At 72.5% G+C, this 111,800-nt stretch carries 105 protein-coding genes, 7 tRNA genes and 3 pseudogenes (2 of these 115 only partly in view); 34 read left to right on the forward strand and 81 right to left on the reverse strand.

The features are described 5' to 3' along the window. On the forward strand, nt 1–790 hold the 3' portion of the coding sequence (locus ACFYTE_RS09055) for a DUF349 domain-containing protein (protein ID WP_388706951.1). Its footprint begins 440 nt before the window's first position; the window shows 790 of its 1,230 coding nt (coding positions 441–1,230); its start codon lies beyond the left edge, outside the window; its stop codon occupies nt 788–790. 85 nt (nt 791–875) lie between these two features. On the opposite strand, the gene ACFYTE_RS09060 is transcribed toward ACFYTE_RS09055, so the two are convergent. From ACFYTE_RS09060 to pgsA, 15 genes are all read right to left on the reverse strand, one after another. Then, nucleotides 876–3,389: a RelA/SpoT family protein gene (locus ACFYTE_RS09060; protein ID WP_388706954.1), complete on the reverse strand. Its 2,514-nt coding sequence runs from the start codon at nt 3,387–3,389 to the stop codon at nt 876–878. A 237-nt stretch (nt 3,390–3,626) separates the two neighbouring features. Then, nucleotides 3,627–4,166: an adenine phosphoribosyltransferase gene (locus tag ACFYTE_RS09065; protein WP_388706957.1), complete on the reverse strand. Its 540-nt coding sequence runs from the start codon at nt 4,164–4,166 to the stop codon at nt 3,627–3,629. After that, entirely contained in the window at nt 4,163–5,269 is a 1,107-nt protein-coding gene (gene secF / locus ACFYTE_RS09070) for a protein translocase subunit SecF (RefSeq protein ID WP_388706960.1), read from the reverse strand. Before secF ends, ACFYTE_RS09065 begins: the two co-directional genes overlap by 4 nt. A gap of 3 nt (nt 5,270–5,272) precedes the next feature. Then, nucleotides 5,273–7,042, reverse strand: coding sequence for a protein translocase subunit SecD (secD, locus tag ACFYTE_RS09075; protein ID WP_388706962.1), 1,770 nt, complete (start codon nt 7,040–7,042; stop codon nt 5,273–5,275). Between the two features lie 131 nt (nt 7,043–7,173). After that, nucleotides 7,174–7,719, reverse strand: coding sequence for a preprotein translocase subunit YajC (gene yajC / locus ACFYTE_RS09080; RefSeq protein WP_388706965.1), 546 nt, complete (start codon nt 7,717–7,719; stop codon nt 7,174–7,176). Nucleotides 7,720–7,886: 167 nt separating this feature from the next. Then, nucleotides 7,887–8,981 carry a Holliday junction branch migration DNA helicase RuvB gene (gene ruvB / locus ACFYTE_RS09085; protein WP_388706967.1) on the reverse strand — a complete coding sequence of 365 codons (1,095 nt, stop codon included), beginning with the start codon at nt 8,979–8,981 and terminating at the stop codon, nt 7,887–7,889. A 35-nt stretch (nt 8,982–9,016) separates the two neighbouring features. Next, the gene (gene ruvA, locus ACFYTE_RS09090) at nt 9,017–9,622 is read right to left on the reverse strand and encodes a Holliday junction branch migration protein RuvA (RefSeq protein ID WP_388706970.1); all 606 of its coding nucleotides are present in this window, start codon (nt 9,620–9,622) and stop codon (nt 9,017–9,019) included. Then, entirely contained in the window at nt 9,619–10,158 is a 540-nt protein-coding gene (gene ruvC, locus ACFYTE_RS09095) for a crossover junction endodeoxyribonuclease RuvC (protein ID WP_388706973.1), read from the reverse strand. The genes ruvA and ruvC overlap by 4 nt, the downstream gene beginning before the upstream one ends. Before the next feature lie 122 nt (nt 10,159–10,280). Then, nucleotides 10,281–11,033, reverse strand: coding sequence for a YebC/PmpR family DNA-binding transcriptional regulator (locus tag ACFYTE_RS09100; protein ID WP_388706976.1), 753 nt, complete (start codon nt 11,031–11,033; stop codon nt 10,281–10,283). A gap of 49 nt (nt 11,034–11,082) precedes the next feature. After that, complete coding sequence (gene pdxT / locus ACFYTE_RS09105) at nt 11,083–11,688, reverse strand: pyridoxal 5'-phosphate synthase glutaminase subunit PdxT (RefSeq protein WP_388706979.1); 606 nt, start codon at nt 11,686–11,688, stop codon at nt 11,083–11,085. 3 nt (nt 11,689–11,691) lie between these two features. Further along, on the reverse strand, nt 11,692–12,603 hold the full coding sequence (pdxS, locus tag ACFYTE_RS09110; RefSeq protein WP_388706982.1) for a pyridoxal 5'-phosphate synthase lyase subunit PdxS: 912 nt from the start codon (nt 12,601–12,603) through the stop codon (nt 11,692–11,694). Between the two features lie 270 nt (nt 12,604–12,873). After that, a complete protein-coding gene (locus tag ACFYTE_RS09115) occupies nt 12,874–13,416 on the reverse strand; it encodes a hypothetical protein (RefSeq protein WP_388706985.1) in 543 nt (180 codons plus the stop codon). 297 nt (nt 13,417–13,713) lie between these two features. Next, a complete protein-coding gene (locus ACFYTE_RS09120) occupies nt 13,714–14,883 on the reverse strand; it encodes a glycosyltransferase family 4 protein (RefSeq protein ID WP_388706988.1) in 1,170 nt (389 codons plus the stop codon). After that, nucleotides 14,880–15,788 carry a phosphatidylinositol mannoside acyltransferase gene (locus ACFYTE_RS09125; protein ID WP_388706990.1) on the reverse strand — a complete coding sequence of 303 codons (909 nt, stop codon included), beginning with the start codon at nt 15,786–15,788 and terminating at the stop codon, nt 14,880–14,882. Before ACFYTE_RS09125 ends, ACFYTE_RS09120 begins: the two co-directional genes overlap by 4 nt. Further along, a complete protein-coding gene (gene pgsA / locus ACFYTE_RS09130) occupies nt 15,785–16,462 on the reverse strand; it encodes a phosphatidylinositol phosphate synthase (RefSeq protein ID WP_388706993.1) in 678 nt (225 codons plus the stop codon). Before pgsA ends, ACFYTE_RS09125 begins: the two co-directional genes overlap by 4 nt. A 283-nt stretch (nt 16,463–16,745) precedes the next feature. Here pgsA and ACFYTE_RS09135 point away from each other — a divergent pair, with 283 nt between their 5' ends. Both ACFYTE_RS09135 and ACFYTE_RS09140 read left to right on the forward strand, forming a co-directional pair. Then, nucleotides 16,746–18,944 (forward strand): elongation factor G-like protein EF-G2, encoded by a 2,199-nt coding sequence (locus tag ACFYTE_RS09135; RefSeq protein WP_388706996.1) that lies wholly within the window; start codon nt 16,746–16,748, stop codon nt 18,942–18,944. A gap of 364 nt (nt 18,945–19,308) precedes the next feature. Continuing rightward, complete coding sequence (locus ACFYTE_RS09140; RefSeq protein ID WP_388706999.1) at nt 19,309–20,955, forward strand: hypothetical protein; 1,647 nt, start codon at nt 19,309–19,311, stop codon at nt 20,953–20,955. 18 nt (nt 20,956–20,973) lie between these two features. On the opposite strand, the gene ACFYTE_RS09145 is transcribed toward ACFYTE_RS09140, so the two are convergent. Next, the gene (locus ACFYTE_RS09145; RefSeq protein ID WP_388707001.1) at nt 20,974–21,534 is read right to left on the reverse strand and encodes an HIT family protein; all 561 of its coding nucleotides are present in this window, start codon (nt 21,532–21,534) and stop codon (nt 20,974–20,976) included. A gap of 67 nt (nt 21,535–21,601) precedes the next feature. Between ACFYTE_RS09145 and ACFYTE_RS09150 the strand changes: the two genes are divergently transcribed. Continuing rightward, on the forward strand, nt 21,602–22,258 hold the full coding sequence (locus tag ACFYTE_RS09150) for a potassium channel family protein (protein ID WP_388707004.1): 657 nt from the start codon (nt 21,602–21,604) through the stop codon (nt 22,256–22,258). A 30-nt stretch (nt 22,259–22,288) separates the two neighbouring features. Here the strand turns inward: ACFYTE_RS09150 and thrS are convergent, their stop codons facing one another. The 3 genes from thrS to ACFYTE_RS09165 all read right to left on the reverse strand — a co-directional run bounded on the left by thrS (nt 22,289) and on the right by ACFYTE_RS09165 (nt 26,194). Continuing rightward, entirely contained in the window at nt 22,289–24,265 is a 1,977-nt protein-coding gene (gene thrS, locus ACFYTE_RS09155; protein ID WP_388707007.1) for a threonine--tRNA ligase, read from the reverse strand. Between the two features lie 121 nt (nt 24,266–24,386). Further along, nucleotides 24,387–25,625, reverse strand: coding sequence for a hypothetical protein (locus ACFYTE_RS09160; protein WP_388707010.1), 1,239 nt, complete (start codon nt 25,623–25,625; stop codon nt 24,387–24,389). Further along, nucleotides 25,622–26,194: a DUF4365 domain-containing protein gene (locus ACFYTE_RS09165; protein ID WP_388707012.1), complete on the reverse strand. Its 573-nt coding sequence runs from the start codon at nt 26,192–26,194 to the stop codon at nt 25,622–25,624. The genes ACFYTE_RS09160 and ACFYTE_RS09165 overlap by 4 nt, the downstream gene beginning before the upstream one ends. Nucleotides 26,195–26,362: 168 nt before the next feature. Here ACFYTE_RS09165 and ACFYTE_RS09170 point away from each other — a divergent pair, with 168 nt between their 5' ends. Further along, nucleotides 26,363–27,088, forward strand: a complete 726-nt coding sequence (locus tag ACFYTE_RS09170; RefSeq protein WP_388707015.1) for a 3'-5' exonuclease — start codon at nt 26,363–26,365, stop codon at nt 27,086–27,088. Nucleotides 27,089–27,145: 57 nt separating this feature from the next. Here ACFYTE_RS09170 and ACFYTE_RS09175 read toward each other — a convergent pair. From ACFYTE_RS09175 to ACFYTE_RS09210, 8 genes and pseudogenes are all read right to left on the reverse strand, one after another. After that, nucleotides 27,146–27,217: transfer RNA gene (locus ACFYTE_RS09175), tRNA-Val, on the reverse strand. 39 nt (nt 27,218–27,256) lie between these two features. After that, nucleotides 27,257–27,703 (reverse strand): SRPBCC family protein, encoded by a 447-nt coding sequence (locus ACFYTE_RS09180; protein ID WP_388707017.1) that lies wholly within the window; start codon nt 27,701–27,703, stop codon nt 27,257–27,259. 271 nt (nt 27,704–27,974) lie between these two features. After that, nucleotides 27,975–28,088, reverse strand: a pseudogene (locus ACFYTE_RS09185) (hypothetical protein); the annotation flags it as partial. 55 nt (nt 28,089–28,143) lie between these two features. Then, entirely contained in the window at nt 28,144–29,019 is an 876-nt protein-coding gene (locus ACFYTE_RS09190) for a carbohydrate ABC transporter permease (RefSeq protein ID WP_388707582.1), read from the reverse strand. Between the two features lie 400 nt (nt 29,020–29,419). After that, a pseudogene (locus tag ACFYTE_RS09195) lies at nt 29,420–29,527 on the reverse strand (ABC transporter permease); the annotation flags it as partial. 1 nt (nt 29,528) lies between these two features. Then, nucleotides 29,529–30,128 (reverse strand): annotated as a pseudogene (locus tag ACFYTE_RS09200) (ABC transporter substrate-binding protein); the annotation flags it as partial. A gap of 261 nt (nt 30,129–30,389) precedes the next feature. Continuing rightward, nucleotides 30,390–30,461: transfer RNA gene (locus ACFYTE_RS09205), tRNA-Val, on the reverse strand. Nucleotides 30,462–30,552: 91 nt separating this feature from the next. Beyond that, the gene (locus tag ACFYTE_RS09210; protein ID WP_388707020.1) at nt 30,553–31,017 is read right to left on the reverse strand and encodes a TIGR02611 family protein; all 465 of its coding nucleotides are present in this window, start codon (nt 31,015–31,017) and stop codon (nt 30,553–30,555) included. 191 nt (nt 31,018–31,208) lie between these two features. Here ACFYTE_RS09210 and ACFYTE_RS09215 point away from each other — a divergent pair, with 191 nt between their 5' ends. Then, nucleotides 31,209–31,622, forward strand: a complete 414-nt coding sequence (locus ACFYTE_RS09215; protein ID WP_004002642.1) for an SsgA family sporulation/cell division regulator — start codon at nt 31,209–31,211, stop codon at nt 31,620–31,622. A gap of 258 nt (nt 31,623–31,880) precedes the next feature. Next, the gene (locus ACFYTE_RS09220; RefSeq protein WP_388707023.1) at nt 31,881–32,441 is read left to right on the forward strand and encodes a CGNR zinc finger domain-containing protein; all 561 of its coding nucleotides are present in this window, start codon (nt 31,881–31,883) and stop codon (nt 32,439–32,441) included. Nucleotides 32,442–32,752: 311 nt separating this feature from the next. On the opposite strand, the gene ACFYTE_RS09225 is transcribed toward ACFYTE_RS09220, so the two are convergent. Further along, on the reverse strand, nt 32,753–32,905 hold the full coding sequence (locus ACFYTE_RS09225; RefSeq protein ID WP_167345734.1) for a hypothetical protein: 153 nt from the start codon (nt 32,903–32,905) through the stop codon (nt 32,753–32,755). 178 nt (nt 32,906–33,083) lie between these two features. Then, nucleotides 33,084–33,524 carry a hypothetical protein gene (locus tag ACFYTE_RS09230; protein ID WP_388707025.1) on the reverse strand — a complete coding sequence of 147 codons (441 nt, stop codon included), beginning with the start codon at nt 33,522–33,524 and terminating at the stop codon, nt 33,084–33,086. 201 nt (nt 33,525–33,725) lie between these two features. On the opposite strand from ACFYTE_RS09230, the gene ACFYTE_RS09235 reads away from it, so the two are divergent. Then, entirely contained in the window at nt 33,726–34,253 is a 528-nt protein-coding gene (locus tag ACFYTE_RS09235; protein ID WP_388707028.1) for a DsbA family protein, read from the forward strand. A 70-nt stretch (nt 34,254–34,323) separates the two neighbouring features. Here the strand turns inward: ACFYTE_RS09235 and ACFYTE_RS09240 are convergent, their stop codons facing one another. From ACFYTE_RS09240 to ACFYTE_RS09250, 3 genes are read right to left on the reverse strand one after another with little or no spacing between them, the layout of a single operon-like run. Further along, on the reverse strand, nt 34,324–35,148 hold the full coding sequence (locus ACFYTE_RS09240; protein ID WP_388707030.1) for a GNAT family N-acetyltransferase: 825 nt from the start codon (nt 35,146–35,148) through the stop codon (nt 34,324–34,326). 51 nt (nt 35,149–35,199) lie between these two features. Continuing rightward, on the reverse strand, nt 35,200–36,021 hold the full coding sequence (locus tag ACFYTE_RS09245) for an aminotransferase class IV (protein WP_388707032.1): 822 nt from the start codon (nt 36,019–36,021) through the stop codon (nt 35,200–35,202). Nucleotide 36,022: 1 nt separating this feature from the next. Next, nucleotides 36,023–37,072 (reverse strand): chorismate-binding protein, encoded by a 1,050-nt coding sequence (locus ACFYTE_RS09250; protein WP_388707035.1) that lies wholly within the window; start codon nt 37,070–37,072, stop codon nt 36,023–36,025. 177 nt (nt 37,073–37,249) lie between these two features. Between ACFYTE_RS09250 and ACFYTE_RS09255 the strand changes: the two genes are divergently transcribed. The 5 genes from ACFYTE_RS09255 (at nt 37,250) to ACFYTE_RS09275 (ending at nt 37,705) form a co-directional block, all read left to right on the forward strand. Continuing rightward, a tRNA-Gly gene (locus tag ACFYTE_RS09255) sits at nt 37,250–37,322 on the forward strand. A 38-nt stretch (nt 37,323–37,360) separates the two neighbouring features. Then, nucleotides 37,361–37,434, forward strand: a tRNA-Cys gene (locus tag ACFYTE_RS09260). A gap of 1 nt (nt 37,435) precedes the next feature. Continuing rightward, nucleotides 37,436–37,507, forward strand: a tRNA-Val gene (locus ACFYTE_RS09265). A 20-nt stretch (nt 37,508–37,527) separates the two neighbouring features. After that, nucleotides 37,528–37,599: transfer RNA gene (locus ACFYTE_RS09270), tRNA-Val, on the forward strand. A gap of 34 nt (nt 37,600–37,633) precedes the next feature. Further along, nucleotides 37,634–37,705: transfer RNA gene (locus ACFYTE_RS09275), tRNA-Val, on the forward strand. Between the two features lie 50 nt (nt 37,706–37,755). Here the strand turns inward: ACFYTE_RS09275 and ACFYTE_RS09280 are convergent. From ACFYTE_RS09280 to ACFYTE_RS09295, 4 genes are all read right to left on the reverse strand, one after another. Continuing rightward, a complete protein-coding gene (locus ACFYTE_RS09280; RefSeq protein WP_351732164.1) occupies nt 37,756–38,037 on the reverse strand; it encodes a zf-TFIIB domain-containing protein in 282 nt (93 codons plus the stop codon). A gap of 80 nt (nt 38,038–38,117) precedes the next feature. Beyond that, entirely contained in the window at nt 38,118–39,092 is a 975-nt protein-coding gene (locus ACFYTE_RS09285) for a phosphotransferase family protein (protein ID WP_388707039.1), read from the reverse strand. A gap of 454 nt (nt 39,093–39,546) precedes the next feature. Continuing rightward, complete coding sequence (locus ACFYTE_RS09290) at nt 39,547–39,744, reverse strand: hypothetical protein (protein ID WP_388707042.1); 198 nt, start codon at nt 39,742–39,744, stop codon at nt 39,547–39,549. Nucleotides 39,745–39,941: 197 nt separating this feature from the next. Next, nucleotides 39,942–40,217: a hypothetical protein gene (locus ACFYTE_RS09295; protein ID WP_388707045.1), complete on the reverse strand. Its 276-nt coding sequence runs from the start codon at nt 40,215–40,217 to the stop codon at nt 39,942–39,944. Between the two features lie 196 nt (nt 40,218–40,413). Here ACFYTE_RS09295 and ACFYTE_RS09300 point away from each other — a divergent pair, with 196 nt between their 5' ends. After that, nucleotides 40,414–41,784, forward strand: a complete 1,371-nt coding sequence (locus tag ACFYTE_RS09300) for a protein kinase (RefSeq protein ID WP_388707585.1) — start codon at nt 40,414–40,416, stop codon at nt 41,782–41,784. Nucleotides 41,785–41,948: 164 nt separating this feature from the next. Here ACFYTE_RS09300 and ACFYTE_RS09305 read toward each other — a convergent pair whose 3' ends face one another. The 9 genes from ACFYTE_RS09305 to ACFYTE_RS09345 form a co-directional block, all read right to left on the reverse strand. Then, nucleotides 41,949–42,767, reverse strand: a complete 819-nt coding sequence (locus tag ACFYTE_RS09305) for a TrmH family RNA methyltransferase (RefSeq protein ID WP_388707048.1) — start codon at nt 42,765–42,767, stop codon at nt 41,949–41,951. 98 nt (nt 42,768–42,865) lie between these two features. Then, nucleotides 42,866–44,110: a uroporphyrinogen-III C-methyltransferase gene (gene cobA / locus ACFYTE_RS09310; RefSeq protein ID WP_388707051.1), complete on the reverse strand. Its 1,245-nt coding sequence runs from the start codon at nt 44,108–44,110 to the stop codon at nt 42,866–42,868. A 168-nt stretch (nt 44,111–44,278) separates the two neighbouring features. Continuing rightward, the gene (gene cobT / locus ACFYTE_RS09315; RefSeq protein WP_388707054.1) at nt 44,279–48,148 is read right to left on the reverse strand and encodes a nicotinate-nucleotide--dimethylbenzimidazole phosphoribosyltransferase; all 3,870 of its coding nucleotides are present in this window, start codon (nt 48,146–48,148) and stop codon (nt 44,279–44,281) included. Nucleotides 48,149–48,530: 382 nt separating this feature from the next. Continuing rightward, nucleotides 48,531–49,757, reverse strand: a complete 1,227-nt coding sequence (cbiE, locus tag ACFYTE_RS09320) for a precorrin-6y C5,15-methyltransferase (decarboxylating) subunit CbiE (RefSeq protein WP_388707057.1) — start codon at nt 49,755–49,757, stop codon at nt 48,531–48,533. A 121-nt stretch (nt 49,758–49,878) separates the two neighbouring features. Further along, on the reverse strand, nt 49,879–50,517 hold the full coding sequence (locus ACFYTE_RS09325; protein ID WP_388707059.1) for a GNAT family N-acetyltransferase: 639 nt from the start codon (nt 50,515–50,517) through the stop codon (nt 49,879–49,881). Nucleotides 50,518–50,770: 253 nt separating this feature from the next. Then, the gene (locus tag ACFYTE_RS09330; protein WP_388707062.1) at nt 50,771–51,607 is read right to left on the reverse strand and encodes a MetQ/NlpA family ABC transporter substrate-binding protein; all 837 of its coding nucleotides are present in this window, start codon (nt 51,605–51,607) and stop codon (nt 50,771–50,773) included. Nucleotides 51,608–51,681: 74 nt separating this feature from the next. Then, entirely contained in the window at nt 51,682–52,392 is a 711-nt protein-coding gene (locus tag ACFYTE_RS09335; RefSeq protein WP_388707588.1) for a methionine ABC transporter permease, read from the reverse strand. A gap of 20 nt (nt 52,393–52,412) precedes the next feature. Continuing rightward, nucleotides 52,413–53,465: a methionine ABC transporter ATP-binding protein gene (locus ACFYTE_RS09340; protein ID WP_388707065.1), complete on the reverse strand. Its 1,053-nt coding sequence runs from the start codon at nt 53,463–53,465 to the stop codon at nt 52,413–52,415. 356 nt (nt 53,466–53,821) lie between these two features. Then, nucleotides 53,822–54,472: an HAD family hydrolase gene (locus ACFYTE_RS09345; protein ID WP_388707068.1), complete on the reverse strand. Its 651-nt coding sequence runs from the start codon at nt 54,470–54,472 to the stop codon at nt 53,822–53,824. A 65-nt stretch (nt 54,473–54,537) separates the two neighbouring features. Here ACFYTE_RS09345 and ACFYTE_RS09350 point away from each other — a divergent pair, with 65 nt between their 5' ends. Beyond that, nucleotides 54,538–54,897 (forward strand): hypothetical protein, encoded by a 360-nt coding sequence (locus ACFYTE_RS09350; RefSeq protein ID WP_388707070.1) that lies wholly within the window; start codon nt 54,538–54,540, stop codon nt 54,895–54,897. Then, the gene (locus ACFYTE_RS09355; protein WP_388707072.1) at nt 54,878–55,324 is read left to right on the forward strand and encodes a hypothetical protein; all 447 of its coding nucleotides are present in this window, start codon (nt 54,878–54,880) and stop codon (nt 55,322–55,324) included. The genes ACFYTE_RS09350 and ACFYTE_RS09355 overlap by 20 nt, the downstream gene beginning before the upstream one ends. On the opposite strand, the gene ACFYTE_RS09360 is transcribed toward ACFYTE_RS09355, so the two are convergent. From ACFYTE_RS09360 to ACFYTE_RS09370, 3 genes are all read right to left on the reverse strand, one after another. Then, on the reverse strand, nt 55,314–55,811 hold the full coding sequence (locus tag ACFYTE_RS09360) for a GNAT family N-acetyltransferase (protein WP_388707075.1): 498 nt from the start codon (nt 55,809–55,811) through the stop codon (nt 55,314–55,316). The genes ACFYTE_RS09355 and ACFYTE_RS09360 overlap by 11 nt on opposite strands. Before the next feature lie 57 nt (nt 55,812–55,868). Next, nucleotides 55,869–56,363: a sigma-70 family RNA polymerase sigma factor gene (locus ACFYTE_RS09365; RefSeq protein ID WP_388707077.1), complete on the reverse strand. Its 495-nt coding sequence runs from the start codon at nt 56,361–56,363 to the stop codon at nt 55,869–55,871. 74 nt (nt 56,364–56,437) lie between these two features. Next, the gene (locus ACFYTE_RS09370; RefSeq protein WP_388707079.1) at nt 56,438–57,613 is read right to left on the reverse strand and encodes a glycerophosphodiester phosphodiesterase; all 1,176 of its coding nucleotides are present in this window, start codon (nt 57,611–57,613) and stop codon (nt 56,438–56,440) included. A 349-nt stretch (nt 57,614–57,962) separates the two neighbouring features. On the opposite strand from ACFYTE_RS09370, the gene ACFYTE_RS09375 reads away from it, so the two are divergent. Then, complete coding sequence (locus tag ACFYTE_RS09375; RefSeq protein ID WP_388707590.1) at nt 57,963–58,712, forward strand: lysophospholipid acyltransferase family protein; 750 nt, start codon at nt 57,963–57,965, stop codon at nt 58,710–58,712. 79 nt (nt 58,713–58,791) lie between these two features. On the opposite strand, the gene ACFYTE_RS09380 is transcribed toward ACFYTE_RS09375, so the two are convergent. The 5 genes from ACFYTE_RS09380 to ACFYTE_RS09400 form a co-directional block, all read right to left on the reverse strand. After that, entirely contained in the window at nt 58,792–60,327 is a 1,536-nt protein-coding gene (locus tag ACFYTE_RS09380) for an MFS transporter (RefSeq protein ID WP_388707081.1), read from the reverse strand. Next, nucleotides 60,324–60,875 carry a TetR/AcrR family transcriptional regulator gene (locus ACFYTE_RS09385; protein WP_388707082.1) on the reverse strand — a complete coding sequence of 184 codons (552 nt, stop codon included), beginning with the start codon at nt 60,873–60,875 and terminating at the stop codon, nt 60,324–60,326. Before ACFYTE_RS09385 ends, ACFYTE_RS09380 begins: the two co-directional genes overlap by 4 nt. A gap of 81 nt (nt 60,876–60,956) precedes the next feature. Beyond that, entirely contained in the window at nt 60,957–61,928 is a 972-nt protein-coding gene (locus tag ACFYTE_RS09390; protein WP_388707085.1) for an aldo/keto reductase, read from the reverse strand. Between the two features lie 636 nt (nt 61,929–62,564). After that, nucleotides 62,565–63,998 (reverse strand): argininosuccinate lyase, encoded by a 1,434-nt coding sequence (gene argH / locus ACFYTE_RS09395; RefSeq protein ID WP_388707087.1) that lies wholly within the window; start codon nt 63,996–63,998, stop codon nt 62,565–62,567. Between the two features lie 102 nt (nt 63,999–64,100). After that, entirely contained in the window at nt 64,101–65,294 is a 1,194-nt protein-coding gene (locus ACFYTE_RS09400; protein ID WP_388707089.1) for an argininosuccinate synthase, read from the reverse strand. Nucleotides 65,295–65,470: 176 nt separating this feature from the next. Between ACFYTE_RS09400 and ACFYTE_RS09405 the strand changes: the two genes are divergently transcribed. The 3 genes from ACFYTE_RS09405 to ACFYTE_RS09415 all read left to right on the forward strand — a co-directional run bounded on the left by ACFYTE_RS09405 (nt 65,471) and on the right by ACFYTE_RS09415 (nt 67,387). Next, on the forward strand, nt 65,471–65,917 hold the full coding sequence (locus ACFYTE_RS09405; protein WP_388707092.1) for a hypothetical protein: 447 nt from the start codon (nt 65,471–65,473) through the stop codon (nt 65,915–65,917). Nucleotides 65,918–66,092: 175 nt separating this feature from the next. Further along, on the forward strand, nt 66,093–66,680 hold the full coding sequence (locus ACFYTE_RS09410; RefSeq protein ID WP_388707094.1) for a pyridoxamine 5'-phosphate oxidase family protein: 588 nt from the start codon (nt 66,093–66,095) through the stop codon (nt 66,678–66,680). A gap of 2 nt (nt 66,681–66,682) precedes the next feature. Then, on the forward strand, nt 66,683–67,387 hold the full coding sequence (locus tag ACFYTE_RS09415; RefSeq protein ID WP_388707096.1) for a L,D-transpeptidase: 705 nt from the start codon (nt 66,683–66,685) through the stop codon (nt 67,385–67,387). A gap of 179 nt (nt 67,388–67,566) precedes the next feature. Here the strand turns inward: ACFYTE_RS09415 and ACFYTE_RS09420 are convergent, their stop codons facing one another. Then, nucleotides 67,567–69,276: a sensor histidine kinase gene (locus tag ACFYTE_RS09420; protein ID WP_388707098.1), complete on the reverse strand. Its 1,710-nt coding sequence runs from the start codon at nt 69,274–69,276 to the stop codon at nt 67,567–67,569. Between the two features lie 17 nt (nt 69,277–69,293). Then, entirely contained in the window at nt 69,294–70,034 is a 741-nt protein-coding gene (locus ACFYTE_RS09425; RefSeq protein ID WP_388707592.1) for a response regulator transcription factor, read from the reverse strand. A gap of 172 nt (nt 70,035–70,206) precedes the next feature. Between ACFYTE_RS09425 and ACFYTE_RS09430 the strand changes: the two genes are divergently transcribed. Genes ACFYTE_RS09430 through ACFYTE_RS09450 form a run of 5 tightly spaced genes read left to right on the forward strand, consistent with a single transcriptional unit; the run spans nt 70,207 to nt 75,115 of the window. Continuing rightward, nucleotides 70,207–71,559 (forward strand): ferric reductase-like transmembrane domain-containing protein, encoded by a 1,353-nt coding sequence (locus ACFYTE_RS09430; protein WP_388707100.1) that lies wholly within the window; start codon nt 70,207–70,209, stop codon nt 71,557–71,559. A gap of 27 nt (nt 71,560–71,586) precedes the next feature. Next, nucleotides 71,587–72,045 carry an FMN-binding protein gene (locus ACFYTE_RS09435; RefSeq protein ID WP_388707103.1) on the forward strand — a complete coding sequence of 153 codons (459 nt, stop codon included), beginning with the start codon at nt 71,587–71,589 and terminating at the stop codon, nt 72,043–72,045. Nucleotides 72,046–72,104: 59 nt separating this feature from the next. Further along, complete coding sequence (locus tag ACFYTE_RS09440; protein ID WP_388707106.1) at nt 72,105–73,487, forward strand: ferric reductase-like transmembrane domain-containing protein; 1,383 nt, start codon at nt 72,105–72,107, stop codon at nt 73,485–73,487. Between the two features lie 49 nt (nt 73,488–73,536). Beyond that, a complete protein-coding gene (locus ACFYTE_RS09445; protein ID WP_388707109.1) occupies nt 73,537–74,322 on the forward strand; it encodes an FMN-binding protein in 786 nt (261 codons plus the stop codon). Nucleotides 74,323–74,326: 4 nt separating this feature from the next. Next, entirely contained in the window at nt 74,327–75,115 is a 789-nt protein-coding gene (locus tag ACFYTE_RS09450) for an FAD:protein FMN transferase (RefSeq protein WP_388707594.1), read from the forward strand. 117 nt (nt 75,116–75,232) lie between these two features. Here ACFYTE_RS09450 and ACFYTE_RS09455 read toward each other — a convergent pair whose 3' ends face one another. The 8 genes from ACFYTE_RS09455 to ACFYTE_RS09490 form a co-directional block, all read right to left on the reverse strand. Next, a complete protein-coding gene (locus tag ACFYTE_RS09455) occupies nt 75,233–75,784 on the reverse strand; it encodes an arginine repressor (protein WP_388707112.1) in 552 nt (183 codons plus the stop codon). A 7-nt stretch (nt 75,785–75,791) separates the two neighbouring features. Further along, complete coding sequence (locus ACFYTE_RS09460; protein ID WP_388707114.1) at nt 75,792–76,991, reverse strand: acetylornithine transaminase; 1,200 nt, start codon at nt 76,989–76,991, stop codon at nt 75,792–75,794. Then, nucleotides 76,988–77,902, reverse strand: a complete 915-nt coding sequence (gene argB, locus ACFYTE_RS09465; RefSeq protein WP_388707116.1) for an acetylglutamate kinase — start codon at nt 77,900–77,902, stop codon at nt 76,988–76,990. Before argB ends, ACFYTE_RS09460 begins: the two co-directional genes overlap by 4 nt. After that, entirely contained in the window at nt 77,899–79,050 is a 1,152-nt protein-coding gene (gene argJ / locus ACFYTE_RS09470) for a bifunctional glutamate N-acetyltransferase/amino-acid acetyltransferase ArgJ (protein WP_388707119.1), read from the reverse strand. The genes argB and argJ overlap by 4 nt, the downstream gene beginning before the upstream one ends. Nucleotides 79,051–79,135: 85 nt before the next feature. After that, nucleotides 79,136–80,164, reverse strand: a complete 1,029-nt coding sequence (gene argC, locus ACFYTE_RS09475; RefSeq protein ID WP_388707122.1) for an N-acetyl-gamma-glutamyl-phosphate reductase — start codon at nt 80,162–80,164, stop codon at nt 79,136–79,138. A 55-nt stretch (nt 80,165–80,219) separates the two neighbouring features. Next, nucleotides 80,220–80,651 (reverse strand): GtrA family protein, encoded by a 432-nt coding sequence (locus ACFYTE_RS09480; RefSeq protein ID WP_388707123.1) that lies wholly within the window; start codon nt 80,649–80,651, stop codon nt 80,220–80,222. Then, the gene (locus ACFYTE_RS09485; RefSeq protein WP_388707126.1) at nt 80,651–81,601 is read right to left on the reverse strand and encodes a glycosyltransferase family 2 protein; all 951 of its coding nucleotides are present in this window, start codon (nt 81,599–81,601) and stop codon (nt 80,651–80,653) included. The genes ACFYTE_RS09480 and ACFYTE_RS09485 overlap by 1 nt, the downstream gene beginning before the upstream one ends. 20 nt (nt 81,602–81,621) lie before the next feature. Next, nucleotides 81,622–84,282 (reverse strand): YfhO family protein, encoded by a 2,661-nt coding sequence (locus ACFYTE_RS09490; RefSeq protein ID WP_388707128.1) that lies wholly within the window; start codon nt 84,280–84,282, stop codon nt 81,622–81,624. A 616-nt stretch (nt 84,283–84,898) separates the two neighbouring features. Between ACFYTE_RS09490 and ACFYTE_RS09495 the strand changes: the two genes are divergently transcribed. Both ACFYTE_RS09495 and ACFYTE_RS09500 read left to right on the forward strand, forming a co-directional pair. After that, the gene (locus tag ACFYTE_RS09495) at nt 84,899–85,150 is read left to right on the forward strand and encodes a hypothetical protein (protein WP_388707131.1); all 252 of its coding nucleotides are present in this window, start codon (nt 84,899–84,901) and stop codon (nt 85,148–85,150) included. Further along, nucleotides 85,147–85,626, forward strand: coding sequence for a DUF6314 family protein (locus tag ACFYTE_RS09500; protein ID WP_388707134.1), 480 nt, complete (start codon nt 85,147–85,149; stop codon nt 85,624–85,626). The genes ACFYTE_RS09495 and ACFYTE_RS09500 overlap by 4 nt, the downstream gene beginning before the upstream one ends. On the opposite strand, the gene ACFYTE_RS09505 is transcribed toward ACFYTE_RS09500, so the two are convergent. After that, entirely contained in the window at nt 85,608–86,201 is a 594-nt protein-coding gene (locus ACFYTE_RS09505) for a histidine phosphatase family protein (protein WP_388707136.1), read from the reverse strand. The two genes, ACFYTE_RS09500 and ACFYTE_RS09505, sit on opposite strands and share 19 nt — an antisense overlap. Before the next feature lie 159 nt (nt 86,202–86,360). Beyond that, nucleotides 86,361–87,794: a PLP-dependent aminotransferase family protein gene (locus ACFYTE_RS09510; RefSeq protein WP_388707139.1), complete on the reverse strand. Its 1,434-nt coding sequence runs from the start codon at nt 87,792–87,794 to the stop codon at nt 86,361–86,363. Between ACFYTE_RS09510 and ACFYTE_RS09515 the strand changes: the two genes are divergently transcribed. Both ACFYTE_RS09515 and ACFYTE_RS09520 read left to right on the forward strand, forming a co-directional pair. Further along, complete coding sequence (locus ACFYTE_RS09515) at nt 87,793–88,743, forward strand: DMT family transporter (RefSeq protein ID WP_388707142.1); 951 nt, start codon at nt 87,793–87,795, stop codon at nt 88,741–88,743. The two genes, ACFYTE_RS09510 and ACFYTE_RS09515, sit on opposite strands and share 2 nt — an antisense overlap. A gap of 12 nt (nt 88,744–88,755) precedes the next feature. Beyond that, on the forward strand, nt 88,756–88,959 hold the full coding sequence (locus ACFYTE_RS09520; protein WP_388707145.1) for a DUF1918 domain-containing protein: 204 nt from the start codon (nt 88,756–88,758) through the stop codon (nt 88,957–88,959). Here the strand turns inward: ACFYTE_RS09520 and ACFYTE_RS09525 are convergent, their stop codons facing one another. Beyond that, entirely contained in the window at nt 88,960–90,264 is a 1,305-nt protein-coding gene (locus ACFYTE_RS09525; protein ID WP_388707148.1) for a glycoside hydrolase family 10 protein, read from the reverse strand. 174 nt (nt 90,265–90,438) lie between these two features. Here ACFYTE_RS09525 and ACFYTE_RS09530 point away from each other — a divergent pair, with 174 nt between their 5' ends. Together ACFYTE_RS09530 and ACFYTE_RS09535 are read left to right on the forward strand one after the other, a co-directional pair. Then, nucleotides 90,439–91,308, forward strand: coding sequence for a 3-hydroxybutyryl-CoA dehydrogenase (locus ACFYTE_RS09530; RefSeq protein WP_388707150.1), 870 nt, complete (start codon nt 90,439–90,441; stop codon nt 91,306–91,308). A 193-nt stretch (nt 91,309–91,501) separates the two neighbouring features. Further along, a complete protein-coding gene (locus tag ACFYTE_RS09535) occupies nt 91,502–91,759 on the forward strand; it encodes a hypothetical protein (RefSeq protein WP_388707153.1) in 258 nt (85 codons plus the stop codon). Here the strand turns inward: ACFYTE_RS09535 and ACFYTE_RS09540 are convergent, their stop codons facing one another. From ACFYTE_RS09540 to infC, 10 genes are all read right to left on the reverse strand, one after another. Further along, entirely contained in the window at nt 91,760–92,290 is a 531-nt protein-coding gene (locus ACFYTE_RS09540; RefSeq protein ID WP_388707155.1) for an NUDIX hydrolase, read from the reverse strand. It abuts the gene before it with no gap. Between the two features lie 57 nt (nt 92,291–92,347). After that, nucleotides 92,348–93,688 carry a transcriptional regulator gene (locus ACFYTE_RS09545; protein ID WP_388707158.1) on the reverse strand — a complete coding sequence of 447 codons (1,341 nt, stop codon included), beginning with the start codon at nt 93,686–93,688 and terminating at the stop codon, nt 92,348–92,350. A gap of 205 nt (nt 93,689–93,893) precedes the next feature. After that, nucleotides 93,894–95,000 carry a PP2C family protein-serine/threonine phosphatase gene (locus tag ACFYTE_RS09550; protein WP_388707160.1) on the reverse strand — a complete coding sequence of 369 codons (1,107 nt, stop codon included), beginning with the start codon at nt 94,998–95,000 and terminating at the stop codon, nt 93,894–93,896. A gap of 231 nt (nt 95,001–95,231) precedes the next feature. Beyond that, nucleotides 95,232–97,778, reverse strand: coding sequence for a phenylalanine--tRNA ligase subunit beta (gene pheT, locus ACFYTE_RS09555; protein ID WP_388707163.1), 2,547 nt, complete (start codon nt 97,776–97,778; stop codon nt 95,232–95,234). Beyond that, on the reverse strand, nt 97,778–98,902 hold the full coding sequence (gene pheS / locus ACFYTE_RS09560) for a phenylalanine--tRNA ligase subunit alpha (RefSeq protein WP_351730110.1): 1,125 nt from the start codon (nt 98,900–98,902) through the stop codon (nt 97,778–97,780). The genes pheT and pheS overlap by 1 nt, the downstream gene beginning before the upstream one ends. Before the next feature lie 170 nt (nt 98,903–99,072). Continuing rightward, a complete protein-coding gene (locus tag ACFYTE_RS09565; RefSeq protein ID WP_388707165.1) occupies nt 99,073–100,209 on the reverse strand; it encodes an ATP-binding protein in 1,137 nt (378 codons plus the stop codon). Nucleotides 100,210–100,299: 90 nt separating this feature from the next. Next, nucleotides 100,300–101,160, reverse strand: coding sequence for a TrmH family RNA methyltransferase (locus ACFYTE_RS09570; RefSeq protein WP_388707167.1), 861 nt, complete (start codon nt 101,158–101,160; stop codon nt 100,300–100,302). A gap of 183 nt (nt 101,161–101,343) precedes the next feature. Continuing rightward, on the reverse strand, nt 101,344–101,727 hold the full coding sequence (gene rplT / locus ACFYTE_RS09575) for a 50S ribosomal protein L20 (RefSeq protein WP_006141703.1): 384 nt from the start codon (nt 101,725–101,727) through the stop codon (nt 101,344–101,346). A 101-nt stretch (nt 101,728–101,828) separates the two neighbouring features. Beyond that, the gene (gene rpmI / locus ACFYTE_RS09580) at nt 101,829–102,023 is read right to left on the reverse strand and encodes a 50S ribosomal protein L35 (RefSeq protein ID WP_121888283.1); all 195 of its coding nucleotides are present in this window, start codon (nt 102,021–102,023) and stop codon (nt 101,829–101,831) included. 110 nt (nt 102,024–102,133) lie between these two features. Then, nucleotides 102,134–102,790: a translation initiation factor IF-3 gene (infC, locus tag ACFYTE_RS09585; protein WP_351730220.1), complete on the reverse strand. Its 657-nt coding sequence runs from the start codon at nt 102,788–102,790 to the stop codon at nt 102,134–102,136. A 378-nt stretch (nt 102,791–103,168) separates the two neighbouring features. Between infC and ACFYTE_RS09590 the strand changes: the two genes are divergently transcribed. After that, complete coding sequence (locus tag ACFYTE_RS09590; protein ID WP_388707171.1) at nt 103,169–103,546, forward strand: DUF1844 domain-containing protein; 378 nt, start codon at nt 103,169–103,171, stop codon at nt 103,544–103,546. 11 nt (nt 103,547–103,557) lie between these two features. On the opposite strand, the gene ACFYTE_RS09595 is transcribed toward ACFYTE_RS09590, so the two are convergent. Beyond that, nucleotides 103,558–104,289, reverse strand: a complete 732-nt coding sequence (locus tag ACFYTE_RS09595; protein ID WP_388707173.1) for an SseB family protein — start codon at nt 104,287–104,289, stop codon at nt 103,558–103,560. 149 nt (nt 104,290–104,438) lie between these two features. Here ACFYTE_RS09595 and ACFYTE_RS09600 point away from each other — a divergent pair, with 149 nt between their 5' ends. After that, a complete protein-coding gene (locus tag ACFYTE_RS09600; RefSeq protein WP_388707176.1) occupies nt 104,439–105,461 on the forward strand; it encodes a serine hydrolase in 1,023 nt (340 codons plus the stop codon). A gap of 55 nt (nt 105,462–105,516) precedes the next feature. Here ACFYTE_RS09600 and mycP read toward each other — a convergent pair whose 3' ends face one another. Beyond that, nucleotides 105,517–106,704: a type VII secretion-associated serine protease mycosin gene (gene mycP / locus ACFYTE_RS09605; RefSeq protein ID WP_388707179.1), complete on the reverse strand. Its 1,188-nt coding sequence runs from the start codon at nt 106,702–106,704 to the stop codon at nt 105,517–105,519. Then, nucleotides 106,701–107,513, reverse strand: coding sequence for a hypothetical protein (locus ACFYTE_RS09610; RefSeq protein ID WP_388707597.1), 813 nt, complete (start codon nt 107,511–107,513; stop codon nt 106,701–106,703). Before ACFYTE_RS09610 ends, mycP begins: the two co-directional genes overlap by 4 nt. A gap of 1,777 nt (nt 107,514–109,290) precedes the next feature. Between ACFYTE_RS09610 and ACFYTE_RS09615 the strand changes: the two genes are divergently transcribed. After that, nucleotides 109,291–110,493: an amino acid deaminase/aldolase gene (locus ACFYTE_RS09615; protein ID WP_388707181.1), complete on the forward strand. Its 1,203-nt coding sequence runs from the start codon at nt 109,291–109,293 to the stop codon at nt 110,491–110,493. Nucleotides 110,494–110,497: 4 nt separating this feature from the next. Here the strand turns inward: ACFYTE_RS09615 and ACFYTE_RS09620 are convergent, their stop codons facing one another. Together ACFYTE_RS09620 and ACFYTE_RS09625 are read right to left on the reverse strand one after the other, a co-directional pair. Continuing rightward, a complete protein-coding gene (locus ACFYTE_RS09620) occupies nt 110,498–111,409 on the reverse strand; it encodes a DUF2510 domain-containing protein (protein WP_388707600.1) in 912 nt (303 codons plus the stop codon). Nucleotides 111,410–111,483: 74 nt separating this feature from the next. Then, a protein-coding gene (locus tag ACFYTE_RS09625) for a 3-oxoacyl-ACP reductase (protein WP_388707183.1) crosses the window boundary here: on the reverse strand, nt 111,484–111,800 show its 3' end. It continues 475 nt past the right edge of the window; 317 of the gene's 792 nt are visible here — the last part of the coding sequence; its start codon lies beyond the right edge, outside the window; it ends in the stop codon at nt 111,484–111,486.

Raw genomic sequence — 111,800 nt, forward strand, 5'->3', positions numbered from 1 at the left:
GCTGCGCGCCCTGGTGGACACCTGGAAGGGCCTGCCGCGGCTCGACCGCAAGTCGGACGACGAGCTGTGGCATCGCTTCTCCCACGCCCGGTCGGCGTTCTCCAAGCGTCGCAAGGCGCACTTCGCGCAGTTGGACGCGCAGCGCGAGGATGCCCGCAAGACCAAGGAGCGGCTGGTCGCCGAGGCCGAGTCGCTGTCCGACTCGACGGACTGGGGTCCGACGGCGGCCCGCTACCGCGAGCTGATGGCGGAGTGGAAGGCCGCGGGCCGCGCCCAGCGCGAGCACGAGGACGACCTGTGGAACCGCTTCCGCGGCGCGCAGGACGTGTTCTTCGCCGCCCGCAGTTCGGTGTTCGCGGAGCGTGACGCCGAGCAGGCGGAGAACCTGAAGCTGAAGGAGGAGCTGGCCGAGGAGGCCGAGAAGCTGCTGCCGATCAGCGACCTCAAGGCCGCCCGGGCCGCCTTCCGTTCGATCAACGAGCGCTGGGAGGCCATCGGCCATGTGCCGCGCGATGCGCGTCCCAGGGTCGAGGGCCGGATGCACACGGTCGACCGGGCGATCCAGGAGGCCGAGGAGGCCGAGTGGCGCCGGACCAACCCGGAGGCACGCGCGCGTGCCGCGGGCCTGACCGGTCAGCTCCAGGCCGCTGTGGACAAGCTGAAGGGCCAGATCGAGCAGGCTCGGGCCCAGGGCAACGCGTCCAAGGCCGAGAAGCTCGAACGGGAGCTGGAGGGCCGTCAGGCGCTCCTCGACCAGGCGCTGAAGGGCCTGCAGGAGTTCGGCGGCTGACACCCCTCCGCGTCAGCTTCTCCCGTCGCGCGCAAGGGCCCCGTACACGGCGTACGGGGCCCTTGCTCCGTCTGGGGGGGGCGCGTCACCTGCTGCGGGCCGACGTCACCCGGTACACGTCGTAGACGCCTTCCACGCCCCGCACCGCCTTCAGGACGTGCCCGAGGTGTTTCGGGTCGCCCATCTCGAAGGTGAAGCGGGAGGTGGCGACGCGGTCGCGGGAGGTCTGGACGGCCGCGGAGAGGATGTTGACGTGCTGGTCGGACAGGACGCGGGTGACGTCCGACAGCAACCGGGAGCGGTCCAGTGCCTCGACCTGGATGGCGACGAGGAAGACCGAGGACTGGGTGGGTGCCCACTCGACCTCCAGGATCCGCTCGGGCTCGCGCGACAGCGACTCCACGTTGACGCAGTCGCTGCGGTGCACCGAGACGCCGCTGCCGCGCGTGACGAAGCCGATGATCGGGTCGCCGGGCACCGGTGTACAGCAGCGGGCCAGCTTGACCCACACGTCCTCGACGCCCTTGACGACCACGCCCGGATCGGCGCTGGAGCGGCGCTTGCGGCCCCGGCCGCGCGAGGGCGGCACGCTCTCGTCGATCTCCTCGGTGGCCGCCTCCTCGCCGCCGAGCGCCTGTACCAGTTTCTGCACGACGTTCTGTGCGGAGACGTGTCCCTCGCCGATCGCCGCGTACAGCGCGGAGATGTCCGGGTAGCGCATCTCGTGCGCCAGCGTGACGAGCGAGTCGCCGGTCAGGATCCGCTGGATCGGCAGGTTCTGCTTGCGCATCGCGCGGACGATGGCGTCCTTGCCCTGCTCGATCGCCTCGTCACGGCGCTCCTTGGAGAACCAGGCGCGGATCTTGTTGCGGGCACGCGGCGACTTGACGAAGCCCAGCCAGTCGCGGGAAGGTCCGGCGCCCGGCGCCTTGGAGGTGAAGACCTCCACCAGATCGCCGTTGTCCAGGGTGGATTCGAGCGGTACGAGGCGGCCGTTGACCCGCGCTCCTATGGTGCGGTGGCCGACCTCGGTGTGCACCGCGTACGCGAAGTCGACCGGGGTGGCACCGGCGGGCAGCGCGATGACATCGCCCTTCGGGGTGAAGACGAAGACCTCGTTGCGGGACAGGTCGAAGCGCAGCGACTCCAGGAACTCGCCCGGGTCCTCGGTCTCCTTCTGCCAGTCCAGCAACTGCCGCAGCCACGCCATGTCGTTGATGGCGGCGGATTCCTTGCCGGCCTTGCCGGCGGGCTTGGGCACGTCGGTGCGGACCTTGGAGGCGCCGGCGACGGCCTCCTGCTTGTACTTCCAGTGCGCGGCGATGCCGTACTCGGCGCGGCGGTGCATGTCGAAGGTGCGGATCTGCAGTTCGACGGGCTTGCCGTTGGGGCCGATCACCGTCGTGTGCAGCGACTGGTACATGTTGAACTTGGGCATCGCGATGTAGTCCTTGAAGCGCCCCGGAACCGGGTTCCAGCGCGCGTGGACGGTGCCCAGCGCCGCGTAGCAGTCGCGGACGGTGTCCACCAGGACACGGATGCCGACCAGGTCGTAGATCTCCGCGAAGTCACGGCCGCGGACGATCATCTTCTGGTAGACGCTGTAGTAGTGCTTGGGTCGGCCGGTGACGGTCGCCTTGATGCGGGCGGCGCGCAGGTCGGCCTGGACCTCGTCGGTCACTATGGCGAGGTACTCGTCCCGCTTGGGCGCGCGTTCGGCGACCAGCCGGACGATCTCGTCGTACATCTTGGGGTAGAGGATCGCGAAGGCCAGGTCCTCCAGCTCCCACTTGATGGTGTTCATGCCCAGCCGGTGGGCGAGCGGCGCGTAGATCTCCAGCGTCTCGCGCGCTTTCTTCTCCTGCTTCTCCCGCTTGAGGTAGCGCATCGTGCGCATGTTGTGCAGGCGGTCGGCGAGCTTGATGACCAGGACGCGCGGGTCCTTGGCCATGGCGACGACCATCTTGCGCACCGTCTCGGCCTGCGCGGCCTCGCCGAACTTGACCTTGTCCAGCTTGGTGACGCCGTCGACGAGGAGGGCGACCACATCGCCGAAGTCGCGGCGCAGGTCGTCGAGGCCGTACTCGGTGTCCTCGACGGTGTCGTGCAGCAGGCCCGCCATCAAGGTGGCCGGGTCCATGCCCAGTTCGGCGAGGATGGTGGTCACGGCGAGCGGATGCGTGATGTACGGGTCGCCGCTCTTGCGTTTCTGACCGCGGTGCCAGCGCTCGGCGACCTGGTAGGCGCGTTCGATCTGGCGCAGGGTGGCGTTCTCGATCTTGGGGTCGTTGCTGCGCACTATCCGCAGCAGCGGCTCCAGGACCGGGTTGTACGGGTTGGCACGCTGCACGCCGAGCCGGGCGAGGCGGGCGCGGACGCGGTTGGAGGAGCCGGAGCGGGCCGGCTGACCGGTGCCGGGACGGACCGCGGGAGGGACGGGCTTGGGGCGCACGGGCTCGATCGACTGCTCGGCCGGCGCGGACTGGGCGTGCTCGACCGGCCCGCGGGTGTCCTTCTTGGCGGGCAGCGCGGGCTTAGCCGCGGGCGCCGAGGCGGACTCGGGCTTGGCGGCGGTCAGTGGCTGGGCCTCATCTGGCAAGAGGACTCCTCGTGCGCGATCCGGGTCCCCCGGTCAGGCTCCGGAGACCCCATGGTATCGATTGCGGGCTTCGGCATCGCCTTGAGACCGAAGTGCGGACCGTCTGCTCAAGGAACACAAGAGGCGGGCGCCGGATTCCTCCGAGCCCGCCTCAGCGGTGTCCCACGGGTGTCGCGGGGGTGTCCCCCGGTGTTCGCAACGGTTGCGCGCTGCCGCGTCCGCCGGCGGCAGCCGTGCTCAGAGCTGGAGCAGCGCCTCCAGCGGAGCCCCGTCCAGCGCCTGTTCCAGCCGGGCCCGGCCGCCCAGGAAGCCCAGTTCCATCAGCACCGCGACGCCCGCGATCTCGGCGCCGGCCCGCTGGATGAGCTGGATCGCGGCCTGCGCGGTGCCGCCCGTGGCGAGGACGTCGTCGACGATCAGGATGCGGTCGGCCGTGGTCAGGTCCTCGGCATGCACCTCGATCTCGGCCGAGCCGTACTCCAGGTCGTACGCCTGGCGCAGGGTGGCACCGGGGAGCTTGCCGGCCTTGCGGACGGGGACGAAACCGAGGCCCGCGCGGACGGCGACCGGGGCGCCCAGGATGAAGCCCCGGGCCTCCAGGCCGACGATCTTGGTGGCGCCGGTGGCACCGGCGACATCGGCCAGCGCGTCGGTGAGGGCCGTGAACGCCGCCGGGTCCGCCAGGAGCGGGGTGATGTCCTTGAACATCACACCCTGCTCCGGGTAGTCGGCCACATCGCGGATGCGGCTGAGCAACAGCTCCTGGATGTCGGTCATCGACGCTTCCCGGAGGGTCGGCCGCGGCCCCGGTTGCGGGAGGCGGGCTGGTTGCGCGGTCCCACCACGGCGGGTGCGGCGTCCTCGGGGTCAGCGTCGGGCGCGGGCCGGTTCGGCGCCAGGTCCCCCTCGGCCGCGGCCTGGGCACGCTTGGCCTTGACCCGCTTCCTGAGGGCCTTCATCTGCGGCTCGCGCTCCTTGAGGTCGGCGACGAGCGGCGTGGCGATGAAGATCGACGAGTACGCACCGGCCGCGAGGCCGACGAACAGCGACAGCGAGATGTCGTTGAGCGTGCCGGCGCCGAGGAAGCCGCCGCCGATGAACAGCAGGCCCGCGACCGGCAGCAGCGCGACCACCGTGGTGTTGACGGACCGGACCAGGGTGCCGTTGATCGACTGGTTGGCGATCTCGCTGTAGGTGAAGCGGGTCTGCTTCGTGATGTCCTTCGTCTGCTCCTTGAGGCTGTCGAAGACGACGACCGTGTCGTACAGCGAGTAACCGAGGATGGTCAGCAGACCGATGATCGTGCCGGGCGTGACCTCGAAGCCGACCAGGGCGTAGATGCCGGTCGTGATGGTGATGTCGTGGATCAGCGCGACGAGCGCCGCGACGGCCATCCGCCACTCGAAGGCGATGGCCAGGTAGATCACGACGAGCACCATGAAGATCGCCAGGCCCTCCCAGGCCTTGTTGGCGATCTGCTCTCCCCAACTGGGGCCGACCAGGTCGGCGTTGATGGTCTCCGGGTTGACCTTGAAGTCCTGGGCGAGGGCGGACTTGACCTCGTCGGACTTCTGGGTGTCCATGCCCGCGATCTGGATGCGCAGACCGCCGGTGCCGAGCTTCTGCACGACCGCCTCGTGGTCGGCCGCGTCCTTCGCGAACTCCTCGGCCTGCGCCACGGAGACACTGGTCTTCGGAGTGGTGAAGACGGCACCGCCCTGGAAGTCGATGCCCATGTTCAGGCCGCGCACCGCCAGGCCGACGATGGCCGTGATGGTGATCAGGATCGAGATGCCGTACCACAGCTTGCGGTGGCCGACGAAGTCGTAGCTGATCTCGCCGCGGTGCAGTCGGGCGCCGAGGTTGCCGAGTTTCGACATCGCTCACGCTTCCTTCGGGTCGACAGAGCCGGCGGCAGGACCGGCGGGACGGCGGGTGCGGCGCAGCGGTGGCTTGGCACCCAGGCTCTTCGGGTCGAGTCCGGACCACTTGTGGCCCTGTGCGAAGAACTTCCGGCGGGCGAGGATGGTCATCAGCGGCTTGGTGAAGAAGAAGACGACGACGACGTCGAGCACGGTGGTCAGACCGAGCGTGAACGCGAAGCCCTGGACCTTGCCGACGGTCACGACGAACAGCACCGCGGCGGCGAGGAACGACACGAAGTCGGAGACCAGGATGGTGCGCCGGGCCCGCGGCCAGCCGCGTTCGACGGCCGGACGCAGCGTGCGTCCCTCGCGGATCTCGTCCCGGATGCGTTCGAAGAACACGATGAACGAGTCCGCCGTGATACCGATCGCGACGATCGCACCGCAGACCGCCGGCAGGTTCAGCGCGAAGCCGATCGTCGGGCCGAGCAGCGACATGATCACGTAGGTGAGGGCCGCGGAGACCAGCAGCGAGGCGATGGCCACGAGCGACAGGCCGCGGTAGTAGACCACCAGGTAGATGACGACCAGGGCGAGGCCGATCGCGCCGGCGAGCAGACCGGCGTGCAGCTGCTCACCGCCGAGCGCGGCGGTCACCGTGGTCACGCTCTGCTCCTTGAAGGACAGCGGGAGCGCGCCGTACGACAGCATGTTGGCGAGGCTCTGGGCCTCTTCCTGGGTGAAGCTGCCGGAGATCTCCGCCTGGCCGCCGGTGATGGACTGGCTGACGTACGGGCTGGAGACGACCTCGCCGTCGAGGACGATGCCGAACTGGTTCTGCGGGGAGGAGTTCTTGGCGAGCTGGCCGGTGATGTCGGCGAACTTCTTCGCTCCGGTGGAGTTGAAGTTCATCTGGACCTGCCAGCCGGCCGCGGTCTGCGTGTCGAAGACCGCCTGCGCCTTCTTGACCTCGGTGCCGTCGACGGCGGCCGGGCCGAGCATGTACTTGTACCAGGCACCGCTGATCTCGCCGCAGGCCACGGTCGACTCGGACGGCTTGGCCGTCTTCCCGGCGGTGGCCCGGTCGGCCGACTTGGAGCAGTCCAGCTTGGCGTACTGGTCCTCCAGCTTGCCGCCGGAGGAGCCGGTGCCGCTCGCCGAGGGGCTGGCGGAGTCCGGGGCGCTCGGGGTCGCGGACGGCGTGGCGTCGGCCTTCAGCGCGTCCGTGACGGCCCGTCCCTGGGAGGTCGCGGAGGTCGAGGGCGACGCCGAGGAGGAGGACGAGGAGGACGCCTTCTCGTCCGCCGACGCGCTGCCCGACGGCGACGGGGAGGCGCTGCCGCCCGCGGAGCCGCTGGGCGAAGGGCTCGGCGAGGCGGCGGCGCCGCTGGGCTCACTGGCCAGGACCGGGCGGAAGTACAGCTTTGCGGTGGTGCCGACCTGCTGGCGGGCCTCTTCGGAGTTGGTGCCCTTGGGGATGTTGACGATGATGTTGCTCGTCCCCTGGGTCTGCACCTCCGCCTCGGAGACACCGAGGCCGTTGACACGGCGGTTCATGATCTCGACCGCGGTGTCCATGTTGGCCTTGTTGATCGCGGACCCCTGGTCGGCCTTCGCCTGGAGCGTGATGCTCGTGCCGCCGGCAAGGTCGATGCCGAGACGTGGGGTGGTGTGCCCGGAGGCGAACATGCCTCCGGTGAGCGCCACGATGGCGATCAGGATGAGGGCCAGCGAGCGCCCCGGCTTGCCCGGGGCGCTCGCGCTCCGGCCCTTCTTAGGTGCTGCCACCTTCTCGTACTCCCTCTCGGGCCGCCCCGCGCCGGATGGGCGCGGCGGCGGCCATGACGTGGTTCGGTACCCCCTGCGAGGAGCACACGCCGTGGGACGCGCGAGCCGGAACCGCGCGCCCCTCGACGCGTCTACTTCGCTTCGGAGCCGCCGTCGGTCTTCTTCGCCTCGTCGTCCGCCGTCGGCTCCGCGTCCGCCTTCGCGTCCGTCTTCGCATCCGTCTTCTCGGCCTTCTCGGCGTCCGTCTTCGCGTCTGCGGCCGGCTCCTCGGCCGCGTCCTTCTTGCCGAGGTCGACGGCCTGGTCAGAGGCGGCAGCGTCGGCGGGCCCGTCGTGCTCGGTGAGGGAGGAGGCGTCGTCCGGGACGATGTCGGCGTCGGACTTCAGTTCATGCTCGATGCCGTGCACGATGCGGTTGTACTCGTCGTCGGTGAGGACGGCACCGATGGCGTTCTTCGCGAAGAGGAGTTCGACGCCCGGACCGGCGTCGAGGAGGACCGTGTCCTCGTTGACCTCCTTGACCGTCGCGTACATGCCCCCGATCGTGCGGACGCCGGAACCGGGTTGCATCTGGTTCCGCATGTCACTGGCCTGCTGCTGCTTCTTCTTGGCCGAACGCGTCATCAGGAACATGGCCGCGATGAGCACGATGAACGGGAGGAGGGTCAAGGTATTCACGGGACGGGGTTTCCTTCGCACGACCGCGGCGGACAGCGGCCTGGTGGCTGGGGGTGTGGACGGCGCCGCCCGCAAGGGCGGCATCGGCGGAGTCTAGGCGAGTCCGCGCGCATGGAACAACGCTCAGCATGGCACCTGGGTTCCTGCCCCGGCCAATGCGCTCGCCGTCACGCCCCGAACAGGTCCTGTTGTCCGTTTCCCGCCGCCGCCGAGCCGGGCGGGGTGAGGCCGAGATGCGCCCATGCGGCGGGCGTGGCGATCCGGCCGCGCGGGGTACGGGCCAGCAGGCCCTCACGGACCAGGAACGGCTCGGCGACCTCCTCGACCGTCTCGCGCTCCTCCCCCACCGCCACGGCCAGGGTGGACAGACCGACCGGGCCGCCGCCGAACAGCTTCAGCAAGGCCCGCAGGACGGCGCGGTCGAGGCGGTCGAGGCCGCGGGCGTCGACCTCGTAGACGGCGAGGGCCGCTCCGGCGATCTCGCGCGTGATGAGGCCGTCGGCCTTGACCTGCGCGTAGTCCCGGACGCGACGCAGCAGCCGGTTGGCGATGCGGGGCGTGCCGCGCGAGCGGCCGGCGATCTCGGCGGCGCCCTCGGACTCGATCTCGACGTCGAGCAGCCGGGCCGAGCGGTGCACGACGCGCTCCAGTTCGACGGGCTCGTAGAACTCCATGTGGGCGGTGAAGCCGAAGCGGTCACGCAGCGGGGGCGGCAGCAGGCCCGCGCGCGTGGTGGCGCCCACCAGGGTGAACGGGGGCAGTTCGAGCGGGATGGCGGTGGCGCCGGGGCCCTTGCCGACGATGACGTCGACGCGGAAGTCCTCCATCGCCATGTAGAGCATCTCCTCGGCGGGCCGGGACATGCGGTGGATCTCGTCGAGGAACAGGACCTCGCCCTCCTGGAGGGAGGAGAGGATCGCGGCGAGGTCGCCGGCGTGCTGGATGGCGGGGCCGCTGGTGATGCGGATCGGGGCGCCCATCTCCGCCGCGATGATCATCGAAAGGGTGGTCTTGCCCAGGCCGGGGGCGCCGGAGAGCAGCACATGGTCGGCGGTGGCGCCACGCGCGCGTGCGGCGCGCAGGACGAGGTCGAGCTGCTCGCGGACCTTCTCCTGGCCGATGAACTCGCCCAGGTCCTTGGGGCGCAGGGCGGCCTCGACGGCCTGGTCCTCGCGGTCGGCGACCGAGCCCACCAGCCGCTCCGCGGCGGGGCCGCCCAGCCCCTCGGAGGCGGGGGTGCCGGTCGTGTCGTCCCAGTTCACTGAGGTCTCCTAGCTGCGGCTCGGGGCGCAGGCGGTCAGCGGGCGCGGTTGAGGGTCTGGAGGGCGGCCTTCAGCAGCTGTCCGACCTGAGGGACGCCGTCGGCCGCCTCGGCCTGCGGGGTCACTGCGGCGACCGCCTCGTCGGCCTCGCGGGTCGCGTACCCGAGGCCGATCAGGGCGGCGTGCAACTGGTCGCGCCAGCCCTGGCTGACCGGGGCGCCGACGGCCGGGGCGCCGACCGGCTCGCCGAGCCGGTCCTTCAGCTCCAGCAGCAGCTTCTGCGCGCCTTTCTTGCCGATGCCGGGGACGGCGACGAGCGCTCTCTCGTCGCCCGTGGCGACCGCCCGGCGCAGCGCGTCGGGGGTGTGCACCGCCAGCATGGCCTGGGCGAGCCGGGGGCCGACACCGCTGGCGGTCTGGAGCAGTTCGAAGACCTGGCGCTCGTCGTCGTCCACGAAGCCGTACAGGGTCAGCGAGTCCTCACGGACCACGAGGGAGGTGGCGAGCTTGGCGGGCTGTCCCACGCGCAGCGTGGAGAGCGTGTTCGGCGTGCACTGGACGGCCATGCCGACGCCGCCCACCTCGACGACGGCGGTGTCGGGAGCGAGTGCGGCGACCGTGCCGCTCACGAAGGCGATCATGCCGTACGGCCTTTCGGTGCTTTGGCTGCGTGCAGGGCCACGGCCTGCTGGAGTCGGTTCTGCGCGGGGGCGCGCCAGATGTGGCAGATGGCCAGGGCGAGGGCGTCGGCCGCGTCGGCGGGCTTCGGCGGCGCGTCGAGCCGCAGCAGCCGGGTGACCATGGCGCCGACCTGCGCCTTGTCGGCCCGGCCGGTGCCGGTGACGGCAGCCTTGACCTCGCTGGGGGTGTGCAGGGCGACCGGGATGCCCCGGCGGGCCGCGCAGAGCATGGCGACGGCGCTGGCCTGGGCCGTGCCCATCACGGTGCGCACGTTGTGCTGGCTGAAGACGCGCTCCACCGCGACGTACTCGGGGCGGTGTTCGTCGAGCCAGGCCTCGATGCCCCGCTCCACGGCGACCAGCCGGTGGGCCGGCTCCGCGTCCGCGGGCGTGCGGACGACGCCGACGCCGAGCATCGTGAGCGGGCGCCCCGCGACGCCCTCGACCACCCCGATGCCGCAGCGGGTCAGCCCCGGGTCCACCCCCAGCACGCGCACGCGCCCCTCCCTTCGATCTGCTGTTTGTGCAGGCTATCGGCTGCCACCGACAACGCCCCGCAAAGGGACGGGCCGACGGGTGTGTCCCGTCGGCCCGTGCGCCCGTGCAGTCCGTCGCGGCGTTACGCGTCGACCTTCTCCATGACCTCGTCGCTGACGTCGAAGTTCGCGAAGACGTTCTGCACGTCGTCGCTGTCCTCCAGCGCGTCGATCAGCTTGAAGATCTTCTTGGCGCCCTCCTCGTCCAGCTCGACCTGCATGGTCGGGACGAAGTTGGCCTCGGCTGAGTCGTAGTCGATCCCGGCGTCCTGGAGGGCGGTACGGACCGCGACCAGGTCGGTGGCCTCGCTGAGCACCTCGAAGGACTCGCCGAGGTCGTTGACCTCCTCGGCGCCCGCGTCCAGGACGGCACCGAGCACGTCGTCCTCGCTCAGCTCGCCCTTGGGGACGATGACGACGCCCTTGCGGTGGAACAGGTACGACACCGAGCCCGGGTCGGCCATGGAGCCGCCGTTGCGGGTCATGGCGACGCGGACGTCGGAGGCGGCGCGGTTGCGGTTGTCGGTGAGGCACTCGATGAGCACCGCGACGCCGTTGGGACCGTAGCCCTCGTACATGATCGTCTCGTAGTCGGCGCCGCCGGCCTCAAGGCCCGCGCCGCGCTTGACGGCGGAGTCGATGTTCTTGTTCGGGACCGACTGCTTCTTCGCCTTCTGGATGGCGTCGTAGAGAGTCGGGTTGCCCTCCGGGTCGGCGCCGCCCATCCGCGCCGCGACCTCGATGTTCTTGATCAGCTTCGCGAAGAGTTTGCCGCGCTTGGCGTCGATCACGGCCTTCTTGTGCTTCGTCGTGGCCCATTTAGAGTGGCCGGACATCTGCCTGTCTCCTTCGCGTAACCCATCTCTGCAACGAACGCCAGAGATCCTACAAGGACTCCGCCGCCCGGTTCGCGTGCACCATGTCGACGAACAGGGCGTGCACGCGGTGGTCGCCGGTCAGTTCCGGGTGGAACGACGTGGCGAGCGCGTTGCCCTGCCGGACCGCGACGATGTGACCCTCGTGTTCGGCCAGCACCTCGGCCGCCGCGCCGACGGACTCGACCCAGGGGGCGCGGATGAAAACGCCCTCTACAGGATCGCCCGTGATCCCCGCGACGTCGACCGCCGCCTCGAAGGACTCGTTCTGGCGTCCGAAGGCATTGCGGCGCACGATCATGTCGATCCCGCCGATCGTCTCCTGGCCCGAGCGGGGGTCGAGGATCTTGTCGGCGAGCATGATCATGCCCGCGCAGGTGCCGTAGACCGGCATGCCGTCCCGCACGCGCGCGCGGAGCGGGTCCATCAGGCCGAAGAGGACGGCGAGCTTGGAGATGGTCGTGGACTCACCGCCGGGCAGGACGAGCCCGTCCACCCCGGCGAGTTCCTCGGGGCGCCGCACCGGCCTGGCCACGGCGTCGGCCGCGGCCAGGGCGACGAGGTGCTCCCGTACGTCGCCCTGGAGGGCCAGGACGCCGACGACAGGAGTGTTCATGGGTTACCAGCCGCGGTTGGCGTAGCGCTCGGTCTCGGGGAGGGTGTCGCAGTTGATGCCGACCATGGCCTCGCCGAGGTTGCGGGAGGCCTCCGCGATGATCTTCGGGTCGTCGTAGAAGGTGGTGGCCTTCACGATGGCGGCGGCACGCTTGGCCGGGTCACCGGACTTGAAGATGCCGGAGCCGACGAAGACGCCCTCGGCGCCGAGCTGGCGCATCAAGGCGGCGTCGGCCGGGGTCGCCACGCCGCCCGCGGAGAACAGCACGACGGGGAGCTTGCCGAGTTCGGCGACCTCCTTGACCAGCTCGTACGGGGCGCGCAGCTCCTTGGCGGCGGCGTACAGCTCGTGGTGGTCGTAGCCGCGCAGCCGGGCGATCTCGTTCTTGATCTGGCGCAGGTGGCGGACGGCCTCGACGACGTTGCCGGTGCCGGCCTCGCCCTTGGAGCGGATCATCGCGGCGCCCTCGGCGATGCGGCGCAGTGCCTCGCCGAGGTTGGTGGCGCCGCACACGAACGGCGTGGTGAAGGCCCACTTGTCGGAGTGGTTGACCTCGTCGGCCGGGGTGAGGACCTCGGACTCGTCGATGTAGTCCACGCCGAGGGACTGCAGCACCTGGGCCTCGACGAAGTGACCGATGCGCGACTTGGCCATCACGGGGATCGACACGGCGTCGATGATGCCCTCGATCATGTCCGGGTCGGACATGCGGGCCACGCCGCCGTCCTTGCGGATGTCGGCCGGGACCCGCTCCAGGGCCATGACGGCGACGGCGCCCGCGTCCTCGGCGATCTTCGCCTGCTCCGGCGTGACGACGTCCATGATCACGCCGCCCTTGAGCTGCTCGGCCATGCCGCGCTTCACGCGGGCGGTGCCGGTCTCGGGGGCCTGGTTTTCGGGAAGCGTGGTGGACACGGGGGACCTCACTCGATGCAAGAGGGTTTCTGCCGCACCGAGGAAACGTGAACGGACCAGTCCACAGCAAGGGCCAATGGCAAGCCGGTGGATCGTTTTGCCGCCTGGGACCGCGCGCCGGTGCGGGAGCGCTCCGCTGTTTGTGCCGCGCCGTGCCGTGCCGGTGCTTGTGCCGCGCCGTGCCGGTGTTTGCGCCGCGCCGTGCCGTCGGTCGGCTGCGGCGCCGTCGTGGCTGGTCGCGCAGTTCCTCGCGCCCCTTTGGGGCGCCGCTCAGCCGGCTCGGTCCACCAGGGCGGCGGGCGGCTCGTCGTCCATCTCGAAGGCCAGCGGGAAGGGCGCGTGGCCGGCCAGCCGGAACCAGCGGACCTTGCGGTGCTCACGCAGCCGGCGGGCCCCGCCCACGGCGTCGTTGTGGAAACGGCGGGCCATCGGCACCCTGCGCACCGCCTCGGTCAGCTCATGGGCCGCCGCCTCGCCACCGGGTGCCCGGCGGACCTCCTCGACCTGCTGGGGCTCGGCGAAGACGGCGCGCAGCGCCTGGCTCAGCTCGCTCTCGGCGACCTCCCGCTGTTCCTCCTCGGCCTGTCTGGCGGCATGCGCGGCCTCGTACAGCACCATCGAGGCGGCCGGGTCCAGCACTCCGGAGGTCGCCAGCTCCTGGGCCACCGAGGCCCGGCGCAGCAGTTGGGCGTCGAGTGCGGCGCGGGCCGCGTCGATCCTGGAGTGCAGTCGGTCGAGGCGGCCGGCCGTCCAGCTCAGGTAGAGGCCGACGGCGACCAGGACGACGAGGATCCAGATGAGTGTTGCGGTCACGGCGGGCAAGGCTACCGGTGCGCTCCGCTGGGTCGGCCGGGGCCGGGGGTGCTGTCTCTCGCTGGGGTTGCCCGGGTTGGGGTTGCCGTCCCTGGGGGCTGCTGCCCCCAGACCCCCGCTGCGACCTGAACGGCCCCGTTCTCAAACGCCGGACGGGCTGATCACCGCCACCGCCCGCTACCCGTGCGCCCCACCGAGCCGACCAGGACCAAGGCACCGCTCCTCGCTGAGACCGCCCCGGACGGCAACACCACCACCGCGGAAGCTACCGCCCGCCACAGCCGCGAGGCGGGATGGTCAGTCGCGGTCGCGGGCCAGGCCGAAGCGGGCTCGTAGGCCTGTGGTGCGTTCGTCGGTTGCCACCGCTGCCGCGCCCGTCGTCACCGTCTCGTAGACGGACAGGATGTCCGCTCCGACCGTGGACCAGTCGAAGCGGCGCACATGGGCGCTGCCACGCTCGCGCAGTTCGGTGCGGCGTGCCGGGTCGGCAAGCAGCCGGACCGCCGCGTCGGCGAGCGCGTCGGCGTCCTCGTTGGCGAACAGTTCCCCGGCCGCGCCCTGGTCCAGGACCTGGGCGAAGGCGTCCAGGTCGGAGGCGAGGACGGGGGCGCCCGCGGACATCGCCTCGACCAGGATGATGCCGAAGCTCTCGCCGCCGGTGTTGGGCGCCACGTACAGGTCGATGCTGCGCAGGAAACGCGCCTTGTCCGTGTCGCTGATCATGCCGAGGAACTCGACCCGGGAGCGCAACTCGGCGGGGAGCGTTTCGACGGCCTCCTCCTCGTCGCCGCGTCCGGCCACCAGCAGCCGGGTCCCCGGACGCGCGCCGAGGATCTTCGGCAGGGCCTTCATCAGCACCGGCAGGCCCTTGCGCGGCTCGTCGATCCGGCCGATGAAGCCGATCGTGTCGCCCTGCCACTGCGGTTTCGGCTCGGCGCGGGCGAAGAAGTCGACATCGACGCCGTTGGGGATCACCACCGCGTCCCCGCCCAGGTGCTCGACCAGCGTGCGCCGGGCGTACTCGCTCACCGCGATGCGCGCGCTGATCTTCTCAAGCGCCGCCTGGAGGATCGAGTACGCGGCGATCATCGCGCGCGAGCGGGGGTTGGAGGTGTGGAAGGTGGCCACGATGGGGCCCTGTGCCGCCCAGCAGGTCAAAAGGCCCAGCGACGGCGACGTCGGCTCGTGGATGTGCACCACGTCGAAGGCCCCGTCGTGCAGCCACCGGCGCACCCGGGCGGCCGAGAGGAAACCGAAGTTCAGGCGGGCCACCGAGCCGTTGTAGGGCACGGGCACCGCGCGGCCGGCCGAGACGACGTACGGCGGCAGCGGGGTGTCGTCGTCGGCGGGCGCGAGGACGGAGACCTGGTGACCGAGGCCGATGAAGTACTGGGCCAGGTCCCGGATGTGGAACTGGACGCCGCCCGGTACGTCCCAGGAGTACGGGCAGACGATGCCGATCCTCACTTGGCTCCCTCCGGCGGGTCCAGATCAGCGAGCCACAGGCGTTGCAGCATGTGCCAGTCCTCCGGATGCTCGGCGATTCCCGAGGCGTAGGCATCGGCCAGCGCCTGTGTCATGACAGACGTCTTCTCGGCCCGTGTACCTGTCTCGGGTACCTCGATCGGGGGATGGACCCGGCCCTGCATCACCGGAGAGTCGTCGTACCAGAGCGTGACGGGCAGCAGCAGCGCGCCCGTCTGCTGGGCGAGCAGCGCCGGGCCCGCGGGCATCCGGGCCGGCTCGCCGAAGAAGCCGACCCGCACGCCGGAGGCGGACAGGTCGCGGTCGGCGACCAGGCAGACCAGGCCGCCGTCGCGCAGCCGCCGGGCCAGCGTGCCGAACGCGGAGCCGCCGCTGTGCGGCAGGACCTCCATGCCGAGGCCCTCGCGGTAGGCGACGAAACGGTCGTAGAGCGTCTCCGGCTTCAGGCGTTCGGCGACCGTGGTGAAGGGGGTGCGCAGTGCGGTGGTGACCCAGGCGCCCGCGAGGTCCCAGTTGGCCATGTGCGGCAGCGCGAGGACGACGCCCCGGCCGGCGGCCAGGCCGTCCGTCAGGTGGTGGAGGTCCTTGGGGTCGAAGCCGTTGCTGATCCGCTCGCGGCTCCAGGCGGGCAGCCGGAAGGACTCCATCCAGTAACGCAGGTAGGAGCGCATGCCCGCGCGCGACAACTCGCCAAGGCGCTCTGGGGTCGCGTCGGGCAGCACGCGCGCGTAGTTGCTCTCCAGCCGTCGTACGCCCTTGCCGCGCCGCTTCCAGGCGACGTCGGCCACGGTGCGGCCGAGCCGCACGGCGACCGGCTCGGGAAGCGTCTTGACGGCGCTCCAGCCGAACCCGTACAGGGCGTCGGTCAGCCGCTCCTGAGCGCTCACTTGGCCGCCTCGCTCCCCTGGGACTCGTTGGGGTGGCCGGCCGCCGCGTCCGCCTCGGCGGCCTCCCGGCGGACCGTGACGACGCGCTGGACGAGGGTGACCAGGCTGCCGACGGCGACGATCCACAGGGCGATCGGCAGCAGCCACTGGATGCCCGGCACGCCGAACTTGTGGAAGCCGGCGAAGCCCGCGGCGACCAGCGAGATCACCAGCCGTTCGGCACGCTCGACGAGGCCGTTGACGGCCACCGGGAGCCCGATCGACTCGCCGCGCGCCTTGGTGTACGACACCACCTGGCCGCTGGCCAGGCAGAAGATGGACACCGCACACAGCACATTGTTGTCGCCGTCGCCCGCGTACCACAGGGCGAAGCCGCCGAAGATGGCGCCGTCCGCGACCCGGTCCAGGGTGGAGTCGAGGAAGGCGCCCCAGCGGCTGGAGCGGCCCAGCTGGCGGGCCATGTTGCCGTCGACCAGGTCGGAGAAGACGAAGAGCGTGATCACAACGGTGCCCCAGAAGAACTCGCCCCGGGGGTAGAAGACCAGTGCGCCCGCGACCACACCGGCCGTGCCGATGAGCGTCACCGTGTCGGGGCTGACGCCCCTGCGGATGAGAAACGCGGCGAACGGTGTGAGGACACGCGTGAAGAATGCACGCGCGTACTTGTTCAGCATGGCCTTCCCGACGGTCGGTGTCGCCGCGCGGCCCTGCTGGCCGCCGGCTGGCCCATCGTAGCCACGCGCGCGGGTGCCCGACGGCCGGGCACCCGGACCCGCGCGGAGATCGGCCACCGGGCCGCAACTCCCGGCGGGCGTCGCGATCACGTCGCTTGTATGGACGCACCGTGACGGGAGTGGAAAGCTCGAATAACCGCGGGCGTCGCCGGAGCCGCCACCGCACGCGGCTCACGCGTGTCCCGCGCCCACTGTGACCTCACCGTGCACGGGAGGCTAGGCCATGGGCGACAAGGCGAACACACACCCTGGGGCCGCCGGCAGGGCTACGGCGGCCGACCACCCCGCGTCCGTACGGAATGTGGTGCTGGTCGGCCACTCCGGATCGGGCAAGACCACCTTGGTGGAGGCTCTCGCGCTGGCCGCGGGAGCGGTGAACCGGGCGGGCCGCGTGGAGGACGGCGGCACCGTCTCCGACTACGACGAGATCGAGCACCGGCAGCAGCGTTCCGTACAGCTGTCGCTGGTGCCCGTCGAATGGGACGGTTTCAAGATCAATCTTCTGGACACCCCGGGGTACGCCGACTTCGTCGGAGAGCTGCGGGCCGGTCTGCGCGCCGCGGACGCGGCCCTCTTCGTGGTGTCGGCCTCGGACGGCGTGGACGGCTCGACCCGGATGGTGTGGGAGGAGTGCGCGGCCGTCGGCATGCCGCGGGCCATCGTCATCACCCATTTGGAGGCGGCACGCGCGGATTTCGAGGAGATGACGCGGGTGTGCGCTGAGGTGTTCGGCGCGGCCGACCCGGACGCCGTGCTCCCGCTCTACCTGCCGCTGCGCGGGGCGCGGGCCGCCGACGGGCACGCGCCCGTGACCGGGCTGATCGGACTGCTGTCGCAGCGGCTGTTCGACTACTCCTCCGGGGAGCGCAAGGAGTCCGAGCCGGGCCCCGACCTGCTGCCGCAGATCGAGGACGCCAGAAACCGGCTGATCGAGGGGATCATCTCCGAGAGCGAGGACGAGACCCTGATGGACCGCTATCTAGGCGGTGAACAGGTCGACGTCAAGACGCTGATCGACGATCTGGAGCGGGCCGTCGCGCGCGGGGCGTTCTTCCCGGTGCTGGCCGCCGCGCCCGCCGCCGAGGGCGCCCGCCAGGGGCTCGGCACGGTCGAACTGCTGGATCTGGTCACCCGCGGCTTCCCGACCCCGCCGGAGCACGCGGTGCCGGAGGTCACCACGATCGACGGCAGGCCGCGCGAGCTGAAGCCGTGCGATCCCGACGGGCCGCTGGTCGCCGAGGTCGTGAAGACCTCCTCCGACCCCTATGTCGGCCGGGTCTCCCTGGTCCGCGTCTTCTCCGGGACGCTGCGCCCCGACGAGACGGTGCACGTCTCCGGGCACGGGCTGGCCGACCGCGGCCACGAGGACCACGACGTCGACGAGCGGATCGGCGCCCTGTCCACGCCGTTCGGCAAGCAGCAGCGGCCGGTGACGCACGCCGTCGCGGGCGACCTGGCATGCGTGGCGAAGCTGGGCCGCGCGGAGACCGGGGACACGCTCTCGGCCAAGGACGATCCGCTGCTCGTCGAGCCGTGGCAGATGCCCGACCCGCTGCTGCCGCTCGCCATCCAGGCGCACAGCAAGGCGGACGAGGACAAGCTCTCGCAGGGCCTGGGCAGGCTGGTCGCCGAGGACCCGACGATGCGTCTGGAGCAGAACCAGGACACGCACCAGGTGGTGCTGTGGTGTCTGGGCGAGGCGCACGCGGACGTCGCCCTGGAACGGCTGCGCAGCCGGTACGGCGTCCAGGTCGACGTGGTGCCGCACCAGGTGTCCCTGCGGGAGACGTTCGCGACCCGGTCCGCCGGGCGCGGACGGCATGTGAAGCAGTCCGGCGGGCACGGGCAGTACGCCATCTGCGAGATCGAGGTCGAGCCGCTGCCGGGGGGCTCGGGCATCGAGTTCGTGGACAAGGTGGTCGGCGGCGCCGTGCCGCGGCAGTTCATCCCGTCGGTGGAGAAGGGCGTAAGGGCCCAGGCCGCCAAGGGAGTTGCGGCCGGCTATCCGCTTGTCGACGTGCGGATCACGCTGCTGGACGGCAAGGCGCACTCGGTGGACTCCTCCGACGCCGCGTTCCAGACGGCGGGCGCGCTGGCGCTGCGGGAGGCCGCGGCGGACGCCACGATCCATCTGCTGGAGCCGGTGGCCGAGGTGTCCGTCCTGGTCGGCGACGACTACGTGGGCGCCGTGATGAGCGACCTGTCGGGGCGGCGCGGGCGGGTGCTGGGCACCGAACAGGTGGGCACGGGCCGGACGCTCGTCCGGGCCGAGGTGCCCGAGTTCGAGATCGGCCGGTACGCGGTCGACCTGCGGTCCCTCTCGCACGGCACGGCACGCTTCGGCCGCTCGTACGCCCGGCACGAGCCGATGCCGGTGCAGATCGCGGAGAAGATCCGCGCGCAGGCGAAGGAGGCCTCGTAGAGGGCCGGTTGACAGTCCGCCGCCGGCTTCGATGAGGTCACGTGGCCGGCGGTGGACGCGGTGGTCTCCTTCGCGCGCCTGCGCCGCGCGCGGGCCGGAGGGGTGCCGGTGCCGGGCGGCCGAGCGCGCGAAGGCCCGGCAGAGCTGGGCGCGTTGGGCCGCTCGTCCTGGGCCGAGGCGTTCGGGGAGGTTGGCGGCCAGGAGGTGTCTTTGGCCGGTCCGCCGACGGATGTCGGTGGCTGCGGATACGCTGATCACCTGATCAGGTCGTGCCGAATCCGCACGACGGCCTGTTCAACAGGTGTGCGGAGCAAGGAAGTCGGGAAGGCCGCAGAAGCGACACCGGCGGCGATCGGGGGCGGGCATGTCGATTGGAACCGAGTGGGACGGACCACAGGTACCCATCGCGGGCGACGGAAGCCAGGCGGCGACCTACGCGCTGGCCTCGGCCGCCTACCGGGACAGCGCGATGGAGGAGATCAAGAAGGCCGACAACGAGTGGCACCAGTCCACCGTCAAGGCCGGCCGGATCGCCCTGTTCAAGCCGAATCTGGGCGAGGCCTTCTCACGGGCCGTGGCCGACCGCATGCTCGGCTCCGGGCGCAAACCGCTGATCCAGTCCTTCGGTTCCGAACCGCAGGTCGTCGTGGAGCACTGCCTGGCGGCCAACAACATCCGCCGCACCCGTGACAACCAGCTCAGCACCGTGATGGTGCTGTGCGGCCTGCTCGTCCTGCCCGGCCTCCTGATCTGGCTACTGGTCTTCCAGCTGCGTACGTTCATGGCCAAGCGGGACGCCAAGCGCGCCGGGGCGCTCGCCACCGCCCTGCTCGTCGCGGTCGGCGCGGTCGTCCTGATCTTCCTGATCCGCATGCCGTTCACCGGGTTCTGGGGCTGGTACGCGCGCGCGGCGGCCGTCCTGCCGGTGCTCGGCTGGTTCTGGGCCCGGCGGATCTGCGAGGGCGCGGCGAAGGACCTGCGGGCCCGCTGGGACGGCCTGCTCTCCGGCACCAGCGTCGGCGCCAAGGTCCCGGAGGCCGTGCCGAGCAGCCCGGGCGAGACGGCCGCGGAGCAGTTGCGCCAGTCCCTGGCCCGGCTCAGCGCCGAGCAGCAGTCCAACTCGGTCTTCTACGCCGGGCCCAAGGGCATACTCGGCATGGGCACACGCTGGGGCAGCTGGCAGCTCGCCGAGGACCTGCTGCCCGCCGACCCCACCCGGGAGATCCACCCGTTCCGCAGCTGGGACGTCATCCGCGCGATCCACGACCAGTTGGGGATGCTGGAGCGCGGCCCGCTGAACACCGGTGGCTTCCCGAAGCCGTCCATACGCCACTGGATCGTCACGCCGATCGGCGAGAACGCGAAGGCGGTCTCCCGTCCGGAGGGCGCGGACGTCGAGGCGTTCCAGGTCAAGCCGCACGCGATACAGGAGATCTGCAACAAGCAGCAGTTCGGCAGCGGCGACCGGCACTACCTGGGCGTGCAGTGGACGCTGTGGGACGGGCAGTTGATCATCACCATGCTGATCACGGTCACCGTGCTGCACCAGACGCTGCGCATCGAGGTGACGGGGCATGCGCTGGGGCCGGTGCACTCGCTGTTCACCTCCAAGCCGGAGGCCCCGAAGAAGGAGGTCACCAAGTCCTTCAAGCCGTGGGAGACCCGGTCGATCAATCTGCCGCTGGTCGGCACCGACGAGGTGGTGCGGCTCGCGGCGAGGGCACCGCTCACCTGGTACCCGCCGCTGCTGAACTGGCTGGGCGGCTCGCTGGGCCTGCCCGAGCCGTTCGGTCTGCGGCACGCGTGGGCGGACAAGCCGTGGCGGCACCGGTTCATGGCCGACGACGCGCTGCGCGCGGCGGCGCCGGTGCTGCGGGTGGTGCACACCGCGGCGATCCGGGTGCTGACGGAGCACGGCGTGGACACGGACAAGTTCGGCGCCCGTTCGGCGTTCCTCAGCACGAACGTGCAGGACCCGTCGCCGCGCAAGGCCGATCTGTACGACGCGTAGCGCCCACCGGCCGGCGCCTCAGGGCGTCGGCCAGGACTGCGCCAGCATGGTGCGCGTGTCGGCCAGCAGTTGCGGCAGCACTCTTGTGTGGCCGACCACCGGCATGAAGTTGGTGTCACCGCCCCAGCGGGGCACGATGTGCTGGTGGAGGTGGGCGGCGATGCCGGCGCCCGCGACGGCGCCCTGGTTCATGCCGATATTGAAGCCCTGGGCGCCCGACGCGGTGCGCAGCGCCGTCATCGCCTGCTTGGTCAGCTCGGCCAGCTCCGTGGTCTCCGGGCCGGTCAGATCGGTGTAGTCGGCGACGTGCCGGTAGGGCACGGTCATCAGGTGGCCGCCGTTGTACGGGTACAGGTTGAGCACCGCGTACACGTGCTCGCCGCGGCGGACGATCAGCCCGTCCTCGTCGGACTTGGCCGGGATCGCGCAGAAGGGGCAGCCGTCGTCGGCCCCCGGACCGGTCGGCTTGTTCTCGCCCTGGATGTAGGCCATCCGGTGGGGCGTCCACAGGCGCTGGAACGCGTCCTGCGTCCCCACTCCGATCTGCTGCTCCGGCTCACTCGTCATGCTACGCAGCATATGGCTTCGCCCGTTCGCGGCGTGTCGTCGGGGTTGCGGCGCCCGGCTCCCGGGCGAAGCTGGGCCGGTGCACGACGACAGCCCCGCAGATCACTGGGAGCGCCGCGCGGAGGTCCCGCTCGCCGTGGCGTCGCTGATCTTCCTCGGCGCGTACGCGGTCCTGGTGCTGGGGCCCGGCGTCGGCACCGGGTGGCGCCGTCTGTGCCAGGCAGCGCTCTTCGCGGCCTGGGCGCTGTTCGCCGTGGACTACGCGGTGCGCTGGCGGCTGAGCGGACAGCGGCTGCGCTTCGTGCGGGCGCACTGGCTGGACACGCTGGTGCTGCTCCTGCCGCTGCTGCGCCCGCTGCGCGTGGTCCGGCTCTACGAGGCGGTGCAGCACCGGCACGGCCGGCCCCGGCTGGCGCTGCACGCACGCGTGATCGTGTACGCGGGCCTGTCCGCCGCGCTCCTCGGCTTCTCCGGCGCGCTCGCCGTCTACCAGCAGGAGCGCGGGGCGCCCGATACGACGATGCAGACGTTCGGGGACGCCCTGTGGTGGACCTGCGCGACACTGAGCACCGTGGGTTACGGGGACGTCGTCCCCGTGACCCGGCTGGGGCGGACGATCGCGGTGGGCCTGATGGCCGGCGGTCTCGCCCTGCTCGGCGCGGTCACCGGGTCGTTCTCGTCCTGGATGCTCCAGGTCTTCTCACGCGAGGCCGACGAGCGGCCCCCGAGGAACTGAACCCGTTCGGGGGCCGTCGCGCGGGTCCGCTCAGACCTGTGCCCGCTCCTCCACGACCTTCACGATCTTGGCGATGGCCTCGTCGATCGGGATGCCGTTCTCCTGCGAGCCGTCGCGGTAGCGGAAGGACACCGAGCCGTTCGACATGTCCTCGTCGCCCGCGATGATCATGAACGGTACCTTCTGCTTCTGCGCCGTCCGGATCTTCTTCTGCATCCGGTCCGAGGACGAGTCCACGTCGACGCGCAGCCCCTTCTTGCGGGCCGCTGCGGCGAACTTCTCCAGGTACTCGACGTGCGCGTCGCCGATCGGGATGCCCACCGCCTGCACCGGCGCCAGCCAGGCCGGGAAGGCGCCCGCGTAGTGTTCGAGGAGCACCGCGAAGAAGCGCTCGATGGAACCGAACAGGGCGCGGTGGATCATGACCGGGCGCTGCTTGGAGCCGTCGGGGCCGGTGTACTCCAGATCGAAGCGCTCCGGCAGGTTGAAGTCGAGCTGGATCGTCGACATCTGCCAGGTGCGGCCGATGGCGTCGCGTGTCTGCACGGAGATCTTCGGGCCGTAGAAGGCGGCGCCGCCCGGGTCCGGCACGAGCGGCAGGCCCTGCTTCTCGGCGACCTGGCGCAGCGTCTCGGTGGCCTCCTCCCAGACGTCGTCGGAGCCGACGAACTTCTCCGGGTCCTTGGTGGACAGCTCCAGGTAGAAGTCGCTCAGGCCGTAGTCGCGCAGCAGGCCGAGGACGAAGGTGAGCGTCTTGTCCAGTTCCTCGGACATCTGCTCGCGGGTGCAGTAGATGTGCGCGTCGTCCTGGGTGAAGCCGCGGGCCCGGGTCAGGCCGTGCACGACGCCCGACTTCTCGTAGCGGTACACGGTCCCGAACTCGAAGAGCCGCAGCGGCAGTTCGCGGTAGGAACGGCCGCGCGCGTCGAAGATCAGGTTGTGCATCGGGCAGTTCATGGGCTTGAGGTAGTAGTCCACGCCCTCGTCGAGCTGCATGGGCGGGTACATGCCCTCGGCGTACCAGTCCAGATGGCCCGAGGTCTCGAAGAGCTTCCCCTTGGTCGCGTGCGGGGTGTAGACGAACTCGTAGCCCTCTTCCTCGTGGCGGCGCCGCGAGTAGTCCTCCATCACGCGGCGGACGATGCCGCCCTTCGGGTGGAAGACGGCGAGGCCGGAGCCGATCTGCTCCGGGATGGAGAACAGGTCGAGTTCGCTGCCCAGCTTGCGGTGGTCGCGCTTCTCGGCCTCGGCGAGGAAGTCGAGGTACGCCTTCAGTTCGTCCTTGGACGGCCAGGCGGTGCCGTAGATGCGCTGGAGCATGGGGTTCTTCTCGCTGCCGCGCCAGTAGGCGGCCGCGTTGCGCATCAGCTTGAACGCCGGGATGGCGCGGGTGGAGGGCAGGTGGGGGCCGCGGCAGAGGTCCTTCCAGCACAGCTCGCCGGTCTTGGCGTCCAGGTTGTCGTAGATCGTCAGCTCGCCGGCGCCGACCTCGACGTCCGCGCCGTCGTCGGCGGACGCCGCCCCCTTGATGCCGATCAGCTCCAGCTTGTACGGCTCGTCGGCCAGTTCCTCACGGGCGGCCTCGTCGGTCACGACACGGCGGGAGAACCGCTGCCCCCGCTTCTGGATCTCCTGCATCTTCTTCTCGACGGCCTTGAGATCCTCCGGAGTGAACGGCTTCTCGACGTCGAAGTCATAGTAGAAGCCGTCCTTGACGGGCGGGCCGATGCCCAGCTTGGCCTCCGGGAACAGCTCCTGCACGGCCTGCGCCATGACGTGCGCGGTGGAGTGGCGCAGGATGTTCAGACCGTCCTCGGAGGAGATCTCGACGCCCTCGACGGTCTCGCCGTCCTTGACCTCGTAGGCGAGGTCCTTCAGCTCTCCGGCCACCCGGGCGGCGATGATCGAGCGCTCGCCGGCGAAGATCTCGGCGGCCGTAGTGCCCGTCGTCACCGTGCGCTCTTCCCGCTCGGAATCGCGTTGGATGATCACACGGACGTCTGACACCGGTCTCTCCTGACTGCTGGTGGATGCGGGCGCCGTACCAGGAGCGCGCGCAATAGGGGATCGTACCGACCCGGGCCCGCCCACGGCGAAACGGTGGCCCTGTGTGAGGGGCCGCCCCCGGTCAGTCGCAGTCGTCGCCGCTGCACGCCTCCTCGAAGAAGTCGAGATCCTCCTGAAGGGACTTCATCAGACGGTCCCGCTCGGCCTCGTCCACCTGCACCGGTACCACCCCGAGCGCGCCGGACAGCCGGCGGAACCCGCCCCGGCTCTCCAGCCGGCCGTGCACCCGCACCGGCAGCCCGACGAGGTGCGCGTGCCCGGCGATGCGGTAGTCCTCCTCGTCCAGGGTGACCCGGACGTGCGGCACCTCGGCACCCGATATCACCCGCAGTCGTACGGTGCCGGCGCCGCGCGGGCCGGAGCGCCGCAGGCGGACCACGGTGCCGGTGACCCGGACCGGAACGGAGGGCTCGTCGCGCAGATAGCGCTTGCCGGCCTCGCGCAGCACGGGCAGGTCGCCGGGCGAGAACTCGACGGGCTCGGCGGCGCTCGCGCAGTCCTCGGGTGCCTGGGCGGCGGGCGCCCATTCGACGGCGATCCGGGCGCCCTCGGTGCCGCGGACGAGGGCCACCAGCGCCTCGGTCAGCTCGCGGCTGACGCCGGCCTCGACGGCCGCGTCGAAGGCGTCCATGCCGCCGGTGGCCCGCTGGTAGTCGATTGCCTCACGGGCGGCGTACAGGGCCTGGTGCAGGCGTACGCACAGGGGGCGTCCGGTGCCCACCGGGACGAAGGCGGTGAGGTGGCCGCCGGCCGCCGGTCCGACCAGGACGTCCGCCAGTGCCGCGGCGGCCGACCGGCGGTGCCGGGCGCCGTAGTAGCCCGCGCGCCCGCGGCCGGCGAGCGCGCCCGCGAGCAGCATCTGCCGGGCGGCGGTGCGCAGTTGTTCCTCGGCCGTCCAGGGCGTGGCACCCGCCGGGCCGCCCGGCACGTCCCGCCACCAGTGGATCTCGTCGCTGGGCATGGCGAGCCCGACGAGCACCTCGCGCGCGGAGGGCGTACCGCTGCGGGAGAGCGCGACAAGCGCCTCGCCGAGCAGGTCCTCGCTGTCGGGGAAGGCCCGGCTCTCGGGCACCAGCAGGCTGGTCCCGCCGCCGCCCGGTCCCGGTGGGGTCCAGCGGCCGTACCGTCCGGCGGCCCCGCCGCGGCGCTGCCAGCCGTGCCGGTGCAGCAGGGCGCTGAGCACCGCGGGGTCGACGGTGGCGGGGTCGGGCCCGGCGGGCTCGGGCCGGTGGATCCCGCGGGCGTCGACCGGGTGCGGCCTGACCTCCCGCAGCGGCTCGTCGGCCGGACGGTGCCTCATGGTCTGCCTCCCGTCCCGACCCGCGTCATGATCTCGCACAGCGCCCGGTCGTCGAAGATGCGCGTGGTGGGGATGCGCACGGTGGTCCGGTGCCGGCCGGTGACCGGGTGGCCCGCCAGGTTCACCCAGTAGCAGCAGTGCCGCAGGTCGAGCCGGTCGTGGCTGGCGCGCAGCCAGTCCTCCTGGGAGCGCGGGACGAGCATCACGACCAGGATCTTGTGCACCGAGACGGGGGTTCGGGCGAGCTTGCGCAGGTGGTCGTTGTCGAGGGTGAAGGAGAAGAACCGGCCCGGCGGGTTGGGCGCGATCTGGTAGGTGCACTTGAGCTGCACCTTGATGGTCACCTCGTCGTCGACGGTGTGTCCGGGCGCGCTGTGACTGACGTGCCAGTCGATGCCGTTGTCCGGGAACGGCTGGGACAGCGAGCAGCCCGCCGCGGCGGCGACCGCGTGCAGATAGCCGACCTGCAGTGTCTCCATGCAGGCGGTGGTGGCGAGTGTGCCGCGATGGGGGCCCGTACGTTCGCGTTCGGGCAGCAGCCCGCCCCGCTCGGGCTGCGCTATCGCCATGACCAACAGCCTTCCAAGCCAAGTGTTTTCCCGCAACGAGCCGCTGAACTGCAAAGACCCGTACTCCTGTTGTGTCCTTGCGGCGTAGTGCGCAAACGGCCCGGGTATCACCAAACAGGCAGAAGACGGGTCGTCATCTGCCGTGGGTGAACGAGGAGTTGTGTGGGCATGACGTGCTGGTACGAGGGACCCCTGGCCGCCTTCGACACGGAGACCACGGGCGTGGATGTCGAGACCGACCGGATCGTGTCGGCCTCCGTCCTCGTCCAGGACGCGCCGGGCACCCGGCCCCGGGTGACCCGCTGGCTGGTGAACCCGGGCGTGCCGGTGCCGCGGGCAGCGACGGCGGTGCACGGGCTGACGGAGGAACACCTGCAGCGCAACGGCCGCTGGCCGGCGCCGGTGATGTTCGAGATAGCCGAGGAGTTGGCGGGGCACGCGGCGCTGGGCCGGCCCCTGGTGGTGATGAACGCGCCGTTCGATCTGACGTTGCTGGACCGGGAGTTGCGCCGCCATCGGGCGTCGTCGCTGGACCGCTGGTTCGAGTCGGCGCCGCTGCTGGTCCTGGATCCGCGGGTGCTGGACAAGCATCTGGACCGCTATCGCAAGGGCCGCCGGACGCTGACCGATCTGTGTGCGCACTACGGTGTGGCGCTGAAGGGCGCGCACGACGCCGCCGCGGACGCGCTGGCCGCGCTGGGCGTCGTACGGGCGCTCGGACGGCGCTTCGCGACCCGGCTGGAACGCCTGTCCCCGGCCGAGTTGCACACGCTGCAGACGAGCTGGCACGCGGCGCAGGCCCGAGGTCTTCAGGCATGGTTCGCGCGCAGCGGCTCGGGCGAGGCGGTGAGCACGGACTGGCCGCTGCGTCCGGAACTGCCGAGGGCCGCCTGAAGCACGACGACGGCGACGGGGCCCGCATCGGATGCGGGCCCCGTCGCCGTCGGGCTGTGGGCGATACTGGGTTCGAACCAGTGACCTCTTCGGTGTGAACGAAGCGCTCTCCCACTGAGCTAATCGCCCGGGAACGCACTGAACAATACAGGCCCCGGCGGGATTCGTTCAAACCGCTCGGAGGTGCCCGAGCAGGCCGCGCCGGCCGGCCCGCATCATCAGCCGGTGGTTGACACGGAAGAAGGGCCGTCCGGGGACGGCCAGTCGCCGCAGCAGCGGCTTGGTGACGACGACGGCCTGGTCGTAGCGGACGAGGGTGCCGGCGCCGCGGGCGGTGACGGTCCAGCGGGCCCAGCCCTCGATGTCCCCGGTCAGGGCGACCTCCAGCACGCCGGCGGCGGGGTCCCGCCGTGCCGCGCGCGCGGTGAACGTCATCTCGTAGGGCAGGACGGAGCGGATGGTGATGACGCCGGTGGTGTCGTCGAGCCGGCTCACCGTGCGCACCTGGGGCCACCAGCGCGGATACTCCTCGGCCCGCTCCAGCGCCTCGAAGACGGCGGCGGGCGGCGCGGGCAGGGGCCACCGGCTGCGGAAGCGGTAGTGGGTCCAGTCCATGGGCGGAGTCTGCCCGTGGGAGTCATCTGAGTACGCGTACTCATGCCGGACGGGGTGAGGTGGGCCACACTCCTCGGTACGAGCGCCGCCGCCCGTGCGACGGCGCTCCCCCTCGTCCGCTGCGCGGGCATCCCGTCGCCCAGCAGCGCCGGGTTCCCGATCAAGGGTGGCCGGTCCGGTCAGCCGCTCCGTCTTCCACGGCGCGGACTCGGTGTAGCCCTCGGAGGCGTAGCAGGACTGCACGGCGCGGGCACGGCGGTGCCGTCCGGGGCGCGAACGTCTGGTCCTCCCGGTACGCGCCCATCGGCCAGGGCACGCCGACGGTGGAGCCGGGAGCGGCGCCGAGGCCGCCGTCCTCCAGCCAGTCCAGGGGCACCGGGTCCGATCAGAGGCATGACAGACAGGGGCGCACTGCCGGCGGCGCCGGGTGGTACCGCCGGTCAGCGGCGGCGGTAGCGCTCCTCCACGGCGACGGCCGCCGCGGCGACCGCCCCGAGCACGGGGACCGCGAGCGGCGCGATGAGCAGGGCGCAGCAGCCGACGAGCACCGCTCCGCCGACCAGCAGGAAGGAGCCGGCCGGGTCGAGGACGGTGCGCCGGGCGGCGCCGGCGAGCAGCGTGCGCCAGCTCTCGCCGGGCGCCCAGAGCGCCGCCGCGCGCAGCCCGGCCACGGCGAGGCCGATCAGCGCGAAGAGACCGACGGCGCCGACGAGCAGCCCGCCGGGCAGCCCGGCCCGCACGGTCTGGACGTCCACCCAGGCCAGCGCCGCCGCGACCCACCCGGCGACCCCGACGGCCCAGCCGCCGCCGAGGGCCGCCCGGAAGTCGGCCACGAACTCCCGCAGGCCGCCGCGCCGGTGCGCGGTACGGCGGCGCAGATGGGAAGTCGCCATCCCATCGATCAAGTACCGCTGGAAGGCGAGGAAGAACAGCAGCACGGGCAGCAGCGCGACCAGCGACATGGCGATCATGCCGCCGTAGTCGGCGGCGACGCCGTCGGAGTCGCGGAACATCATCAGGCCGAGCGAGACGGTGTACTTGCCGGGCTCGTTGAGGTAGATCAGCGGTCCCATGAAGTCGTTCCAGGCGTTGATGAAGGTGAAGATCGCGCTGGTGATGAGTGCCGGGCGGCACAGCGGCAGCACGATCGACCAGTAGATCCGCAGGTGCCCGCAGCCGTCCAGGCGGGCCGCCTCGTCCAGTTCGCGGGGCAGGTTGCGCATGAACTGCACCATCAGGAAGACGAAGAACGCCTCGGTGGCGAGGTACTTGCCGATCAGCAGCGCGTGGTACGGCAGCAGGAGGGTGCCGATCATCAGGGAGAACAACAGGTTGCGCCCGGCGAACCGGATGCGCGCGAGCGCGTACGCGGTCAGCGAGCAGGAGATCAGCACGCCGGCGAAGGAACCGAGCGCGTAGTAGAGGGAGTCTGGAAGAACGTCCAGATCGGGATGTCCGCCGCGATGCCGTCCGCGAGGCCCTTGAAGTTGGACAGGATCGGGTCGGCCGGGAGCAGCGTGAGGCTGTTGATGATGTCCTTGCTCGGCTTGAACGAGGCGCCGATGACCCAGACGACCGGATAGAGGATGACCGCGAGGATCACCAGGGCGCCGAGATGCCAGGCGAGGGAACCGGCGCGCCCCGGGTGCGCCGCCCACGGCCTGCCGGCGGCCTGAGGCGTCCCCTGATCGAGCGGAGCCGGGAGACGGGGAGAGGTCATCGGGCCGCCTCCTCGTAGTGCACCCACTTCTTCTGCGACCAGAACATCGCGGAGGCGAAGCCCATCTGGGCGTTCTTGGACCCCTGTTGGTACAGATAGCAGGTGCCGGAGGTAGAGGTCGTACAAGTACATGATGGTGAAGTAGCCGGTGTCACCGGGGGTCTTCGTCCTGTCGTGAATGGTCTTCAGGGCCTTGAAGTACTCGACCCAGGTCCAGCCCGGCCGCGCTTCCACCCCGGCCTTCTCGAAGACCTTCTTGTCGACGACGAGGGACATGGTGTTGGAGCCGACGGGCACACCGAGCTGTTTCCCGTCCACCTCGCCCACTTTCGTGACGCCGGCGCGGAAGTGATCCAGGCTCAGATTCCCTGACTGCGCCTGTGACTTGAGGTCGAGGAGAACGCCTCTCTTGTCGTACTTCCGAAGGAATCCGACGGCATTCTGGAAAACGTCCGGTGGATTTCCGCCGGCGGCCTGCGTCTGGAACTTCTCCCAGAACTATTGATACGTCTGGAAGTCCGTCTTGACCTTGATCTTCGGATACTTCTTCTCGAAGAGTGCAATGGTCCGGTTGATCCTCTTGGCCCGTTCCTCGGCGCCCCACCACGAATAACGGATCGTCACCGTGCCGTTCCCGGAGCCGCCGCCGCCCCCGCACCCGGTCGTCGCGGCCGGCCCCAGCGGCAATGACTCGGACAGGAATATCTCAGGGCCCCGCCCGGCACCCCGGGGGCACGTCCGCGGGCCGATGCCGCACCACCTGGACGAGGCCGCAGGTCGCGCACGTGCGGCCCACGGGCCGAACACAACGGCCTGGACGATCTTCGGCCGGAGGCGGCCGGGCAGCGCCCCGCGGGCCGCGCCGCATGTCCGTCGGCCGGCCGCCACCGGGGCGTGCGGGGGACGGATGTGGGCGGAGACGACGACGGCCCGCCTGCACTGTCGCAGACGGGCCGCCGACCCGGGTGGGCGATACTGGGTTCGAACCAGTGACCTCTTCGGTGTGAACGAAGCGCTCTCCCACTGAGCTAATCGCCCCGGGCGCAGGAAGAAGATTACCCCATGTCAGGGAATGCCTCGGACCGCGGCGCAGCGGCGCCGGGAGCCGGGGCGGCACCCGCCCGCCGGATCACTGGTCCTTGATCTTCCAGGGCATCACGATGCCGAACTTCCAGACGTAGATCGCGAGCAGCACCGCCACGATCACCAGGCCGATCACCGTCAACGTGATGTTGCGGCGGCGCACCTTGGGATCGAGCGCCCGCTGGGCCGCCTCGGTCACTTTCCGTTTGGTCCAGCGGAGCACGAGCTGGGCCCAGACGAACTCGGTCGCCCAGATCGCCATGCCACCGAAGATCACCACCCAGCCGGGTCCGGGCAGCGGCAGCATGATGATGCCGGCCACCACCACCGCGAGGCCGACGACGAAGACGCCGACCTGCCAGCTCACGTGCAGGACGCGACGTGCCTTGATGAACTCCGGCGCCCGCGACCCAAGGCCCCGCTCCTGCGGCGCGCCCGCCATCTCGGACTCCGTCTCGGCCGGGCCGGAGACCGTGGCGGCCTCGCCCGACCTGTCACTCCCCGTACTCATACGACCAAACCCTACCCGAGTGAAACCGGTCACCGGAATGGCGGTGACCCTCGCTCGCGTTCTCGGCCGGAAGAGGTACCTAAAGACACGCAAAACACTCAGAGGGGTTTACAACGGCACCGTAGGTGGCATGTCGATTTCGCCGACGTGCGAATCCCCGAGCGCACACTGAGCGAAAGGCCCTGGCGCTTATGAACACCACGGTCAGCTGCGAGCTGCACCTGCGCCTCGTTGTGTCGAGCGAGTCCTCCCTGCCTGTCCCCGCAGGCCTGCGGTACGACACGGCCGACCCCTACGCCGTGCACGCCACCTTCCACACCGGAGCCGAGGAGACCGTCGAGTGGGTGTTCGCCCGCGACCTCCTCGCCGAGGGCCTGCACCGGCCCACCGGCACCGGCGACGTCCGCGTCTGGCCCTCCCGCAGTCACGGCCAGGGCGTCGTCTGCATCGCCCTCAGCTCCCCGGAGGGGGAGGCGCTGCTGGAGGCCCCCGCGCGGGCCCTGGAATCCTTCCTGAAGCGAACCGACGCCGCCGTGCCGCCCGGCACGGAACACCGGCACTTCGATCTGGATCAGGAGCTCTCGCACATCCTGGCGGAGAGCTAGGCCGCCCTCGAAGCAGCCCGGCGCCGTCCACTCGGGGAGACGGCTCGGGCCAAGACAACCGCATACGGCGTGGCCGAAGCCGCCGCCGCGAGCCGTCGCGGCGGCGGCTTCGGTGTGCCCGGACCGGTCCGGCGGCGCTCCGGGCCGAGGGCCCGCGGGAACCGCGATGCGCAGGGAGCCGTTCTTCCGGCTACCGGCCAACTACCATCGGCCAGCATCGGCGGGCACCCGCCCGACCCTCACGCCAGGGAGCGAAACGTGCTGATCACCCATGACACCCGGTGCGCGCTCGACACGGTGGTGGATCTGGTGAACACCGTGCCGGAGGACGACGCGGCGCCGGACGGGCTGCCGGACGTTGCGACGCTCCATGATTTCGTACGAAAACACGAAATCAGCGATGTCGGGGTGCTCTCCGAGTTCGACCTGTCGGCGGTGCGCAAGGTCCGCGGGCGGTTCGCGGGGATCTTCGCGGCCCCGGACGCCCGGGCCGCCGCAGGGATGATCAACGAGCTGGTCGCGGCGGCGGGGACCACCCCGCGGCTCACGGACCACGACGGCTACGACTGGCATGTGCACTACTTCGCGCCGGGCGCCTCCGTGGCGGACCATCTCGCCGCCGACTGCGGGATGGCGCTCGCGTTCTTCGTGGTCGCCGGAGAGCAGGAGCGGCTGCGGCGCTGCGAGGCGCCCGACTGCCGACGGGCCTTCGTCGACCTGTCCCGCAACCGCTCGCGCCGCTACTGCGACAGCCGTACCTGCGGAAACCGGCTGCATGTGGCCGCGTACCGGGCCCGCCGCAAGGAGGCGACGGGCTGACCGCGCCCGGCGGATTCCCGTTCCGGCCACCCGACGGGATCCCGTCCTGGCCGTCCGCCCGTGCTCCGGGTTCCCGGCGCCGCCGGCCCGGCAGCGTTCCGGGGGCCGGTCACCGCGGGTTTGTGCGTGTGAGTCGTCGAGGCCGGTCGCCGCGGGGGTTCGAGGCCGGACCGCCGGGGCCTGCTCGATGCCGGTCGTCGCGGGTTCCGGTGCCGGGGTGGCGTCCCGGTGCGTTTCCGCGCTGGGGCGCGGGCCGGTCGGCGACGCCGACGCCCGTCCCGGCGGGTGGCGCCGGGACCGGCGTGTACGACTCACAGCAACAGCAGATCGTGCAGCGCAGCCATGAGGAGCAGACACCCGATCACCGCCAGGAAGATCATCAGCGGTGGCTGGGAAAGGGCGAAAAGGCACCCGCGCGGCTCGTCCTTCGGCGGCGCGGCCTCGCTCTGTGTCGTGTCCAGCATCTCGGGGTGATCATGGCCCAGGTGACGGACCGTTCGCGATCAACACGCCCGGATCATGCGGGAGTTCGCCGAATTCCGTGATGTCCGGTTCGGAACCGCTCGGCTCATGATCACTTCCGGGCGCGGTCCCGACGGACTGTGTCGTTTCAGTGCCGGGGCCGCTGCCGGCTGCCGGGGCTCAAATGCCGTGCTTCTTCAGGATGGCCTCTATGTCGCTGAAGTCGTCCGAGGAGTCGGCGGCGCGAGGCGTCGCGGGCCGGGTCGCGGGGCGGGCCGCCGGGCCCAGTGAGGGCGCCGAGGCGGCAGGGGCCACCGCGTCGGGCTGCGATCCACGGGCGGCCTTGCGCTGCGCGCGGGTACCGCCGCGGCGGCGCTCGACCGCGCGCGTGGTCGCGAACAGGGCCCACGCGGCGCCCAGCACGCCGAAGCCCGCCCACGCGGAGGGGCTGAACGCCGTGTCGGCCAGCCAGCCGACGACCCCCGTCATCACCAGGCCCACGGGGACGAGCGAGTAGGCCGCGATACGGGCGGCGGCGAGGAAGCGCTTGCGGTACGCGGTGACCACCGCGATGCCCAGGCCGGCCGCGGACACGGCGGAACAGACGGTCTCGGCAATCATCCGGTCCTCCTGGCGGGCTCGGGCGGGCGGACCGAAGCACGGGTGCGCTTCGTCCCTTCCATCCTGCACCGTCCCCTCCCCGCGATGCCATGGCCGGGCCCGAGATCAGGGACATCTCCGGGTCGTCTCCTTCGCAGGTGCCGGTCGGCCGCGTACGGCACCGATTCGGTCGTCTGGGCCGCGCCTGGAAGACTGGCGTCCATGAGCGACTCCTCCCCCGCGCCCAGCGACGCCCCCGTGCCCGTGCTCGACGTCTGGTGCGAACTCCAGTGCCCGGACTGCCGCACCGCCCTGGACGACATCCGCGCGCTGCGCGCCCGCTACGGCGAGCGGCTGGAGCTGCGGCTGCGGCACTTCCCGCTGGACAAGCACCGGCACGCCTTCGCCGCCGCGCAGGCCGCCGAGGAGGCGTTCGCCCAGGGACGGGGCTGGGGGTACGTCGAGGCGGTCCTCGGCCGCGTCGCGGAACTGGACCGCGAGGGAGAGCCGCTTCTGGTCCATGTCGCCCGTGAACTCGGCCTGGACGCCGAGGAGTTCGACACCGCGCTGATCGACGGACGGCACATCCTCGTCGTCGACGCCGACCAGGCCGAGGGCAAGGCGATCGGCGTGACCGGCACCCCGACGTACGTCATCGGCGGCGAGCGCCTGGACGGCGGCAAGAGCCAGGAGGGCCTGCGCGAGCGGATCGAGGAGATCGCCGACCGGCTGCTGTCCGCGCGCCCCTGACGGCGCCCGGCGCCGTCGGAGCGTGCCCGATACCCCGGAGGCCGCCGGTCGCCGAGCGCGTCCTCGTGTCTCAGAGCAGGTTCTTGTACAGCGAGTACTCCACCGTCTCGTACCCCAGCGACTCGTACAGCCGCTCGGCCGGTGTGTTGCCCGCGAAGACGTTGAGGGCGAGGACGCGCTGTCCTGCGGCCACCGACTGGGCCTCGGCCAGCAGCATCAGGGCGCGGCCGTGGCCACGGCCGCGGAAGCGCTCGTCGGCCTCCACGTCGAAGACGAACGCCCGGTCACCGGCGACCGACAGCCACAGCGTGCCGACCCCGGTGCCCTCGTGCTCCAGGACGCTGAGCAGGGTGTCCGCGGTGGCCGGGCCGTCCGGCAGGGCCCGCGCGTGGTCCCGTTCCGCCTTGGCCCGTGCCGCGGCCGCGGACACCCCGCGGTCGATCCAGCTCCGCGTGTAGTCCTTGATCGCCTTCTCGATCCAGGGCCCGAACTCGGCCTCGGTCATGGGCCTGCCCCGGCTGCCCGCCGGCAACTCGGGCGGCGCGTCGCCGAGCCGCTTGCACATCCGGCGGTTGCGCTGGACGTAGCCGAGCGCCGTGGCCAGCCGCACCGCGGCCCCGGCCGCCGCGGGCACCGTGATCTCGACGCGCTCGCAGCCCCAGCCGCGCGCGACCTCCTCGGCGGCGAGCACGGCCACCGTGCCGCGGCCACGGCCGCGGTCCGGCTCGTCGATGCGCAACTCGTCGAGCCGGGCCACCGTGGGCCCGAACAGCTCGTGCGTGGCGAGGTGCACGCCGCCGACGGGGCGGCCGTTCACACATACCTGGAAGTGCCGGGACAGCGCCCCGTCAGCGGCCTGCTGGAGCGGCCCGGTCGGCCGCAGGGTCGTGGTCATCACGGATTTTCTACCCCCTGCGGCGCCACGCGTCAGCCCCTTTTGGCGCCGCTAGGGGTCGAGGTCGTCCGCGGACCGCTCCGCGAAGATCCGCATGGCCTTCGCGGTCACCGGTCCCGGCGCGCCGGGCAGGTCACGGCCGTCCACCCGGTGCACCGCCTGGACGTCGCGCAGGGTGGAGGTGAGAAAGACCTCCTCGGCGCGTTCCAGCACGTCCAGCGGCAGGTCGGTCTCCTTCGCGCCGGTCCACTCGACGGTCAGCGCGCGGGTGATGCCGGCCAGGCAGCCGGAGGCCGGCGGCGGGGTGTGCAGCTCGCCGTCCACGACGACGAAGACGTTGGAGCCCGTCCCCTCGCAGAGCTGCCCGACCGTGTTGGCGAACAGCGCCTCGGACGCGCCCTGTCGGACGGCGCGGGCGAGGGCGACGACGTTCTCCCCGTACGAGGTGGTCTTCAGGCCGGTGAGGGCGCCGCGCTCGTTGCGGGTCCAGGGGACGGTGACGACGGCGGTGGTGTCGGGGCGGCGGGTGGTCGCGCCCAGTGCGACCACCAGGGTCGGGCCCTTTCCCCCGCGGTCGGAGCCGAGCGGGCCCTCGCCCGCGGTGTAGGTGATGCGCAGCCGGCCCAGCGGCACCGGGTCGGCCTCCAGGACGGCCGCGCAGGCGCGGCGGACCTCGCCCGGGTCGGGCTCGGGCAGGCCGAGGCCGCGCGCGGAGCGGGCCAGCCGGTCCAGGTGCCGGGTGAGCGCGAACGGCCTGCCACGCACCGCCTTCACCGTCTCGAAGACGCCGTCGCCCACGGTCAGTCCGTGGTCCAGCACGGAGACCCGGGCGGACTCGATGTCCCGCAGGCCGCCGTCGAGCCAGATCTTCACGTCAGGGTTCCTCCCCGCTCGGGTCGTATGCACCCGACGCTATCGCGAGCAGCCGGGACGCCTTCAGTTCGGTCTCCCGCCATTCCGCCTCCGGTTCTGAGCCCCAGGTGATGCCGGCGCCGGTGCCGAAGCGCAGTGTCGCGCCGGGCGCGCCGGACCGGTCGAGCCAGAAGGTGCGGATGCCCACGGCCAGCTCGCCGGTGCCCCGGTCCGCGTCCACCCAGCCGATGCCGCCGCAGTACGGCCCGCGGGGCGCCGTCTCCAGCGCCTCGATGATCCGCAGCGCGCTCGACTTGGGCGCGCCGGTCACCGAGCCCGGCGGGAACGCGGCGGCCAGCAGCTGCGGCCAGCCGGCCCCGGTGCGCAGCCGACCGCGGACCGTGGACCCCAGGTGGACGAGGCCGGGGTGCTTCTCCACGGCGCACAGATCGGGCACGGTCACGCTGCCGGTGGCGCAGACCCGGCCGATGTCGTTGCGGACCAGGTCCACGATCATCACGTTCTCGGCGTAGTCCTTCTCCAGGAGGTCCGCCTCGGTGCGCCCGGTGCCCTTGATCGGCCCGGACTCGACCGTCGCGCCGTCGCGGCGCAGAAACAGCTCGGGCGAGGCGGTGGCGATCTCCACCCCGTGGCCGGGCAGCCGGATGGTCCCGGCGTACGGCGCCGGGTTGCCGCGGGCGAGCAGCGCGGTCAGGGCGTCGACGTCGGCGTCGGGGGCGACGGGCGCGGACAGCACCCGGCACAGGTTGGCCTGGTAGACCTCGCCGGCCGCGATGTGCTCACGGATCCGGCCCACGGCCGCCGTGTACGCGGAGTGGTCCAGGGACGATGTCCACTCCTGGGACGCCGGTCCCCGCCACCGCCCCGCCACGGGGGCCGGTACCGGCTCCGTCCGGACGTCCGCGAAGCGGGCACAGGTCAGCCGGCCCTCGAAGTCGGCCGAGACCGCCCAGAAGCCCGTGGAGTCCAGGGCCGCGGGGTCGTCGGTGACGTCGGTGAGACCGGTGGCGAGACGGTCGCCGAAGCGGGCGAGAGGGGGCAGGCGGGGCACGTGGTCGAGTCTAGGGCGGGTGTCCCGGGGGTGACCCGGGTATGTCCCGCGGGTGCCGTGACCATGTCGTTCGGTGAGCGCAGGGCAGCACGCTGCGCAAACGCGTTTTTGTGCTGGCTCGGGAATCCGCTAGAGTTCAACTCGTCGCCGGGACGCTGACGCCGACCGAAACGACAAGCGGACGTAGCTCAGTTGGTAGAGCGCAACCTTGCCAAGGTTGAGGTCGCGAGTTCGAGCCTCGTCGTCCGCTCGAAGGAACCGGGGGTCGGCCCGATCCCCTACACTCCTGGTGGAGTGGCCGAGAGGCGAGGCAACGGCCTGCAAAGCCGTCTACACGGGTTCAAATCCCGTCTCCACCTCCAAGGACGATTAGCTCAGCGGGAGAGCGCTTCCCTGACACGGAAGAGGTCACTGGTTCAATCCCAGTATCGTCCACTGGATCCGCGAGGATCCCCGCGCGATTAGCTCAGCGGGAGAGCGCTTCCCTGACACGGAAGAGGTCACTGGTTCAATCCCAGTATCGCGCACGCACAGTCGGTGATCGCGAGGTCACAGTCCCGAGGACGATTAGCTCAGCGGGAGAGCGCTTCCCTGACACGGAAGAGGTCACTGGTTCAATCCCAGTATCGTCCACACGCCGAAGCCCCCGGCCGTCTCGTACGGCCGGGGGCTTCTTCATGGGCTCAGCTGGAGAACAGCATGTGGCCGAAGCTCTTGTGACGCTGGTGGCCGTAATGGCCGTGACCGCCGTGCGGGGCGCCCCATGCGGGAGCGGACGGGGCCGGGTACGCCTGCGGGGCGGGCGGGGGCGGCGGGGCCGGCTGGGACCACTGGGACTCCAGGCGGGTCAGCGCCTCCAGTTCTCCGTAGTCGAGGAAGATGCCGCGGCAGCCGCTGCACTGCTCGATCTGAACGCCGTTGCGGTTGTAGGTGTGCATCGGCGCATGGCACTTCGGACACTGCATGGTCGGCTCAACTCCTCGCCGGTCGGTCCTGCTTCGCGGTTCGCCAGGACAGACTCCGCCACGCCCCGGCCGGTTGCAGCCTACGTCGGGAATTCCGGCGCCAACTCGGCGGGTGCGCGGTCCATTCGGGCACAGGCGTCGACGAGGGCCGCCGCCACCTCGTCCAGTGGGCGGTCCGCCGCCAGCGCCTTGGCGACGGCCACGGCGGCGGTCTGCGCGGTGAGGGCGCGGGCCGGGACGTCCAGGGCGGGCCAGGGATCGCCGTGGACGGGGACGGCGGGGCCGCCGGCGGCGCGGTAGGCGGTCAGGAAGCGGGTCCACTCGTCGGGCGGGAGGAGCCCGCAGGCGTACCAGGCGGCGGGGCGCGCCAGGTCCCAGGCCGGTACGCCCACGCCCAGGTCGTCGACGTCGATGAGCCGCCAGGGACCGTCAGGGGCGGGGTGCCGCACCAACTGGCCGAGGTGTACGTCGCCGTGGCAGAGGGCGGCGGGGCCGGGCATGGGGGCCGCCGCGCGCGCCCAGGCCGGGAGGGCTTTCCACGCGCGCAGGACCGGCGGTGCCGCCGGGGTGCCGGCCGTGGCGAGCGCGGCGCCTAGGCGGGTGATCGCGCGGGCGGCCTTGAGCGGGCCGCGCATGGGCGGTGGCGCGGGGGCCGCGCGCAGGGTCGCCGTCACGGGGCCGGTCGCGGGGGTGCGGTGGAGCCGGGCGAGGAGGGTGCCGGCCGCCTCCCACGGCGCCGCGTCGGGGGTGTGCGGGTCGACCGGTGTGCCGTACGGCCAGAGCGTCGCAAGGCGGTCACCGAGGGTGACCGGTGCCGTGCCGAGCGGTGGTACGAAGACGTCCGGCAGGCGGGCGGCGGTGGCGAGACGGGCGTCAAGTCCGGCGCGGTCGGTGTCGGGGGCGTGGGCCTTCGCGACGACGTCCGCGTGCCGTACGACGGTGGCGTCGGGGCGGTCGGCGAGGGTGACGGCCGCTCCGCAGGCGCACGGCGTCCCGTCCGGGTGGGCCGCCCCCCTGGCCTTCGCGGCCAACCGCGGCAGGACGGATACGGTCACGAAGATTCCTCAGGGCCGACGGCTGCTGCCGTGAGCCTACGCGGTGGCCTCGGGCGCGGCGGCCGTACGCAGAAGCCGAAGGCCGACGCCGGCGACGCGGGCACGGCCGGAAAGCCCGCCGACGGGCGCCGGATCGCGGTCGGCCCGGAACGCGGTGGCGGGGTGCGCAGGTGCCGGGGGGTCTCGGGCTTCGATGCGGGCTTCGATGCGGCGGCGTCGCGAAGGACCGTGGAAGCGTCGCGGGGCACGGGCCGTTGAGGGAAGGGGTCTTCCGCGGGCGGGGACGTAGCAGCCGTCCGGGTTCGCCGGTCGGCGGGGGCGTGCGGGCAGAGCAATGCCGGCGCAGCTCCCCAGCTGCGCCGGCATTTGTGCCGTCCGCCGCACCCCCGTCCCCACGGGGTTTCATGGGTGGATGTCCCCGCCCGGACCGCTCTTCCGGGCCTGGGGTCGCCGGTCAGCGCCCCAGCATCACGCCCACGGACGACGCCTGTGTGGCCACCGTCTCCCAGCCGTCGAAGACGACGAGGAGCAGGGCCGCCAGGGGAAGGGCCATCAGCGTCGCCACCAGCGGGTGGCGACGGCCCTGACGGCGGGCACGGAACGCGGTGCGTCCCTGTGTGCGGAGCAGCGTCCGCGGTGCCGTGTAGGCCATGGTCCCTCTCCTGACCGTCTTGGTTGTCCTTGGCAGCGGCGGGCGTCTGACCTCGGGGGACGAGTGCTGCACCCGCCGCTTGACCTCAAATCTAGGGCGGCGGGGCACGCGGGACGTCATGCCGTCGTATCGATTCGCGGGCCTACGGGAGGATGAGCCATCACCCGCTGCGTACTCCCCTGGGTGGAGACGTGGTCCTACGTCTCGGGGTCTTCCCGGAGGGGGCGTCCAAAGTGGTCGCTCTTTTCCGAGTTGTCCTCGCGGGGCACCGGCTGCTCGACCAGGGCGAGGACCCGGTTCGCCATGAAACGTGCGGTGCGCACGACCTTGCCGCTTCTGGTGACTTCGCTCACTTCCACCACCCCACGGTGCACCGCGGTCTCCGCTCGGCGGCCCGCCCTGCTCGCCACCACCTCGTAGGTTCGCGTCGTGTCCCCGGCGTCCACGACTGTCTCCACGCGGTCACCCTTCACCGGTCCAATCCCCCTTGTGTGACGGTCGGTTGGAGTCACAGCCCGGTCAAGGGCTCCGCGCCGGCAAAATCCCTGATCACTCTTCAAGTCCCCCACCGGGCACCGATAATCCGTCGGGCCGAGAGGGCGCGGCCTCTGCGCGTGGGCGGCCGGGGAAACGTAAGCTGTGCCACGTCACACGGACCGGGCAGCGGGGATGAACATGGCGATGATGCGCCTGAGGCGCGAGGACCCGCGTGTCGTCGGCTCGTTCAGGCTTCACAGACGGCTCGGCGCGGGGGGGATGGGCGTTGTCTACCTCGGGTCCGACAAGAAGGGACAGCGGGTCGCGCTCAAGGTGATCCGGCCGGATCTGGCGGAGGACCAGGAGTTCCGGTCGCGGTTCGCGCGCGAGGTCTCGGCGGCCCGGCGGATCCGGGGCGGCTGCACGGCGCGGCTCGTCGCGGCCGATCTGGACGCCGACCGGCCGTGGTTCGCCACCCAGTACGTGCCGGGCCCCTCGCTGCACGACAAGGTCGCCGAGGAGGGGCCGCTCGGGGCCGCCGAGGCGGCGGCCGTCGGAGCCGCCCTGTCCGAGGGCTTGGTCGCCGTGCACGAGGCCGGCGTGGTGCACCGGGACCTGAAGCCGTCCAACATCCTGCTGTCCCCGAAGGGGCCGCGGATCATCGACTTCGGCATCGCCTGGGCGACCGGCGCCTCCACGCTCACGCACGTCGGCACGGCGGTCGGCTCCCCGGGTTTCCTCGCGCCCGAGCAGGTGCGCGGGGCGGCCGTCACGCCGGCCACCGACGTGTTCTCGCTGGGGGCCACGCTGGCGTACGCGTCGACCGGTGACTCGCCGTTCGGGCACGGCAGTTCGGAAGTGATGCTGTACCGGGTGGTGCACGAGGAAGCGCAGTTGCACGGTGTGCCGGACGCGCTCGCCCCGCTCGTGCGGGCATGCCTCGCGAAGGACCCCGAGGAGCGGCCGAGCACGCTCCAACTGTCGTTGCGGCTCAAGGAGATCGCGGCCCGCGAGGCACAGGGTCTGACCGACGTACGGCCGTCCTCGCCGCGTGTCGCCGAGGCGGACCGGCCCACCGGCCGGCTCACCGAGACCTACCCGCAGCCGCAGCGCACCCAGCGCCGCCCGCAGTCCTGGCAGGGCGGTACCCCGATGCCGCGGGGCGGGGCTCCCTCGCGGGGCGGCACACCGTCGCGCGGGGGCGGTGCCGCACGCGGGAACGGGGGCGCCGCGCGGCCCGGCGGTGCACGCCCGACCCCGGCGTCGCGCGGCACGACCCGTTCCGGCAGCGGGAGCAGGCCCGCGCCGCGCAGCGGGACCGGGCGCACGGGGCCGCGCCCCACGGGCACCGGCAGACGGCCCGCCAATCCGCGGCTGCTGCGGCAGCGGCTGTTCGTGTTCGTCGTGGTGACCCTGCTGGTCGCGCTCGGCATCGCGCTGGCCCAGGGCTGTCAGGGGCCCGCGCACGGCCTGGGTGGCGGCGCGAGCGGGAGCGTTGTCGGCGCGCGGGAGCGACCTGTGCCACCGGAGGTCGGGGCCCGGAGCGCCGTCGCTCCGGAATAGCCCGGCGACCGGCGCGCCATGTCCTCGGGGCTCCCCGGACACCGTGACCGGCAGCCTTCGGGGCACGTCGTCGCACACCTGTCGTCGTACCCACGCCACAGCCCGTCGTTCACCCGCGGACCGGGGCCCTGTGCCGTCGTCGGGCGAGCCGGGGCGACGGGGCCCTAGCCGCGGGGGCGGCCGGTGGCGACCGCGTAGAAGGCGACCGCCGCCGCCGCGCCCACGTTCAGCGAGTCGACGCCGTGCGACATGGGGATGCGGACCCATGCGTCGGCGGCGACCAGGGCCTGGGTGGACAGTCCGTCGCCCTCGGCGCCGAGCATCAGGGCCACCCGCTCCATCCGGTGCGGGGCGGCCTCGTCGAGGGACTCGGCCTTCTCGTCGGGGGTGAGCGCGAGGAGCGTGAAGCCCGCCTCGCGGACCGACTCCAGGCCCTTGGGCCAGGTGTCGAGGCGGGCGTACGGCACGGAGAACACCGCGCCCATGGAGACCTTGACGCTGCGGCGGTAGAGCGGGTCGGCGCAGTCCGGGGAGAGCAGGACGGCGTCCATGCCGAGGGCGGCGGCCGAGCGGAAGATCGCGCCGATGTTGGTGTGGTCGTTGACGGACTCCATGACCACCACCCGGCGCGCGGAGCGCAGGAGTTCGGCCGCCGTGGGCAGGGGCTTGCGCTGCATGGAGGCGAGGGCGCCGCGGTGCACGTGGTAGCCGGTGACCTGCTCGGCGAGTTCGGGGCTGACGGCGTAGACCGGGGCGGGCAGTTCGTCGATCACGTCGCGCATGACGTCGATCCACTTGGCCGAGAGCAGCATCGAGCGCATCTCGTAGCCCGCTTCCTTGGCCCGTCTGATGACCTTCTCGCCCTCGGCGATGAACAGTCCCTCGGCCGGTTCGCGCTTGCGGCGCAGTTCGACGTCGGTCAGGCCCGTGTAGTCGCTCAGGCGGGGGTCGTCGGGGTCCTCGACGGTGATGAGATCGGCCACAGAGTGATACTGCCTTGTCCTGGGTGCGGTGCCAACGGCTCGGGAAGGGTTCTGTTACCCGCGGTTACTCGGAAGGTGCGGTCACCGGGCGGCCGGGCTCACCCGGCGGGCTCGGAGGCGGGGCGCGGGCCGACGGCGACGACCTCGCCGATGACGATGACCGCCGGCGGCTTCACATCCTCGGCACGGACGGTCTCGGCGACGGTGGCGAGCGTCGCGTCGACCCGGCGCTGGGCGGCCGTCGTGCCCTCCTGGACCAGGGCGACCGGGGTGTCCGCGGACCTGCCGTGGGCGATGAGCGTCTCGGCGATCTGCCCGATCTTGTCGACGCCCATGAGGACCACGAGCGTGCCGGTGAGCCGCGCCAGCGCCGGCCAGTCGACCAGGGAGCGTTTGTCGTCCGGGGCGACATGGCCGCTGACCACGGTGAACTCATGGGCGACGCCCCGGTGGGTGACCGGGATGCCGGCCGCGCCGGGTACCGAGATCGAACTGGAGATGCCCGGGACGACCGTGCAGGGGATGCCGGCCTCGGCGAGCGCCTGGACCTCCTCCATGCCGCGGCCGAAGACGAACGGGTCGCCGCCCTTGAGGCGGACCACCGACCTGCCCTGCCGGGCGTGCTGGATCAGGGCGTCGTTGATGGCCTCCTGGGCCATGGCGCGCCCGTAGGGGATCTTCGCCGCGTCGATCACCTCGACGTGCGGCGGGAGTTCGGCGAGCAGATCGCGCGGGCCGAGACGGTCGGCGATGACCACGTCGGCCTCGGCGAGCAGCCGGCGCCCGCGCACGGTGATCAGGTCGGGGTCACCGGGTCCGCCGCCGACCAGGGCGACGCCCGGGACGCGGGTGCGGTGGTGCGGGGCGACCAGCGTTCCGTCGCGCAGGCCCTCGACGACCGCGTCGCGGATGGCGGCGGTGTGCCGGGGGTCGCGCCCGCGAGCGTCGGTGGTGAGGACCGCGACCGTGACGCCCGCGCTGTGGCCGGTGGCCGGGGTCCAGGCGGTGGCGGCGTCCGCGTCGTCGGAGCGGACGCACCAGACGCGGTGCCGCTCCGCCTCGGCGGAGGCGGCGGTGTTGGCCACCGGGTCGCTGGTGGCGATGAGGGCGTACCAGGCGTCCGCGAGGTCACCCTCCTCGTACCGGCGCCGCACCCAGGTGATCACCCCGGCGTCCGCCATGGCCTCGACGGAAGGGGTCGCCTCGGGAGACACGAGGAGGACGTCCGCGCCCGCCGCGACGAGCGCCGGCAGTCGGCGCTGGGCGACCTGGCCGCCGCCGAGGGCGACCACGCGACGGCCGACGAGGCGGAGTCCTACGGGATAGGCGGGGTGTTCGGCCATGAGGGGCGGCTCCTCGTGCGGGCGGTGCGGTGGGCGCGCTACGGCTCCGGAGCGACCCTGACGTGCGGATTTTAGGACGCGGGCGGGGCAGGCCGCGCGGGTGGTCCGGCAGCTGAAACCCGGACCACCGCGATCGGCGTGCTCGCCTCTCGGTTGTCCCCGCCGCGCCTACTTCTCGGTGACTCCGGCCGAATCGAACGTCGCCACCTCGTGCATCGCCCGTGCCGTGCTCTGGACCAGCGGCAGGGCGAGCAGCGCCCCCGTGCCCTCGCCGAGCCGCAGATCGAGGTCGACCAGGGGCCGCAGGCCCAGCTTGTTCAGGGCGGCCACGTGGCCGGGCTCGGCGCTGCGGTGGCCCGCGATGCACGCCGCGAGCACCTCCGGGGCGATGGCGCGGGCCACCAGGGCGGCGGCGCCCGCGCTGACCCCGTCCAGGATCACCGGCGTACGCAGCGAGGCGCCGCCGAGGAGCAGGCCGACCATGGCGGCGTGCTCCAGGCCGCCGACCGCGGCGAGGACGCCGATCGGGTCGGCCGCATCCGGCTGGTGCAGTTCCAGGGCGCGCCGGACGACCTCGGTCTTGCGGGCCAGGGTCTCGTCGTTGATGCCGGTGCCGCGGCCGGTCACCTCGGCGGGGTCGGCGCCGGTGTAAACGGCGATCAGGGCGGCGGACGCCGTGGTGTTGGCGATTCCCATCTCGCCGGTGAGCAGCGCCTTGTTGCCTGCCGCAACCAGGTCGCGGGCGGTCTCGATGCCGACCTCGATGGCCTGCTTGACCTCCTCGCGGCTCATCGCCGGGCCGGTGGTCATGTCGGACGTGCCGGCCCGTACCTTGCGGGGCAGCAGACCGGGGGTGGCCGGCAGGTCGGTGGCGACGCCCACGTCGATCACGCAGACCTCGGCGCCCACCTGGCCCGCGAACGCGTTGCAGACCGCTCCCCCGCCGAGGAAGTTGGCCACCATCTGGGCGGTGACCTCCTGCGGCCACGGGGTGACGCCCTGGGCGTGCACGCCGTGGTCACCGGCGAAGACCGCGACGGCGGCGGGCTCCGGGATCGGCGGGGGGCACTGCCGGGACAGTCCGGACAGCTGCGCCGAGATGATCTCCAGCATGCCGAGCGCGCCCGCGGGCTTGGTCATGCGCTTCTGCCGTTCCCATGCCTCGCCGAGCGCCTTGGCGTCCAGCGGGCGGATGCCGGCGACGGTCTCGGCGAGCAGGTCGTGCGGGTCCTCACCGGGCAGCGCGCGGCGGCCGTAGGTCTCCTCGTGCACGACCCAGGACAGCGGGCGGCGCTTGGACCAGCCGGACTGTGCCAGCTCGGGCTCGTCCGGGAACTCGTCGACGTATCCGACGCACAGGTAGGCGACGACCTCCAGGTGCTCGGGCAGGCCGAGGGCGCGGACCATCTCGCGCTCGTCGAAGAAGCTGACCCAGCCGACGCCGAGCCCCTCGGCCCGTGCGGCGAGCCACAGGTTCTCCACGGCGAGCGCGGAGGAGTACGGCGCCATCTGCGGCTGGGTGTGCCGGCCGAGGGTGTGCCGGCCGCCGCGGGTCGGGTCGGCGGTGACGACGATGTTCACCGGGGTGTCGAGGATGGCCTCGATCTTCAGTTCCTTGAACTGCTTCGCCCGGCCCTTGGGCAGCGACTTGGCGTAGGCGTCGCGTTGGCGCATGGCCAGTTCGTGCATGGTGCGGCGGGTCTCGGGGGACCTGATGACGACGAAGTCCCAGGGCTGCGAGTGGCCGACGGAGGGCGCGGTGTGGGCGGCCTCCAGGACCCGCAGCAGCACCTCGTGCGGGATGGGGTCGCTGCGGAAGCCGTTGCGGATGTCGCGCCGCTCGCGCATGACCTTGAGTACGGCCTCGCGTTCGGCGTCCTCGTAGCCGGGCGCGGCCGGGCCGGCGGGCCGCCGCGCCTCCTCGCCCGTGCCGTCCTCCTGGTCGGCGGCCCTGGTCTGCAGGTCCTCCGCCTGTTGTACGACGTCGGGGGCGTCCTGCGCGGGTTCGGCCTCGCGGGGTCCGGGGACCGTGGCGACGGGCTGCTGCGGGGCCGCCGGAGCGGGCTGTGGCTCACCCTGGTCCTGCGCGGGCAGGACCAGGGGCTGTGGCGGGGTGGGGGCGAGGTGCGGGGTCGTGGGCACCGTGCCGTCGACCGGCACGAAGTGTCCGAGGGACCGGTCGCCGTCCGGTACGGCCGCGACGGTGCCGGGCAGGGGCGTCTGCTCGCCGGGAGCGTCGCCCGCGGGCGTGACGGCGCTGGGAGCGTCGTCGCCGGGCGTGCCTTCGGCGGGGGCATCGCCGTCGGACGCGTCGATGCCGGGATCCCCAGGGCCGGAAGCGCCGTTGCCGGGGGTTTCGGCCGGCGCCTGCGCCGTGGGTTCCTCCGGCCGGACGGCCTCGGCGGGCGCGGACACCGGTTCGGTGCCGGGCGCGGCCTGGGCGTCGGGTACGGCCTGGGCGCCGGGTCCGTTCTGCGGCGGCTCGGCGGTCTCGGGGTGGTGCGGGGCGAACTGCGGTCCGCCGGCCTCGTGCGCCGGGGCCGCGGGAAGGGACCCGTCGTCGGCCACCGGACCCTCCGGTGCGGGGTGTGCCCCCCCGGCCGGTGCGGTGGGGTCCGCCTCCGCGTGTTGCGGGGCGACGGGTGCCGGGATGCCGGCCGCAGGCGTCGCGGTACCGGCTGCGGGCGTCGCGGTACCGGCCGCAGGCGTCGGAGTGCCGGCCGCAGGCGTCGCGGTACCGGCCGCAGGCGTCGCGGTGCCGTCGCCGGTGGGTGCCGCCGGTACCGGACCCGCCGCGGACGGCGTGGGCTCGGCCGGCGGCACGGGGACGGCTCCTTGGTGCCCGGCGGCGGGAGCCGTCTGCTGGAGCCCGTCGGGTTCGGGGAGGTGTGCGACCGGCTGGGCCGGGTCGGCGTGCGGGGCGCCCTCGGGCGCGAACCCGGTCTGCGGGGCGAGCGGTGCCTCGGGGGACGGGGCCTGCCCGCCGTCCTCGGGCCAGGGCTGCGCTCCCTGGGCGGCCGGGTCCTGCGGGGGCGGGGCGGCTTGGGCGGCCTCCGTGTCCGGCGTCCCCTCGGCGAGCGGCGCGTCCGGCGCCGTGAGGGCGGTCTGCGCACCGAGCGTGCCATCCGCTCCGGTGGCGGCCGCGGCGGTCGGCGCCGGGCCGTCCTCCGGTGCGTAGCCGCCCTCGGGGCCGCCCGGCGCCGCCGTGCCGTGGGGGGCTTCGACGGCCGCCGCGCCGGCTACCGCGTACACCCCGTCGTGGGCGTGCCCGGGGTACGCGTCCGCCGCTCCGTGCGGGTCCTGCCCGGTCACCGGCTCCCCCGCCGTCGCCGCAGCCGCCGCCTGGGCCGTCATGCCGGTGCCGCCCGCCACGACCGCGCCAGGGGCGAGCCGGGGCACGACGCTCTGCGCGGCGCCGGCGAGGCCGGGTCCGGGCGAGCCGACCGGAGCAACCGCTTCCGCGGTCGCGGGCAGGCCGACCGCCTGGGGCACCGGCATCTGCGGCGCGCCCCACGGCGCCGCGCTCTGCGGGGCCAGGTCGCGCAGCGGCTGGACATCGAGGTACTCGGGGCCGGCCGTCGGCGGCCCCGAGTGCCGCACCGGGGCGCCCGCGGGGCCGCGGTCGGCCAGGGAGCGGACCGGGCTGGCGGAGGCGTCCGGGATCGGCGGGCCGAGGTGCAGCGGCCGGCGCGGGGCCGCGGGCGCGGCCTGGTCGTGCGGGGCCGACAGGATGGGGGACGCGGCGGACACGGGGGCGGGGTCGGGCGGCCGGACGCCGCTGAGGTCGACGGAGCCGCTGTCCCGGCCGTCCGTCTCGTGCGGGCCGGGTTCGTGGACGGCCTCGACGACGGGCTCCGGGGCGGGCGGGGGCACTTCGTTGCCCCAGGCGCCCTGGGCTCCCGGCAGCAGGAGGTCCTCGTCCTCGGCGGGGGCGTCGGAGAGGTAGTGGTACGCGCCGTGCGCGGGGGCGCCCGGCTGCTCCACCATGCCTGCGCTCTCCGGCAGCCCCTCGCCCGGGACCTGGCCGGTGTCCGTCATGCGTACCCCTCGCCCATCGGTTAGTGCTCCTACGACCAGCTCGCCCGGAACGGCGCACCGACCGCCCGCAGTGAAGAACGAGCGTGCGTGCCCAGCGGCACGAACGACCGCCCGGAAAAGGCGACAAAGCCATTCGGTGGCATTGTCCCGGCCGTTCCGCCGTCGCGACAGCGTGATCCGCGACAGCCCGCTGTGGACTGCGCCACGTTGCGCGTCCTCCGGTTCTGCCGTACCACACCCGCCCCAAAAGGGGCGTGTTTTCCGGACATTGACGAACGAATTTCCGGGCCGCCCGGTGCGGTACAACGATCGGCCAGCCTACCGCGCGCAGTACGACAACAGGATCACGGGGCGCGATCCGGCAGGGGTCGCGGGCCGCCTCTCAGCGAAGCGTTTCGCGCGCCGGAAGCTCCCCGGTGAGCAGGAACACGACGCTCCGTTCCGTCTCCGTCCAGGCCCTGGTGTCGAGTTCGACGGACTGCAGGAGGGCGCACTCGACCCGGTATCCGTGTTCGGTCAGGTCGCGGCCGACGAGTTCGGCGGCGTCCCGGGTCGCGGCGTGCGTGACGATGCGCTGCGGCCGGCGGTCGGCGACCGCCGAGACCACGGCCGCTCCGCCGCCGCCGATCCGTACGACGTCCGGTTCGGGAAGGTTCTCCAGGATGTGCGGGGCCATGCCGTGCACGATCTGGAGCTGGACCCCGAAGGTGCGGGCGGCGTTCTCGGTGCGGGCGCACGCCCCGGGGTCCCGGTCGACGGCGATGACGGCGGCGCCGGCGCGCGCGGCCTCGGTGGCGAACGCCCCGCTGCCGCAGCCGATGTCCCACACCAGGTCGCCGACGCGCGGCCCCAGGCGGGCCAGTTGGGCGGCCCGGAGCAGATCTGTCTCGCCCTCGCCGAGTCCGCCGCCGTACGCCTCGTCGGGCTGGACCCAGCCGCGCGGGCCCTGGCCCGGGTCGCGGCCGACGATCCAGCCGCCGCCGTCCGCGGCGCCGGCCGGCCCGGCCGGGCCGCCGATGACGATCACGAGGTTGGGGTCGCGCCAGGCGTGGTCGGCGGCCTTGTCGGAGGTGACGACGGTGACCCGCTCGCGCTCGGTGCCCAGTTCCTCGCAGATGACGAAGGTGCGGTGCACTCCGTCGAGCAGCAGGCCGAGTTCGGCGGGGCCCGCGCCGGGTGAGGTCAGCACGGCGACCTTGGTGTGGGCACGGCATACGTTCACCGCGCGTCGCAGGGTGCGCCGGTGTGCGACGACCACCTGGGCGTCGTCCCAGGGCATGCCGGCGCGGGCGAAGGCCGCGGCCACCGCGGAGACGGCGGGGACGACCTCCACCTCAAGGCCGAACTCGGGGGCACGCAGGGTCCGTACGACCCCGAAGAAGCCGGGGTCGCCGTCGGCGAGCACGACCGCGCTGCCGCGGTGCGCGGCGATGCGCCGGGCGGCCAGGGCGACGCTGCCGAGACGGATGCGTTCGGCGGTGGGCGGCACCTCGGGCAGGGCCAGGTGGTGGGCGGCGCCCGCGACGAGGGTGGCGGCGCCCAGCGCGGAGCGAGCCGCCGCGGTCAGCGGCGAGCCGTCCCAGCCGATCACCGTGACCCGGTCGGCCATCGTCGTCAGTCTCCAGAGTTTTCGCAGGTCGTCAGGGAGCGGGCGCCCGTACGCGGGCTCCGTGAGAGTACCCGGTGGCGCCGTCGGACGCGCGAGGGGGCGGGGCCGTGGTCCCGTACGGTCAGTTCCAGTCGGAGTACGAGGTGAAACCGCCGGTGTCGGCCAGCTGCTCGCCCGTGCCCTCCAGGTCCTCCGGGAGAAGGCTCCACACGATGAAGTCGGTGCGCAGGTCGGCCCAGCCGCCGTCCTCGGCGCGGACCCGGGCTATGCAGGCGTTGCGCAGCACGCCCTCGCTGATGCAGCCGATCTTCTGGGCGACCTGCTGGGAGGCGGTGTTGCCGGCCGCGGTGCGCAACTCGATGCGCTCGAACTCCTGGTCGTGGAAGAGCCATTGGGCGGTGGCCAGCGCGGCCTCGGCGGCATAGCCCTCGCCGCGCGCCCAGGGGGCGATGATGTACGACAGTTCGGTGGACCGGATGCGCCAGTCGGTCTTGGTCAGCTGGACGAGGCCGACCAGGCGCTGGGTGAGGAACTCGGTGACCGCGAGGCCGAGGCCGCGGCCGGCGGCCCGCTCGGTGGGCGCGTACCCGGTGATCCAGGTGCGGGCGGCGTCCTCGGTGAACGGCTGCGGAACGTGCGTCCAGGCCACGACCTGCTCGTCGTTCATCATCTCGGCAAGGGCGGGCACGTCGTCCTCGTCGAGGGGCCGCAGCACCAACCGCTCCGTGCTGATGGAGATGTTGGGGAAGGTGCCAGTCATGCGCCGCTCCGTAACCTTGGGACGAGCCCTCAGGGCCTGCTGAACTGCCCAGCATGCAGCATGGGAGCCACGCGTCGCACCACGGGGTCCGCACCCGGTACGGGTGCGGACCCCGTGCGGGGCGAAACGCCGTGTGCGCGTCCTCAGCCGGAGCCGGCGGGCAGCACCGAGCCCTCCTGGAGCGCGGTGTTCGGCAGGACGTGGCCCGTGAACTCGGCGGACGTGCGCATCGGTGCGTCTTTCCCGGCCCGGCTCAGAAGGACGGGATGACGGAGCCCTGGTACTTGTCCTCGATGAACTTCTTGACCTCCGGCGAGGTGAGGAGCTTGGCGAGCTTCTGCACCCGCGGGTCCTTCTCGTTGCCCTCCTTGACGGCGAGGAAGTTGCCGTACGGGCTGTTCTTCGCGGACTCCAGGACGAGGGCGTCCTCGGCGGGCTTCAGGCCCGCGGAGATGGCGTAGTTGCCGTTGATGACCGCGGCGTCCACGTCGTCGAGGGAGCGCGGGGTCTGGGCCGCCTCGACCTCCTTGAACTTGAGGTTCTTGGGGTTGTCGGCGATGTCCTGCGGGGTGGCCTCGCTGCCGGTGCCGTCCTTGAGGGTGATGAGCTTGTTGGCGGCGAGCAGCTTCAGGGCGCGGGCCTCGTTGACGGCGTCGTTCGGGACGGCGACGGTCGCACCGCTCTTGAGGGCGTCGACGCTCTTGAGCTTGTGGGAGTAGAGGCCGAGCGGTTCCAGGTGCACCGTGACGACGGGCACGATGTGGGTGCCGCGCTTCTTGTTGAAGTCGTCGAGGTAGGGCTGGTTCTGGAAGTAGTTGGCGTCCACCGAGCCGTCCTCGGTCGCGGTGTTCGGGACGATGTAGTCCTGGAACTCCTTGACCTCCAGGTCGAGTCCGGCCTTCTTCGCCAGGTTGTCCTTGACGAAGGTGAGGATCTCGGCGTGCGGGGTCGGGCTCGCGGCGACGATCAGCGGTTTGCCGCTGTCGGCGGAGGACGTGGAGTCGTCCTTGTCGGAGCCGCAGGCGGTGAGCCCGAGGGTGAGGGCTGCGGCGGCGAGGACGGCGGCGGTGAGCTTGGCGGTGTTACGCACGAAAAGTGCCTTTCCTTAAGGGTGGAGCGATCCCGCGGTCGGTGGTGCGGGAGTTCTGGGGATGCGGCGTGCGCTCAGGCGGTCTTGCCGGTGGCCGTGGACGCCTTGAGCAGCCGCAGCCTGGGGGCGGGCCCGGACTGGCCGGCGCGGCGGTGCAGGGCGCGGGCCGCGTAGTCGCCGGCGAACTGGATGACCGAGATGACGACGGCGAGGACGCCGACCGTGATCCACATCAGCTGGGTCTCGAAGCGCTGGTAGCCGTAGCGGATGGCGATGTCGCCGAGGCCGCCCGCGCCGACCGTGCCGGCCATGGCGGAGTAGCCGATGAGGGCGACGATCGTGGTGGTGGTGCTGGAGATGAGCGAGGGCAGGGACTCGGGCACGAGGACCTTGCGCACGATGGTCCAGGTGTTGCCGCCCATCGACTGCACGGCCTCGACCAGTCCGCCGTCCACTTCGCGCACGGCCGTCTCGACGAGCCGGGCGAAGAACGGGATCGCGCCGATGGCCAGCGGCACGATGGCCGCCTCGCGGCCGATGGTCGTGCCGGTGATCCAGCGGGTGAAGCCCATCAGCGCGACCATCAGGATGATGAACGGCATGGAGCGTGCGATGTTCACGATCTGCCCGATCACCTTGTTGGCGACGACGTTCTGCAGCAGTCCGCCGCGGTCGGTGAGGACGAGCAGCACGCCGAGCGGGAGCCCGCCGACGACGGCGATGAGCGTGGACCAGCCGACCATGTAGAGCGTGTCCCAACACGCCTGCGAGAGCAGGGGTTCCATCGCAGACCAATCAGTCCAGGTCACTTGGCACCATCCTTCACGAGCGCGGGCTCTTCGGCGGGACCGGCGGGCCGGCCGACGACGTCGATCTGCAGGCCCTGCTCGCGCAGGAAGCCGATCGGTACGACGTTGTCCTCGTAGCGGCCGGGCAGTTCGATGCGCATGCGGCCGATCTGGAGGCCGCCGACCGTGTCGATGGCGGCGCCGAGGATCGATATGTCGATGTTGTAGGTGCGCGACAGCTGGGAGACGACGGGCTGGGTGGCGGCCTCGCCGTGGAAGGTGACGTCGAGCACGGTGCGGTCGCTGCCGGATGCCTCGCCGCCCACCGGGAAGAGCGCGGCGGCCAGTTCGGAGCCCGGGGTCGCGAGGATCTCGCTGACCGTGCCGGACTCGACGATGCGGCCCCGGTCCATGAGGGCGGCCGAGTCGCAGATCGACTTGACGACGTCCATCTCGTGGGTGATGAGCAGGACCGTGAGGCCGAGCTGCCGGTTCAGGTCGCGCAGCAGGTGCAGGATCGAGCGCGTGGTCTCCGGGTCGAGGGCGCTGGTGGCCTCGTCGGACAGCAGCACCTTGGGGTCGCCGGCCAGCGCGCGGGCGATGCCGACGCGCTGTTTCTGGCCGCCGGAGAGCTGGGCGGGATAGGCCCCGGCCTGGTCGGCGAGGCCGACCAGGCCGAGGAGTTCGAGCGCCCTGCGGGAACGTTCTTTCCCGGACTTGCCGAGGATCTCCAACGGCAGCTCGACGTTGTCCTTGACCGTGCGCGAGGACAGCAGGTTGAAGTGCTGGAAGACCATGCCGATCCGGCTGCGCGCCCGGCGCAGTTCCTTGCCTGCGCGGGAGCCGCGCCCGGCCAGGGCGGTGAGGTCCTGTCCGGCGACGGTGACCGTCCCGGACGTCGGACGCTCCAGCAGGTTGACGCAGCGGATGAGCGAGGACTTGCCGGCGCCGGACTGGCCGATGACGCCGTACACCTCGCCCTCGCGGACGTGGAGATCGACGCCGTCGAGGGCGGTGACCTCGCGGCCGCGGGTGCGGTAGACCTTGGTCAGGCCCGATGTGGTGATCACGTGGGTTTCCGTCACTGTCGGGGGGCGGGCGCGGGTGTGCCCGGAAGGTGCGTTCGGGCGGGGCGCGGCACGGTTCTCGCGGTGGCGTGTGGACCGGGAGGAACGGGGCGCGAGGCCGGCGTCGGTCGCGTGGCGGCGCACGGACATGCCGCGACGTCTCGCTTCGGGGCGCGGGACTCAGGCGGTGCGGGGGCCCTCTAGCAGGCGCACATTCGACCCGTACAACGAGCACCGGGCGTCATGGTCGCCTCGGTCGCAAGGGCGCGGCTGCTCGTCGTGGTCATACGGTCAGTAAACCAGACGTACGGTGCTGACAGACCGTCGCTGTCCGCATGCTGGACGGCGGCGGACAGGGTTCAGCCGCGGACGGAGATCTCCACTCCCCCGTCGGTGACCAGCGCGGACAGGGCGGAGAGGTCCTTGACCACCAGGTCGGCGACCAGTTCATGCGCGGGATGGGTTGTGGCCAACGCCACGGTGGCCATGCCGGCGGCGCGGCCCGCCCGCAGCCCCGCGGGCGCGTCCTCGAAGACGACGCAGCGGGCCGGGTCGACGCCCAGGCGCCGGGCGGCGAGCAGATAGGGCTCGGGGTCGGGCTTGCCGCGCGAGACGTCGTCGGCGGTGATGAGCGCCTTGGGCCGGATGCCGACGGCGTCCAGCCGGGCCTCGGCGAGCCGCTGGGTGGCGGAGGTCACCACCGCCCACCGGTCCGCCGGCAGCGAGTCGAGGAATTCGCGGGTCCCGGGCAGCAGTCGTACGCCTCCCCCGGAGACGTCCTCCACCTCCAGCAGCTCGATGCGGGCGACGGCCCCGGGCACCGCCTCGGCGGGCAGCAGATCGGCGACGATCTCCGCGGCGGTCCGCCCGTGCAGTTCCACCCGCCCGAACTCCGCCTCCGTCAGCCCGTACTCCCGCGCCCACCGCGTCCAGCAGCGCCGGACGGATTCGAGCGAGGAGACCAGGGTGCCGTCGTTGTCGAACAGAAGGGCTTGTGCACGGATCGTCATGGCCTCGACCCTACGGCGCCGGGCCCGGACGCGGCCGGGCACCCTGGGCGTAATAGGGTCACCGCATGCTCAATCCCCTGACGCTGGTGACCGGGGTCGCCGCGCTGCTGCTCGCCGCCTGGTGCAGCTGGGCGGCCCGGCGTGACCAGCCCACCAAGGACTGGCACTTCATCGGGATGGCCGTGGTGTCGCTGCTGGCCGTCGTGCAATTGGCGGTCGGTATCGTGCAGCTGGCCCGGGGCGAGGACCCGGAACAGGGGAAGACGATCTTCGTGGCCTATCTGCTGGGCGCGTTCGCGTGCATTCCGGCGGCGGGCTTCATGTCGCTGGCCGAGCGCACCCGGTGGGGCTCGGTGACGGTCGCCGCGGGCGGCGTCGTGCTGGCCGTCCTGGAGGTGCGGCTCTATGACATCTGGGGAGGGTGAGGTGACCACCACGGAGGGCAGGCCGCCGCGGACCCGGCTGATCGGCGGTCCCGGGATGCTGCTCGTCTGGTTCTACGGCGTGATGGTCGTCGGGGCCGTGTCGCGGTCCATCTACCAGATCGCGACCGAGTTCGACCGGGCGCCGCTCGCCTACGCGTTGTCGGCGGTCGCCGGCGTCGTCTACGGCTTCATCACATACTCGCTGGTGCGCGGCGGCGAGCGGGCCCGCAGGGCGGCGCTGGTGTGCTGCGCCGCCGAACTCGCGGGTGTCCTGGTCGTCGGGACCTGGACACTGGTCGAACCGTCCGCCTTCCCGGACGCGACGGTCTGGTCCGATTACGGCATGGGGTACGTCTTCATCCCCGTGCTGCTGCCCCTGACGGCGCTGTACTGGCTGCGCCGGGCGCGGACCGGCGTCACGCCGTAGCCGCGTACGCCCCGGCCGCCTTCTCCAGGACGATCATCGGGACGCCGTCCTCGCCCTTGGAGGTGCCCACCGTCTGGTAGCCGACCCGCCGGTACAGCCGCAGGTTGCCCTCGCTGCGGTGGCCGGTGCGCAGCCGGAAGGTGGTGGCGCCGCGCTCCTCGGCGAGCGCGGCCTCGGCGGCGCGCAGCAGCCGGGCGCCGATGCCGTGCCCCTGCATCCGCGGGTGGACGCAGAGTTTGCCGATGGAGGCCGCGCCGTCCTCGGTGACCGTGCCGCGGACGGAGCCGACCACCTCGTCGCCGAGCCGGGCGACGAAGACGCAGTCGGCCGCGACCTCCGCGCGGACCGAGTCGAGGCTCTGGACGAGCGGATCGATGCGGTAGTTGCCGTACAGCGCCGCCTCGCTCTGGAAGCACAGGTACTGAAGCCTGAAGATCTGCTCCGCATCCCGCTCGGTCGCCGCCGAGATGGTCACGCTCATGCCCATGTGCGCATGCCTCCCGCTCACCTGATCGCCTGTGGTTCCTCACTCCTATCCCCGCACTCAGCCGGCCGCAACCTCCGCCGCCAGCAATCGCTGTAGACATCCCAGACATTTGGAACGTTCCGGCCCGAGACTGCCCTGTGAGATACCCAACTCCCCCGCGATTTCCCGATAGGTGAGGTCCCTCGGCGACAACAGCGCCTCCAGCAGCCGCGGACAGCGGCCCGGCAGTCTGCGCACCGCGTCGCGCAGCGCCCGGTGCCGAGCCGCGGCCAGCGCGGCCTGTTCGGGCCCGCGGCCCCCGTCGTCGATGGGCTCGGTCTCGTACGGCCGCTCGGCACAGGCCCGGCGCCGGCTGCGCCGCGCCTCGGCGCGCACCGCCCGGCGCAGCCAGCCCTGCGGGTCGGCCGGCGGGCCCGCGGTGGCCAGGTGCTCCAGGAGGCGCAGCCAGACCGCCTGCTCCAGATCGGCCGGTTCGGCTCCCGCGGCATGCGCCTCGGCGCCCGCCTCGGCGGTGAGCAGCGGGCGCAGGGCGGCAACAAGGTCGTGCGTCATATGCGCAACGACGTGGCCGCCCCGGCGCGGGTTGCCGGGGCGGCCAGGTGTCAACCCGAACGAGCGTCGGACACTCAACCGTTGACGAAGTCCTCACGGGCGAGCAGACCGGTGTCCGTGTTGTCCGTGAACACGCCGTCGATGCCGGTCGCGAAGTACGCCTGGAACGCGCCGAAGGCGTCTCCGTAGGCGTCCGCGTCGGCGCCCTTGCGGAACTCCTTCGGCAGGAAGGGGTTCTCGTTGCGCATGGTGTAGGGGTGCAGGATCAGGCCGACCTTGTGCGCGTCCGCGACGAGCGTGGTCGGCGCGTCCAGGCTGCCGTCGGCCTTCTTCGTGATGACGAGGTCGAGGGTGGGCCCGATGCCCTGCGCGTAACCGGCGATCTCCCGCAGGCCCTTGGGCGTGATGAGGTCGGCGACGGTGCGCGGGTCGCCCGCCTCGACGAAGTCCCAGGGGCGGGTGCCCGCCGAGGAGAGCAGGACGACCAGCGGGTTGTCGACCAGCCTGTTCAGCCGCTGGATGCTGCCCGGCTCGAAGGACTGCAGGATGACCGGCGAGTTCCGCTTGTCCTTGCCGTACTTGCGCAGCAGCTTGGCGACCCGCTCCTCCAGGCCCAGGCCGAGCTTGCGGAAGTACGTGGGGTGCTTGGTCTCCGGGTAGATCCAGACCTGCTTGCCGCGCTTGCAGGTCTGCTCGTCCTGCCACTTCAGGACCTCTTCGAACGTGGGGATCTCCCAGCGTCCGTTGTAGAGGTTGTTGTGCGGGCGGTTGACCGGGATCCGCTCGACGGCGCGCAGGGTCTTCAGCTCGGCGAGCGTGAAGTCCTCGGTGAACCAGCCGGTGGTGGAGACGCCGTCGAGGATCTTGGTGGTCCTGCGGGACGCGAACTCGGGGTGGTCCGCGACATCGGTGGTGCCGCCGATCTCCGGCTCGTGCCGGCACACCAGGTGGCCGTCCTTGGTCGGCACCAGGTCACCGGCCTCGACGATGTCGGCGCCCATATCGAGAGCCAGCTGGTAGGAGCCGAAGGTGTGCTCGGGGCGGTAGCCGCTGGCACCCCGGTGGCCGATGATCGTCGGCACGGGCAGGCTCTTCAGGCCGCCGCCGCCCTGCCCCTTCGACCGGGACTCCATGGCCCGTGCGGCGCCGGGCAGTCCGAGGACCGCTCCGCCCGCGCCGAGCACCGCGGCGCCGAGGAGCGCCCGCCGTCCGGTTCCCTGCGTCTGCTCGTTCGACTCGTGCCTGTCCATGAAGGCCTTCCTGCCATCCGGCCGCCGTGCCCGACGCCCCCTCCGGGCGCCCCGGCCGGTGTCCTCTGCTGTCTTCTTCCGTCTTCGTCGATGCGGGCCGATCGTAGGGGCGTGGACATGACGGACGGGATACTCGGGACCCAACACGCGGGTGATGTCAGATGTCGCGCGAGAAGCTCGGGGTGACGGCGCGTCCGGGGCGGCGCGCGCGGGACGGGCGGGCGTCCGGCGGGTGGCCGGGCGATGTCCGTCACACCGTCGCGCGCGCGTCACACGGCGGCCCCGACACGCCGTCGCAGGTGAACCCGTGTCAATACTGAGTAAGACATCGGTGAACCGGACGCACCCGATGTGCGGATCCCCCCGAGCCGCGAGTATCGTCCTCACCTGCACAGACTCATACCGCCCCTCGACATCGGAGGACCCATTGTCCCGCTTCGCGCTCATCAAGGCAGTGCTCGGACCGATCATGCGCCTGATGTTCCGCCCACGGGTGGAGGGCGCGGAGCACATCCCGGGAGACGGTCCGGTCATCATGGCGGGCAACCACCTCACGTTCATCGACTCGATCGTGCTGCCGCTGGTGTCCAAGCGGCAGGTGTTCTTCATCGGCAAGGACGAGTACGTCACCGGCACGGGCTTCAAGGGCCGCCTGATGGCCTGGTTCTTCACCGGCGTCGGCATGATCCCGGTGGACCGGGACGGGGCGAGCGGGGGCGTGGCCGCGCTGATGACCGGGCGGCGGATCCTGGAGGAGGGGAAGGTCTTCGGCATCTACCCCGAGGGCACGCGGTCGCCCGACGGACGGCTCTACCGCGGCCGCACCGGCATCGCCCGCCTCACGCTGATGACGGGCGCGCCGGTGGTGCCGTTCGCCATGATCGGCACGGACAAGTTGCAGCCCGGTGGGCGGGGCATTCCGCGGCCGGGGCGGGTGACCGTGCGCTTCGGTGAGCCGATGGAGTTCTCCCGGTACGAGGGGATGGACCGGGACCGCTATGTGCTGCGGGCGGTGACGGATTCCGTGATGGCCGAGGTCATGCGGTTGTCGGGGCAGGAGTATGTGGACATGTACGCCACCAAGGCGAAGGTCGCCTGACGGGTTGGCGGTTGTGTCGGTGCGGGTGGGTTGGAGCGGTGCGGGCGGGTTGTGGCTGGGTGCGCGGTTCCTCGCGCCCCTAAGGCGTTGGCTCTGAGGAGGTTTCCAGGGTCTGGTGCTTCAGGAGGAACCAGGCTGTTGCTGCTGTGGTGAGGAGGACTGCTGCTCCTGTGGCGGAGGCCAGGTGGAGGCCGTGGACGAAGGATTCGCGGGCCGCGTGCAGCAGGGCGTCCGCGGTGGGGGCCGGCAGGGCCGCCGCCGACTCCACCGCGCTGCCCAGTGACTCATGGGCCGCGGCCGGGGTGCCCGCCGGGCCCGTGAAACCGCGGTAGGCGCCCGTCACGATCGAGCCCAGCAGGGCGATGCCCAGGGCGGCGCCCAGTTCGTACGCCGTTTCGGAGACCGCGGAGGCGGAGCCCGCCCGCTCCTTGGGCACGCTGGAGAGGATCACGTCGGCGGTCACCGTGAAGGAGAAGCCCGCGCCCACGCCGACGACCAGCAGCGCGGCGCCGAGCAGCGGATACCCCGTCGTGCGGCTCAGCGTCGTCAGCGCGGCGAGCGCCAGGCCCACCGCGGCGAGGCCGCCGGAGACCACCACCCGCACCGAGAAGCGGCGGGCCGCGCGGCCCGCGACCAGACCGGCCGCCACCGCGCCGACCGCGGCGGGCAGTTCGGCCAGCCCCGCCTCGAAGGGACGCATGCCCTGGACGAGTTGCAGGTACTGGGAGAGGAAGAAGACCAGGCCGGACATGCCGAGCACGGTCAGCAGGTCGGCGAGGACCGCGCCACTGAACCCGCGCCGCCGAAACAGCCGCATGTCCAGCAGCGGGACCGGCAGGGTGAACTGGCGGCGTACGAAGCCGTACAGCGCCGCCGCGCCCAGCAGCCCGATGCCGAGGGCGGCCGGGGCGAAGCCGTGCGAGGCGGCCTCCTTGATCGCGTAGACGACACCGATCATGCCGACCAGCGACAGGGCGACGCTGACCATGTCCCACGGGCCGGGGTGCGGGTTGCGGGACTCGGGCAGGGTCCGGGCGCCGACGAGCACGAGCACCGCCATCACCGGCAGGTTGATCAGGAAGACCGAACCCCACCAGAAGTGCTCCAGCAGGAAACCGCCGACTATCGGACCGACGGCCGTACCGGCGGAGGCCGTCGCGCCCCAGATGCCGACGGCGAGGCTGCGCTCGCGCGGGTCGTTGAAGAGGTTGCGGATCAGGGCCAGCGTGGCGGGCATCAGGGTCGCGCCCGCGACCCCGAGCAGCGCCCGCGCCAGGATCATCAGCTCGGGGGTGGTGGCGTAGGCGTTGAGCACGGAGATCGCGCCGAACGCCGTGGCGCCGCCGAGCAGGATCCGCTTGCGGCCGATGCGGTCGCCGAGGCTGCCCATGGAGACGAGCAGACCGGCGATGACGAACGAGTACACGTCGCCGATCCACAGCAGCTGGTTGCCTGAGGGCCTGAGGTCCTCGCTGATGAAGGGGGTCGCGAGGCCGAGGACGGTCGCGTCCACGGCCACCAGCAGCACGGCCAGCACGAGGACGGCGAGCGCGAGCCAGCGTCCGGGGCGCTGCTCCGTCTCCGTCGCCGGGGCCGACCGCAGGGTGCCGCTCATGATTCCTCTCTCCGTACGGCGCCGCCGAGCAGCAGCTCGACGATCATGTGGGTGAAGTCCTTGGGTGCGACGCGGCCTTCCGCGACCGCCCAGGCTGCGGAGGCCAGCAGGCCGAACAGCGCCTCGGTGAGCCAGGCAGGGGTCAGGTCGATACGGAACTCGCCCGCCGCCTGGCCTCTGCGGAACAGGGCCGCGATGCGCTCGTCGATCCTGGCCCAGCCCTCGTTCTGCTCGTCGCCCTCGAACAGCTGGTTCTCGGTGTAGAGGAAGGCCAGCAGGCCGGCCGCGGGTTCGATCTCCCGCACCAGCCGCCGTACCGCCTCGCTCGCCGGGCCCTCGTCCGTACGGGCCGCGCCGAGCGCGGCCAGGCACTCCTCGATGCCGAGCGTCTCCAGCGCCCGCACGAGCGCGTCGCGCCCGGCGAAGTGGCGGTGCAGGGTGGCCCGGCTGATCCCGGCGGCCTTGGCGACCTCGTCCATGGTCGCGGTGGCTTTGCGGGTCAGCAGGGCGGCTGCGCTGCGCAGCACGTGGTCACGGTCCAGAGCCATGAGACGACCATAGACCATATGAGACATAGTTGTCTCATCATAGGCATGGGGGTATCAGTGCGCGGCGCTCGGCGGGGTGGCTCAGTGCCAGGGGAGCTGCCCGCGCCGCTCCCAGTATGCGGCCGGCTCCTCGGCGAGTGTCGCGAGCCGGGCCAGTTGCTCCTCGTCCAGGTCGACGGCCGCGGCGTGCAGATTGGAGGCGAGTTGCCCGGTGGTCGCGGCGCCGGACAGGACGACACCCGCCCACGGCCGGCCCAGGATCACCGCGAGGGCGACCGCGTCGCACCCGAGGGATGTCTCCTCGGCCACGGCCCGCAGCGCCTCCGGTGCCTGCGCGGCGGACAGCCGCCCGTTGGCCATGCCCTCCTTCACGATCACCGTGAGCCCGGCGTCGTGCGCCTCGGCGAGCGCCGGCTCGGCCGAGGTCTCCAGGAGGTTGTACGTCGACTGGACGGTGCGGAAGAGGGGTTCGCCGTCGACCGTGACGGCGAGGGCGGCGCGGATCGCTTCCGCCTGGGCCGGGCCGCTGGTGGAGAAGCCGATGGTCAGGCCCCCGGCGGCGGCCTGAGCGAGTTTCGCGTGCAGTTCCTTGTCGGCGAGGGCCGGGCTGTCCGGGGTCACCGAGTGGATCTGATAGAGGTCGAGCCGGTCGCCGAGCAGCCCGTCGGTCTCGGCGCGCTGACGCTCGTACGTGCGCAGGCTGTGGTCCTTGACCTCGTGCTGCTCCGCCTCGGTGGACCAGTCGGCGGTGTAGGTGTAGCCCCACTTGCTGCCGACCACCACGTCGGCGGCGTCCGGGCGGGCGCGCAGCCAGTCGGCGAGGAACTCCTCGGAGCGGCCGTAGGAGCGGGCCGCGTCGACGTAGCGCACGCCCTGGGCATAGGCGGCGTCGAGGAGTGCGTGGGTGCGGGTGCGCAGCGTTTCGACGCTGCGGTCGTCTCCCAGGTCGTGTTCTCGGCCCAGGTTGATGTAGCCGGGGCGGCCGACGGCGGCGAGACCTAGTCCGATGTGGCAGGTAGGGGTGGTGGCGGTCGCGAGACGGGCGAAGGGCATCGCGGGCTCCGTTCAGTCGGCAGACTCCGACCAACGTTAACCGTGACGCCCCTGTTCGATCGCCGTAGGGCTCGGGGCGGGTGCCTCTCGGCTCTCGCAGTCGCCGTACAGCTCGGGGCGGGTGCCTCTCGGCTCTCGCAGTCGCCGTACAGCTCGGGGCGGGTGCCTCGCGGCTCTCACAGCCGCCGTACAGCTCGGGGGTTTGCGGTGCGGCGGCGAGTGCGGGTGCCTCCCGGCTCTCACAGTCGCGGTACAGCTCGGGGCTTGCGGTGCGGTGGCGAGTGCGGGGCGTTCGTGGCTGTTCGCGCAGTTCCCCGCGCCCCTGACGATCGCCCCAGCGCCCACGGGGTGCGGTGCGGTGGCGGGTGCGGGTAGATCGTGGTTGCTCGCGCCGTTCCCCGCGCCCCTGACGACCGCCCCAGCGCCCACGGGCCGCGGTGCGGTGGCGAGTGCGGGTAGATCGTGGTTGCTCGCGCCGTTCCCCGCGCCCCTTTCGGGGCGACTTCGCCTCCGTTCATTCACACTGCGGCACATCTGCGACCGCCCCAGCGCGCGCGGGCTGCGGTGCGGTGGTGGGTGCGGGGCGTTCGTGGTTGTTCGTGTTGTTCTCCGCGGCGCTTTTGGGGGTCCGTGTGGTCAGTGGGGGGTTTTTGCTGTTGACCATTCGTGTTGTGCTCGGACGTTCGCCTTGACTTCCGTCAGTTGGGTTGCGACCGCGGTGGGGGCCGTGCCGCCTCGGCCGTTGCGGGAGGCCAGGGCGCCGGGGACGTTGAGGACCGTGCGGACCTCGGGGGTGAGGTGGGCGGAGATCTTCGCGAACTGCTCGTCCGTCAGCTCGTCCAATTCCTTGCCCTCGGCCTCGGCGGCCTTCACGCACTCGCCGGCCACCTCGTGCGCGTCCCGGAAGGGCACGCCCTGCTTCACCAGCCACTCGGCGATGTCCGTGGCGAGCGAGAAACCGGCCGGGGCCAGCTCCTCCATGCGCTCGCGGTGGACCGTGAGCGTGGCCATCATGCCGGTGAAGGCGGGCAGGAGGACTTCGAGCTGGTCGCAGGAGTCGAAGACCGGCTCCTTGTCCTCCTGGAGGTCGCGGTTGTACGCCAGCGGGAGCGCCTTGAGGGTGGCGAGGAGCCCGGTCAGGTTGCCGATCAGCCGGCCGGACTTGCCCCGGGCCAGCTCGGCGATGTCCGGGTTCTTCTTCTGCGGCATGATCGACGAGCCCGTGGAGAACGCGTCGTGCAGCGTCACGAAGGAGAATTCCTTCGTGTTCCAGATGATGATCTCCTCCGCGATCCGGGAGAGGTCCACCCCGATCATCGCGGTGATGAAGGCGAACTCGGCCACGAAGTCACGCGATGCCGTGCCGTCGATGGAGTTGCCGGCGCTGCCGTGCTCGAAGCCCAGGTCCTTCGCCACCGCCTGCGGGTCCAGGCCGAGCGAGGAGCCCGCCAGGGCCCCCGAGCCGTACGGCGACACGGCCGTCCGCTCGTCCCACTGGCGCAGCCGCTCGGCGTCCCGGGACAGCGCCTGGACGTGGGCGAGGACGTGGTGGGCGAAGAGCACCGGCTGGGCGTGCTGGAGGTGGGTGCGGCCGGGCATCGCCACGTCCGGGTGGGCCTCGGCGAGGCCGATCAGCGCGTCCTGGAGGTCGGCGATCAGGCCGCCGATGATCCGGGCGTGGTCGCGCAGGTACATCCTGAAGAGCGTGGCGACCTGGTCGTTGCGCGAGCGGCCCGCGCGGAGCTTGCCGCCGAGGTCCGGGCCCAGCCGCTCCAACAGGCCGCGCTCCAGGGCGGTGTGGACGTCCTCGTCGGCGACGGTGCCGACGAAGGAGCCGTCCGCCACGTCCGCCTCCAGCCGGTCGAGACCGGCGATCATCCGGGTCAGTTCGTCGTCGGTGAGGAGCCCCGCCTTGTGCAGCACGCGCGCGTGGGCGCGCGAACCGGCGATGTCGTAAGGGGCGAGCCGCCAGTCGAAGTGGACGGACGCGGACAGCTTCGCCAGGGCCTCGGCGGGACCGTCCGCGAACCGGCCGCCCCAGAGCCGTACGTCACCGCTGTTGCTGCTCACTTGCGTTGCTCCTAGGAGAGTTACGGATGTGCCGCCGCCTCCCCGCTCGGAGGCGAGCGGGGAGGCGGTTGTCAGGCTAGTGCGGGTGCCGCCGTCGGGCGGTCAGGCCAGGTCGCGCTTGGCGGCGATCTTCGACGACAGGCTGTAGATGTCGATGAAGCCCTTGGCGGCGGCCTGGTCGAACGTGTCGCCCGTGTCGTAGGTGGCGAGGTTGAAGTCGTACAGCGACTGGTCGGAGCGCCGGCCGGTGACCACCGCGCGACCGCCGTGCAGGGTCATCCGGATGTCGCCGGAGACGCTGCGGCTGGCCTCGTCGACAAAGCCGTCCAGGGCGCGCTTGAGCGGGGAGAACCACTGGCCGTCGTAGACCAGTTCGCCCCAGCGCTGCTCGACCTGCCGCTTGTAGCGGGCCAGTTCGCGCTCGACGGTGACGTTCTCCAGTTCCTGGTGGGCGGTGATCAGGGCGATCGCGCCCGGAGCCTCGTACACCTCGCGGGACTTGATGCCCACGAGCCGGTCCTCGACCATGTCGATCCGGCCGATGCCCTGGGCGCCGGCGCGCTCGTTGAGCTGCTGGATGGCCTGCAGGACGGTGACGGGCTTGCCGTCGATGGCGACCGGGACGCCCTCCTTGAAGGTGACGATCACCTCGTCGGCCTCGCGGGGCTCGGCCGGGTTGGAGGTGTACTCGTAGATGTCCTCGATCGGGGCGTTCCAGATGTCCTCCAGGAAGCCCGTCTCGACGGCGCGTCCGAAGACGTTCTGGTCGATGGAGTACGGGGACTTCTTGGTGGTGGCGATCGGAAGCTGCTTCTGCTCGCAGAAGGCGATCGCCTTGTCCCGGGTCATCGCGTAGTCACGGACCGGGGCGATGCACTTGAGGTCGGGGGCGAGGGCGACGATGCCGGCCTCGAAGCGGACCTGGTCGTTGCCCTTGCCGGTGCAGCCGTGGGCGACGGTGGTGGCGCCGTGCTTCTTGGCGGCGGCTACCAGGTGCTTGACGATCGTCGGGCGGGAGAGGGCGGAGACGAGCGGGTAGCGGTCCATGTACAGGGCGTTGGCCTTGATCGCCGGGAGGCAGTACTCCTCGGCGAACTCGTCCTTGGCGTCCGCGACCTCGGCCTCGACGGCGCCGCACGCGAGGGCGCGCTTGCGGATGACGTCCAGGTCCTCGCCGCCCTGGCCGACGTCGACCGCAACGGCGATGACCTCGGCGCCCGTCTCCTCGGCGATCCAGCCGATGGCGACAGAGGTGTCCAGACCGCCTGAGTAGGCGAGTACGACGCGCTCGGTCACGGGTTTCTCCTCACAGTGCACTGGCTGACATGCATGAGTATGCAGCACTCTGCATGATTCGTCAATCTGCTCCGGAATCGGCGGCGCGTTGAACCCTCGAAACCGCTTTCCCGTATGTCTGGGTGACGGCGGCGCCGCGTCCGTGAACCCACCCCTGACCCAAGTGAGGCATCCCCATGTCCAGGGCACTACCCAAGTACGACAAGCGTCGCGTGACCTTGATCGGCGGCGCCGCCGCCCTGGTGCTGTCCGGTGCGGTGATCACCGGCTCCGCGCTCGCCGGGGAGGACTCCGAGGGCGGCGGCACCGACGCCCGCACCCTCGCGGCACCGGGAACGATCAGCTGCCCCGATGTCGCCTCGCAGTTGCCCGTGGTCCCCGCCTCCGCACAGGCCGAGGTCGACCGCAACCTCACCCTGCTCCAGACCCAGATCCAAGAAGCGAACAAACGCCTCACCGACACCGTCGGCCAAGGCGGACCCAACTTCGTCGACAACGCCATCCTCGGCCCCCTCAAGGACAAACGGGCCTCGACCATCGAGCGCATCGCCATCTCCATCGGCCGCACAGCCGAGAAACCGGCCGGCCTCGACTCCCTGGCCGCCTGCACGCTCACTCAGTGAGGTGACAGGCAGCCGTGTCCGCCCCGTGTCAGCGCCGGCCGGGGCGGCCACGGCGGAAGCCGGATCCGTCCCCACCGGATCCGGCTTCTCCTTTGACGTGCGGCTTCCCGGCCTCTCCTTCGGCGGACGAATTCTTCTTCGACGGCCACGCGGATTGCGGCGATACTCGGCAGACATGGGACATACCTATGAGCGCATCGACGGCAGACTCCGGACGTTCATCGAGGAACAGCCTCTCTTCTTCACCGCCACCGCTCCCCTCTCCGGCGACGGCACCGTCAACCTCTCCCCCAAGGGGCTCAAGGGCTCCTTCGCGGTGCTCGACGAACACACCGTCGCCTACCTCGACTTCGCCGGCTCCAACGCCGAGACGATCGCCCATCTGCGGGAGAACGGCCGCATCACGCTGATGTGGTGCGCCTTCCAGGGTCCGCCGAACATCGTCCGGGTGCACGGGCGGGGCGAGCCGGTCTTCCGCGACGACCCCCGCTTTCGCGCGCTGCTCGCCCACTTCCCCGACATCGACCCGATCCCGCACGGCCTGCGCGCCATCATCGTCGTCCGCGCCGAACTCGTCCGGGACACCTGCGGATACGCGGTTCCCTTCATGGCGTACGAGACGGACCGGGATCTGCACGGGCGGCGCTTCGCGCGGGAGGACGACGCCTCGCTGAGCGACTACTTCACCAAGAAGGACCACGTGGCGACGAGCCTGGACGGCCTGCCGGGGCTGCCGTTGCCGCTGCCGCCGTCTACCGTCTGAGCATGCGCCAAGGTGTCGTCGTCACCCTCATGTCCGCGTCCCTCCTCCTGCTCGGTACGGCACCCGCCACCGCCGAGACACCCCCGCTGCCGGCCCGGATGGCCGACACCGGGGGCGGCAGCCAGCTGATCACCGCCGAGGCGCCGCGGGCCGGCGCGACGTCCGGCACCGTCACCTGGTGGGACCGGCGGGGCGGGCGGTGGGTGCGGGCCGGTTCGGCGCCGGCCCGGTTCGGTGCGCAGGGACTCGTCTCGGGCACCGTGCGCAGGCAGGGCACGAACACGACCCCGACCGGGCTGTACGACCTGCCGTTCGCCTTCGGCGTGCGGCCCGCGCCGCCGGGCACGACGGTCCGGTACCGGCCGGTACGCGAGGACTCCTGGTGGTGCCAGGACACCGCGTCCCGGTCCTACAACCGCTGGACCCAACCCCGGCCGGCCGACTGCCGGGCCGCCGAGTCGGAGCACCTGATCGGGTACCGCACCCAGTACGCACACGCGCTCGTCATCGGCTTCAACTACCACCGGCCCGTGCGGGGCCGCGGTGCCGGGATCTTCCTGCACGTCAACGGGTCGGGCGCGACGGCCGGTTGCGTGTCGGTCCCGGCCGACGCGATGCGCCGGATCCTGCGCTGGGCCGACCCGACGGCACGGCCGCACATCGCCATCGGAACGACGGGCGGACCAACGGCAATCACCCGCTACTGACCCCACCCCGCCGGCCTCGGACCACGAACCGTCGGGCTCGGGCCGCGGAGCGCCGGCCTCGGGCCGCGGAGCGCCGGGCTCCGGTCCCGGAGAAACAGGGCTCCCGCCGGGGAGGCGGCAGACTTCGCCCCACCACAGCGCCTCACCACAGCGACGGACTCCGACCGCACGGAACCCGGCTACGGACCGGCAGCGCCAGGCTCCGGCCCGCCAGGGCCAAGCCCTCCTCCCGCAGGGTCCCGCGCCGACTGCACTGCGGCGGACTCCGGATCCGCAGGGCCCGGCTCGGGACGCCCAGCGGTGGGCTGCTGCCCGGGAGGGGCGGACGCATGGTCGGGCTCGGGGCGCGGGCGGGTGGGTTCCGCTGCCGTCGGACCCGGGGCGGGCTGTGGGGCTGTGGGTTCCGGTGGTGGGGTGGTTGTGGGCAGGCGGACCGTGAAGGTCGTGGTGCCCGGGCGGCTTTCCAGGTCCACGCTTCCTCCGTGTGCCTCCGCCACCGCCGCCACGATCGAGAGTCCGAGCCCCGCCCCGCCGCCCGCGGCCTCCGTGCGGCGGCGGTGTTCGGCACGGGTGAAGCGTTCGAAGACGCCGGGCCTGACCTCCTCGGGGACGCCCGGCCCGGTGTCGTGGACATCCAGCCGGACGGTGTCGCCGTCGGTCTCCAGGGACACCGTCACCTTCGTGCCGGCGGGCGTGTGCGACCGCGCGTTGGCCAGCAGGTTGGCCAGCACCTGTTGCAGGCGGTGGGCATCGCCGGTCACCGTCACCGGCTCCTCGGGCAGTTCCAGCGCCCAGCCGTGATCGGGCCCCGCGGCCCGTGCGTCCGTGACGGCGTCCAGCACGAGCCGGGTGAGGTCGACGGGCCGCCGCTCCAGGGGGCGTCCGGCGTCCAGCCGGGCGAGCAGCAGCATCTCGTCGACCATCTCGCCCATGCGGGCGGACTCGGCGGCGATCCGTTCCAGGGCCCGCGTCACTTCCGGGGGCACCGGTCCGGGATGCAGCAGGGCGAGTTCGGCGTGGCCGCGCACCGAGGCGACCGGGGTGCGCAGCTCATGGCTGGCGTCGGCGGCGAAGCCACGCAGCCGTTCCTCGCTCGCCTGCCGCTTGGTCAGCGCGTTCTCGACGTGCCCGAGCATCCGGTTGAACGCGGCGGCCACCTGCCCCACCTCGCCGCGCGGGTCGGCCTGCGGGGCCCGCGCGGGCAGCACGACGTCCCCGCTGGCCAGCGGGAGTTCGCTGACCCGGGTGGCGGTAGCGGCGACCCGGGTCAGCGGGCGCAGCGACCAGCGCACCCACAGGGCCCCGGCGACACCGGCGATCACCAGGGCGGCGCCGAAGACGACACCGGCGACCAGTTCGAGCCGGTGCACGGCGGCCTCCACCGGCTCCAGCGGCAGTCCGGTGATCAGCACGTCGCCGTCCTGGCCCCGGTAGGCGACGGCCCGGTAGGAGGCGTGCAGCGAGTCCAGCCCGACGGTGCGGGCCCGGCCGTCGGCCGGCAGGGCGGCGAGCCGCGCCCGGTCCCCGGCGGGCAGGGTGACATCGCGCAGATTGGCGGCGGCGCTGCCGGACGGCACGACGGCCGCGTTGGTGACCCGGCCGTCGACCAGCCGGGCGCCGAACGTGCCGGTCACCTGGCGCCTGGTGTCGCCGTGCTCGTCGCCGTCGTGGTCGCTCGGCGCCAGGACCTGGTGCTCCAGGCTGGCCGGGAGCCGGCTGCCGACGTCGGCGAGCTGCTGGTCGAGGCGGCGGGTGAGAAAGCCGTCCAGCTCGACGACGGCGGCCACGCCCACGGCGGCGCAGCTGACGGCGAGCAGCACGACCAGTCCCGCGCTGAGCCGGGCCCGTAGTGTGCGCGGCCACGGCAGCCGCCGCAGTCCCCGCGCCATGCCCCGCGGTACCGGCCTCATGAGTGCGCCGGCTTGAGCAGATAGCCGGCCCCGCGCACGGTGTGGATCATGGGCGCGCGGCCCGCGTCGACCTTCTTGCGCAGGTAGGAGATGTACAGCTCGACCACATGGGCCTGGCCGCCGAAGTCGTAGGACCACACCCGGTCGAGGATCTGTGCCTTGCTGAGCACCCGGCGCGGGTTGCGCATCAGGAAGCGCAGCAGCTCGAACTCGGTCGGGGACAGCTCGACCAGTTCGCCGGCCCGGGTCACCTCGCGGGCCTCCTCGTCCATGACCAGGTCGCCCACGACCAGCCGCGGTCCCTCCTCCTGCTGCCGGGCCATACCCGCGCGCCGCAGCAGTCCGCGCAGCCGGGCGACGACCTCCTCCAGGCTGAACGGTTTGGTGACGTAGTCGTCGCCGCCCGCGGTGATCCCGGCGATGCGGTCCTCCACGGCGTCCCGCGCGGTGAGGAAGAGCACACAGACGTCGGGCTGCACCTCGTGCAGCCGGCGCAGCACGGCGAAGCCGTCGGTGTCCGGCAGCAGCACGTCGAGGACGACCGCGTCGGGCAGCAGCTCGCGGGCCGCCGCGAGCGCCGAGGCGCCGTCGCCGGCCGCGCGGACCTGCCAGCCCTCGTAGCGCAGGGCTCCGGTGAGCACCTCGGCGAGGTCGGGGTCGTCGTCGACGACGAGGACGCGCAGCGGGGTCCCGTCGGGGCGGGTCAGGGCGGGGCGGCCGGAGCGGGTGGTGTTCATCTCGTCCTCCAGCATCACCCATCCCGGGCGTGGCCGGGCGGCGGGAATGCTCTGAGGTTCCTCTGAGTCCGCTCGGAGCGGCTGTCCTCAGAGGCGGTTCAGAGGTTGCGGCGGCACAGTGGCGGCTTCGGCGGCAGGGCACGGTGCGGATCCGCCGAGAGAGGACGTGATCATGGCCGCGGTGCATGAGCGGCGGACGGCACGCGCCGCTCCGCCCGCCTCCCGGTGGTCCCCGGCGGTCTGGCTGCCGGTGCTGCTGTGGGCGGGCGCGGCGGCCGTGCTCGCCCTGTGGTGGACGGACACGGGGCCGGTCGTCGGCGCGGCGGGCTGGCTGACCGGGGCCGGGCGGATCGCCGGTCTGCTGTGCGGGTACGCCTGCGCGGTGCTGGTGGGGCTGATGGCGCGGGTTCCGCTGCTGGAGGTGCGGATCGGCTCGGACCGGGTGGCCCGCTGGCATGCGATGGCGGGCCGGTACACGGTCTGTCTGCTGGTCGCGCACGTCGTGCTGACCCTGGCCGGGTACGCCGCGCAGGACCACGCCTCCCTCGTCCGTGAGACGGTCACCGTGGTCCTCGACTACCCGGAGATGCTGAAGGCGACCGCGGGCGGGGCGCTGCTGTGCGCGGTGGGGGTCGCCTCCGCGCGCGCCGTGCGCCGCCGCACCGGCTACGAGTTCTGGTACTACACGCACCTGCTGACGTACGCCGCCGTCTTCCTCGCCTTCTCCCACCAGCTGGCGCTCGGCAACGACTTCGCCGGCAAGCCCGCGGCCACCGCCGCCTGGTACGCGCTCTATCTGGGCGTCGCGGCCCTGGTGGGGTGGTACCGGCTGCTGGTGCCGGCGCGGCTGAACCTGCGCCACCGGCTGCGCGTCGAGTCGGTGCACAGGGAGGCGCCGGGCGTGCACTCGGTCGTCGTGTGCGGCCGGCGGCTGGACGAACTGGACGTGCGGTCCGGGCAGTTCTTCCGCTGGCGGTTCCTCGGCGCGGGCCTGGGCTGGACGTCGACGCCGTACTCCCTGTCGGCGCCGCCGCGCGGGGACCGGCTGCGGATCACGGTCAAGGCGCTCGGCGGCCACAGCGCGGCCGTGCCGCTGCTGCGGCCGGGCACCCGGGTGTGGGCCGAGGGCCCGTACGGCTCCCTGACGGCGGACCGGCGCACCGCGCACAGGACGCTGCTGATCGCGGGCGGCGTCGGCATCACCCCGCTGCGGGCGCTGTTCGAGACACTGCCCGGCGATGTGACCCTGCTCTACCGGGCGCGGACGGCCGAGGACCTGGCCCTGGGCGGCGAACTGGAGGCCATCGCGCGGTGGCGCGGGGCGACGGTGCGCTACGCCCTCAACGGGGCGGACGGCGAACGCCCGGCGCTGACCGCCGGGGCGCTGCGCGCCGCCTTCCCCGGACTCGCCGGCTACGACGTGTACCTGTGCGGTCCGCAGGGCTTCGCCGAGGACGTGTACGCGCAACTGCGGGCCGCGGGTGTGCCGGACCGCCGTATCCACCACGAGTCGTTCGAGCTGTAGAAGCCGCCAGAAAGGTGTGAGGTCGTCATGCACGCGTTGAGGAAGGCCCGTCCGCTGCGCCGCGTCGTACTGGCGAGCGCCGCGACCGTCTGCGGGACGGTCCTGCTGCTGGCCCTGAAGCCGCATGCGACCCCATCGGTGGCCGCGGGTGCGCCGGCGCCCGCTTCGTCCGCGGGGGCGAGCGCGTCGGCCACGGCTCCGGCCGCCGGCAGCAAGACCGTCACGGGTGACACGGCACAGACCCGCTGGGGCCCGGTCCAGGTGCGTGTCACGGTGCGGGGCGGCCGGCTCACCGACGCCACGGCCGTCGTCTACCCGCAGGACAATCCACGCGACCGGCAGCTCAGTGCCTATGCCCTGCCCCAGCTGCGCCGGGAGGCGCTGGCCGCGCAGAGCGCGCAGATCGACACCGTGTCGGGCGCCACCTACACCAGCGACGGTTACCGGCAGTCACTCCAGTCCGCACTGGACTCCGCGGGCCTGTGAACACTCGGGAGCCGTGACACGTATCTGTGGGCCAAGGGTCCCGTCCACCCGGAGGAACCGTGACCACCACCCTCGCAGGCGGACGTGCCGCCCGCCGTCAGACGATGCGCCGCATCCGCCAGCGCCGCTCACCGGCCGTCCCGCTGCTGCTCGCCGTCGCCGCGGGCGCGGTGGGCGTGCTGTGGCTGTGGTGGCACAACACCCCGTCCATCGCCGACGACAACAGCAGGATCCTCAACGCGGGCCGGATCACGGGTCTGCTGGCCGGCTACCTCATGGCGCTGGTCGTGCTCCAGATGGCGCGGGTCCCTGCGCTGGAGCGGCGGGTCGGTTCGGACCGGGTGGCCCGCTGGCACGCGATGAGCGGCCGCTACACGCTGTGCCTGGTCCTCGCCCACATCTTCCTCATCATGTGGGGCTACGCGCTCCAGGCGGGCAAGTCGCTCGGCGACATCGGCCGGCAGACCGTCGACTCCGTCAACCAGCTGCCCGACATGGGCAAGGCCGCCATCGGCACGGGCCTGTTGGTGCTCATCGGGCTGACCTCGCTCGGCGCGGTCCGCCGCAGGCTGCCGTACGACACCTGGTACCACGTCCACCTGATGACGTACGCGGCGGTGTTCCTGACGTTCTGGCACCAGATCACCGCCGGCAACGACTTCGCCCTGGAACCCGCCGCGAAGACCTTCTGGTACGCCCTGTACGGCTCGGTGACCGCGCTGCTCCTCTGGTACCGGGTCCTCACCCCGATCCGGCTGAACCTGCGGCACCGGATGCGGGTCGAGGCGGTGATCGAGGAGACCCCGGGCATCGTCTCGGTGCTGATCGGCGGGCGCAAGCTGCACCGGATGGGCGCGGAGGCCGGGCAGTTCTTCCGGTGGCGGTTCCTGGCGCCGGGTATGCGGTTCAGCTCGCACCCTTTCTCGCTGTCGGCGGCGCCCCGGCCGGACATGCTGCGGATCACGGTGAAGGCGATCGGCGACCACAGCGCCCGGCTGCGTGAACTGCGGCCGGGCACCCCGGTGTGGGCCGAGGGCCCGTACGGCGCGCTCACCGCGTCCCGGCGCAGCCGCGGCAAGGTGCTGCTGGTCGCGGGCGGCGTCGGCATCACACCGATGCGGGCGCTGTTCGAGACGCTGCCCGGCGCGGCCGGCGACCTGACCCTGCTGTACCGGGCCAACAGCACGCAGGACCTGGCGCTGTGGGACGAACTGGCGTCGATCGCCGAGGAACGCGGGGCCCGGCTGATGTACGCGGTGAACAGCCCGGAGGGGGAACGGCCGGACATCTCCGCGGACAACCTCCGGCGGAAGATCCCGGACATCGACCGGCACGACGTCTTCATGTGCGGTCCGACCGGGTTCGCGCAGTCGGTGTACGAGGCGCTGCGCGGCGCGGGGGTTCCCGCCCGCCGCATCCATCACGAGTCGTTCGAGATGTGAGCGACGGACTCTCAGCGGAACCCGACGGGAAATCAGGAGCGCACAGAACATGCGGAAGAGCCACCCCATACGGCGCGTCGTGCTGGCCACCGCCGCCACCGTGTCCGGCGTCGTCCTGCTGCTGACGCTGAAGCCGGCCTCGGACCCGGCCTCCGCGTCGGCGGCGGGCGCGGCGCCCCAGCAGACGGCGGCGGCGCAGGAGTCGCCGCAGGGCGGAGCACAGGCCGCCGGATCCGGCACGGTGACCGGTGCCGCGGCCCGGACCCAGTACGGGGCCGTGCAGGTACGTCTGACCGTCAGCAACGGCAGGATCACGGCGGCGGAGGCGGTGCAGGCGCCCAAGGGCGGCACCAGCGACCAGAAGACGGCACTCGCCGTACCGAAACTGAACCAGGCCGCCGTGGCCGCACAGAGCGCCCGCATCGACTCCGTCTCCGGCGCCACCTACACCAGCAACGGCTACCGGCAGTCACTCCAGTCGGCGCTGGACAAGATGAAAGCGGCGGGTTCCTCGCCCGCGTCGCCCGTCGCACCGTCCTCCTCCGCCGCCGCACAGGCCGGTTCCCGCACGCTCACCGGCGAGGCCGCCCAGAGCCCGTACGGTCCGGTCCAGGTGCGGATCACGGTCACCGACGGGAAGATCACCGCGGCGGAGGCGGTGCAGGCGCCCAAGGGCGGCACCAGCGACCAGAAGACGGCACTCGCCGTACCGAAACTGAACCAGGCCGCCGTGGCCGCACAGAGCGCCCGCATCGACTCCGTCTCCGGCGCCACCTACACCAGCAACGGCTACCGGCAGTCGCTCCAGTCGGCGCTGGACCAGGCCGGTGGCTGACGTGGTGGCGGAGCCGGCGAAGACTCCCGGCGCGGTGCGTCACGCGGAGGAGGTCATGGGGACGGTCTTCTCCTTCGACGTCCGCGGCGGGGAACCGGATGCCGTGCGGGCGGCGCTGGACGAGGCGGTCGCGGGGCTGCACCGGGTCGACGAGGTGTTCAGCACGTACCGCGAGGACAGTCAGGTCTCCCGGCTGGCCCGGGGCGAGCTGGCCCTGGCGGACTGCGATCCCGAGGTGGCCGAGGTGCTGGAACTGGGGACCGAGGCGGAGCGGCTGAGCGAGGGGTGGTTCAGCACGGCGTACCGGGGCCGGCTCGATCCGACCGGGATCGTCAAGGGCTGGGCAGCCGAGCGGGCCGCGCTGCGGATCACCGCGGCCGGGGTGAGCGGGGTGAGCGTGAACGGCGGCGGCGACGTGCAGATGTTCGGCGTGCCCGAGCCGCACCGGCCGTGGCGGGTCGGGGTGGCGGATCCGCTGCGGCCCGGCGGGCTGGCGGCGGTGGTGTCCGCGGCCGGGGTGGACCGGCTGGCGGTGGCGACGTCCGGGACGGCGGAACGCGGCGCGCACATCGTGGACCCGCGGACCGGGCGGACGGCGGTCACGGACCTGGTGGCGGTGACCGTGATCGCTCCCCGGCTGACCTGGGCGGACTGCTGGGCCACGGCCGCGTTCGCGATGGGCTCGCGGGCCGGCCTCGACTGGCTGGAGTCCCTTGCGGACGTGGAGGCCCTACTGATCACAGCAGGCGACGAGGTCCGCTGCACAGAGGGCCTGGCAGCCCGCCTGGGCTAACGCCTCGCGGCGGGTGGGCCGGCCCCACATCCCGGCACCCCCAAGGCACCGCCGCGCCCACCCACACACAGCCACCCACCCCAGGGCCGCGGGGAACTGCGCGACCGGCCAAAACCCTCAGTGACCGTTCTGGGCCAAGCGCAGCAAGTGGTCTGCCAGGGCCTGCCCCCCACTGGCCTCCCGACTGATCAACAGCACCGTGTCGTCACCCGCGATCGTCCCGAGGATGTCATGCAGTTCGGCCTGGTCGATGGCGGACGCGAGAAACTGCGCGGCCCCCGGAGGGGTCCGCAGCACCACGAGGTTCGCCGAAGCCTCCGCAGAGATCAGCAGCTCCTGGGAGAGGCGCCGCATGCGCTCCTCCTTCGCCGACTCCCCGAGCGGCGCCCGGGGCGTGCGGAATCCGCCCTCGCTCGGCACCGCGTAGATCAGGTCACCGTCGGTGTTGCGGATCTTCACCGCGTTCAGCTCGTCCAGGTCCCGGGAGAGCGTCGCCTGGGTGACGCTCAGCCCGTCGTCGGACAGGAGCTTCGCCAGCTGGCTCTGCGACCGCACCGGCTGCCGATTGAGGATGTCCACGATCCGGCGGTGCCGCGCGGTCCGGGTCTGCGGCACGGCGGGCCCGGCGGCCTGCTCGTTGTCCTGCCCGTGGTCCTGCTCCTGGCTCATCGTCGTCTCATTCTCCGGATCGTCCGTCCCCGTTCACTGCGTCGAGGATGCCGGGCAGGGCCCGGAGGAACGCCTCCGTCTCGTCGTCGCCGACGTTCAGCGGCGGCATCAGCCGTACCACGTCGGGAGCGGGCGCGTTCACCAGGAAACCGGCGTCCTGAGCCGCCTGCTGGGCCTGCGGCGCGAGCGGCTCGGTGAGCACGATACCCAGGAGGAGGCCGGCGCCCCGGACATGGGCGATCAACGGGTGGCCCAGCGCCTCGATCCCGTCGCGCAACCGTTCGCTCTGCCGCTTGACGTTCTCCAGCAACCCGTCGTTCGCGATGGTGTCGAGGACCGCGAGCCCCGCGGCGCAGGCCACCGGGTTGCCGCCGAAGGTCGACCCGTGCTGGCCGGGCCCGAGCAGTTCGGCGGCGCGGCCGAAGGCGACCGTGGCGCCCAGCGGCAGCCCGCCGCCGAGGCCCTTGGCGAGGGTGACGATGTCCGGCAGGACGCCCTCGTGGGCCTGGTACTCGAACCAGTTGCCGGTGCGGCCGACGCCGGTCTGCACCTCGTCCAGGACCAGCAGCGAACCGGTGGCGGCGGTGATCGCGCGGGCCGCCTTCAGATAGCCGGCGGGCGGCACCACGACGCCGTTCTCGCCCTGGATCGGTTCGATGACGACGAGGGCCGTCTCCTCGGTGACCGCGGCGGCCAGCGCCTGCGCGTCTCCGTAGGGCACGTGCGTGACGTCGCCGGGCAGCGGCCGGAACGGTTCCTGCTTGCCGGGCTGGCCGGTGAGCGCGAGGGCGCCCATGGTCCGGCCGTGGAAGCCGCCCTCGGTGGCGACCATGTGGGTCCGCCCGGTGCGCCGGCCGATCTTGAAGGCGCCCTCGTTGGCCTCGGCGCCGGAGTTGCAGAAGTACACCCGGCCGTCGCGGCCGAAGAGTTGGAGGAGCCGTTCGGCGAGGGCGACGGGCGGCTCGGCGATGAACAGGTTGGAGACGTGGCCGAGAGCGGCGATCTGCCGGCTCACGGCCGCCACGACCGCCGGGTGGGCGTGGCCGAGCGCGTTGACCGCGATACCGCCGACGAAGTCGAGGTACTTCTTGCCGTCGGCGTCCCACAGCGTCGTGCCGGCGCCGCTTACCAGCGGCAGCCGGGGGGTGCCGTAGTTGTTCATGAGCGCGCCCTGCCACCGCGTGGTCAGTTCCTGATTGCCCGTCATGGGGCGTCCCCCTCCTGCTCGTCGGGCACGACCATGGTGCCGATGCCCTCGTCGGTGAAGATCTCCAGCAGGATCGAGTGCTGGACCCGGCCGTCGATGACGCGGGCGGTGCGCACGCCGCCGCGCACGGCGTGCAGACAGCCCTGCATCTTCGGCACCATGCCGGCAGACAGATCCGGCAGCAGTCTCTCCAGTTGGGAAGCGGTGAGGCGGCTGATCACCTCGTCGGAGTGCGGCCAGTCCTCGTAAAGGCCCTCGACATCCGTGAGGACCATGAGGGTTTCGGCGCCCAGGGCCGCGGCGAGCGCCGCGGCCGCCGTGTCCGCGTTGACGTTGTAGACGTGTCCGTCGTCCTGGCTGCGGGCGATGGAGGAGATGACCGGGATGCGGCCGTCGGCGAGCAGGGCCTCGATCGCGCCCGTGTCGATGGCGGTGATCTCGCCCACCCGTCCGATGTCGACCGGTTCGCCGTCGATCTCGGGCAGGTGCTTGGTGGCGGTGATGGTGTGCGCGTCCTCGCCGGTCAGGCCCACGGCGAGCGGCCCGTGCCGGTTGAGCAGCCCCACCAGTTCGCGCTGCACCTGCCCGGCGAGCACCATGCGTACGACGTCCATGGCGTCCTCGGTGGTGACTCGGAGGCCGGCCTTGAACTCGCTGACGATGCCGTGCCGGTCGAGCGCGGCGCTGATCTGCGGGCCGCCGCCGTGCACCACGACCGGTTTGAGACCGGCGTGCCGCAGGAAGACCACGTCCTGGGCGAAGGCGGCCTTCAGCTCCTCGTCCACCATGGCGTTCCCGCCGAACTTGATGACGACGGTCTTGCCGTGGTGCCGGGTCAGCCAGGGCAGCGCCTCGACGAGGATCCGGGCCTTGGGCAGCGCGGTGTGTTTACGGGTGGTTGCGGTGCTCATGAGCTGTATGCGCTGTTCTCGTGGACGTAGTCGGCGGTCAGGTCGTTGGTCCAGATGGTGGCGGTCTCGGTGCCGGCCGACAGGTCGGCGACGATATGCACCTCGCGGTAGCGCATGTCGACCAGGTCACGGTCCTCGCCGACGCCGCCGTTCTTGCACACCCAGACGCCGTTGATGGCGACGTTGAGCCGGTCGGGCTCGAAGGCGGCGGCGGTGGTGCCGATGGCGGACAGGACACGGCCCCAGTTGGGGTCCTCGCCGTGGATGGCGCACTTGAGCAGGTTGTTGCGGGCGATGGAGCGGCCCACCTCGACGGCGTCGTCCTCGGTGGCGGCGCCCATCACCTCGATCTTGATGTCCTTGCTGGCGCCCTCGGCGTCCTGGATGAGCTGCCGGCCGAGGTCGTCGCAGACCTGCCGTACGGCCTCGGCGAATTCCGCGTACTGCGGAGTGATGCCGGAGGCGCCGGAGGCGAGCAGCAGCACGGTGTCGTTGGTGGACATGCAGCCGTCGGAGTCGACCCGGTCGAAGGTGACCCGGGTGGCGGCGCGCAGCGCCCGGTCCAGCGTGTCGTCGTCGGCGACGGCGTCCGTGGTGAGGACGACCAGCATGGTGGCGAGGCCGGGGGCGAGCATGCCGGCGCCCTTGGCCATGCCGCCGACGGTCCAGCCGTTGCCGGTGACGACGGACGTCTTGTGCACGGTGTCGGTGGTCTTGATGGCGATGGCGGCCTTCTCGCCGCCGTGCTCGGAGAGCTGGGCGGCGGCGGCCTCGACGCCCGGCAGGAGCTTGTCCATGGGCAGCAGCACGCCGATCAGGCCGGTGGAGCAGACGGCCACCTCGACGGCGCCCCGGCCGAGGACCTCGGCCGCCTTCTCGGCGGTGGCGTGCGTGTCCTGGAAGCCCTGGGGGCCGGTGCAGGCGTTGGCGCCGCCGGAGTTGAGGACGACGGCGGAGACCTGGCCGCTTGCGATGACCTGTTCGGACCAGAGCACGGGGGCGGCCTTCACGCGGTTGGAGGTGAAGACGCCCGCGGCGGCCCGGCGGGGCCCGTCGTTGACCACGAGGGCCAGGTCCGGGTTGCCGTTCTGTTTGATCCCGGCGGTGATGCCCGCCGCCGTGAACCCTTTGGCTGCCGTGACGCTCACTGCATCTCCTTGTTCGCTTCTGCGCCCGTGCGGCGCGGCGGTGCGGCCTTCGTCGTCTGCAACCCGGCGGCTGCACGGTCGTCGCTCAGGGTGCGACTCCGATCGTGGAAAGCCCCGTGGTCTCGTCGAGTCCGAGGGCGATGTTCATGCTCTGGACGGCACCGCCCGCGGTGCCCTTGGTCAGGTTGTCGATGGCGCTGATCGCGATGATGCGTCCTACGGCGGCGTCGTACGCGACCTGCACCTGAACGGCGTTCGAACCGTGGACGGACGCCGTGGCGGGCCACTGTCCCGCGGGCAGCAGGTGGATGAACGGCTCGTCGGCGTAGGCCTTCTCGTAGGCGGCGCGCACCGACTCGGCGGTGACCGGCTCGCGTGCCTTCGCGCTGCACGTGGCGAGGATGCCGCGGGGCATCGGCGCGAGGGTCGGGGTGAAGGAGACGGCGACCCGCTCGCCCGCCACGGCGCTGAGGTTCTGGATCATCTCGGGGGTGTGCCGGTGACCGCCGCCGACGCCGTACGGCGACATGGACCCCATGACCTCGCTGCCCAGCAGGTGCGGCTTGGGTGCCTTGCCCGCGCCGGAGGTGCCGGAGGCGGCGACGATCACGGCCTCGGGCTCGGCGAGGCCCGCCGAGTAGGCGGGGAAGAGGGCGAGCGAGACGGCGGTCGGATAGCAACCGGGTACCGCGATGCGCTTGGACCCCTCCAGCGCGGCGCGGGCACCCGGCAGTTCGGGAAGGCCGTAGGGCCAGGTCCCGGCGTGCCCAGAACCGTAGAACCGCTCCCAGTCGGCGGCGTCCTTGAGCCGGAAGTCGGCGCCCATATCGACGACGAGGACGTCGGGGCCGAGTTGCTCGGCGACGGCGGCGGACTGCCCGTGGGGCAGGGCGAGGAAGACCACGTCGTGCCCGGCGAGGGCCGCGGGGGTGGTCTCGGCCAGCACCCGGTCGGCCAGCGGCAGCAGATGTGGCTGGAGCGTGCCGAGCCGCTGGCCGGCGTTGGAGTTGCCGGTCAGGGCACCGATCTCGACCTCGGGGTGTGCGAGGAGCAGCCGCAGGACCTCTCCGCCCGCGTATCCGCTCGCTCCGGCCACCGCCGCACGTACCGCCATGTCACCCTCCTCCTAGATGGCATGACTATACGTTTCGCTGCACGTTTATGCAATCCTATGCGGCATCCCCCTCTGGAACCCGGGGCAGCATCACCCAGCGGGAGACCACGAAGGTCACCGGAATCGCCGCCGCGGACGCGAGCAGGGGCGCGAACCGGCTGCCCGCGTGCAGCACGCCGACGATCACGTACACACCCGCCGTGGTGATCAGGAAATTGGTGGCGTTGGTCAGCGGAAACAGCAGGAATTTCCGCCAGGTGGGCCGTATTCGATAGGTGAAGCGGGCGTTCAGGAAAAAGGACCCGGTCATACTCAGCAGGAATGCAAGAACATGCGCGAAGAGATAGGGCAAACGCATCAGGAACAACAGGTAGAGACCGTAGTACGTGCCCGTGTTCACGACGCCGACGGCGGCGAAGGTGAGCATCTGCCGCGGCAGCGGCCGGGTCGCCGGGCGGGGCGTCGGACTGGTCGTCGCGGTGCGCATCAGGGGATGAGGTCTTTCGTCCGTTCCACGTTGGTCGCCTTCACCAGGAAGTGCGGGCGCCCCTTGACCTCGTAGTAGATCCGTCCGGTGTACTCGCCGATGACCCCGAGCATGATCATCTGCACCCCGGCGAGGGCGGTGACCGCGGTGATGATGGTGACATAGCCGGGTGTGTCCACGCCGTGGACGAGCGCGGCGCCCACGATCCACGCCGTGTACACGCCCGCGCACAGCAGCAGTCCCAGGCCCAGGTACAGGGCGGCGCGCAGCGGCCGGTTGTTGAAGGAGAGCAGTCCGTCGAGGCCGTAGTTGAGCAGGCTGCGCAGGGTCCAGGAGCTGCGGCCGTGCTCGCGCACCGTGTTCGTGTACTCGAAGGTGGTGCTGGGAAAGCCGACCCAGGCGAACAGGCCCTTGGAGAAGCGGTTGTACTCGGTGAGGTCGAGGACCGCGTCCACCACGCGCCGCGACAACAGCCGGAAGTCGCCGACGCCGTCGACGAGTTCCACGTCCACGAGCCGGTTGACCGTCCGGTAGTACAGGCGGGCGGTGAGGGTGCGGGCGATCCCCTCGCCGGTCCTGGTGCGCTTGGCTATGACCTGGTCGTAGCCCTGTCCGCGCAGTTCGACCATGCGCTTGATCAGTTCGGGCGGGTGCTGGAGGTCGGCGTCCATGACGATCACGCAGTCCCCCGTGGCGTGCCGCAGACCGGCGAGCAGGGCGGCCTCCTTGCCGAAGTTGCGGCTGAAGGAGACGTAGCGCACCCGTGCGTCGAGGTCGGCGAGTTCCTGCAGGACGACCAGCGTCCGGTCGCGGCTGCCGTCGTCGACGTACACGAACTGCATGTCGTGCCCGAGCGGCAGCAGTTCATCGGCGACCTTCTGCACCGCTTCGTGGAAGCGTCCGAGGACGTCCTCCTCGTTGTAACAGGGCGCGACGATCGAGATGAGCATGGGTTCTTCCCCCTGGGCGGTCACAGAGCGTGGGTGAGGCGCTCGGGTTGTTCGGTCGTGGTCGTCGGTGCGGCGGCCCGTCGGCGGCGAACGGCGCCGAGCACGCAGAGCAGGATCAGGATCAGCAGCGCGGCGCCCCCCGCCGCCGCGCCCAGCCGCAGTCCCGGTGGGTGGAACGTGCAGCTCAGACTGGTCGCGGAGCCGTCCAGGGGCACCGCGATCAGCCCGTAGTACTCCCCGGCGGGCTTCTCCTCGGCGCCGCCTGCGGCGCACCGCCAGCCGGCGATCCGCGGTGCCGCGACGACGGCGGTCCCCTTGCTGCCGGCGGGGAGTTCGGCCCGCAGCGTGCCGTCATCGACGGTCACCGCGGTGGCCGCGGTGGCCCGCAGCCCCTCGACGGCGGTGCGCAGCGCGGCGGTGTCCAGGCAGCCGACCGCGCCGCGGTCCGGCACCCGGCCGGGCCGGTCCGGGCTCAGCTCGATCCGCAGCCGCCCGGCGGCCGGAACCGCGCCGAGCGGCTGCATGGCCGCGATCTTGGCGCCCTCGGCATCAGACCGGAACCGGGCGACCGGCCCGCCGCCGGCAAGCCGCGCGGTGCCCGAGAAATGCGGCGCCCACAGGAACACCCGGTCGCCGGCCGTGCAGCGCGCCGTGATCGTGGGACCGGGCAGGTCCGCGCGGGCGGGCGCGGCGACGAGCAGCCCCGGACGGCGGGCGTCGCCGCGCTGCGGGGGCCGGCCGGCGCCGGTGCGCACCGTCGCGCGGGGCAGGGTGTAGACGCGGCTGCCCAGCAGCCGTTCCTGGTTGCGGTACGGCGACGGTCCGAAGGCCGCGACGCCGGTGTGCGCCGAGGTGCCGGGCGGGCGCACGGTCACCAGGGGCGGCACCTGTGCGCGGGACACGGTCACCGGGCCGCCGCCCTGCGGCAGCCACGACTGGTGCGGGTCCGGCGGGGAGTGCACCCGCGCGCCGACGGAGAAGACCGCGTCCGTGACGGGGTTGTCCAGGCTCTGCAGGCTCCGGCCCCGCGAGGTCCAGCCGCCGCCGACGGCGGTGAGGGTACTGCTGAGGACGTCGGAGGTGAGGCTGCTGTAGTACTGGACGCCCTGGCCGCCCACCATCAGCGGGTCGTTGGAGACGGTCTGGTCCCGGCCCGGTTCGGTGCGGTAGCGGGGCCAGTCGTCGGCGCCCGCGATCGCGTCGGCCTGCCGCTGCTGCCGCTCGCCCCAGGGCGCGTAGTCGTCCATGTGGGCGAGGCGCTGCCGGCTGGCCACCGCGGAGGTCGCGGCGGTCTCGCCGAGTTGCCCGCCGAAGAGCAGCGCGACGGCGCAGCCGGCCAGTACCGTGCGCCGGCGCCCGGCGGCCGGCCGGCCCAGGCCCTGGCCCTGGCCCTGGCCCTGCGAGGCGAGCAGGGCGAGCCCGCCGAGCGCGCCCACGACGGCGAGCAGGAACACCGCCCATGTGTAGCGGTGCACCAGCGCGCTGCGGCTCGCGACGGCGGCGATCAGCGCGAGCAGCGCGCTCGCCGCGCCCAGTGCGCGCCAGTCCGGCGGGCCGTGGGACAGGGTGTGCCAGGCGGCGATGACCAGCACCGCGCACAGGACGAACGCCTCCCGGTAGGCGCTGCCCTGCGGGGTGGCGAAGGCGTGCCAGGCCAGTTGTGTCGGCGCCCACTGCAGCGACAGGGTCACCGCGATCACGAGCAGCGTCCAGCCCGCGCGCACCCGCCGGGGCACCGCCCGGTGGAACGGCAGGGCGAGCGCGAGCAGCAGCGCGGTGACGCCCACGTACAGGGCCGGGCTGCCGAAGCTGTACGTCGTCGGCAGCAGCCGGGCCAGCAGGTCGTCCGTGGGGACCGGGACGAAGTGTCCCTCGCGGGCGGGGGAGGCGTGCTTGGTGCCGAGGTACACGACCGCCACCAGCGGTGCGGCCAGGCCCATGCCGAGCGCGACGGTGCCGGCGGCCCGGCCGGCCGCCGCCAGCGCCTGCCGGCGCGGGAGTCCGGCGAGCAGCAGCCGGAGCAGCAGTACGAGTCCGGCGGCGAGGGTGGCCATGTACGCGGTGTAGAAGTTGGCGATCCAGGCGAGCGCGACGATCAGCACGCCGAGGACCGGGCGCCGGCGCCGCAGGGTCCACTCACCTACCAGGCACAGCAGGGGCAGCGCGATCAGGCCGTCGATCCACATCGGGTTGTAGATGGCGACGGCGACGCCCCAGCCGCACAGGGCGTAGGAGGCGCCCAGCAGACCGGCCGCCCACCAGCGGCCGGGGCGCAGGGCGAGCAGCAGGCAGGCCATGGCAGCGCCGGCGGCCGCCGTCTTCAGCACGGTGACGACGTACACCGCGAGGTCGATCTCGTCCCGTGGGAAGACGGCGACGAGCAGGGCGAAGGGGCTGCCGAGGTAGGTGCCGATGTCGGGCAGGAAACTCGCGCCGTAGCCGGACTGCCAGTTGATGAAGAGCCCGCCGTCGGCGCGGCCGTGCAGCAGGTCCCACAGGTGGGCGTGGAAGGGTACGTACTGGTTGCCGAGGTCGTTGACGCTGCGGGTGCGGGGGCCGAACGGGTAGCAGCGGGCGAGCGCGTCGGCCGCGCACAGCGCGGTGACGGTGATGGCCGCGGCGAGCAGGGCTGCGGATCGCCCGGTGACGCGGCTGTCACCGGGCGGGGTCGGGCGGTGCATTCTCGGGAGGCCCCCAGAGGGAATTCGGGACGCGCGGTCCCTGCCGGGGGTGTCAATCCCCGTGCTTCGCTGATTCGCCGGGTTAGACGGGTCTGGTTTCCGGATGGTTGTGTCACCGACGCGATCTGATGCCCTGAATTCCGAATACCTGCGCGTTTCATAAATCCTCGCCGACGATTGGGAAAACGGCGGCTTTCCAGAACATGTGCGAAAGGTGAATACGGTCGGCCCTGGCTCTGGCCGCGTCCGGCCGCCTGTCGGTGACACCGGGCATGCCCACCGGGCCGTCGCCCGGCGGCTAGCGCCGGCCGAGCCCGCTCCGGGGGCATCTGCCGTCCGCCGGCTGCGGCCACGTCGTGGCTGATCGCGCCGTTCCCCGCGCCCCCTCCGGGGGCACCCGCCGACCGCCAACCGCGGCCACGTCGTGGCTGAATGCGCCGCTCCCCGCGCCCCCCTCCGGGGGCACCCGCCGTCCGCCCGCTGCGGCCACATCGTGGCTGATCGCGCCGCTCCCCGCGCCCCCCTCCGGGGGCACCCGCCGTCCGCCCGCTGCGGCCACATCGTGGCTGATCGCGCCGTTCCCCGCGCCCCCCTCCGGGGACGTAGGGTCGGCGCCATGGATGTGCTGCTGCCGTACCTGGCTCTGGCGGAGGGGCTCGCCGTTGTGCTCGGCTTCTTCACCTGGCTGGCGCGGCTGATCCGGCGCCGCGGCGCGGCCGGCGCGGGGATCGGCGCCGCCCTGGCCGCGTACGAAGAGGCCTTCCGCGTCACGAGCCATGCCGCGCACCACGAGGTCCGGGCCCAGGCGCAGCGCAAGGCGCCCACCGGCTCCCCGGACGGCCCGCGGCCCGGGACGGGGACGACATGAGCCGGCCCGAGGGCGTGTACCGCGCGACGGCGGGCGACGAGGTGCGGGGCGTGCCGGACGTGTTCGCGTATCTGGCCGGGCGCTGGCACGTCGAGCGCACCGTGCGGGACCTGGCGAACGGCGACGAGGGCCGCTTCACGGGCGGCACCGTCTTCAGCCCGCTGCCCGGCGGCGGGCTGCTGCACGAGGAGTCCGGCACGTTCACCTGGCGGGGGGTGCCGCGGCCCGCCGAGCGGACCCTGCGCTTTCTGCCGGGCGCCGACGCGGGCACGGCGGACGTCCGCTTCGCCGACGGGCGGCCCTTCCACGACCTGGACCTGACCTCGGGCCGCCATGTCGCCGACCACCCGTGCGCGGCGGACCTCTACCGGGGCGAGTTCACCGTCCAGGACGCGGACCGCTGGCGGACGGTGTGGCGGGTGGGCGGCCCCGCGAAGGACCTCCTCCTCGTCACCGACTACAGGCGCGCGCACTGAGCCGGCGCGCCGTCGACGCGCAGGTTCCAGCGGCCCGCCCGGCCGGTGACCGTGGCCGCGGACAGAGGGCGGACGTCGATGTTCCAGTACGTCGCTGGGGGCGCCTTCAGCACGTGGACGAGGGCCGCACGGATCACCGAGGGCTCGGCCACGGCGACGATGCGGCCGCCGTCGTCGGCGGGGCGGGTGTCCAGCCAGCCGCCCACCCGGGAGATGAAGGCCAGCAGCGACTCACCGCCGTGCGGGGTGGAGCGCGGGTCGGCGAGCCAGGCGTCCACCGACTCCGGTTCCCGGGCCATCGCCTCGCCCAGCGTGAGCCCCCGCCAGCGGCCCATGTCGCAGTCGCGCAGGGCGAGTTGCACCAGGGGCGCGTACCCCAGGGCGTCACCGGTCGCCCGGTTGCGGGGGGTCGGCGAGCAGTAGCGCAGCTCGGCCGCCGCCAGCGGCCGCAGCTCCCCCGCGACCCGCAGCACCTCGTCCCAGCCCGCCTGGTCCAGCGGCCGGTCGTCCTGGAAGCGTTCGGCGAGCAGCGGTGAACTGCGCGCGGCGGCGACGAACGTCACCCGAAGTGGCATGCGGTGATGGTGTGCCGCCCAAGTATCCAGGTCAAGGGGGACCGCCGGGGAGATGCCGAGGGGTCCAGGACTTTACTCGAAGACGTGCACCGTCCACTGGTCCGGCCGGTGCAGCGACCCACGCCTCCCGCCGCGTCGCCGTCCAGGGTTCCTCACCGCCTAGAAGATCTCGTCGCAGGCCGTGCGCAGGCGACGCAGGCCCTCGCTGATGTCCGCGGTCCCGGAGACCGCGGCGAAGCTCAACCGGACGTGCGGCGCGGGGGGTTCGGCGCTGAAGTAGGGGCGGCCCGGGGTGAGGGCGACGCCCGCGCGCAGCGCCGCGGCGGTCAGGGCGGCCTCGTCGGTGCCGTCGGGCAACCGGAGCCAGAGGTGGTAGCCGCCGGACGGGACGTGCGGCAGGCCGAGTTCGGGCAGCCGCAGCCGCAGGCCCGTCGTCATGGCGGTGCGGCGGGCGGTCAACTCGGCCGACAGGGCGCGCAGATGGCGCGGCCAGGCGGGCGAGCCGACGAGTTCGAGCGCGGCCTCCTGGAGTGGCCTGGGCACGAAGAACGTGTCGACGACCTGGATGGCGCGCAGCCGTTCCAGCACCGGCCCCCGCGCGGCCAGGGCGCCCACCCGGAGACTGGGCGAGGTCGCCTTGGTCAGCGAGCCGACGTGCACGACGACGCCGTCCACGTCGTCCGCGGCCAGCGGTCGCGGCAGCGGCCCCGCGTCCGTGTGCACCAGCCGCCGCACGAAGTCGTCCTCGACCACGAAGGCGCCGGCCTCCCGGGCGATCCGCAGCACCTCGGCCCGCCGGTCGGGGGCGAGGACGGCGCCGGTCGGGTTCTGGAACAGGGGCTGGCAGACGAAGACCCGGGCGCCGCTCGCCCGGAACGCGTCGGCGAGCAGCCGCGGCCGCACCCCGTCCGGGTCCACCGGCACGGGCACCGGGCGCAGCCCGGCCGCGCGGGCGAGCGCCAGCATGCCCGGATAGGTCGGGGACTCGACGAGCACCGGCGCGCCCGGCGGAGCAAGCGCCCGCAGCGCGGTGGCCAGCGCGGTCTGCCCGCCCGCCGCGACCAGCACCTCGGCCGCCGTGACGCCGCCGCCGATACCGCGCGCGAACCACTCCCGCAGCTCGGGCAGGCCCTCCAGGGGCGGGCGTCCCCAGGCGCCGGGCCGCCGCCCGGCGCGGGCGAGGGCCGCCGCCATGGCCCGCTCGGGCTGCAGCGAGGGATGCAGATAGCCGCCGTTGAACTCCAGCACGCCGGGCGGCGGCGCGGCGAGGCAGACAGTGACCCCGGAGGCGTCGACGGTGCGCGGTACGAGGTCGGCGGCGCCGTCGGCGCTCAGCGCGACCTCCTGCCAGGAGGTGTCCCCGTCGCGCGTGGCCGGCGTGCGGGGCCGCGCCCGGAACGCCCCGGCGCCGGGCCGGGTCACCACCAGCCCCTCGGCGGACAGCTGCGCCAGGGCCCGGGAAACCGTCACCGGACTCACCCGGAACCGCTCGACGAGGGACCTGCTCGACGGGAGCTTTCCACCCTGTGGATAGCGGTCCATCTCCTGTCGCAGCCGTTCCGCCAGTTCACCGACGCTGCTACGCTCATGCATGAGAGTGAAGAGTAGCGCTACTGACGCCACCCGGATAGCGGTCACCGATCCCCGCGAGGGCGTCGGCCTCGGCACCCTCCAGGCCGCCCTGGGCGTCGTCGCCTTCTCGCTCACCTTCCCGGCCACCGCGTGGGGGCTGGAGGGCATCGGGCCCTGGTCGCTGGTCGCCGTCCGCAGCGTGCTGGCCGCGGTGATCGCGGACTGCTGTCTGTGCGCGGTGGGCGCGTCCCGGGATCGCGGGCGGGTGCGATGGCGCCTGCCGCTGCCCGACCGCCGGCACCTGCCGGGCCTCGCCGTGGTCGGCGCCGGGGTGGTGCTCGGCTTCCCGTTGCTGACCACGCTCGCCCTCCAGACGTCCACCACCGCGCACGCCGCCGTCGTGGTGGGCCTGCTGCCGCTGACCACCGCACTGCTGTCGGCCCTGCGCATGGGCACCCGCCCCTCCCGCACCTTCTGGGCGGCGGCGCTGGCGGGCGCGGCGGCGGTGCTCGTCTTCACCGTGCAGCAGAGCGGCGGATCGCTCACGGCCGCCGACGGCTATCTGTTCGCGGCACTGCTGGTGTGCGCGGCCGGCTACACCGAGGGCGGCCGGCTGGCCCGGGTCATGCCGGGCTGGCAGGTCATCGGCTGGGCCCTGGTGCTGTGCCTGCCGCTGACCGTGCCGGCCGCCGCGCTGGCACTGTCGTACGAGCCCGTGCGGCTGACCGCGCACGGCGTGGCCGGGTTGCTGTGGGTCGCGGCGGGCTCGCAGTTCCTCGGCCTGGTCGTCTGGTACCGGGGCATGGCGGCCATCGGCATCCCCAAGGCCAGCCAGTTGCAGTTGGCCCAGCCGCTGGTCACACTGGTGTGGTCGGTGCTGCTGCTGGGCGAGCACCTCACGGCGGCCGCTCCGCTGACCGCCGCCGCGGTGCTCGTGTGTATCGCCGTCACCCAACGATCACGTTCGTGAGGAGGCCCGCAGATGCGTGCAACCGTGGGCGACCAGCTTGTCCAGCACGGCAGGGTGGTCGGCCAGCACGACCAGGTCTCGGAGGTCGTCGAAGTGATGGGCACCGAGGGCAACCCGCCCTATCGCGTGCGCTTCCCGGACGGACACGAGGCCGTGATGGCTCCCGGCCCCGACTGCGAGATCCGTCACCGGAACCAGGAACCCCAGGCCCAGTAATCAGCGCGGGGGATGCGCCGGCTGCCGGTAGTGGTCGGCGACGACCCGCGCCATCGCCCCGACCGGATCCCGCGCGAGGTCCCGGGCGGAGAAGAAGACGTGCCCGCGCACCTGCGCGTGGCCGGCGGCGAGGGTGAGGTGCCGGGACAGCTCGGCCGGGTCCTGCCACTCGGCGGGCTGCCCGGCGGCCCCCGACTTGTACAGCGCCTCGCCGATGTACAGGCGGGTCCGGGTGCCCTTGGCGACCTCGGCCCACCAGCGTACGAGTGTGGCGTAGTCGGCGGCGGCGAAGCCGATGTTCCAGTACACCTGCGGGACGATGTAGTCGATCCAGCCCTCCCTGACCCAGGTGCGGGTGTCCGCGTGCAGGTCGTCGTACGTCTGCACGCCCGCCAGGGTGTCCGAGCCACGGCTGTCGCTCGACGCGTTGCGCCACACCCCGAACGGGCTGATCCCGAACTGGGTGCCGGGCCGGATCTGCCGGATCCGCGCGGCCGTCTCACGCACCAGCTTGTCGATGTTGTCGCGGCGCCAGGCCGCCCGGTCGGTGAAGCCGCCGCCGTACGCGGCGTATGCGGCGGCGTCGTCAAAGCCCTGCCCGGCGACCGGGTAGGGGTAGAAGTAGTCGTCGAAGTGGACGGCGTCCACGGGGTACCTCGCCACCGCGTCCAGCATCGCATCCCGCACGAAGGCGCGGACCTGCGGCAGGCCCGGGTTGTAGTACAGCCTGCCGCCGTAGCGCACCACCCAGTCCGGGTGCCTGCGGGCCGGGTGGGAGGCGGCCAGCCGGGCGGGGTCGGCGTGCAGCGCGATCCGGTACGGGTTGAACCAGGCGTGCAGCTGCAGCCCGCGGGCGTGTGCCTCGGTGACGGCCGTGCCCAGCGGGTCCCAGCCCGGGGGCCCGCCCTGAGTTCCGGTGAGATACGCGGACCACGGCTCGTGGGGCGAGGGCCACAGCGCGTCCGCGGTCGGCCGCACCTGGAGGATGATCGTGTTGAGGCGGTCGTGGACGGCCCGGTCGAGGTGGGCGATCAGCTCCGCGCGCTGCGCGGCGGCGGTCAGGCCCGGCTTCGAGGGCCAGTCGTGGTTGTCGACCGTCGCCAGCCACACGCCCCGCAGCTCGGTGGCGGCCCGTCGCGGTGCCGCCGCGCCGCCCGGCGCCGGCGCACCGCCCCCGGCGGGCGCACCACCCGGCGCAAGGGCACTACCGGGCGCGGGCGCACCACCGGGTGCCACCGCGGCGCCCGGTGCCGTCACCAGCGTCGACAGCGCCACCGCGAACGCCCGGCGTGAGACCGGCCTCATCTGCGCACCCCCGTACCCTGCGGATCCATGCCGTGGCCGTCAGGGATCGGCCCGGGCCCCAGGATGCCCCGCCCCGCGCGATCGATCATCGATACTTGGGAGTAACGTGCACGATCGGAGCAGGCGCGCGATCCGGAGGCGCCGCGCCTGACGTGGATCAGCGAAGGGGACGATGTGACGGGCAGCTCGGATATCGCACGTGTCGGGGTGGTCGGCTGCGGTCAGATGGGGGCGGGCATCGCCGAAGTCTGCGCCCGCGCCGGTCTGGAGGTCAAGGTCGCAGAGACCACCGGCGAGGCCCTGGAGATCGGCCGCACCCGGCTGTTCAACTCCCTGGCCAAGGCCGCCGAGCGCGGCAAGATCAGCGAGGCGGAGCGGGACTCGGCGCAGGCGCGCCTCGACTTCACCACCGATCTCGGCGAGTTCGCGGACCGCGACCTGGTCATCGAGGCCGTCGTCGAGAACGAGCAGGTGAAGACGGAGATCTTCCAGGTGCTCGACCAGGTGGTGACCCGGCCGGACGCGATCCTCGCCTCCAACACCTCCTCCATCCCGCTGGTGAAGCTGGCCGTCGCCACGGGCCGCCCCGACCAGGTCGTCGGCATCCACTTCTTCAACCCGGCCCCGGTGCAGCAGCTCGTCGAGCTGGTCCCGGCGCTCACCACCTCCGAGGGCACGCTCGGCCGTGCTCAGCTGTTCGCCGAGAAGGTGCTGGGCAAGCACGCCATCCGCGCCCAGGACCGGTCCGGGTTCGTGGTCAACGCGCTGCTCGTGCCCTATCTGCTGTCCGCGATCCGGATGTTCGAGTCCGGCATCGCGGGCCGCGAGGACATCGACAACGGCATGGAACTGGGCTGCGCCCACCCGATGGGCCCGCTGAAGCTGTCCGATCTGATCGGCCTGGACACCATCGTCTCCATCGCCGACTCGATGTACCAGGAGTACAAGGAACCCCTGTACGCCGCTCCCCCGCTGCTCCAACGCATGGTCGAAGCCGGCCGCCTCGGCCGCAAGTCCGGCTCGGGCTTCTACACCTACGGCTGATTACCCGGAGCGACATCGTGCGGGCCCGGCGCCGGATTCGGTGCCGGGCCCGTCCGTTTCACACACCGTGTGCGCGCCGGACCCGCATATGCCCTTCGCACACGCTCCCCTCGCGCCCACCAGGCGAGTTGACTCCTCATGCGCATGCAAGGGATGCGGAACACCCCGTTCGACTACGGAAAGGAGTGGACCCGTGACCGCCGATCCGGAGCATCCCGTGGTCCATGGAGAACTCGCAGAGTTACGGCGCCGCCTCGACGTGGCTTACGCCCGTGTCGAGGGAGGTCTGGCGCTGCTCAGTCATCGCACCGAGGAGACCGCCAAGGAGCTGGACGAGCTGAACACCCGAATGTCCTCGTTGGAACACGCCCGCTGGCCGCTGTCCTCGGTAGCCGCGCTCACCTCCCTGGGAGCCCTCGTAGTTGCCGTCTGGCAGGTGCTGGCGCACTAGTCAGGCGAGCCTGAGGTGGTGCAGGAGGAGTAACGCCGCCGCCATGTTGGCGGCCGGGACCTCTCCGCGGGCGACCATGTCGGGGACGAGCTTGAGGGGGACCCATTCCCGGCGGTCCGACTCGAAGTCGTCCACGGGGTGTCCGATGTACTCGCCCTCCTCGGCCCAGTAGACATGGTGCCGGGCGTCGGTGAGGCCGTTGGACGGCTCCACGCTCATCAGATGATGCAGGGGCCCCGGCCGCCAGCCGGTCTCCTCCTCCAGTTCCCTGGCGGCCGCGCGGGCGATGTCCTCGCCGTCCTCCACGACTCCCGCCGCGAGTTCCCAGCCCCAGCTGTCCGTGATGAACCGGTGGCGCCACAGCAGGAGTACCTCGTTGGCCTCGTTCACCACCGTCGCCACGGCCACGGGCCGCAGCCGGATCAGGAAGTGGTCCAGGTGCCGGCCGTCCGGCAGTTCGACATCTGCCAGATTGACGCTGAACCAGCGGTTTGCATACACAGTTTGTTCGTTCTGTTTCGTCCACTGCACGGTTCTGCCACCTTCCGCCGAGTAAGTGGCAATATCGCAGCAGTGGTTGGGACTGGCCTACAGCGGTACGCGCAGCGCCCCGTCGATGAGTTCGGCGGCCTCGGCGGTTCCGGCGCAGCCGCTGCGCGCCAAGTGCTCGCGCACCGCGCGCAGTCGGTCGCGCAGTCGCCGTGACTCCATTCCCCGGGCCTGCTCGGCCATCTGCACCGCCGTGGCCACCGCGGTGTCCGCATTGCCCTGCCGCAGTTCGATGGTGCTGAGCATGGCCAGCCGGTGCACCCGGCCCCGGTCGTGGGCCGGGTTTCCCACGGCGGTCGCGGCATGCTCCCGGGCCGCCGCCAGTTCGCCCAGACTGAGCAGCGCCTCGGCCACCTGCACGTTGACGAGGCCCGGCTGGACATAGCCGGTCTCGTCGGGCTCGTATCCGCGGCGGATGCGTTCGGCGGCCGTCTCGGCCCGCCGGATGCAGGACAGGGCGCTCGTGGCGTCGCCCAGATGGGCGTACGCCTTGGCCTGCATCGCGTACAGGTCCGAGGCCAGCGCGGGGGTGATGTGCTTGCCCGCGGCGCGCAGCGCGGCCTCGGCGAAGGCGACGGCCTGCCGGTACTCCCGGGTGAACAGCGCCTGGTTGACCAGGAGCGCGATGACATACGCCCCAAGTCCCCGGTCCCCGCTGGCCTTCGCCAGCCTGAGCGCCTGGTGGAAGTAGCGCTGGGCGAGTCCGTGCGCGTCGGAGTCGTATGCGCAGATGCCCGCGATCGCAACCAACCCGCCGGTGGCCCGGTGCACTTGGCGGCCGGTGGCATCGGTGTAGCCGCCGCGCAGCAGCGGCGCCGCCTCGGCGTTGAGGAAGCCGACGACGCGGCTGCGGGTCGCGATGCCACCGGCCTTGCGGTACATCTGCTCGTAGTGCGCTCGGGCGGCACGCAGCATCTCGATGTCCCCCGCGGTGACCCGGTGTCTGCCGCCGCGCGAGACGTCCACGTCCTCGGGCGGGTTCTCCCACTCCCACACGGGCATCACCGCGGGTGTGCCGGTGACGGCGGGCGCGCCGAGCACGTGCGAACGCTGCTGCTCGTCGGAGCGCCACAGCGCCGTGGCCCGTTCGACGAAGCCGGACAGCGTGGTGCCCTGCGGGGTGGCGGGTTCGCCGGGGACGCCGAGGCCGATGTCGTCCAGCGTGACGGGCCGGTGCAGCCGGGCGGCGAGCACCTCGCAGATCAGGTCGGGCACCTGGCCACGGGGCCGCTGGCCCTTCAACCACCGTGCGACGGCGGTGTGTTCGTAACGGAGCGCGAGGCCCCGCGCCCGGCCCTCCTGGTTGACATGGGCGGCAAGACCGGCGTGCGAGATGCCGGCCTCGTCCAGGATCGCGTCGAGCAGAGTGTTGGGCTGCATGGATGCCCCCGGGTGGCCTGGTGTGGTCAGCGTAGTGCGTACGGGTTCACACGGGGTGTGAACGGAGTGCGCGAATCCGGGCGGTACGCGCACTGTCGCGGAGCGTGTTCAGCCGGTTCACTGAAATGCCTCGCAAGAGGCCGGCCGGGCCGCCGGCTCCCCCTCCTACAGCGCGGTGGCCTGGCCGCCGTCTGGACCATGCGGCCTAGGGGGGTGCCGCCAGGGGTGCGTTGTCCGCCGCTGAGTGTGGCGGGTCGGCGGCGCAGTTCCCCGCCCCCCTGGAGGGCGCGCCCCGCTTCGCCCTCTCCCCTTCGTTCCGCAGGACCAGAACGGCGATGTCGTCCGTCGGGGTGCCCGCAGTGTGACGCAGCAGGGACGTGAGGACCGTGCGCACGACCGTCTGCGGGGAGACCGGGTCGTCGCGGGCCGCCTCCGTGAGGATGTTCGGCAGCGGGAAGAAGCGGCCCTGTGCGTCCCTCGCGTCCTCCGCTCCGTCCGTGTACAGGACCAGGGATTCACCGGGGAGCAGCCGGCCGCGAAAGGCGGGGTCCACCTCGCGCGGCAACGGGAACGGGCCGAGCGGTGGCAGGGGTTCGGCGCGGGTGAGCGGCTGTACGCCGTGGTCGCCGAGCCGGTACGGCCACGGATGGCCGCAGCTGAACGCGCGCAGTTGGCCGTCCCGGCGGATCTCCAGCAGGAGCACCGTGACAAACTCCTCCGCGACCGGGGTGTCGGGATCCCGGCCGGCCGAGGGGTGCTCGGCGCGGGCCCGTTCGCTCAGGTGCCGGTCCAGGGCCCGGTCCAGCCGGCGCAGCACACAGCCGAGTTCGGGCTCGTCGTGCACGGCCTCGCGGAAGCTGCCGAGGACGGCCGCGACGGTGGCCAGGGCGGCGAGACCGTGACCGCGCACATCCCCCATCACCACCCGGACGCCGTGTTCGGTGGCGATCGCCTCGTACAGGTCGCCGCCGATGGCCGCGCCACGGTCGGCGGAGAGCTGACCGGCGGCGACGAGGAGGCCGTCGAGGCGGGCGGGCGGAGGACGCAGCAGCACGCTCTGCGCGGCGCCCGCGACCCGGCGGGCCTGCCGCAGCTCACGCAGCAGGGCCCGACGGACGTGGATCATGAGCCCGGTGCCGACCGCGAAGAACACGGCGCAGGTGACGATCCGCGCGCCGAACCCGTTCCGCTGGGCGAGCGGGCAGACCAGCTTGTACAGGATGGCCGCGCCACCCCAGAGGGTGGGCAGTGCCAGGGCGCGGGCGCGGCGCATACCGCGCCGCGTGGGTGCTCGCGCCTTGAGACGGATCATGCCGATGCCCCCATGGAAGCCCTGACAGAGCAGACGGACCGACCCCGAAAGGCCGGTCCGATTCTGTCGACGGCATGGCCCGAAAAAGGCCAGATCACCACCAACAGCCACCCGAACGAGTGAGCCTCCCCACGCCCCAAGGGGGCGCGGGGCTGCAATCACCATGCGGCTCCGCCGCGCGGGCGCGACCAGCCACAACGCGCCCGCAGACAAACGACGGCCCTGCCCCGCCTAGGCCCGCAGCACAGCGCCCGTGCGCTCGCCCGCGAGGGCAACCGCCGCGTCCCGGGCGGCCGAGGCCTCGTCCACCGTCAGCGTCCGGTCCGCCGCACGGAAACGCAGCGCGAACGCCAGCGACTTCCTGCCCGCCCCGAGTTGTTCGGCGTTCTCGTAGACGTCGAACAGCCGGATGGACTCAAGGAGTTCACCCGCTCCCTCGCGCAGCGCGGCCTCGACGTCGGCGCTCGGCACGCCCCCGGCGACGACCAGCGCCACGTCCTGGGTGGCCACCGGGAAGGTCGAGATGCGCGGGCTCGTCACGAGTCCGGCGCCCGCCTCCTCCAGGACGTCCAGGTCCAGCTCCATCGCGCAGCTGCGCGCGGGCAGGCCGAGCGTCTTGAGGACACCGGGGTGCAGCTCACCGGCGTACCCGATGACCCGCTCGGCACCGTCCACGACGACCGCCAGCTCGGCGCAGCGGCCCGGGTGCCAGGGCCCGTACTGCCCCTTGCGGACGATCAGTTCGGTCCCGGTCTCGCGGGCGAGCAGCCGCGCGGCCTCGACCGCGTCCGCCCAGTCGGCCGGGCGGCCCCTGCCCCACCAGCCGGCCTGCTCGCGGGCGCCGGCGAGGACGACGGCGGCGTGCCGCGGCTGCTCGGGCAGCGCCTCGGTGAGGGAGGCGATCTCCTCGTCCGTGGGACGCCGGTCGACGGGCAGCCGGACGGCGGCCTTCCGTTCCTCGCGCGGTGAAGCCTCCCCTGTGCCGGCGGGGTCGAGGGCGGCCCGGGGATGGAAGACCAGCCCGGTCTCGAAGAGCGCCAGGTCGTGCGAGCCACGGCCGTCGTTGCGGCGCAGCGCGCCGAGCAGGCCCGGCAGCAGCGTCGTGCGCAGGGCGGGCTCCTCGTCGGAGAGCGGGTTGACCAGCGTGACCACCCGGCGGTCGGGGTCGTCGGCCGCGAGGGTGAGCTGGTCGAAGATCTGCTCACCGATGAACGGGTAGGTCAGCGCCTCGACATAGCCGGCGCCGGCCAGCGCGCGGCCGATCCGGCGGTGCAGCCGCTGCCGCTCGGTCAGGCCGAGGCCCGCCGGGGGCTTGGGCAGGGTGGAGGGCAGGTTCTCGTAGCCCTCCAGGCGGATGACCTCCTCCGCCAGGTCGTTCGGGTCGGTGAGGTCGGGCCGCCAGGACGGGACGGTGACGATCAGCTCGTCCTGCCCGTACACGTCGCAGCCGATCTCCTGGAGCCGGCGCACGACCGTCCCCCGGCCGTAGTCGACGCCCGCGACCCGGTCCGGGTGGTCGGCCGGGATGGTGATGGTGCGCGGCGCGGACGGCGCGATGACCTCCGTGACACCGGCGTCCGCGGTGCCGCCCGCGAGCAGCACCAGCAGGTCGACGGTGCGCTGGGCCGCCGCGGACGCGGCCTGCGGGTCGACGCCCCGCTCGAAGCGGCGGGACGCCTCGGAGGACAGCTTGTGCCGGCGGGCCGTGCGCGCGATGGAGACCGCGTCGAAGTGCGCGGCCTCGACGACCACTTCGGAGGTGGTGCCGTCGGTGTCGTCGATCTCGGTGTTGGCGCCGCCCATGACGCCGGCGAGGCCGATCGGACCGCGGTCGTCGGTGATGACCAGGTCCTGTGCGTCGAGGGTGCGGGTGACCCCGTCGAGGGTGGTGAGCTGCTCGCCCGCCGCGGCCCGGCGCACACCGACCGTGCCCTGGACACGGGAGCGGTCGTAGGCGTGCAGCGGCTGGCCCAGCTCCAGCATCACGTAGTTGGTGATGTCGACGGCCAGCGAGATCGGGCGCATGCCGGCCTTCTGGAGGCGCCGCTTGAGCCAGATCGGGGAGCGGGCCTCCGGGTCGAGGCCGGTCACGGTGCGGGCCGTGAAGCGGTCGCAGCCGAACGGGTCGGCGACCTTGACTGGGTAGCCGAAGGCGTTCGGGGCGGGTACGTCGAGCAGCGCCGGGTCGCGCAGCGGCAGGCCGTAGGCGATCGCCGTCTCGCGGGCGACGCCGCGCAGGGACAGGCAGTAGCCGCGGTCGGGTGTCACCGCGATGTCGAGGACCTCGTCGACCAGTTGGAGCAGTTCGACGGCGTCCGTGCCGACCTCGTGCTCCGGAGGCAGCACGATGATGCCCTTGGAACCGTCGTCACCCATGCCCAGCTCGTCGCTGGAGCAGATCATGCCGTGCGAGACCTTGCCGTAGGTCTTGCGGGCGGCGATCGCGAAACCGCCGGGCAGCACGGCGCCGGGCAGCACCACGACGACCTTGTCGCCGACGGCGAAGTTGCGGGCGCCGCAGACGATCTCCTGCGGCTCGCCCGTTCCGTTGGCCTGGCCCACGTCGACCGTGCAGAACCGGATCGGCTTCTTGAAGCCCTCCAGCTCCTCGATGGTCAGCACCTGGCCGACGACGAGCGGCCCCTTGAGGTCGGCGCCCAGTTGCTCGACGGTCTCCACCTCAAGGCCGACCGAGATCAGCTTCTCCTGGACGTCGCGCCCGGTCTCCGTCGCCGGCAGGTCGACGTACTCCCGCAGCCAAGAAAGCGGGACCCGCATCAGATCTCCATCCCGAACGGCCGGGTGAACCGGACGTCACCCTCGACCATGTCTCGCATGTCTTCGACGTTGTGGCGGAACATCAGCATTCGCTCGATGCCGAACCCGAAGGCGAATCCGCTGTACTTCTCGGGGTCGACGCCGCAGGCGGTGAGCACCCGCGGGTTGACCATGCCGCAGCCGCCCAGTTCGATCCAGCCCTCGCTGGAACAGGTGCGGCAGGGCCGGTCGGGGTTGCCGACGGACTCGCCCTTGCAGACGTAGCAGAGCATGTCCATCTCGGCGGACGGCTCGGTGAACGGGAAGTAGTTCGGCCGCAGCCGGGTCTTCATGTCCGCGCCGAACAGCGAGCGGACCATGTGGTCCAGCGTGCCCTTGAGGTCGGCCATGGTCAGGCCCTCGTCCACGGCCAGCAGCTCGATCTGGTGGAAGACCGGGGTGTGCGTGGCGTCCAGCTCGTCGGTGCGGTACACCCGGCCGGGACAGACGATGTAGACGGGCAGCTCACGGTCGAGCAGGGCGCGGACCTGGACCGGCGAGGTGTGGGTGCGCAGGATCACACCGGACTCGCCGTGGTCGCCGTCCGGGCCCTGGACGAAGAACGTGTCCTGCATCTGCCGGGCCGGGTGGTCCGGGGTGAAGTTCAGCGCGTCGAAGTTGAACCACTCCGCCTCGACCTCGGGGCCCTCGGCGATCTCGTAGCCCATGGACACGAAGACGTCGGCGACGCGTTCCATCATGGTGGTCAGCGGGTGCCGGGCGCCGGCCGGTACGCGGTCGTACGGCAGCGTGACGTCGACCGACTCCTCGACCAGGACGCGGGCGTCGCGTTCGGCCTCCAGTTCGCCCTGGCGGGCGGCGAGCGCCTTGTTCACGGCGCCGCGGGCCTGGCCGACGCGCTTGCCGGCCTCGGCCTTGGCGTGCGGGGGCAGGGCGCCGATCTCGCGGTTGGCGAGGGCCAGCGGGGAGGCGGGGCCCGTGTGGGCGACCTTGGCCTCGTGGAGCGCGTCGAGGGAGTCCGCGGCGGCGAAGGCGGCGAGCGCCTCGTCCCGCATGCGCTCGATCTCTTCCGGTTTCAACGCCTCGACCTCGACAGGGTCGTACGACTTATTGGGTGCCGACATCTCTTCCCGTGCTTCCGATTGGCTGGCTGGTGGTCCCCGTCACCGGCCCGAGGGCGAACCGTCGCCGTTGCTCGGGACTGCCGTCCCGCTCTTTGGGACACAAAGGTGCCAAAGGCCGAGTCTAACGGGGTCGGGGAAAGCGAATGCGCCCGTGGGTCCTCGGCGCGTGCTCAGAGCAGGTGTGCCGGGGTGCCCACGGGCAGGGTAAATCGGAACTCGGCGCCGCCGCCGGGGGCCCGGCCGACCGTGATGGTGCCGCCGTGGGCCTCGACGATGCCCTTGACGATATAGAGCCCGAGGCCGGTGCCGCCGCGCTTGCTGCCCCGCCAGAAGCGGGTGAAGACGCGGTTCATGGACTCCTCCGGGATGCCACTGCCCTCGTCGCTCACCGTGACCGACGTGGCCGCGTCCTCTCCTTCGCGTGGGGACGCGGCGGGCGTGACGTCAATGGTGACGGTTCCCTCGCCGTGCCGCACGGCATTTTCGATGAGGTTGCTGAGCACCTGGTCGACCTTGTCGGGGTCGGCCCACAGGGCGGGCAGCGGCTGCTCGATGCGCAGCAGGAACCGGTCGGCGGGCTGTCCGGCGGCGACGTACGCCTGGATGTGACGTCCCACGGCCGTCCCCATGTCGACGGGCTGGCGGCGCACCTCCAGCCGTCCGGAGTCGATGCGGGAGATGTCGAGCAGTTCGGCGATCAGCCGGGTGACGCGGTTGGCGTCCGCGTCGACGGTCTCCAGCATCAGCCGCTTCTGGTCGTCGGTGAACCGCTCCCACTTGGCGAGCAGCGTGGCGGTGAAGCCCTTCACGGAGGTGAGCGGGGAGCGCAGCTCGTGGGCGACGGTGGCGATCAGTTCGGCGTGGCTGCGTTCCGTGCGCCGCCTCGCCTCGGTGTCGCGCAGCGAGACGACGACACGGCGGATGGGACCGGTGGGCTCGCCGCGCACGTACCGCGCGGAGACCAGGACCTCCCGGCCGCCGGGCAGCAGCAGATTGCGCTCGGGCTGGCGCACCCGGATGGAGAGGCCACCGTAGGGGTCGGTGAGCTGCCACCAGCGGCGCCCCTCCAGGTCTTCTAACGGCAGGACCTTCTCCAGCCGGCGGCCGAGGGCGTCCTCGGGGCGTACGGCGGTGATCCGGGCCGCCGCCGCGTTGAAGCAGACGACGAGGCCGCGTTCGTCGGCGATCACGAGGCCGTCGGGCAGTTCGTCGGGGTCGATGCCGAGTCCGGCGAGACCACCGTGCCGGGGCGCGGGTGGCCGCCGTACGTCCCGCCCTCCCGGCGCACTGCTCGTGCCGACGCTCATCCCCGCACTCCACCTCTCAGTCGACGTGGGGCACCTCGCTGCTCCAGCGAAGCCGTGAGCTTGGGGAAAGCCCCAGGCGGGGCCACCCTACTAGCTCTCGGTGACGGAGCGGCACCCTCCGCAGGCGCGCTGTGCACGGGCCGACGCATACAGACATACGGCCGCGGCGGTCGCGAGGTTCAGACTCTCGGCCCTTCCGTGGATCGGGACGCGTACGACGGCGTCGGCGAGCGCCCGGGTCTCCTCGGGCAGCCCCCATGCCTCGTTGCCGAACACCCAGGCCGTGGGGCCGCCCATGGTGCCCTTGTCGAGTTCGTCGTCGAGGTCGTCGGGGCCGGCCCCGTCGGCGGCGAGTACGCGCACCCCGGCGGCCCTGAGCCCGGCGACGGCCCGCTCCACGGGGACGCCGACGCAGACGGGCAGGTGGAACAGGGAGCCGACGGAGGCCCGCACGGCCTTGGGGTTGTAGACGTCGACGGAGGCGTCGGTGAGCACGACGGCCTCGGCGCCGGCGGCGTCGGCGCAGCGCAGCACGGTGCCGGCGTTGCCGGGGTCGCGCACGTGCGCGAGGACGGCGACGAGCCGGGGCCGGGAGGCCAGGATCTCCTCGAAGGGGGTGTCGAGGAAGCGGCAGACACCGACCAGGCCCTGCGGGGTGACGGTGGTGGAGATGTCGGCGATGACCTCGTCGGCGGCGAGGTGCACCCGGGCGTCCGCGGCGCGGGCCGCGCCCACGATGTCGGCGTACCGCTCGGCGGCCTCGACGGTGACGAACAGCTCTACGAGGGTGGGGGCGGCGCCGACCCGGTGCCGGGCGGCCTCCCGCACGGCCTGCGGCCCCTCGGCGAGGAACAGCCGCTCCTTACCCCGGAAGTTCCGCCGGGCCAGCCGCCGGGCAGCCGAGACACGGCCGGACCGGGAAGAGATCAACTCGGGACCAGCGGAGGGCATCCTCTTCTTCACCTTCAGCAGTGTGTCAACAAGCGGTGTTCCGCAGAGGGGCGCGGGGAACTGCGCGCCCAGCCCCCACCGACCCGCACCCGGACGACGGCCAAGGACCCCAACAACAGGACCCGCAAGCCATAAAGCCTGCGGGTCCTTAAGTCACCGTACGCGGCTGAGGCCGGCGCAGCGTCAGGCGGCCTTGGGCGCGTTCACGTCCGAAGGCAGCGCCTTCTGCGCGACCTCGACGAGGGCGGCGAACGCGTTCGCGTCGTTGACCGCCAGCTCCGCCAGGATCTTGCGGTCGACCTCGACGTTCGCGGCCTTCAGGCCCTGGATGAAGCGGTTGTAGGTGATGCCGTTGGCGCGGGCGGCGGCGTTGATCCGCTGGATCCACAGCTGACGGAAGTCACCCTTGCGCTTCTTGCGGTCGTTGTAGTTGTAGACCAGCGAGTGGGTGACCTGCTCCTTGGCCTTGCGGTACAGGCGCGACCGCTGACCGCGGTAGCCGGAGGCCTGTTCGAGGATCGCCCGGCGCTTCTTGTGGGCGTTGACTGCCCGCTTGACGCGTGCCACTTGTTAACTCCTTGTAGCGGGGCCGTGGTGGTGCTCACACGGCCCGGAAACGGCTGGGTCCCGGTCCTGGCGCGGGGCGCTCGGCTGCGAGCGCCCGCGCGTCACTTGCCGAGAAGCTTCTTGATCTTCTTGGCGTCGCCCGGGGCCATCTCGGCGTTGCCGGTGAGGCGACGCGTCACACGGGACGACTTGTGCTCAAGCAGGTGGCGCTTGCCGGAGCGCTCACGGAGCACCTTGCCCGAGCCGGTGATCTTGAAGCGCTTGCTGGCACCGCTGTGCGTCTTGTTCTTCGGCATAGCGCCGTTTCTCCTCGTCGGTGGCGCTCCGGTGCCCGGTCGCGTGAACCGGGCACGATGGAGCGTCGCTCTTGTTTCGGTTACGTCCTGGGGACTTGCGTCCCCCGGGGTCACACCTCGGCGGAAGCCTCTGCAGGGGCCTCGGCGTCCACGGCGCTGTCGGGGTCCGCGGCGTTCTGCGAGCGGCCCGGGTGGGCCTTCGCGGACGCCTTGCGGGCCTCCTGCGCCTGACGGGCCTCGGCCATCGCCTCGGTCTTCTTCTTGTGCGGACCGAGGACCATGATCATGTTGCGGCCGTCCTGCTTCGGGTTGGACTCGACGAAGCCGAGGTCCTGGACGTCCTCCGCGAGCCGCTGCAGCAGCCTGTAGCCCAGCTCGGGGCGGGACTGCTCGCGGCCACGGAACATGATCGTGATCTTGACCTTGTCGCCCTGCTTGAGGAACCGGACGACGTGACCCTTCTTGGTGTCGTAGTCGTGCGGGTCGATCTTCGGCCGGAGCTTCATCTCCTTGATGACCGTGTGCGCCTGGTTCTTGCGCGCCTCACGGGCCTTCATGGCCGACTCGTACTTGAACTTCCCGTAGTCCATGAGCTTGCACACGGGCGGACGGGCGTTCGCCGCGACCTCGACCAGGTCCAGGTCGTACTCCTGCGCAAGCTCCAGTGCCTTCGCGAGCGGCACGATGCCGACCTGCTCGCCACTGGGACCGACAAGTCGCACCTCGGGAACGCGAATCCGGTCGTTGATGCGGGGCTCGGCGCTGATGGATCCTCCTCGGTAGCACCACGCGACAGTCTGGCGGACAGCCGCGTAACGTCTGTTTTCTCCTGAGACCTAACCGCGCCGAAGCAGAAAAAATGCCCCGGACGATCACAGGCGGGGCTCCTCGCACTACCGGAGCACCGCCGCGGTGACCGCGGGGCGCGCTTTCGGGCGACTCCAGCGTCCGCAGGGACGATGATGGCCGCCTGACCGGAGACCCGCCGCCCCGGAAGGCGGTCAGGTGGGAGATCGGAGCCTCCACTTCTGGGCCGGACACAGTCGTGTCCGGCCGGTCGTACGTAAAGGCTAACAGCTCGGGGGCGGGACGGCGAACCGAGGCCGACTGGGGCCTCGTGCGGTGCGGCGCCTATCGTGTCCCGCATGAGTGAGACCTCCCCCTCCGGCCCCGCCGAGCAGCCCGACTTCGACGAGATGGCGCGCGACATCGCCGAGGTCCCCGCGGTCGAGGTGATCGTGACGGTCGCCGTCAACCTGATGAGCGCCGCCGCCGTGAAGCTCGGGCTGGCCCCCCATGAAGGGGCGGGCGACAAGTACAAGGACCTGGACGAGGCCCGCAAGCTGGTGACGGCCCTCGCCGGTCTGCTGGACGCAAGCGCGACCGAGATCAGCTCCTTCCACGCGGCCCCGCTGCGCGACGGCCTGAAGTCGCTCCAACTGGCGTTCCGCGAGGCGTCGATCGTCCCGGACGAGCCCGGCCAGGGCCCCGGCGAGAAGTACACAGGACCCGTGTACGGCTAGCCCCGGCCGGGTCAGTCGCGTACGTACAAGGGCTCGCCCGGGGGCGTGGTCCCGGCCGGCAGCAGCGCCAGGTCGAGGCCGTGCACCAGGCGGGCCCGCAGTGTCTCGTCGGCGGCGAGCCGGCCCGCGACGGCGCGGGCGGCCTCGGCGGGCTGCGCCGCCGGGTCGAGGACGAGCGCGAGAGTGCCGTCGGCCCGGCCGGGACCGAGGTGTGCGCGCAGCACGGCGGGCTCGGCGGCCACCGCGGTCCGCACCGCCTCCAGCACGGCGGGGTCGGCCAGCGGGTCGGTCGTCGTACGCCCCTCGGCCAGCGCGAGCAGTGCGGGTCCCGTCAGTTCGAAGGGCACCGGCCCTGACATGTCCAGGACGACCGTGTCGGCCTTCTCGTGCGCGGCGGCCTGCAACGCCTGGTGCAGGGGTACGGCGACGGGGCGGGCGGCCGGGTCCCAGCGGGCCAGCGACTCGGTGGAGGTGAAGGCGGGCAGGGCGGTACGGGATCCGGCCCGCAGGGTCGGCACGGCCATGTCGCTGGTCTTCTCGCGGCGCAGCCCCCGCTCGTCCTCCTCCACCTCGCCGAGGACGGCCACCACCGGGACGAGCAGCCGGGCTCCCTTGAGCGCCGCCAGGACCGGACCCACGGCGGTGCGGTCCTCGGCCCAGGCGGCGAGCGCGGCGCTCAGCCGGGGGTCGGCGGACCCGTCGTCGTCGGAGAAGCCGGGGTCGGGAATGTTCTTCTTCGCCACGGTCCACGACCCTATCGGGGGGACTGCGGCGGGCCTCCCCGGGGCCCGGAACCCCTCGGTCACGATTTCACCGGACTCTCAGATGCCGCTGACGGGCCTCTCACCCGCTTCTCACGGCCCGCACAGCCGGCGCCCCGAGCATCACCGGCATGGAGTCCCCCCGAACCCGCCGGCGCCGCCGGTCCCGTCCCCGTGGGCGCCGTCCGCGGGCGCGCGCCGCGCTCGCGGCGCTCGCCGTCGTGGGCGTGATGGCCGGCGGGACGGTGTACGTGAAGGCGCGGGCGCACTCCGGCGGCGGGGACGTATCCTCGGCGGCGTCGCCGTCGGCCTCCTCCCCGGCCCCGGCGGGCGAGGAGGAATCGGTGCGGCCGGTGACGGAGCCGACGGTGGACCGGGGCGCGCTGCTGCGCACGGCGGTGACGGCGGTGACCGTCCCGTCGGGCGCGCGGGTGTCGGCGGCGGTGCTCGACCTGGACTCGGGCGAGCGGGCCGTCCACGGCGACGCGGCCTTCGACACGGCCAGCATCGTGAAGGTCGACATCCTGGCGGCGCTGCTGCTCCAGGCCCAGGACGCGGGACGGCACCTGACCGCCGCGGAGCGGGCGTACGCCACGAAGATGATCGAGAACAGCGACAACGACTCGGCGACGGCCCTGTGGCAGGGCATCGGCGGCGCGGACGGGCTCGACGCGGCGAACGAGCGCTTCGGGCTCACGGACACGACCGGCGGCGACGGCCCGCTGTGGGGGCTGACCCAGACCACGGCGGCCGATCAACTCACCCTGCTGCACCAGGTGTTCGGCGACGACTCGGAGCTGAGCGAGGCATCGCGCCACTATCTCCAGGGGCTGATGGAGTCCGTCGAGACCGATCAGCGGTGGGGGGTCTCGGCGGCGGCCGACGGCTCCGGGTACGCCCTGAAGAACGGCTGGCTGGCGCGCAGCACGACCGGGCTGTGGGACGTGAACAGCATCGGGCGCATCACGGTGGACGGCACCGCGTACCTGGTGGCCGTCCTCTCGAAGGGCACCGCGTCCAAGGCACGCGGCATCGACCTGGTCGAGACGACGGTCCGGGCCGCACTGTCGGCGTTCACCGCACAGCCGGCCCCTGAGACGACGCCCACAGCCTCCCCGGCGACAACGGCCTCACCGACGGCACCGACGCAGTGACCCGGGACGGCGGCCGCTGCCGGTCGCGGTGGTCGGGCGGGCGGTGGAGTTCTGGTCAGCGCTCCGTGGTGCGTCTGCCGCGCCACAGGACCACCGCGGCCACCAGGAGCACCCCGCCGACGCTGCCCGCGAGGGGGCCCGCCCAGTCCGCGGGGTCTCCGGCCCGTTCGGCGGCGTCCGGGCCCGGCCCGAAGTACTTCTCGCCGTAGGCCGCCGAACGCAGCCCCTGCGGCTTGAGCCGGCCGGCCGCGCCGATCGCGGCGGCGGGGTCGATGAAGCCGAAGCCGCGCGAGTCGTCCCGGCCGCCGCTCGGCGCGTCCCGTGCGGTCTCCTCCAGGAGCCGCTTGATCTGGGCCGGGGTCAGGCCCGGGTGGGCCGCCTTGACGAGCGCGACGGCGCCCGAGACGAAGGCGGAGGCGGCGCTGGTCCCCCAGCCCTCGTAGTACCTGCGGTCCGGGTCGGCGATGACGACGTCGACGCCGGGCGCGCTGACCGTGGCGTACCAGCGGCGGGTGGAGAAGGCGGCGCGGGTGCCGTAGCGGTCGACGGCGGTCGCGGCGATCACGCCCGGGTAGGCGGCCGGGTAGGAGATGTGGTCGCCCTTGTCGCCGCCGTTGCCGGCGGAGGCGACGACGACCACGCCCTTCTTCAGGGCGTACTGCACGGCCTCGTCCTCGCTCGGCTCCGGGTGCGCGGAGTCCGAGTCGTCGCCGAGCGAGAGGTTGATGACGTCGGCGCCGTGGTCGGCGGCCCAGCGGATGCCCTCCGCGAGGGCGTTGCCGCGGGTGGAGCGGGCCTTGGCGCGGGCCGAGTCGTCGTCCTCAAGGATCACCCGGACGGGCAGGATGTTCGCCTCGGGGGCGATGCCCATGACGCCGTCGGCGTTGCCCGGTCCGTGGCCGTGCGCCGCGATGATGCCGGCCATGGCCGTGCCGTGCTTGGCCCAGGCGGTGTCGCCCGCCTTGGCGCCGAGGCCGACGAAGTCCTTGGTGGGCAGGACGTTGCCGACGAGGTCGGGGTGCTCGGCGTCGACTCCGGTGTCCAGGACGGCGACGGTGACGCCCTTGCCCTTGGTGGTGCGCCAGGCCTCCTCGGCGTGCAGGGCGGACAGGGCCCACTGCTGGGCGCGTATGCCGTCGGCGTGCGCGACGGTGGACGGCAGGAGGGCGAGTGAGCCGGCGAGCAGGAGGCTCAGTGCGGTGCCGGTCGTGCTCGGGCGGTGGCCGCCCTTCGGTCGCCTCATGAGGGCTTCTCCGTGGCCGGGCTGACGGTCTGGCGCAGGCGCCGTTCGATGCGGTCGGCGAGGCCCTTGGCCTCCTGGCCGAGGCCCGCCTGTGCGGGGGCGGTGGTGGCGCCGGACTGCTGGGCGTCCGCGGCGGGCTGGGGCGCGTCGACGGTACGGCCGTCGGCCCAGCCGGAGACGGCGTAGGCGACGACGGGGGCGTCGGTGAGCACCGAGACGGTCCAGGCGGCGCGCTGCTCGTCGCCGAAGCCCGCGGCGAGGGTGTCCTTCGCGGCGTACGGGCGGGGCAGCAGATCGGTGCGGCGGTCCAGGCGTTCGTCCTTGAAGCGGACGGCGAGTGCGGACATGGCCGCGGCGTCGGCCTTGGTGAACAGCAGACCGACGGTGGTGAGATGGCTCTGGGTGGCGTCCGTGTACGTGGCCCGCAGCAGCCGTTCGCAGCCGAGCGGGGCGAGGAGCTTGCGCAGCAGCGGGTCGAAGGCGTTCGCGCAGCCGCTGTCCGGGGCGACGGCGATCCGGGTCCAGGTCCGGTCGGCTCCGCCGGGTCCGGCGCCCTTGCCCACGACGGTGGGCGGGAACAGTTCGTCCACCGGCACGCTGTGCCACAGGTCGCCGGCCGCGGCGAACCCGCTCGTGCCGCCCGCGGCGCCGGCGTCTCCGGTGAGCCAACTCCCGGTCACGGCACCGCCGATGAGCCCGATTCCGAGGACCAGGCAGGCGGCGGCAGCGGCGGTGCGGGGGCGCAGCCGCGCGCCCAGCGGCCGGGGCCGCGCCCGGTCGTCGTGCCCCTCGGGCTGTCCGAACGACACGACGGGCCGCTCGCCGCCGGGCGGCCCGTACGCGCTCCACGACAGCGCCGGGTCGGGGGCCACGGCGGATTCCGCCCGCCCCGGGAGCGGCCCCGGAAAGTCACCGGGCCGCCAGACCCCGCCCTGCGCCCCATCCGCGACGGCGGCGGAGTCGGCCCGCGACGGCACGGCGCCGAAGCCGGCCCGGACCCCGTCCCCGGCATCCGACCGAGCGGGCCCCGGCCGCACGCCGGCGGAGTCCGACCGAGCGGTCCGCGAGGGCGGCACAGCGGCGGAATCCGACCGAGCACCAGGCCTCGACGGCACGCAACCTGCCGAAGACGAACGCGGCACACCAGCAGAGCCGGACCCAGGAGCGCGCGAGGGCGACACAGCGGCGGAATCGGACCCAGAGGCCCGCGAGGACTGCACCGCGGCGGCATCGGGCCGAGCGGCGGGCCGCGACGGCGCGGCGGCGGGTGTGGAGTGCCGCGCAGCGGAGGGCGGCGGCAGGGGGTCCGGGCCGCCGTCCGGGCCGGGTTCGCGCGCGGGCGGCACCGGCCGTAGCCGGGATGCCGTCTCCGAGGGTGCCTCGCCGGGAGGGCTGGCCGGCAGAGGTGGCACGAGGGGCCGATGCCCGGGCCGCGGCGGTACGCCGGACCGCCGCGCGAAGAAAGCGCTCCCGTCGGCCGAAGACTTGCCGGAGGTACCGTCGCGCCTCGGACCGGACCCCGCGGTCGGCGGCGCGTCCGGAAAGCGGGCGGAGGCGGGCGGCGGCGGAGGCGAGGACATCGGACCGGCAACCCCGGACGACGTGACCGAGGGCCCGGTAGCAGCCGAGGCGGGGTCCGGCGCAGGCGTGGTCTCACCGGGGCTCACCCCACCCGTACCACCGCCCGCACGCACGCGACCGCCCACGGAGGCACCGCCACCGTTCCCGCCGCCACCCCCGTTCCCATGGAGACCAGCGCGGGCACCACCCGCATTCACGCCACCGACGCCCGTGGCCCCACCGACACCCGCATTCGCGCGGGCGCCCGTGATGCCGCCGACGCCCGTCCTCGCACGGTCACCCACATCCCCGCCACCACGCCCGGGGGCGCCGACACCCGCATTCACGCCACCGACGCCCGTGGCCCCACCGACACCCGCATTCGCGCGGGCGCCCGTATTGCCGCCGGCGCCCGTCCTCGCGCGGTCGCCCACATCCCCGCCGACGCCCGCGAAGCCACCGCCACCCGCGAAGGCGCCGCCGCCCGCATTCGTGCCGGCGCCCGTGTCGGTGCCGTCGGCCGCGTTTCCCTGGTCACCCCCGATGGCCGTGTTCCGGTCGGTGCCCGTGTTCGCGGGGTTTCCCGGGTTGTCGGTTTGTTCGGGGCTCTGCTTGTTTCCGGTTTCCGGGGCTCTCTCGCGGGTCTCGGGGTTCTCGCCGGTCCCGGTGGGCTTCGAGGGGGCCGGGGGGATCTCGGGGGTGTCCGTGGGGGCGGGGCGCGGGGGGATCGGGGCGTGGCGCGCTTCCGTGCTCATGCACCCCCCGTTTCCTCGTCCCCGGGCCGTCTCCTCGGTACGCGGGTCGTCCTGCTCCTCACCCGGGCCCGCCGTCGGTCCGTCCCGGGCACGCATACCCGCACGGACGCGACGGCATCCCGGCGCGGTGCCGCGGCCGACGGCGTCGCGTCGTGCGTGCGCGTCACTCTACGGGTTGTTCCACGGCGAACGGGAACCAGTCCGCGACGCCGTGGCATCTGCCCGGAACGTCCCCCTACCCTGCGGTAATCCAGTCTGGCAGGCTGCGTCCATGACTGCGCGCGCCGCCGACCGGGCCCGTTACGACCGGGCCACCGCCCACCTCGACGCCCCTGTCGCGATCGTGGACCTGGACGCTTTTGACGCCAACGCGGACGACCTCGTACGCCGGGCCGGCGGGAAGCCGATCCGGGTGGCCAGCAAGTCCGTGCGCTGTCGCGCCCTGCTGGAACGCGTCCTGGCGAGGGACGGTTTCCAGGGCATCATGTCCTTCACCCTGGCCGAGTCGCTGTGGCTCGCGCGTTCCGGGTTCGCCGACGTCCTGCTCGCCTATCCGTCCGCCGACCGGTCGGGTTTCGCCGAGCTGACCGCCCATCCCAAGCTGGCCGCCGCCGTCACCGTCATGATCGACGACCCGGCCCAGCTGGACCTCATCGACGCCTCCCGCGCCGGCGGCGGTGAAGTCGTACGCGTCTGCCTGGAGTTGGACACGTCGCTGCGGCTGCTGGGCGGGCGGCTGCGGGTCGGGGCGCTGCGTTCGCCGCTGCACTCCCCCGACCAGGTCGCCGAGTTGGCGCGCGCGGTGGTGCGGCGCCCCGGTTTCACGCTCGTCGGGATCATGGCGTACGAGGGCCATATCGCCGGCGTGGGTGACTCCGTCGCCGGTCGTCCGCTGCGGTCGCGGGCCATCCGTCTGATGCAGGCGACCGCGCGGCGGGAGCTGGCCGAGCGGCGGGCCGCCGTGGTGCGGGCCGTCCGGGCGGTGGCGCCCGGCCTGGAGTTCGTCAACGGCGGCGGCACGGGCAGCGTGCAGCACACGGCGGCCGAGGCCGCCGTCACCGAGGTCGCGGCCGGTTCCGGACTGTATGTGCCGCGCCTGTTCGACAACTACACGTCGTTCACCGCACGACCGGCCGCGCTGTTCGCGCTGCCGGTCGTGCGCCGGCCGGGCGTCGGCGTGGTCACGGTGCTCGGCGGGGGCTATCCGGCCTCCGGTGCGGCCGGCGCGGACCGGCTGCCGGTGCCCTGGCTGCCGCAGGGGCTGCGCTACGACCCGCAGGAGGGGCCGGGCGAGGTGCAGACGCCGCTGCTCGGTGCGCCCGCCGACGACCTGCTCGTCGGCGACAAGGTGTGGTTCCGGCACGCCAAGGCCGGTGAGTTGTGCGAGCGGTTCGAGACGGTGCATCTGGTCGAGGGGGACAGGGTGACGGCGGCCGTGCCCACCTATCGGGGCGAGGGCCATACGTTCCTGTGACGGGTCAGTTCGACGGGCCGAGGCTGCTGCCGACGCCGCCGCCGGTGTCCGCGTCGCCCACCGCCCGGATGCCGCGGGTGATCTCGTCCATGTCGGACAGCGGGGGCCCGTCGGGGCCCGCGTCGAAGACGAAGCGGACGACGACGGGCGCTTCGGTGCCGACGCTGGACGGGAAGGCCAGCGACTGGACGTAGCCGCCGGGCCCCTTGGCCGTGGTGACCCGCCAGCGCACGTAGTACCCGCTGCGGCCGGCGACCGCGATCTGGCCCGAGGCGACGCGCCGATGGGATGTGATGCCGCCGAAGGGCCGCTGCCCGATGGCGTTCTCCTCGAAGGCGGCGTCCGCGGCCTCGGTGATGTCCTGCTTGGCGAGCGCTTCGGGCGAGGTCCCGCCGGTGACGCTCGCGGTGCGGGTGCTGACCAGGCCGTGCCGGCACAGGCCGACGCCGGCCGGGCAGTCGTAGGTGCCGTCGGTGGTCATGACGACGTCGTCGTCGGCGACGTACTGCGGGCGTTCCCAGCCGTCGGGCAGCGGCAGCGTGATGCCGTTGAGCTGGTCGACGACCGTCGCGGGGTCGTCGCCGGCGGGCCCGGAGGCCGACGGCGTTTCGGACGGTGACGGCGAAGCGGGCCGCGGGTCGCTCGTGGTGGGCGTGGCCGCGGTGTTCGCCTCGGTGGAGCCGTCGCCCTCGCGGTCCGTGCGGAGCACGAGGGCGCCGGTCACGATCGCCGCGATCAGCACGGCGCCCGCGGTGACCAGCGCGACCGCCTTCGCCCGCCGGGAGGCACGGTCCGGGGCCGCCGGCGGGACGGGCGCTCCGGGCGCGCGGCGGTGCTCGGTCCAGGCGCTGCCGTCCCACCAGCGCTCCAGCTGCGGCGCGTTGGGGTCGGGGTACCAGCCGGGCGGCGGCGTCATGCTCATCCGGGCACTGTAGGCCGCGCGCCCGATGCGCGTACACGGTGTCCGGCCCGCGGGCGGGCGCGGTCCGGTCAGAGCGGTGTGACGTACGCGCCGGAGATTCCGCCGTCCACCAGGAAGTCACTGGCGTTGACGAAGGAGGAGTCGTCGCTCGCGAGGAAGGCGACGGCGGCGGCGATCTCCTCGGCCTCCGCGAACCGGCCGAGCGGGATGTGCACCAGGCGGCGGGCGGCGCGCTCCGGGTCCTTGGCGAACAGCTCTTGCAGCAGTGGGGTGTTGACGGGGCCCGGGCACAGCGCGTTGACCCGGATGCCCTCCCGGGCGAACTGCACGCCGAGTTCGCGGGACATGGCGAGCACCCCGCCCTTGGAGGCGGTGTAGGAGATCT

The organism is Streptomyces sp. NPDC004629 (assembly GCF_042873595.1).
Taxonomy (GTDB): Bacteria; Actinomycetota; Actinomycetes; order Streptomycetales; family Streptomycetaceae; genus Streptomyces.

Coding starts and splice junctions, on each gene's coding strand:
- argC (WP_388707122.1), bottom strand. CDS start 80,164: ATGGCGGTACGTGCGGCGGTGGCCGGAGCGAGCGGATACGCGGGCGGA.
- ACFYTE_RS09390 (WP_388707085.1), bottom strand. CDS start 61,928: ATGCCCTTCGCCCGTCTCGCGACCGCCACCACCCCTACCTGCCACATC.
- pgsA (WP_388706993.1), bottom strand. CDS start 16,462: ATGCTGAACAAGTACGCGCGTGCATTCTTCACGCGTGTCCTCACACCG.
- ACFYTE_RS09165 (WP_388707012.1), bottom strand. CDS start 26,194: ATGGCGATAGCGCAGCCCGAGCGGGGCGGGCTGCTGCCCGAACGCGAA.
- ACFYTE_RS09445 (WP_388707109.1), top strand. CDS start 73,537: ATGCGGAAGAGCCACCCCATACGGCGCGTCGTGCTGGCCACCGCCGCC.
- ACFYTE_RS09230 (WP_388707025.1), bottom strand. CDS start 33,524: ATGATTGCCGAGACCGTCTGTTCCGCCGTGTCCGCGGCCGGCCTGGGC.
- ACFYTE_RS09280 (WP_351732164.1), bottom strand. CDS start 38,037: ATGCAGTGTCCGAAGTGCCATGCGCCGATGCACACCTACAACCGCAAC.
- ACFYTE_RS09365 (WP_388707077.1), bottom strand. CDS start 56,363: ATGACGCACGACCTTGTTGCCGCCCTGCGCCCGCTGCTCACCGCCGAG.
- ACFYTE_RS09430 (WP_388707100.1), top strand. CDS start 70,207: ATGGCCGCGGTGCATGAGCGGCGGACGGCACGCGCCGCTCCGCCCGCC.
- ACFYTE_RS09490 (WP_388707128.1), bottom strand. CDS start 84,282: ATGCACCGCCCGACCCCGCCCGGTGACAGCCGCGTCACCGGGCGATCC.
- pheS (WP_351730110.1), bottom strand. CDS start 98,902: ATGTCGGCACCCAATAAGTCGTACGACCCTGTCGAGGTCGAGGCGTTG.
- ACFYTE_RS09505 (WP_388707136.1), bottom strand. CDS start 86,201: ATGCCACTTCGGGTGACGTTCGTCGCCGCCGCGCGCAGTTCACCGCTG.
- ACFYTE_RS09545 (WP_388707158.1), bottom strand. CDS start 93,688: ATGCAGCCCAACACTCTGCTCGACGCGATCCTGGACGAGGCCGGCATC.
- ACFYTE_RS09100 (WP_388706976.1), bottom strand. CDS start 11,033: ATGTCCGGCCACTCTAAATGGGCCACGACGAAGCACAAGAAGGCCGTG.
- ACFYTE_RS09410 (WP_388707094.1), top strand. CDS start 66,093: ATGGGACATACCTATGAGCGCATCGACGGCAGACTCCGGACGTTCATC.
- ACFYTE_RS09325 (WP_388707059.1), bottom strand. CDS start 50,517: ATGACTGGCACCTTCCCCAACATCTCCATCAGCACGGAGCGGTTGGTG.
- ACFYTE_RS09210 (WP_388707020.1), bottom strand. CDS start 31,017: ATGAGTACGGGGAGTGACAGGTCGGGCGAGGCCGCCACGGTCTCCGGC.
- ACFYTE_RS09140 (WP_388706999.1), top strand. CDS start 19,309: ATGTCGATTGGAACCGAGTGGGACGGACCACAGGTACCCATCGCGGGC.
- ACFYTE_RS09145 (WP_388707001.1), bottom strand. CDS start 21,534: ATGCTGCGTAGCATGACGAGTGAGCCGGAGCAGCAGATCGGAGTGGGG.
- ACFYTE_RS09375 (WP_388707590.1), top strand. CDS start 57,963: ATGTGCGGATCCCCCCGAGCCGCGAGTATCGTCCTCACCTGCACAGAC.
- ACFYTE_RS09355 (WP_388707072.1), top strand. CDS start 54,878: ATGACATCTGGGGAGGGTGAGGTGACCACCACGGAGGGCAGGCCGCCG.
- ACFYTE_RS09615 (WP_388707181.1), top strand. CDS start 109,291: ATGACTGCGCGCGCCGCCGACCGGGCCCGTTACGACCGGGCCACCGCC.
- ACFYTE_RS09435 (WP_388707103.1), top strand. CDS start 71,587: ATGCACGCGTTGAGGAAGGCCCGTCCGCTGCGCCGCGTCGTACTGGCG.
- ACFYTE_RS09525 (WP_388707148.1), bottom strand. CDS start 90,264: ATGAGGCCGGTCTCACGCCGGGCGTTCGCGGTGGCGCTGTCGACGCTG.
- ACFYTE_RS09335 (WP_388707588.1), bottom strand. CDS start 52,392: ATGGAACCCCTGCTCTCGCAGGCGTGTTGGGACACGCTCTACATGGTC.
- ACFYTE_RS09590 (WP_388707171.1), top strand. CDS start 103,169: ATGAGTGAGACCTCCCCCTCCGGCCCCGCCGAGCAGCCCGACTTCGAC.
- ruvA (WP_388706970.1), bottom strand. CDS start 9,622: ATGATCGCCTTCGTGAGCGGCACGGTCGCCGCACTCGCTCCCGACACC.
- ACFYTE_RS09380 (WP_388707081.1), bottom strand. CDS start 60,327: ATGAGCGGCACCCTGCGGTCGGCCCCGGCGACGGAGACGGAGCAGCGC.
- ACFYTE_RS09565 (WP_388707165.1), bottom strand. CDS start 100,209: ATGAGCGTCGGCACGAGCAGTGCGCCGGGAGGGCGGGACGTACGGCGG.
- rpmI (WP_121888283.1), bottom strand. CDS start 102,023: ATGCCGAAGAACAAGACGCACAGCGGTGCCAGCAAGCGCTTCAAGATC.
- pheT (WP_388707163.1), bottom strand. CDS start 97,778: ATGCGGGTCCCGCTTTCTTGGCTGCGGGAGTACGTCGACCTGCCGGCG.
- ACFYTE_RS09620 (WP_388707600.1), bottom strand. CDS start 111,409: ATGACGCCGCCGCCCGGCTGGTACCCCGACCCCAACGCGCCGCAGCTG.
- ACFYTE_RS09235 (WP_388707028.1), top strand. CDS start 33,726: ATGAGCGACTCCTCCCCCGCGCCCAGCGACGCCCCCGTGCCCGTGCTC.
- argB (WP_388707116.1), bottom strand. CDS start 77,902: ATGAGCACCGCAACCACCCGTAAACACACCGCGCTGCCCAAGGCCCGG.
- ACFYTE_RS09570 (WP_388707167.1), bottom strand. CDS start 101,160: ATGCCCTCCGCTGGTCCCGAGTTGATCTCTTCCCGGTCCGGCCGTGTC.
- cobT (WP_388707054.1), bottom strand. CDS start 48,148: ATGACGGACACCGGCCAGGTCCCGGGCGAGGGGCTGCCGGAGAGCGCA.
- ACFYTE_RS09350 (WP_388707070.1), top strand. CDS start 54,538: ATGCTCAATCCCCTGACGCTGGTGACCGGGGTCGCCGCGCTGCTGCTC.
- ACFYTE_RS09290 (WP_388707042.1), bottom strand. CDS start 39,744: ATGGCCTACACGGCACCGCGGACGCTGCTCCGCACACAGGGACGCACC.
- ACFYTE_RS09455 (WP_388707112.1), bottom strand. CDS start 75,784: ATGAGCCAGGAGCAGGACCACGGGCAGGACAACGAGCAGGCCGCCGGG.
- ACFYTE_RS09215 (WP_004002642.1), top strand. CDS start 31,209: ATGAACACCACGGTCAGCTGCGAGCTGCACCTGCGCCTCGTTGTGTCG.
- ACFYTE_RS09420 (WP_388707098.1), bottom strand. CDS start 69,276: ATGGCGCGGGGACTGCGGCGGCTGCCGTGGCCGCGCACACTACGGGCC.
- ACFYTE_RS09500 (WP_388707134.1), top strand. CDS start 85,147: ATGAGCCGGCCCGAGGGCGTGTACCGCGCGACGGCGGGCGACGAGGTG.
- ACFYTE_RS09225 (WP_167345734.1), bottom strand. CDS start 32,905: ATGCTGGACACGACACAGAGCGAGGCCGCGCCGCCGAAGGACGAGCCG.
- ACFYTE_RS09520 (WP_388707145.1), top strand. CDS start 88,756: ATGCGTGCAACCGTGGGCGACCAGCTTGTCCAGCACGGCAGGGTGGTC.
- ACFYTE_RS09370 (WP_388707079.1), bottom strand. CDS start 57,613: ATGGACAGGCACGAGTCGAACGAGCAGACGCAGGGAACCGGACGGCGG.
- mycP (WP_388707179.1), bottom strand. CDS start 106,704: ATGAGGCGACCGAAGGGCGGCCACCGCCCGAGCACGACCGGCACCGCA.
- ACFYTE_RS09300 (WP_388707585.1), top strand. CDS start 40,414: ATGAACATGGCGATGATGCGCCTGAGGCGCGAGGACCCGCGTGTCGTC.
- ACFYTE_RS09515 (WP_388707142.1), top strand. CDS start 87,793: ATGAGAGTGAAGAGTAGCGCTACTGACGCCACCCGGATAGCGGTCACC.
- ACFYTE_RS09065 (WP_388706957.1), bottom strand. CDS start 4,166: ATGACCGACATCCAGGAGCTGTTGCTCAGCCGCATCCGCGATGTGGCC.
- ACFYTE_RS09425 (WP_388707592.1), bottom strand. CDS start 70,034: ATGAACACCACCCGCTCCGGCCGCCCCGCCCTGACCCGCCCCGACGGG.
- ACFYTE_RS09600 (WP_388707176.1), top strand. CDS start 104,439: ATGGAGTCCCCCCGAACCCGCCGGCGCCGCCGGTCCCGTCCCCGTGGG.
- ACFYTE_RS09170 (WP_388707015.1), top strand. CDS start 26,363: ATGACGTGCTGGTACGAGGGACCCCTGGCCGCCTTCGACACGGAGACC.
- ACFYTE_RS09415 (WP_388707096.1), top strand. CDS start 66,683: ATGCGCCAAGGTGTCGTCGTCACCCTCATGTCCGCGTCCCTCCTCCTG.
- ACFYTE_RS09240 (WP_388707030.1), bottom strand. CDS start 35,148: ATGACCACGACCCTGCGGCCGACCGGGCCGCTCCAGCAGGCCGCTGAC.
- ACFYTE_RS09345 (WP_388707068.1), bottom strand. CDS start 54,472: ATGACGATCCGTGCACAAGCCCTTCTGTTCGACAACGACGGCACCCTG.
- cobA (WP_388707051.1), bottom strand. CDS start 44,110: ATGGCCGAACACCCCGCCTATCCCGTAGGACTCCGCCTCGTCGGCCGT.
- ACFYTE_RS09190 (WP_388707582.1), bottom strand. CDS start 29,019: ATGATCGGCACCCTCCTGCTGCCGTACCACGCGCTGCTGATCGGCAAG.
- secF (WP_388706960.1), bottom strand. CDS start 5,269: ATGTCGAAACTCGGCAACCTCGGCGCCCGACTGCACCGCGGCGAGATC.
- ACFYTE_RS09460 (WP_388707114.1), bottom strand. CDS start 76,991: ATGACGGGCAATCAGGAACTGACCACGCGGTGGCAGGGCGCGCTCATG.
- pdxT (WP_388706979.1), bottom strand. CDS start 11,688: ATGAACACTCCTGTCGTCGGCGTCCTGGCCCTCCAGGGCGACGTACGG.
- ACFYTE_RS09360 (WP_388707075.1), bottom strand. CDS start 55,811: ATGGGCATGAGCGTGACCATCTCGGCGGCGACCGAGCGGGATGCGGAG.
- ACFYTE_RS09160 (WP_388707010.1), bottom strand. CDS start 25,625: ATGAGGCACCGTCCGGCCGACGAGCCGCTGCGGGAGGTCAGGCCGCAC.
- ACFYTE_RS09495 (WP_388707131.1), top strand. CDS start 84,899: ATGGATGTGCTGCTGCCGTACCTGGCTCTGGCGGAGGGGCTCGCCGTT.
- ACFYTE_RS09485 (WP_388707126.1), bottom strand. CDS start 81,601: ATGCTCATCTCGATCGTCGCGCCCTGTTACAACGAGGAGGACGTCCTC.
- ACFYTE_RS09550 (WP_388707160.1), bottom strand. CDS start 95,000: ATGATCCGTCTCAAGGCGCGAGCACCCACGCGGCGCGGTATGCGCCGC.
- ACFYTE_RS09135 (WP_388706996.1), top strand. CDS start 16,746: ATGGGCGACAAGGCGAACACACACCCTGGGGCCGCCGGCAGGGCTACG.
- ACFYTE_RS09385 (WP_388707082.1), bottom strand. CDS start 60,875: ATGGCTCTGGACCGTGACCACGTGCTGCGCAGCGCAGCCGCCCTGCTG.
- ACFYTE_RS09405 (WP_388707092.1), top strand. CDS start 65,471: ATGTCCAGGGCACTACCCAAGTACGACAAGCGTCGCGTGACCTTGATC.
- cbiE (WP_388707057.1), bottom strand. CDS start 49,757: ATGGCCGACCGGGTCACGGTGATCGGCTGGGACGGCTCGCCGCTGACC.
- ACFYTE_RS09180 (WP_388707017.1), bottom strand. CDS start 27,703: ATGGACTGGACCCACTACCGCTTCCGCAGCCGGTGGCCCCTGCCCGCG.
- ACFYTE_RS09510 (WP_388707139.1), bottom strand. CDS start 87,794: ATGCATGAGCGTAGCAGCGTCGGTGAACTGGCGGAACGGCTGCGACAG.
- ACFYTE_RS09480 (WP_388707123.1), bottom strand. CDS start 80,651: ATGCGCACCGCGACGACCAGTCCGACGCCCCGCCCGGCGACCCGGCCG.